Source organism: Rhodococcus sp. BP-332 (assembly GCF_019836065.1).
Taxonomy (GTDB): Bacteria; Actinomycetota; Actinomycetes; order Mycobacteriales; family Mycobacteriaceae; genus Rhodococcoides.
Genome location: NZ_JABUEC010000001.1, coordinates 632,238 through 747,266, shown reverse-complemented (window position 1 = coordinate 747,266; position 115,029 = coordinate 632,238). Strand labels below are relative to the sequence as shown.

The window sequence follows — 115,029 nt, the reverse complement described above, 5'->3', positions numbered from 1 at the left end:
CACAAGTTCAAGGCTTACTTCGGCATGGTCCCACTCGACGATTTCGAGGACGACTACCTCGACGACACGGATGCGCCCGTCGCATCCCGGTCGTCGCGTGGCGGATACGGAAAATCGATGGACGACCATGACTACGCCGATCGCGACTACGCCGAGCCGGCGTTCGTCGGTGGTCGCCGGGACGAGGACGACGACTACGAGCGTCCCGAGCCCCGGCACAGTGCTCGGGTGGCGCCGCTGTCGTCGCGCTCCGGTGGCGGATCCCGCTCCGGCGGCGCGATGCGCACCTCCACCCGCGGCGCCCTCGCGATGGACACTCGCATGGACCCGCACTCGGAGCTCCGTCGCAGCGAGCCCCGTCACGCCGAACCGCGCGTGTCCGACCGCCGCCAGGCCGCACTCGACGACGGGGGCCCCATGTCGACCATCACCACGCTGCGTCCGCGCGACTACAGCGAGGCGCGCACGATCGGCGAGCGCTTCCGTGACGGCACGCCCGTCATCATGGATCTGGTCGAGATGAGCAACGCCGACGCCAAGCGCCTCGTCGACTTCGCCGCGGGCCTCGCGTTCGCGTTGCGTGGTTCGTTCGACAAGGTCGCCACGAAGGTGTTCCTGCTCTCACCCGCCGACGTCGACGTCTCCGCCGAAGAGCGTCGCCGGATCGCCGAGACGGGCTTCTACAACCAGCAGTGACGTCTCACACGGCGCGGTGGGCCGGTCTCGCGGTGCGAGATGGCCTCCCCGTGTCGCGAGATGGCCTCCCCGTGTCGCGAGATGGCATTGTGGTGTCGTGCGTGATCAGAAAGTTGTGTCGGTGTCGGTCTCTCCTGCGTCTCGCAGGACGGTGAGCTGAGTGTTCGCGGTCCTGTACTTCATCCTCTTCGTCTTCTGGCTGTTGCTCATCGGCCGGATCATCGTCGAGTTCATCCGATCCTTCGCACGTGACTGGCGTCCGACGGGTGTGGTCGTGGTCGTACTCGAAGCGATCTTCACGGTCACCGATCCGCCGGTCAAACTGCTGCGGCGCATCATCCCGCCACTGAATCTGGGCGGTGTCCGGCTCGACCTGTCCATCATGGTGCTGCTCTTCATCGTCTTCATCCTGATGCGCGTGGTGCAGGGCGTCGGCTGACGGTGAGTTCTGTCGACGGCGACAGTGTCCCGTGTGACAGAATGTTGCTCGAAGGTGCACGATGAGTGACCATCGCTCTTTGTGCGATATAACTGAATGTCCTGGTTGCCCCCACTACGGCAGCCGGGTGCCACTGCCACTGTTGATCGAACGAATGCTCGCGTACATCGCTTGTCGATGCTCCACCGCTCTCGAGACGCGTGAAGGGACCCTTCCATGCCGCTGACTCCCGCCGATGTGCACAACGTCGCGTTCAGCAAGCCGCCCATCGGTAAGCGCGGATACAACGAGGACGAGGTCGATGCATTTCTCGATCTCGTCGAACAGGAGCTGTCGCGCCTGATCGAGGAGAATGCCGACCTGCGTCAGCGGGTCGGAGAGCTCGATCAGGATCTCGCCGAGGCCAAGAGCTCGGCAGCGTCGCGTCAGAGCACCCCTGCCCCCGCGCCTGCTCCCACCCCCGCACCGGCACCGCGTCCGGAGCCCGCCAAGCCGGCACCGGTCGTCCAGGCCGCTCCGGCACCGGCTCCTGCCCCCGCCGCGGCGTCGTCCGCCGGCGATTCGAACATGCAGGCTGCGAAGATCCTGGGTCTCGCCCAGGAGATGGCCGATCGCCTCACCGGTGACGCGAAGACCGAGTCCGAGCAGCTGCTCGGGAGCGCTCGCGCCAACTCGGACCGTCTGGTCAGCGAGGCGCAGAGCCGCGCCGAGTCCCTCGTCTCCGAGGCTCGTCAGAAGGCCGACGCGCTGCTGTCCGACGCACAGACGCGCTCGGAGACACAGCTGCGCCAGGCCAAGGAAAAGGCCGACGCGCTCGAGAGCGATGCCGAGCGCAAGCACACCGAGATCATGGCGACCATCAACCAGCAGCGTTCGGTCCTCGAGGAGCGCATCGAGCGCCTCAAGACGTTCGAGCGCGAGTACCGGGTCCGCCTCAAGTCCTACCTCGAGTCCCAGCTGCAGGAACTCGACCAGCGTTCGTCCGCACTGCCGGTCGACAGTGGTCAGGATCCGTTCAGCAAGGACAACGGCCAGTCGTCGAACTTCGGACAGTCGTACGCCAAGGGCAACAACTGATCCGTCCTCGTCGAGGCTGTTCCGGGGGGAACCAGCGGGGGGATCGAGGGTGAACGGATGAGTGCGTGCTTGTTCTGACGCTGGTTCTGGCGGGCGTCGGGTTCGCGTTACTCGTCGTCTCGCTCGTCACGGGATCCGTGGTGTGGGCCTGGGCCTGCATCGCGGTGTGTCTCGTGGGTGCGGTCCTCTTGCTCGCCGGTGCCCTCGTGGGCCGGCGGCGGTAGACTTCCTCACGTCGAAGTACAAGTAGTTCAGCGACGATCCGGCCATCACCGGGGAGCTGTCCGGAAGAACGGTCTCGGCCCGCACGGGTCGGTGCTCAGTAGAACCGGACGGGTCGAGCCCGTCACAGCTCGATCGGAGAGTGGGTCGCCTCGGCGGCCAAGCGGGGTGGTACCGCGGCTTCCGGCGCAGAGTGCCGGTCGTCGTCCCCGTGCCGCATCGAACGGGCACAGGAGCACCGCAGCCATGACCACCACCGACGACACCTCGACACCCGACGCCGGGTACCCCCGCGTCCGCTACGCCTCGGAGTCCGGCAGTCCCGATTTCCCGGCTCTCGAGCAGCAGGTCCTCGCGCACTGGGACGCGGACGGCACATTCCGAGCCAGCGTCGACGCGCGTGCCGACGCGGATGAGTTCGTCTTCTACGACGGGCCGCCCTTCGCCAACGGCCTCCCGCACTACGGCCATCTCCTCACCGGCTACGTGAAGGACCTGATCCCGCGTTTCCAGACCATGCGCGGGCGCAAGGTGGAGCGACGGTTCGGCTGGGACTGTCACGGTCTCCCCGCCGAGCTCGAGGCGGAGAAGCAGCTCGGCATCACCGACAAGAGCCAGATCGACACGATGGGTCTGGCGGAGTTCAACGCGTACTGCAAGCAGTCCGTTCTGCGGTACACCGGCGAGTGGCGCGACTATGTCACGCGCCAGGCGCGGTGGGTCGACTTCGACAACGACTACAAGACGCTCGACCTGGACTTCATGGAGTCGGTCATGTGGGCGTTCAAGGAACTGCACGACAAGGGCCTGGTGTACCAGGGCTTCCGTGTGCTGCCCTACAGCTGGTACGAGCAGACGCCGCTGTCGAACCAGGAGACCAGGCTCGACGACGCCTACAAGATGCGTCAGGACCCAGCGGTCACGGTGCGGATGACGTTGAGCGCGCCCGGCTCCCCGCTCGACGGTGCGGACGCACTGATCTGGACCACCACCCCGTGGACCGTGCCGTCCAACCTGGCGATGGCCGTACGCCCCGACATCGACTACGTGCAGATCGAGGACGGCGCGGGCGGCCGTGTCGTGCTCGCCCGAGATCGGGTGTCGCACTACGCCCGTGAGTTCGGCGACGAGCCCGTGGTGGTGTCCGAACACACCGGTGCCGATCTGATCGGTCTCGCCTACGCGCCGCCGTTCGATTTCTTCCTCGGTCACGAGAACAGTCACCGTGTGCTGTCGGCCGACTACGTGACCACCGACTCCGGTACCGGAATCGTCCACCTCGCACCGGCTTTCGGTGAGGAGGACATGGACGTAGCGACGGCCAACGGTATCGAGGTGGTGCAGCCGCTCGACGCCGGCGGCAAGTTCACCGCGATGGTGCCGCCGTACGAGGGTCTGATGATCTTCGATGCCAACCCGGTGATCATCAAGGACCTCAAGGCGTCGGGAAAGCTGGTGCGGCACGAGACCATCGAGCACTCGTACCCGCACAGCTGGCGTTCGGGTCAGCCGCTGATCTACATGGCGGTGCCGTCGTGGTTCGTCTCCGTCACCAGTTTCCGCGACCGGATGGTCGAGCTGAACCAGGACATCACGTGGGTGCCCGAGCACATCCGCGACGGCCAGTTCGGCAAGTGGCTCGAAGGCGCGCGTGACTGGAACATCAGCCGGAACCGCTACTGGGGCAGCCCCATCCCGGTGTGGGTGTCGGACGACCCCGCGTACCCGCGCACCGACGTGTACGGCAGTCTCGACCAGATCGAGGCGGACTTCGGCGTCCGTCCGACCGACCTGCACCGGCCGTTCATCGACGAGCTGACCCGTCCCAACCCGGACGACCCCACGGGCAGGTCCGTCATGCGTCGAGTCCCCGAGGTACTGGACTGCTGGTTCGAGTCGGGCTCGATGCCGTTCGCCCAGGTGCACTACCCGTTCGAGAACGCCGAGTGGTTCTCCACGCACAACCCGGGCGACTTCATCGTGGAGTACAACGGTCAGACGCGTGGGTGGTTCTACACCCTCCACGTCCTGGCGACGGCGCTGTTCGACCGGCCCGCCTTCCGGACGGTCGCCGCACACGGCATCGTGCTGGGCGAGGACGGGCTCAAGATGAGCAAGTCCAAGGGCAACTACCCGGACGTCAACGAGGTGTTCGACCGCGACGGCTCCGATGCCATGCGGTGGTTCCTCATGTCGTCCCCGATCCTGCGGGGCGGCAACCTGATCGTCACCGAGCAGGGCATCCGCGAGGGTGTGCGGCAGGCACTGCTGCCGATGTGGAACGCGTGGAGTTTCCTGCAGCTGTACGCGTCGAAGCCGGGGACGTGGCGGACCGATTCCACCAACGTGCTCGATCGCTACATCCTGGCCAAGTTGGCCGAGACCACGCGCGTCATCACCGAGGCGTTGGAGGCGGTCGACATCGCGGGGGCGTGCGACGAGTTGCGTCAGTTCTGCGACGCGCTGACCAACTGGTATGTGCGGCGCTCGCGTCAGCGCTTCTGGAACGAGGACGCCGACGCGATCGACACTCTGCACACGGTGCTCGAGGTGCTCACCCGCGTCGCAGCCCCGATGCTCCCGCTCGTCAGCGAGGTCGTCTGGCGGGGACTCACCGGTGGGCGCTCCGTGCATCTCGCGGACTGGCCGGTGGTCGGTACCGAGTTGCCGGCCGATCCCGAGCTGGTCGCGGCGATGGACGAGGTCCGCACCGTCTGCGGCGCGGCACTGTCGCTGCGCAAGGCGAAGAACCTGCGCGTCCGCCTGCCGCTGCAGGAGCTCACCGTCGCCGCCGACGACGCCGAGCGGCTGCGCCCGTTCGCGGACCTCATCGCCGACGAGGTGAACGTCAAGCGTGTCGATCTCACCGAGAACGTCGACGTGCACGGCCGTTTCGAGCTCGTCGTCAACGCCCGCGTGGCCGGTCCGCGTCTGGGCAAGCAGATGCAGGCGGTCATCAAGGCGGTCAAGGCAGGGGAGTGGAGCGAGACCGACGGCGTCGTCACGGCGGCAGGTCTCGAGCTGCTGCCCGAGGAGTTCACCCGGCGCCTGGTCGCGGCGGAACCGGAGTCGACGGCGGCGCTCCCGGGCAATGCCGGGCTGGTCGTGCTCGACTCGGAGGTCACCGAGGAGCTCGAGGCCGAGGGGTGGGCCAAGGATCGCATCCGCGAGTTCCAGGACGCCCGACGCTCCGCGGGTCTGGACGTGTCCGACCGCATCGCGGTGACGGTCGACGTTCCCGCCGAGCGCCGGTCCTGGTTCGACACGCACCGCGATCTCATCGCCGGCGAGATCCTGGCCACCGATCTGCAGGTCGGCGATCCGGGTTCGGCAGCAGTCGATCTCGGCGACGGAGTGCGGGCATCGCTGGTGAAGGCCTGACGGTGTGAGCGGCGGGTCGGCCGAGCGCAGCAGACGCTGGGTGTTGCATCTCGACATGGACGCGTTCTTCGCGTCGGTCGAGCAGCTCACCCGGCCGACGCTGCGGGGCCGACCCGTGCTCGTCGGCGGTGGCGGTGGTCGAGGCGTCGTGGCGGGATGCAGCTACGAGGCACGCGTGTTCGGTGCCCGGTCGGCGATGCCGATGCACCAGGCTCGACGACTCGTCGGATCCGGTGCGGTGGTGGTGCCGCCCCGCGGCAAGGTCTACTCGGCTCTCTCCACCGTCGTCTTCGACACCGTGCGGCGCGTCGTGCCGGTGATCGAACAGCTCTCGCTCGACGAGGCGTTCGGTGAGCCCGCGGAGTTGGCGGGAGCGACCGTCGCCGAGGTGGAGGAGTTCTGCGCCGCGCTGCGTGCGTCAGTCCTGGACGCGTCCGGGCTCGTGGCCTCCATCGGAGCGGGAGCGGGGAAGCAGATCGCGAAGATCGGCTCGGGTCTCGCGAAGCCGGACGGCATCCGGGTGGTCTCTCCGGCGGACCAGGCCGCCCTGCTCGAGACTCTGCCGGTGCGGAAGTTGTGGGGCATCGGGCCGGTGGCCGAGGACAAGCTCCGCCGACTGGGAGTGCACACGGTCGGTGCGTTCGCCGCGATGCCGGAGGCGGAGGCCGCGTCCGTGCTCGGTTCCGCCGTCGGCCCCAGCCTGCACCGTCTCGCACGTGGTCTCGACGATCGACCCGTGGCGGAACGCGCCGAGTCGAAACAGGTCAGTGCCGAGACCACCTTCGCCACCGACATCGTCGACATGGCCGGGTTGCGATCCGCCATCGTCGCCAGCGCGGAGGCCGCCCACACCCGATTGACGAAGGACGGGCGGGCGGCCCGCACCGTCGTCCTCAAGCTCCGCAAGTCCGACATGAGCATCGTGACCCGTTCGGCCACACTGCCGTACGCGACGGTCGATCTGGCGACGATCGTGGCCACCGCGCAGCGGCAGGCTCTCGATCCGCGCGAGCTCGGCAGTATCCGACTCGTGGGCGTGGGCCTCGCCGGGCTGTCGACGGTCCGGCAGGAGTCGCTGTTCCCCGAACTCGACCAGGAGGGCCTCGACGTCGACTCCTCGGTCACCGCGGCCGAGCCCGCGCCGGTCGTCACGAGCGACGTCCTGCTCTGGCGGCCGGGGCTCGACGTCCGACACGACGAGTACGGCCACGGGTGGGTGCAGGGCGCAGGGCACGACGTGGTGACCGTGCGGTTCGAGACGCGGAGCACGGGCCCCGGGGTGGCGCGGACCTTCTCCGGAGACGACGAGCACCTCGCGGTGGCGGATCCGATGGACAGTCTGGCCTGAGGCTCACCGATCGAGTCCTGTGACCCATCCGCGGGGCGCGCACCGCCGAATACGCGTGACTGCGGCGTCTGTCGCCGCACCCGTACGACGAGGAGTGCCCGTGCCCGGCACCGAGTTCACGCTGCGAGCCTCGCTCCCATGGTGAGCGATCAGCGGCACCCGCTCGCGGGTCTGCGCGGAGCCGAGTGGGTCGCCGTCTGTGCAGATCTCCTGCACGCGGACGGAGCGACCGCGGTACTCACCTCCGCGCACGCCCCGGACAGCAGGCGCGTGCTGTACCCGACCGCCCACGATGCCGTGCAACTGGCGGATCTGCAGTACCTCCTGGGCGAGGGACCCCACGCGGAGACGATGGCGGACGGTCGGATGCACAGTGTGTCGGTCGACTCGGCGGCGGATTGCGCGCGATGGCCCCTGCTGGTCGACTGTCTCATCGAGTCTGGGGTGCGATGGGTCCGGACCGTCGCGCTCGGAACAGCCAGCCGGGTCGGCACCCTGCAGTGCCACGGACGCGGTCCTCTCGGCACACCCGACGAGAGGACCGTCGCGGCGGTGGGCAGACTCGCCGATGTGCTGGGCGACGAACTGGTCACCTCCGGCCTGGCAGGCGTACCGGCGGATCCGGGCGGTGAGTGCGACCTGATCGACGAGGCCATCGGTGTCCTGGCCGGTCGTCACCGGATCGACGCGCCCGCGGCGTCGGCCGTGCTGCGGGCGGCGGCGTTCGCGGCGGATCGCACGGTGGCTCTCCAGGCCCGAGCCGTTCTCGGTGTCTGAGCGGTGTGTCGGCAGCATCTGTCGACGCCCGGGACGACACGAGGAGGTTTCGGCGTCCGAACTGCTCGTCGTGACGGTCTTCCGGCGCTCGTTCCTTCCGTGTCTTCGGCGTTTCCGGTGACATGCGGGAAATGCGTTCGTGCAATTGTGATGTGTGCGAACAAGTACTGTCACCCGACATTTCCGTCCGTTACTGTGACCGAGTCCACTGACCTTCGGGGAAAGGCTCGTCATGAATGTCAGACTTCTCGCTCGGGTGTGTGCAGCGGCGTCTGTCGCCGCTGCGGCCCTGGTCGTTCCCAGCGCTGTGGCCACCGCGGCGCCGTGTACGGACGTCGACGTCTCGTTCGCACGCGGGACCGGTGAACTGCCCGGACTCGGCATCACCGGTGGACCTTTCACCAGCAGTGTCACCTCCACGCTCGCCGGACGGTCCGTCAGCACCTACGCCGTGAACTACGCTGCCGACTTCTCGCAGGCCAGCGCCGGGCCCGGCTCGCGTGACCTGGTCGCGCACATCACCTCCGTCGCAGCAGCATGTCCTGCAACGCAATTCATCATCGGTGGGTACTCACAGGGTGCCACTGTGGTCACCAATGCCGTGGGTCTGCGTACCCCGAGCAGTCTCACCGGTTCCGTGCTGCCCGCCGGCGTCGCCGACAGGGTCAAGGCCGTCGTCGTGTTCGGCAACCCGTTCGGTCTGACCGGGAGGACCATCGAGTCGGCGAGCGGAACCTACGGCCCGCGCGCCCGCAGTTTCTGCAACTTCGGAGACCCGGTGTGCCAGATCGGCGGATTCAATTCCTTTGCGCATCTCACCTACGCGAGCAATGGCAGCGCGGGTCAGGGTGCGACATTCGCAGCCTCCCGAATCAGCTGAATCGCTCATTGTTCGACTGATCGGAGCTCGGTGGACCGAATGTGCGCGGTGCATGCAGGTTCGGCGTCGAACCCGGCATCCTCCACCCGGCCAGGGGTTCGCCCCGTGCGCAGCGCGCGGTGTTCTGCGCAGGATGCAGAGTGCGCGCTACCCCGTGCGGTGCGCGCGTCGGCCACCGCCGGCCGACGCCGCCCACCCTGTGACCCCTCTCGAGGGCGCGACGAGCTTTACCGTTTCCTCAGAACTGGTCGGTAAGGTCTGGCCCGACGCTCGATACCGAGTCAACTCACGAGATGTAAGGACGTACACGTGAAGCTTCCCCGTACCGGACGCGCACTGGTGGCAGGCATGGCAGTCGCCGCCGCCCTGACGATGACGGCGTGCAGCAGCGGCGAGGACGGCGGCACCACCGACGCCACCACGTCGGCAGCCACCACCTCCAGCGCAGTTGCCGAGGCACCGTCCGATCTCCCCCCGGTTCCCACCGCCGAGGAGCTGAACACGCGCCTGCAGGAGAGCCTCGATCCCAACGTGCCGCTCGAGCAGAAGGTCCAGTACGTGCAGGGCGCGGAAGCCGATCCGGAGCTCATCAACAAGGTCGCCGAGGCCGCTCGCGTGAACAACGCGAAGATTCAGGTCCTCGACGTGACCGATCTGGGCGACGGCACGCTCAGCTCCAACGCCACCATCGATCTCGGTGGCCAGGTCAACCCGCTCCAGGTCGCCTACGTGGCCGAGGACGGGGAGTGGAAGCTGTCGAAGGACAACGCTTGCGCGATCGTGTCGCTGGCGCAGCTGACCTCGCCTGCCTGCACCGCCTGACACCGCTGTACCGACCACACGACGCCGGCATCACCTTCGGGTGGTGCCGGCGTCGTCGTGTCTCAGCGCAGCCGGTCGGCGGCGGTGCGCGCGAGCGTCCGCACCAGGTCGGGGTCGACGGGCTCGGTCCCGGTGGCCACCAGTTGGCTCAGGGTGGATCCGGAGACGGTGAGGATCGCGTCCGTCGTCAGGGACACGCCGTCGCTGCTCACCGCGAGTCGCACCGCCACGGAGGCGTCGCCGATCGGGGCGACGTCGGTGAGCAGGGTCGAGGAGCCGACGCGGTAGTCCACCCGCACACCGTCGGCGTCCGTGCCGCTGAAGGTCGCGCATCGTGTGAGCGAGTCCTGCACGGCCGCGAACGCGGTGAGGGCGCCGGGACCGTCGTAGCTCGCGGCGTCCTGGTCGATCGACGAGAAGTCGGGTCCGCCGTAGGAGACGGATGCGGCGCTGATGACGCCGGGCACCTGGGTGGCGATGGGCGCCAGCACCGCGGCGCACTCGGTGGGGTCGGTGCTCGACCGGTCCTCGGCCGTCGCGCCCGGAGCGCTGGGGTCGAGCGGAGGCAGGTCGTAGCCGGTGTAGCCGGGTGGGAGGTCGGCGATGCTCAGGAGCCGACCGGCGAGCAGAGCGTTGTCGGTGATCGGGCCGGTGCCGGTGGCCGACGGCGGAGGGACCGGAGTGAAGGCGGGGAGCCCGACGGTGGGCGCCTCGGGCGTGGCCTCGCTCGGTGTGTCGCCGACGTCCCGATCGGTGCCGCATCCGACGAGCACCACCGCGAGCGCTGCCGTGACCGCGCCCAGTCGTCTCAACTCCACGTCACCGTGTTGCTGGTGGTCTGCTTCAGCGTCGTCTGGCTGTTGGCGTCCCGGTAGACCTGGTCGCCGCCGACGGCGACCGTGCCGCCCAGGGGAAGCGGCTTGGACGGATCGATCCGCAACTGCCCCTGGCCGGTCATCACGAACGACTCGATGTTCAGGGTGCCCTGCTCGTCGGGCAGCTGCCAGATCGGTTCCTCCGGCGACTGGGTCACGGCGACGTCGACCGTCGCGACGCCGTCGTCGAACGAGGTGAGTGTCGCCGTCGTCGTCTGCAGCAGCGAGATCCCGCTGACGACCTCCTGGGTGACGGTCCATCTCGCGCCGACGCCGATGGGCTCTGCCGGGAACGGGACGGCGCGGTACACCGCCTGGGACAGCGCCTGCTCGACGGCTGATCGAGCGATGTCCCGGGCGTCCGGCGACGGATCGATGGTGAGTGCGGTGACGGCACCCGACGGCGTGGTCGCGAAGCCTGCGGACGATCCCGCGGTGGGCCCGAGGCTCGCCTGCAGGGTGGCGTCCGACGTGGTGGCCGCACCGAGTGTCATGTCGACCTGGAGTCCGTCGGACCCGGCCGCCGAGCGTGAGGTCGCCGTCATCGGCAGCGTCAGCGGCGGGGTCGAGAAGTCCTGCGACTCGGCAGCGTCGATCTGCTGGCTGATGGTCGACTCGGCCACGAGGGTCGCGGTCTGCTCTGCTTCCGACGGGGTCGCGGTGACGACGGTCCGCGGCTCGGCTCCGGCATCGACCAGCGTGGTGGTGACGGCGGAGACCGGGAGAGTGACCGCGGACGTGCTGGGGGTCAGCTCCTCGGTCGCGGGTACGTCGGTGTCGGTCCCGCACGCCCCGAGCGAGAGGACGACGGTGACCGCTGCCGCGGCGACGAGGGTGGTGGAGCGTCGGCGGGGTCGTGTCGAGAGCAGTGTCACGCGCCCGAGGTTAGCGTCGGATCCTGAGCGGCCGGTGAGCGGTGAGGGCAGGTAGTGGACAATGGTGGGGTGACCGACGTGGAGAATCCGGACCGACCCCTGGCCCGACGTACCCGACGGCTGTTCGCTGTCGCGGCGGTCGTGCTCGCCCTGGACCTGCTCACGAAGATCGTCGCGGTCGCCGTCATCGAGCCCGGTCGACCGATCGAGATCATCGGTGACACCGTCACCCTCCGCATGGTGCGCAACGCGGGCGCGGCGTTCTCGATGGCCACGGGCATGACCTGGCTGTTGACGCTGGTGGCCGTCGCCGTCGTGGTGGGTGTGATCCGCATCGGACGCACTCTTCGCTCCGGCTGGTGGGCCGTGGGCCTCGGCCTGGTGCTGGGCGGCGCGCTCGGCAATCTGATCGACCGATTCTTCCGCTCGCCCGGCCCGCTGCAGGGTCACGTCGTGGACTTCGTGTCCATCGGCTGGTGGCCGGTCTTCAACGTCGCCGATTCCTCCATCGTCTGCGGGGCCGTCCTGCTGGTGATCATCACGCTGTTCGGGATCGAGCCGGACGGGACTCGCCGTGCCGACGACAAGGGTGACGACCCCGCGGTGACCGAGAGCGCAGCGGCGACGGAGTCGGAGAAGAAGGCGTGAGGGAGACACGGTCGATGCCCGTTCCGGACGGGCTCGACGGCATGCGCGTGGATGCGGGACTGGCTCGGCTGCTGGGGTTGTCGCGGACCGTCGTCGCGACCCTCGCCGAGGAGGGCGCCGTCCAGGTCGACGGTTCCACTGTGGCGAAGTCCGACCGTCTCGGCGGCGGCACGTGGCTCGAGGTGGAACTGCCTGAGCCCGCGCGTCCGTTGACCATCGAGGCACAGCCGGTGCCGGGCATGGAGATCCTGTACTCGGACGACCACATCGTCGTCGTGGACAAGCCGGTCGGAGTGGCCGCGCACGCGAGCGTGGGCTGGACGGGACCGACGGTGATCGGTGGTCTCGCGGCCGCTGGATTCCGCATCTCGACGTCCGGGGTCCACGAGCGTCAGGGCATCGTGCACCGTCTCGACGTCGGGACGTCCGGCGTGATGGTGGTGGCCACGTCGGAGCATGCGTACACCGTGCTCAAGCGCGCGTTCAAGGAGCGCACCATCGACAAGCGCTATCACGCTCTGGTGCAGGGACATCCGGACCCGAGCAGCGGAACCGTCGATGCGCCCATCGGACGACACCGCAGCAACGACTGGAAGTTCGCCGTCACGGCCGACGGCAAGCCCAGCATCACCCACTACGACACGGTCGAGGCGTTCCAGGCCGCGAGCCTGCTGGACGTGCACCTCGAGACCGGGCGCACTCACCAGATCCGGGTGCACTTCTCGGCGCTGCGGCATCCGTGCTGCGGTGATCTGACCTACGGTGCCGATCCGCGCCTGGCCGAACGGCTCGGCCTCGAACGCCAGTGGCTGCACGCCCGCGCACTCGGGTTCACTCATCCCGGTGACGGCCACTACGTGGAGTTCTCGAGCCCGTACCCGGCGGATCTGCAGCACGCACTGGACGTGTTGAGAGCGGGCTGAGACGCGTGCGCGCCGTGTCCGCGGCGTCGGTCGTCGCGTTGATCGTCGCGGTGCTCGTGCTCGGTGTCCTCGACCCGGTCCGTGGTTCGTCGGTTCGCACCGATGCCCTCGGTCCCGACAACGACGAGACCGCCGCGCAGTACGTGGCCCGGGTGGACCCGCCCTCCGGCGACGGAGATCGGTGGGCGCTGGTGTCCTTCACCCGGTCGATGCGTGCCGACGAGATCGCGCCCACCGTCGACGGAATCAGGGTCTCGGTCGTCTATGCGCACGTGCCGATCGACCGCGTGCAGACCCCGCTCGTGGTGGTCCCGGTGCCGGACACCGACTCCGTGCTCGCGTCGTCCGTCCGTCTCGCCGCCGGCCTCGTTCCGCCCGGACGCGACCAGCGCGGGAACGCGATCGCGACGGTGGTGCGCGCACGCCTGCAGGCCGACTGTGACTGCGCCGCAGGAGTTCTGGTACGTGCGAGTGTTCCGGAACTCGCCGCGCTCGCGGGCCTGGACGGCATCCGCGCGGTCGAGGCATTGCCGGGGGACGCGGTCTACGGCCGGTTCGCGGTGGCACCGCTGTATCCCGAACGCGACGGCGACGCGGTGCAGCCCGACGACGGCCCGGTTCCCGCCTCCTGACCTCAGGACCCGAGCAGGCCGAAGCCGAGCACCGCCGAGTCGTCCGCCCAGTCCAGATCGTGAATGCGGATCCCGCCCATCTCGTTGCCGCCGACGGTCGTGACCGTGTCCCCGTCCACCGCGACCACGATGTTCGTGTGCTGCCCGACGAGCAGATCCCCGACGGGCCCACCCGACTCGTACAGGACGACGTCGCCGACCGCGGGAGAGTGGTCGCCGACCGGCGCGAAACGGCCCTGTTCCTGGTAGTACTCCGTCAACGTGTAGACACCGGGAATGCGCCACCCACCCGAGTGCGGATTGGTGAACGGCTGTCCGGCCTGGCGCATCACGTGACTGACGAAGTCGGCGCACCAGGCCTCGTCGACGCCCTCGGAGTAGAACGTGGCGGGACGGGGATCGCGGTATTCACGCTCCACCACCTCGAGCACACGCTGCTGCGCCGGGGACAGGGACGCGTCGGCCGCGGGGAAGTCGGCGGTGTCCCACGGGTACCACCGCTCGGGCGCGGTCCACAGCACCGCCGCGACGGTGACCACCGCGAGGGCGACGACGCCGGCGACGGTACGGCGGAGGCGGGTGGTGGGCATGCCTCGACGCTACCGAGCCGGGCCTCCGTGGTCAGGATCGCGGCGCCGATCTTCACGGAACCCTCACATGATGGACTGGGGACATGAGACGTGTGGGGCGCCGACATCTGATCCGTGCCGTCGGCGGGTCCGCCGCCGCGGTGCTCGTCGTCGTGCTCGGATCGGCGGCGTGGGTCGCCGCCTCGTCCCACGGTCGGCTGTACACGGCGGACACCGCGCCGCGCGCTCCCGTCGCCATCGTGCTGGGCGCTCGGGTCCAGGAGGGCGAACCGTCGTCGTTTCTCGCCGGTCGGCTCGACGCGGCACTCGATCTGGTGCGTCGCGGTACCGTGCGCGCACTTCTGTTGTCGGGCAACGCCGCCGGCACATCGGGTGACGAGGTGGAGGTGATGACGCGCTACCTGGTGCGCCGCGGCGTCGATCCCGACCGCATCGTGGCCGACCCGTACGGTCTGACGACCCGCGACACGTGTCGACGCGCCGTGACGACGTACGGAGTGTCGACGGCCCTGATCGTCAGTCAGGACACCCATGCCGCACGTGCGGTGACCCTGTGCCGAGCTGCGGGGATCGATGCCGGCGGTGTCGTCGCTCCCTGTGACTGCTCCCGGCGCTCGCTGCTGCGGCAGTTCGTACGCGAGATGCTCGCGCGTCCCAAGGCCGTGCTGGACGTGCTCCGCGGCTCCGCGCCCGCGGTGCAGTCGCCACCGACCGACGCGGTGCGCCGCGCCGTCGAGATCGGCTGACCCGAGTCACTCGGATCACCTCGAGCCCAACCCTGTTCGCACCGTCGCACCGCGAGCAGTCCGGAGACCCGAGCGCGAGTGTTCCTGTCGCGATGCTTGCGGCGACAGCTCCGGCGCATCGAGCTCAGTCCGTTCGTCTCGCGGACGACGTCGTTGCGCGGCTTCGTGTTCGACGTGGCGACCGGTGCGCTACGTGAGGTTCAGCCGGCCTGATCGAGCGTGTCGGTCAGCCTGCGCTGCCGCGGCGGGCCTTCTCCAGCGCGGCCAGTGTCGACATGACGGTGGCGCGCTGACGTTGCAGGTCGCTGAGCCGGGCACGCGCGGGCAGACCCGACGACGCCTCGGCGTCGGCGATGCCGGTCTCGATGGCGGTGAGCTGCTCGAGCAGACCGGTCACGCGATCGGCGAGCACGGCGACGTCCACCGTGCTGACGGCACCCGACGGAGCGGAGGACGACGAGCGGGACGGGGTGGTGCGGACGGCGGCGGACGCACCGGCGCGGGCCGAGGCCTTCCGGACGTCGGCGGCCGCGGGACGCTTCGGCAGGCGGACCCGGTCGAGAGCGGCACGCGCACTGCGAGCCGCGGTGCGGTGCTCGAGCTCCTCGTCGTCGTCGGACGTCACCGCGCCGCCCAGGGGACGCAGGCCGTACATGCCGATGAAGCGACGCGCCGCGTCGATCGTGTTCTCGTGTTCACGGCACTCACCGCACCGGGGCTCGTCCCGGTAGATCTCGATGTCGGTCCGGCTGCCGCACCACACGCAGCCGCCGGGACTCCACCGCCGGGTGACGGGGGTGTCGTCCGCAGCGGTGTCGTGGGGTGAGGTGGTGGTCATCGTGGAGGAGGCGCCGGAGCCGAGATTTCGATCGTCGATCACGTCGAATCAGCGTAGTGCACGGCACGAGGCCCGAGGAGCGGGAGCGGCTGTCGCCTCGTGCTTTTCGCGTCGTCGGTGACCAACGTCATGACACACCCGGCTCCGCTCGGTCGTGTCATCGGCGTGTCGCGTCAGCAGACTCGTCGGTCTTCCCCCGGGGCTCCCGACCGTCCATACTCGGCAGTCGTGAGCACACTCGAAGTCACGACCGTCGCCGACGGCGTGCACGTCGCGTTCGGGCCGGACGTCAACTGGACACTGGTGGTCGACGGCGAGGACGTGACGTTGGTCGACTCGGGATATCCGCGGTACGTCGGTGCGGTCGTCGAATCGCTCCGTCGTGTCGGTCGGCGTCCGGAGGACGTGCGGGCGATCCTGCTGACACACGCGCACATCGACCACATCGGCGGCGCCGGCCACTTCGCCTCGACCTACGGCACGCCGGTGCTCACCTCGGACACCGAGGCGCGGCATGCCCGACGTGAGTATCTCGAACAGGCATCGCCGCTCGACGTGGCGCGTAACGTCTGGCGGCGCGGTGCGCTCGCATGGACGGTGCGCATCGCTCGCGCGGGCGGAACCGAATCGGGCGCCGTCGCCGACGCCGAGGGGTTCGACTCGGTCGTCGGATCCGTGCCGGGTGGGCCGCTGGACCTGCCGGGCGGGCCGGTGCCGCTCGACAGTTCGGGTCACACGTCCGGTCACACCGGGTATCACGTGCCGGGTGCGGGGGCCGTTCTGTCCGGTGACGCTCTGGTCACCGGACACGCTCTGAGCGTTCGGACCGGACCGCAGATGCTGCCGCCCCTGTTCGCGCACGACCGGCCGCGGGAGTTCGACGCGCTCGACGCCTTCGTCGGCCTGGACGCCGACGTCCTGATTCCCGGACACGGGGGAGTGCATCGCGGGTCCGTCGACGACGCGGTGCGGCGGGTCAGGTCCGCACGCGCCTGAGTCGACTCCGGGTCAGCGGGGTCGCCGAATGCGGATGGGACCCTTCGCCGTCGACGGGTCGACCACGTTCCCGCCCTGCGTGATCTCCGCCTCGCCCGCGGCGACGAGACGGCGGGCGGCGCGGCGTACGGGTTCCATCAGGGGGCGCCAGTCGTCCGGCGCCACGGCGCGAGCCACGTCGGAGGGACAGATCGACGAATCGCGCGAGCGACTGTCGAGCAGCCGCCGGATCGCGTCCTCGAGACCGTCGTCGGCTCCCGCGGAGCCGGTGCGTCGGCACGCGTCGCTGCAGTACTTCACCGAGTCCCAGTCGCGTTCCCACTTCTTGCGCCACTCGATCCGTCGACCGCAGACGGCGCAGTTCTTGTCAGCCCGAGCCTCGGCCTCGCCGCTCGGCGCCTTCTTCCTGTGTGCCACCTCGTCGATTGTGCACCGGTCGGGGATAGCGTGAGCGCGTGCGCAGTCTCACGTCCTCTCTCGGCTCCCGGCGCGGTGGAGCTCCCCGGTCGTCCTCCAGCGTCGGCATGGCCAGCGGTGTCGGTGCGTACGGACTGTGGGGACTGTTCCCGGCCTTCTTCGGCGTGCTGTCCTTCGCCGGACCCGTCGAGGTCCTCGCGCACCGCATCGTGTGGACGTTGGTGCTCATGCTCGTCGTCCTGGCGGTGTTGGGACGACTGTCCGCGCTGCGCGGTCTCCCGGCGCGCACGTGGGGTGTGGTGGCGTTGTCGTCGGCGTTCATCTCGATCAACTGGGGCGTCTACATCTTCGCGGTCTCGCAGGACCGTGTGGTCGAGGCAGCCCTCGGATACTTCATCAATCCGCTCGTCAGTGTCCTGCTCGGCGTCGTGGTGTTCCGGGAGCGGTTGGGCCGTGCGCAGATCGCGGCCCTCGCGCTGGCCTTCGTCGCGGTGGTCGTGCTCACCGCCGACTACGGACGGCCTCCCGTCATCGCTCTCACCCTGGCCTTCTCGTTCGCGCTGTACGGCGTCATGAAGAAGGTGGTCCGGCTCGAACCCACCACGTCGCTGACCGCGGAGGGGCTCGTGGGGGCGCCGATCGCGATCGGTTACCTGGTGGTGCTGGGCGTCACCGGGGGAGCGAGCGCCCTCTCGCTCGGGGTGCCGCACGCCCTGCTGCTCGTCCTCGCCGGGCCCGTCACCGCACTGCCGCTGCTGCTGTTCGGGGTCGCCGCGCAGAAGCTGCCGTTGGTCACCCTCGGTCTGCTGCAGTACCTGACACCGGGCCTGCAGCTCGCGTGGGGAGTGCTGGTGCTGAACGAGGACATGCCCGCGTCGCGGTGGATCGGTTTCGCACTCATCTGGTGCGCGCTGGCGATCTTCACGGTCGACTCCGTGCGGCGTCTGCGGGCGCATCGCGTGGCGTCGGTGCCGGTCGAGGCGGCGTCCGCGGACGCCCCGCGCTAGTCCTCATCCGTCACAGTCGTCACACGCCGCGTGTGCGGAGAATGTTGTCGGCCCGACGACCTAGAGTGGCTCCCGTGTCGGACTTCGTTCATCTCCACAATCACACCGAGTACTCCATGCTGGACGGGGCGGCGAAGATCGCGCCGATGTTCGCGGAGGCCCAGCGCCTGGGGATGAGCGCGGTCGGGATGACCGACCACGGCAACATGTACGGGGCCAGTGAGTTCTACAACGAGGCCAAGAAGGCCGGGGTCAAGCCCATCATCGGGATCGAGGCCTACATCGCCCCAGAGTCCCGTTTCAACAAGAAGCGCGTGCTGTGGGGAGACCGCAGCCAGAAGTCGGACGACGTCTCGGGCAGCGGCGCGTACACGCACATGACGATGGTGGCGGAGAACGCGACGGGTCTGCGCAACCTGTTCAAGCTGTCGTCCCTCGCGTCCACCGAGGGGCAGCTGGGCAAGTGGGCGCGCATGGACGAGGAGATCATCGCCAACCACGCCGAGGGCATCATCGCCACCACCGGCTGCCCGTCCGGCGAGATCCAGACCCGGCTTCGTCTGGGCCACGAGCGTGAGGCGCTCGAGGCGGCGGCCAAGTGGCAGGAGATCTGGGGCCCCGACAACTTCTTCCTCGAATTGATGGACCACGGTCTGTCGATCGAGCGGAGGGTGCGAGAAGGACTGCTGAGCATCGGGGAGCAGCTCGGCATCCCCCCGCTCGCGACCAACGACTGCCACTACGTCACCAAGGACGCGTCGGTCAATCACGAAGCGCTGCTGTGCATCCAGACCGGTAAGACGCTGAGCGATCCCACCCGGTTCAAGTTCGACGGCGACGGCTACTACCTCAAGTCCGCGGAGGAGATGCGTGCCCTCTGGGACGACGAGGTGCCCGGCGCGTGCGACTCCACGTTGCTCATCGCCGAACGCGTCCAGTCCTACGACGAGGTGTGGGAGCACCGCGACCGGATGCCGGTGTTCCCGGTGCCGGAGGGCTACACGCAGGGCACCTGGCTCCGCAAGGAGGTCATGGACGGCCTGCACCGCCGCTTCCCCGACGGTCCGACGGAGGAGTACCTCTCCCGTGCGGACTACGAGATCAGCGTCATCCTCGAGATGGGCTTCCCCGCCTACTTCCTCGTCGTCGGTGACCTCATCAACCACGCCAAGGAGGTCGGCATCCGCGTCGGCCCCGGTCGAGGTTCGGCGGCCGGGTCGCTCGTCGCCTACGCGATGGGGATCACCAACATCGACCCGCTCCCGCACGGTCTGCTGTTCGAGCGGTTCCTCAATCCCGAGCGCGTCTCCATGCCCGACATCGACATCGACTTCGACGATCGCCGACGCGGCGAGATGGTGCGCTACGCCACCGAGAAGTGGGGCAGTGATCGTGTCGCGCAGGTGATCACGTTCGGCACCATCAAGACGAAGGCCGCCATCAAGGACTCGGCCCGCGTGCAGTTCGGGCAGCCGGGCTTCGCCATCGCCGACCAGATCACCAAGGCACTGCCCCCGCCCGTGATGGCGAAGGACATCTCGGTCGCGGGTATCACCGATCCGACGCACGAGCGGTACAAGGAGGCCACCGAGGTCCGCTCGCTGATCGACTCGAACCCCGACGTCGCGAAGATCTACCAGACGGCCAAGGGTCTCGAGGGGCTGATCCGCAACGCCGGCGTCCACGCCTGCGCGGTCATCATGTCCTCGGAGCCGCTGACCGACGCCATCCCGGTGTGGAAGCGTCCGCAGGACGGCGCCATCATCACCGGCTGGGACTACCCGTCCTGCGAGGCCATCGGCCTGCTGAAGATGGACTTCCTGGGGCTGCGCAACCTCACGGTCATCGGTGACGCCATCGACAACATCAAGGCCAATCGCGGCATCGACATCGATCTCGACGCCCTGCCTCTCGATGATCCGGCGACGTTCGAACTGCTCTCGCGCGGAGACACTCTCGGCGTGTTCCAGCTCGACGGCAGCGCGATGCGGGACCTGCTGCGCAAGATGCAGCCCACCGGATTCGAGGACATCGTCGCCGTCCTGGCGCTCTACCGGCCCGGTCCGATGGGCATGAACTCGCACAACGACTACGCCGATCGCAAGAACGGTCGTCAAGAGGTCAAGCCGATTCACGCGGAACTCGAGGAACCGCTGAAGGTCATCCTCGGCGAGACGTACGGCCTGGTGGTCTATCAGGAGCAGATCATGCAGCTGGCGCAGAAGGTCGCCGGCTACTCGCTCGGCCAGGCCGACCTGCTGCGGCGCGCCATGGGAAAGAAGAAGCTGTCCGAGCTGGAGAAGGCGTACGCCGGATTCCGCCAGGGCATGCTGGACAACGATTTCTCCGAGGCCGCCATCAAGGCGCTCTGGGACACCGTGCTCCCGTTCGCCGGCTACGCGTTCAACAAGTCGCACTCGGCGGGGTACGGGCTGGTGTCCTACTGGACGGCGTATCTCAAGGCCAACTACCCGGCCGAGTACATGGCCGGACTGCTCACCAGTGTCGGCGACGACAAGGACAAGGCGGCGATCTATCTCGCCGACTGCAGACGGCTCGGCATCACCGTGCTGCCGCCGGACGTCAACGAGTCCGAGCTCAACTTCGCCTCGGTGGGCGAGGACATCCGCTTCGGTATGGGCGCGGTGCGCAACGTGGGCGCCAACGTCGTGGCGTCCATCATCTCGGCGCGCAAGGAGAAGGGGAAGTTCACCGACTTCTCCGACTACCTGGCCAAGATCGATGCGACTGCCTGCAACAAGAAGGTCACCGAGTCTCTCGTCAAGGCCGGTGGTTTCGATTCGCTGGACCATCCACGCAAGGGGTTGATGCTGATCCACGCCGACGCGATCGACTCGGTGCTGGGCACCAAGAAGGCGGAGGCCATCGGCCAGTTCGACCTGTTCGGCGGCGTCGACGCCGACGAGTCCATCACCTCCGTCTTCAACGTGAAGATCCCGCCCGAGGAGTGGGACAGCAAGCACCGTCTCGCTTTGGAGCGGGAGATGTTGGGGCTGTACGTGTCCGGGCATCCGCTGAACGGAGTCGAGCACGTGCTCGCGGCTCAGTCGGACACCGCCATTCCCACGATCCTCGAGGGCAGTCTGAAGGACGGCACGCAGGTCACGGTGGGCGGCATTCTGGCCTCGGTCAACCGACGGGTGAACAAGAACGGTCTGACCTGGGCGTCCGCCCAGCTCGAGGATCTCACCGGCGGTATCGAGGTGCTGTTCTTCCCGCAGGCGTACTCCGTGTTCGGTGCGGACGTCGCCGAGGACGCCGTGGTGCTGGTGAAGGCCAGGGTGTCGGCTCGGGACGATCGGATCTCGCTCATCGCGAACGACATCGCGGTTCCCGATCTGTCGTCCGTCGGTGTCGCCAAGCCCGTCGCCGTCAGCTTGCCGACGCGTCAGTGCACCGCGGACAAGGTCGGGGCGCTCAAGCGGGTGCTGGCCAGCCATCCCGGTACCACCGACGTGCACCTGCGCCTCATCAGTGGCGACCGGGTCACCATGCTCAAGGTGGACGAGAAGCTGCGCGTCACACCGTCGTCGGCGCTGATGGGCGATCTCAAGGCGCTGCTCGGACCCGGCTGCCTCACCGTCTGACGCTGCCTCACCGTCTGACGACGGCCGACCGCTCGACGGCTGCCGCGAGGTAGGCATCGGGCTCGACGCCGAACGGGTTGTCCCGCAAGCCCTCCGCGATGACGTCGCGGTAGCGGTCGGCCGGCACTCCGCGTTCTCGCACGTGGCTCGACGTCAGAGTCATCGCCGGGACGCCGTCGATGTCGTCCAGGCGCAGCGCCGCGTCGTACTTGCCGCGGTGCGGCTCGGGCGACACCTCGACCGGCAGCAGCGCCCACGCTCCCGGCCGTGTCGGTAGGGACGCGCGGACGTCGAGTGTCTGCTCCGTCTGCGCGTTCTCCACCGTCGATATGTGGTCGAGGGCGGCCCAGTCGAGCAGGTAGGCGCGGGCGATGCTGTCGGAGTCGGGGGAGGGTGTGAGCGAGAGGAACGCGGACGCTCCGGTCCACCGGGCCGAGACGCCGGCGAAGTACACCGCATGCGGCACGGTGATCCACCGGTGTTCGCGAGGAAGCGAGAGTGTCCGCGGGGCGGCGTGCGCACCGAATCTGCTGTCGGCCGCGGAGCCGCCCAGGTAGGCGTCGAGGCGTGCGGGCAGGGTGTTCGAGCCGTAGCCGACGTACCAGACGAGTTCGTGACCGTTCACAGGAACGGACGGTACCGTCGGATCGTCACGTCGAACTCGACCGAGAGGAACGATCCCATGATCACGAACTTCATCAACGCCGTGCTCGAACTCGTCGGTGGCATCGCCGCCGGAAGCAGCGGTCTCTACCTGGCCCCCGGTGTCCTGCCGTTCGGTTCCTGATCCGCGACCGGACCACGCGAACGCCGGCGGGGCGCCCACGTGGAGTGGGCGCCCCGCCGGCGTCTGTCCGTGATCAGTGTCGGGTGCGGAACCGCTCGGTCGCGCCGAGGGCCCACCACAGCGTCACGCCGACAGCGGCGGAGGTGAGGACTGCCGTCTGCATGCTGACGGTCAGTGCTAGAGCGGCGAAGAGGATGACGGCGACCATGATGCTCTCGAGCTTGTAGAGCGGCCAGTCGGTGCCGGCCACGTCCACGGTACGAACGCTCGTCGAGTGCCGCGGGCGTGTGAACTGCAGGTCGACCGTGGTCATACTCGCCTCCCGAACCATTCGTGTTCCGTGTGCCGTGCGTTGGTCCCCAGACTACACGTACATGGAAGTTAGGGCGACCGAAACCTCCTGATCACCCTGCGGATGGTTGCCGGAGACCGCCGAGGTGTGTGTACTGGGATCATGCCGCTGCACGGAGAGTACGAGCCGAGTCCGTCCACCTGGGCCGCCGATCAGGCCGACCTGTACGAGAGCTCGGGAGGGACCGAGGGCACCGAGATGCGGGGGATGCCCGTCATCCTCCTCACGACCATCGGGAACAAGACGGGCAAGCTCCGTCGGACCCCTCTGATGCGCGTGGAGCACGACGGTGCGTACGCCGCCGTCGCGTCGCTCGGCGGCGCGCCGAAGCACCCCGTCTGGTACTTCAACGTGCTCGCGAACCCCCACGTCGAACTGCGGGACAAGACCGAGAAGTGGGACATGGTCGCGCGCGAGGTCCACGGCGAGGAGAAGGCGCAGTGGTGGGAGCGTGCGGTCGCGGCCTACCCCGACTACGCGGACTACCAGAAGAAGACCGACCGCGAGATCCCTGTCTTCGTGCTCGAGCGGGCCTGAGCGCTGATTCGTCACCCCCGCCGGCGGCCGCTCCGCAGGTGAGGGTGGGTCGGTGGTCGTCGCACCACCGTGGCAGCATGTCCGTGTGACCGAGACGACGAGCCGTACCGACGCCGCTGCGCCGACCGCAGACGACATCGATGCCGCGGCCGTCCGGCTGCGGGACGTGGCCACCCGCACCCCGCTCGAGTTCTGCGAGCGGTTGTCCGAGCAGACGGGTGCGCGGATCCACCTCAAGCGCGAGGATCTCCAGCGCGTGCGCTCGTACAAGTTGCGCGGCGCGTACAACCTCATGCTGCAACTCGACGACGACGAGCGCGCGGTCGGTGTCGTGGCGGCGAGCGCCGGCAATCACGCGCAGGGTGTCGCGTTCGCGTGCCGGGCGCTCGGCATCCGCGGTCGCATCTACGTGCCGACCAACACCCCGAAGCAGAAGCGCGATCGCATCGCCTTCCACGGCGGCGACATGGTGCAGGTCATCAGCGTCGGCTCCACCTTCGATGCGGCCGCGGCGGCCGCCCTCGCCGACGTCCGCACCACCGGGGCCACCATCGTGCCGCCGTTCGACGACCCGAGAACCGTGGCGGGACAGGGAACCATCGCCGCGGAGATCCTCGAGCAGCTCGGTGCCGCTCCGGACGTCGTCGTGGTCGCGGTGGGCGGTGGTGGGTGTATGACGGGCATGTCGGCCTACCTCGCCGAGCGGTCGCCGAACACCTCCGTCGTCGGTGCGGAGCCCACCGGCGCCGCATCCATGGCGGCGGCGCTCATGGCAGGCGGCCCCGTCACACTCGACGAGATCGACCCGTTCGTCGACGGCGCCGCCGTGCGCCGGATCGGCGATCTCCCGTACCGGGTCGTGTCGTCGCTCGGCGCGACCGTCGCCTCGCATGCCTCGGTGACGGTCGGTGCGGGCCACGACGGACGCGGGTCGGTGGTGGTCACGCAGGTGGACGAGGGTGCCATCTGCACCGCGATGCTGGATCTGTACCAGAGTGAGGGCATCATCGCGGAACCCGCCGGAGCGCTGTCGGTGGCCGCGCTGTCGCAGATCGACATCCCGGCCGGCTCGTCCGTCGTGTGCCTGATCTCGGGCGGTAACAACGACGTCTCGCGCTATGGGGAGATTCTCGAACGGTCGCTCGTGCACAAGGGGCTCAAGCACTACTTCCTCGTCGACTTCCCGCAGGAGCCGGGCGCACTGCGCACGTTCCTCGACGTCGTTCTCGGTCCGGAGGACGACGTGACGCTGTTCGAGTACGTCAAGCGCAACAACCGCGAGACGGGTGCCGCGCTGGTGGGTATCGAGCTCGGCTCGGCCGCGGGCCTGTCGTCCCTCCTCGAGCGGATGGAGACGTCGCCGATGCACGTCGAACATCTCGAGCCCGGGTCTCCCGCATACCGCTACCTGACCTGAGTCATCCGGCCGACCCCTGACCGCTCGGGTCGACACTGCTCGAACCGCCACCGAGGAGCCGTTCGACCACGTCACGGTGCAGGTCGGGCGGCGTGTGGGGGAGGCCGAGCAGCGCGGCGAGGTAGATGCCGTCGCCCACCAGCCGCACGATCTCGGCCTGCACCGGATCGGTCACCTCGCGCTGCAGCGCGCGGTCCCACATGCCCATGACGTCGATGACGGCCTGCTGCACCTCGCCGGGTCTGCCGTCGATGCTGCGCAGCGCGGCGAGAGTGGAGCGGTAGAGCGCCACCTCCTCGGCGGACGAGGCGTCCGGTGGCTGGAGATACCACTGCGCCAGCGAGGTGCCGGCGGCCTCCGCCTCGACGCGTTGGACGTCGGATCGTTCACCGAGGCGACGCACCAGCGCGGCCATCATCGCGTCCTTGCTGGGGAAGTGGTACAGCAGACCGCCTTTCGAGACGCCGGCCCGAGAGGCCACCGCCTCGAGGGTGGCCTTGTCCGCGCCGTCGTCGAGGAGCAGCGTCTCGAGGGCGTCCAGGATGCGGTCGCGTGTGTCGGCTGCCATGACACGCACTGTACCGGCCGGACGGTTGTTGCTACGCTGTCGGTGTCCGTCGACTGTACCGTCCGGACGGTAAACGAAAGAGGTGCCTCGTGTCCGTGTCCCCGGCAGCGTCCGTGCAGCCGAATCCCGACGATCTCGTACCGGCCGGCGCCACCCGCCGCGACTGGCTCGGTCTGGTGGTGCTGGCCGGTGCCGTGATGCTCATCGCCGTCGACGGCACCGTCCTCGACATCGCGCTGCCGTTCCTCAGCGCGGATCTCCGCCCGAGCAGCACCGAGCTGCTGTGGATCATCGACGTCTACTCGTTCGTCCTCGCCGGCCTGCTGGTCACCATGGGCACCGTCGGCGACCGCATCGGACGACGGCGGTTGCTCCTGATCGGCGCGGTCGGTTTCGGGCTGTCCTCGGTGCTCGCCGCCTTCGCGGTCGACCCCGCGATGATGATCGCGGCCCGTGTGCTGCAGGGCATCTCGGGTGCCACGTTGATGCCCGCCACCCTGGGCCTGATCCGCACGATGTTCCAGGTGCGGCGTGAACGCACGCTCGCGATCGGTGTCTGGGGTGCCATGGCCGGCGGGGGCGCGGCGGCGGGTCCTCTGGTGGGCGGGTGGCTTCTCGAGCACTTCTGGTGGGGCTCGGTCTTCCTGATCAACGTGCCGATCATGATCGCGCTGGTCGTCGTGGGTCCGTTCACCATCCCGGAGTCCAAGGATCCGGAACCGGGCCGATTCGACGTACCCAGCGCCGCGCTGTCGATCCTGGCCATCGTTCCCGTCGTCTACGCGATCAAGGAGACCGTCGCTCACGGGCCGCACCCGTCGATGATTCCGGTTGCGCTGGTCGGTCTGGCCGCTGGCACCGTCTTCGTCCGCCGGCAGGGCCGACTCGTCGCTCCGATGATCGACCTGACGCTGTTCGCGCAGCGTCGCTTCTCGACGGCCGTCGCGACGAACCTGCTGTCCGTCTTCGCGCTGGCGGGAGTCCTGTTCTTCGGCTCGCAGTACCTGCAGTCGGTTCTCGGCACGTCCCCTCTGGAGGCCGGTCTGATCATGCTGCCGGGAACGGCGACGAGCATCGTCGCGTCGCTCGCCGCCGCACATCTCGTACGCCGCTGGGAGGCGGGCACCGTTCTCGCCGTGGGACTCGGGGTCTCCGCGGCGGGGGCACTGCTCCTGACACGTCTCGGTCAGACCGACGGCATCGCCGTGTTCATGGCGTCGTTCGTCCTGGTCGGTGTCGGCGCGGGCCTCGCGCTGACGCTGACGTCGGATCTGGTGGTCGCCTCGGTTCCCGCGCCGCGCGCCGGCGCAGCGTCCGCAATCTCCGAGACGGCGTACGAACTCGGGATCGCCCTCGGCGTCGCGTTGCTCGGTTCGGTGGTGATGGCCGTGTTCCGTGGCGGTATCGACACGTCGGCGCTCGACCCGGACACCGCGTCGGGTGCCCGCGAGACCATCGGCGAGGCGGTCTCGCTCGCGCGGACGCTACCGGCGGAACTCGGTGACGCTCTGACCAGTTCGGCCGGCGCCGCCTTCGTCGACGGGATGCACGTCGCGGCGGTGGCCACCGCGATCGTGCTCGCCGCCAACGCTCTCCTCGTGGCTCTGGCTCTGCGTGGCTCGGACGCCGGCGACGCGCGGGCCGAGCCGGAAAGTCACTCCAGCGATACTCACTCCAGCACGACGAAGGAGTGACCCGGAACGGTCGTCGCCGACGCGGTCGCGTTCGGCGTCGGCTCGTCCCACCACAGCAGCGGTGAGCCGCCCACCGGCACGGTCACCGGCGAGTCGGTGAGGTTGCACGCGATGCTCAGACCACGGCCCGAGGTGGGGTGCGCCCGGTGGATCACGATCCATCGGGCGTCCTCGTCGTAGTCGACGTGCACGCCGGTCAACCACGGGTTCGTGATCTCGGTGCGCTGGGCGCGCAACGCCAGAAGTGCTCGGTAGCAGTCGAGTACGCGGGCGTGATCACCCTCGGTGACCTCGTCCCAGTTCAGCTTCGAGTTCTCGAACGTCGCGGGATCCTGCGGGTCGGGGATGTCCTCGCTGTCCCACCCGTGGGACGCGAACTCGGCCTTGCGGCCCTTCGCGGTGGCCTCACCCAGCTCGGGTTCGGGATGGGAGGTGAAGAACTGGAACGGGGTGGAGGCGTCGAACTCCTCACCCATGAAGAGCATCGGGGTGAAGGGGGACAACAGGATCAGCGCCGCCTTGACCGCCAGCTGCCCCGGCGTGAGTGAGAAGCCGGGACGATCGCCGATTGCGCGGTTGCCCACCTGATCGTGCGTCGTGGTGTACGCGACGAGCGAGCTCGCCGGGAGCACCCGTCGGTCCAGGGGTCGACCGTGCACGCGGCCACGGAAGGTCGAATACGTCCCGGCGTGAAAGAAGCCCTGCGTGATGGTGGTCGCGAGGCACTGCATCGAGCCGAAGTCACCGAAGTAGCCCTGACGTTCGCCGGACACCGCTGCGTGCACGGCATGGTGGACGTCGTCGTCCCACTGGGCAGTGAGGCCGTACCCGCCGCCCGCTCGGGGAGTGATGAGCGTCGGGTCGTTGAGGTCACTCTCCGCGACCAGGCTCAGGGGTCGACCGACGTGCGCCGACAGGGCCTCGGTCTCCACGGCGAGCTGCTCGAGGATGTGGGTGGCCGTGGTGTCGGCCAGGGCGTGCACCGCATCGAGACGGAGCGCGTCCACGTGGAACTGCTCGAACCACCGCAGTGCGTTGTCGATGATGTAGCGCCGCACCGTGTCCGACTCCGCGCCGGCCACGTTGACCGTCTGTCCCCAGGAGTTCGCACCCTCGGACATGTACGGGCCGAACTTCTCGAGGTAGTTGCCCGACGGACCCAGGTGGTTGTAGACCACGTCGAGCGTGACGGCCAGCCCCCGGGCGTGGCAGGCGTCGACGAACCGCTGGAAACCTTCCGGACCGCCGTAGCCCTCGTGGACGCTGTACCACAGGACGCCATCGTAGCCCCAGTTGTGTGTCCCGTTGAAACCGTTGACGGGCATGACCTCCACGAAGGTCACGCCGAGGTCGACGAGGTGATCGAGTCGGTCGATCGCCGCGTCGAACGTCCCCTCCGCGGTGAAGGTGCCGATGTGCAGTTCGTACAGCACGCCGCCCGCCAGCGGGCGACCCGTCCACGCGTCGTCGGTCCACGCGAAGGTGTCCGCGGAGTACAGCGCCGAGGCCTCGTGCACGCCGTCCGGCTGCCGCGGCGAGCGCGGATCCGGGATCACCGCATCGTCGTCGTCCAGGACGAAGCCGTACCGGGCGCCGTCGGCGGCGGGCATCTCGGCGCTCCACCACCCGTCCTTCTCGGTCATCGGGTGCAGGTCGCCGTCGAGGTGCAGTCGGACCCGCTCGGGTGTGGGTGCCCAGACCGCGAACGTCCGGGGTCCAGTGGTGCGGGAAGCGGCGCGAACCGGAGTGCTCATGGACGCATCCTTACCCAGTAGCCGGGCCACCGACACCGGACCGGCGGGGGAGTTGCACCACACCCGGGTCGTCGGGTTCTGTCGCGGTGGTCGCGGTGAGTGCATGCTGGTGGTGTGGACGACGACATGCACGCCCGGTCCGACGACATCTACGAGCTCCCGATGTTCCCGCTCGGCTCGGTGGTACTTCCGGGGGACGACGTGCCGTTGCATGTGTTCGAGCCCCGCTACCGCGCGATGGTGCAGCACTGCCTGGACACCGAGTCGCACTTCGGGGTGGCGCTCATCGAGCGTGGCCACGAGGTCGGCGGCGGGGACGTGCGCGGCGTGGCCGCGGTGTCGACCCGGATCGACCGCGCCCTCCCCACACCGGACGGACGCTTCGTGCTCGAGTGCCGCGGAGTCGACCGGATCCGCGTGCTGGAGTGGCTGCCGGACGATCCGTACCCGCGGGCGCGCGTCACCGCCTGGCCCGATCTCCCGGCGGGCGACGAGTCGCTGGACGAGGTGTACGACCTCGTGCAGGAGCGCACCGACCGGCTGTTCGAGATCCTGACCGGGATCGCACGCTCGCGTGATCTGCCCACACCCGAGGCGCCGCGTGTCGACGCTGACGGAACGCGCTCCGTCGCCGAGGTCTGGGGATTCGCGTCGTCTCTGCCGCTCGGCTCGTCCGATCGCGCGAAGGTGCTCGCGGCAGAAACGGTCGGACGACGACTCCACGTCCTCGCGACCGCTCTCGAGGACGTCATCGCGATCGCCGAGTTCTCCGCACTGCCCGATCTCTGACCGTCCGACGACGCGGTCGGGGTCTCGATCCGACAGTCGTGGTCCGCGGTCGTTGCTCGCCCACTAGGGTTCTCGGGGCGGGGGTACGCAATCGACACAGGAGGACCCGAGTGGCTCACGAGCGAGCGGGACAACGGGCACAGGCATCGGATCTGGTCGATCTGTCGCATCTGGTGACGGCCTACTACAGCGTGAAGCCGGACGTCGAGAATCCCGATCAGCAGGTGGTCTTCGGTACCTCCGGACATCGCGGATCGTCCCTGGACGGCGCTTTCAACGAAGACCACATCGTGGCCACGACACAGGCCATCGTGGAGTACCGGTCCGCGCAGGGCACCACGGGACCGCTCTTCCTCGGTCGCGACACCCACGCGCTCTCCGAGCCCGCGTGGGTCACCGCCGTGGAAGTTCTCGCCGCCAACGGCGTTGTGGTGCTGGTGGATTCGGCAGACCGCTACACGCCCACCCCGGCGGTGAGCCACGCGATCCTGCGTCACAACGCCTCGGGCCCGTCGGCGCTCGCGGACGGCATCGTCGTCACGCCGTCCCACAACCCGCCGCGCGACGGCGGTTTCAAGTACAACCCGCCGAACGGTGGACCCGCCGACAGCGACGCCACCTCCGTGATCGCGGCGCGCGCCAACGAGATCCTGCGCTCCGGTGTGTCGTCCGTGAAGCGCGTGTCTCTGGCGTCGGCACTGGCCGGGTCCGTGCAGAAGTACGATTTCCTCACCACCTACGTGGACGATCTCCCGTCCGTCGTCGACATCGATGCCATCCGGTCCGCGGGTGTGCGCATCGGCGCCGATCCGCTGGGCGGTGCGAGCGTCGACTACTGGGCGGCGATCGCCGAACGGCACCGCCTCGATCTGACCGTGGTCAACCCGCTGGTCGACGCGACATTCCGGTTCATGACCCTGGACACCGACGGCAAGATCCGGATGGACTGCTCGTCGCCCAACGCGATGGCGTCGCTGATCGGCGCCCGGCACGACTACGACGTGTCGACGGGCAACGACGCCGATGCGGACCGGCACGGCATCGTCACCCCCGACGGCGGACTGATGAACCCGAACCACTACCTCGCGGTGGCGATCGACTACTTGTTCTCGCACCGGCCGGGATGGCCCGCCGAGGCGGCGGTCGGCAAGACCCTCGTCAGTTCCTCGATGATCGACCGCGTCGTGGCCTCGCTCGGTCGCACCCTGCTCGAGGTGCCCGTGGGGTTCAAGTGGTTCGTGCCCGGTCTCGTCTCCGGTGAGATCGGGTTCGGCGGCGAGGAGAGCGCCGGCGCCTCGTTCCTGCGGACGGACGGATCCGTCTGGACCACCGACAAGGACGGCATCATCCTGGCCCTGCTCGCCTCCGAGATCACCGCGGTGACCGGGAAGACACCGTCGACCCGCTACCGGGAGCTCACCGAGCAGTTCGGTGACCCGTCCTACGCACGCACCGATGCGCCCGCGACGCGCGAGCAGAAGGCCGTGTTGGCGAAGCTGTCGGCGGAGCAGGTCACCGCGACCACCCTGGCGGGGGAGGACATCACCGCCACGCTCACCTCGGCTCCCGGCAACGGGGCGGCTCTGGGCGGACTCAAGGTCACCACGGACAGCGCCTGGTTCGCCGCTCGGCCGTCGGGTACGGAGGACGTCTACAAGATCTACGCCGAGTCCTTCCGCGGTGCGGATCACCTCGCCGAGGTGCAGAGCGCCGCACGCGATCTCGTGTCGTCCGTCCTGACCGGGGAGTGAGCGCCGCAGCAGGGGCCGGTGCCGGGACGCGGGGGACCGCCCCCGATCCCACCCGCGACATCTGGATCCTCGTCTCGGCCGCGTTCGTCATCGCACTCGGCTTCGGCATCGTCGCGCCCGCGCTCCCGGGGTTCGCGCTCGCCTTCGGGGTCGACGAGTTCGCGGTCACCGTCATCATCAGTGCCTTCGCGGCGACACGGCTGATCTTCGCGCCCGCCAGCGGATCGCTCGTGCAGCGCATCGGCGAGCGCCGGGTCTACCTCACCGGTCTCGTCGTCGTCGCGGTGTCGACCGGGTTGTGCGCACTGGCCCAGACGTACTGGCAACTCCTCCTCTTCCGGTCGCTCGGCGGTATCGGGTCCACCATGTTCACCGTGTCCGCGCTGGGACTGCTCATCCGGATCGCCCCGCCCGATCGCCGCGGGCGCGTCTCCGGCATGTACGCGTCGAGCTTCCTGGCCGGCACAGTCCTGGGCCCGTTCGTGGGCGGCATCGTGCTCGGTGTCGGAGGTCTGCGGGCGCCGTTCGTCTTCTACGCCGTGACGCTGGTCGCGGCCGCCGCCGTCGTCGCGGTGGGCCTACGAACACCCGCCGCGACCACGGAGGCCGATCGGGACGCGGCGGTGGTGCTGCGGTTCGCCGACGCCCTGCGCTCCCCGACGTACCGGTCGGCCCTGCTGTCCAACTTCGCCAACGGATGGGCGGTGTTCGGCGTGCGCACGGCCATCGTGCCGCTGTTCGTCGTCGTTGCGCTCGGACGCAGCGATTCCATGGCCGCCGTGGCCCTCGCGGTGTTCGCGGTGGGCAACGCGGTGGTGTTGGTGCCGGCGGGGCGATGGTCCGATCGGTACGGGCGCAAGCCGTTCCTCGTCGCCGGGCTCCTGCTGTGCGGCGCATCGACCGCGACCATGGGCATCTCGGGATCGACGGAGGTGTTTCTCGTGATCACCTTCGTCGCCGGGCTCGGGTCCGGGCTGATCACGCCGACCCAGCAGGCGGCGGTGGCCGACATGATCGGCTCGCGCGCCCGCGGAGGCCCCGTCCTCGCCGCATTCCAGATGGCCATGGACGTGGGCTCGGTCATCGGGCCGCTGGTCGCCGGTGTACTCGTGACGGAACTCTCCTACGCGGCCGCGTTCGGGACCTCGGGTGCCATCCTGCTGATCGCCGCGGTCGGCTGGATGGTGGTACCCGACACGCGGTCCGGGCGGGTGTCGCTGACCGGGAAGCCCAGCGCGGTGACGATCGATCCGGACGGCGTCTCAGGCGGTGCCGACACCGATGAGGGATCCGACGGCGTAGGTCGCCGCGACGGCGAGTGAGCCGAACAGCAGTTGGCGGAGGGCTCCGACGACGGTCGACCGCGAGGTGAAGTGTGCGGCGAGCGCGCCCGCGATCATGAGGCCCACGGCGCCGCACGCGAGCCCGAGGGCGAGGACGTCCGACCCCAGCAGGAACGGAATGATCGGAATGATCGCGCCGATCGAGAACAGGACGAAGGACGATCCGGCCGCCACCCACGGTGACGGCTTCTCAGTGGGGTCGACACCCAACTCCCGCGAGATGTGCAGATCTACAGCACGATCGGCGTCCGTGTGGATCTCGCGCGCGGCGACCGTGGCCGTCTCGGTCGACATGCCCATGTCGGTGAGCATGCCCACCAACTCCGCCTGTTCGGCCTCCGGGTACTTCGTGAACGCGGCGCGCTCGGTGCTCACCTCGGCATCGATCTGCTCGTTCTGCGTGGACACGGACGTGAACTCGCCGAGTGCCATCGAGAACGCCCCCGCGGCGAGGCCGGCGATGCCGCTGAGGACCAGCGTGTGCGTCGAGACGCCCGCACCGCCGACACCCGCGATGAGCGAGGTGTTGGTCACCAGTCCGTCCATGGCCCCGAACGTGGCGGCCCGGAGCCAGCCTCCCGAGACGTCGGCGTGAGTGTGATCGATGTCGTGGGGCAGGCCGGGCCCTCCCTCGACGGGCACGGCGGACGCCTGCGGATCACGGGGCTCGATGTGGGTCACGGGGCGAATGTACGCGCGCCGGAACGGCTCTACCAGCAAGCATTGGCATACCTGACATCCAGTTCTCAGCACACTGTCAGTCGCGCGTGACACAGTATTCGCGTGAATGCCTCGAAATCGTCGTCATCGAAATCGTCGAGCAAGTACACGCCACAGAAGTCGTCGAGCACGTCGACCTATGTTCTGGGCGGTCTCGCTCTCCTGGTCATCGCGGCCGTCGTCATCGGCGGAGTGTTGTGGCAGAACTCCCGCAGCCAGCCGCGCGCCGACGGATACGGGTCCGTGCAGAATGCGGCGGTCACCTCCTCGGTCGACGACGACGGCGTGGTGCGGCTGGGTCTCCCGGAGGCGACACGCACGGTCGACATCTACGAGGACGCGATGTGCCCGTACTGCGCCGAGTTGGAGAACACCTACGGCCAGGAACTCGCGCAGAAGATCGACGAGGGCACCATCGCGGTGCGCTATCACATGCTCGACTTCCTGAATCAGTTGTCGCCCAGCGGTGACTACAGCACCCGTGCGGCCGCCGCATCGCAGTGCGTCGCCGCCACGGGCGACGGGCCCGCCTACTCAGCGTTCCACTCGGCCCTGTTCTCGCCGGACTTCCAGCCGGAGGAGAAGGGCAGCGCGGACCACACCGCCGACGAGCTCGCCGCCCGCGCCACGGAGGCGGGAGCCTCCGACGAGGCGGCACAGTGCATCACCGACGGAACGCGAGTGGCGGACGCCGCCACCGACGCTGCGACGGGAAGCGCGGCGCTCGCAGCTGCCGGCGCGCGAGGCACTCCCACCGTCATCGTGGACGGCGCGATCGTCGACACCACCACCAACTCCGCCTGGGTGTCCGATCTCGGCTGACGCTGATTTGGACCTGGTCGAACCGATGGTGTAACTTCGGTCGAGCGTTCTTCGAGCGGTGCGAAACACTGTTTCTCACGGTCAGAAGAGCACGGGGCTATGGCGCAGCTGGTAGCGCACCACACTGGCAGTGTGGGGGTCAGGGGTTCGAGTCCCCTTAGCTCCACCGAGTAACAGCTCCACCGAAGTAGGCAGATACGCGAAAGGCCCCGTACCGGTCAGGTACGGGGCCTTTCGCGTGTGATGTGGTGTCAGTGCGCTGCGTCGTACGCGCTCTGCACCTCGGAGGGAATGCGCCCGCGGCTCGACACCGTGAATCCCGCGTCCACGGCCCATTCGCGCACGGCCCTGGTCTGTTCGGGACTGCGTCGTCCCATCGGCTTCGTGCTGCGTCGTCCGCTGTGCGTTCCGGCCGACACCTTCGCCGCGTGCTCGATGTAATAGCCCAGAACACGTCGGAACTCGGCGGCATTGTCGGGCCCGAGGTCGATCTCGTAGTGCGTGCCGTCGACCGCGAACGTGATGTGTTCGCCGTCGTCCTCGAGAGGTGTTCTGTCGATGTCGTCGACCAGCTGAACAACGACCTTCTTCGCCATGTCTTCTGCTTTCGTCGCTGAGCTCGGTTAATCACGCTTTGCCGAGACCATACCGTGTGAACCGCCCTTCCAATTCGGTCGGGGGCGCCGCGATACACGTCATTTTCTCGGGGCGCGGAGCCATTGTGCACGGATATCGCGATTCACGCTGTCCGGACTCGCGAACGGTCACGACGGGGTCACGGACGGCTACCGATCATCACACGTTCAACCAATTCGCCGTGCCATTCTTGGAAATCGCGAGAACATCGTGTCGGCGCACGTGCGCCGAGGTGGGAAGTGGGGCGTATGCGATCGTCGGTTGCACGACACTGTGGTGTCTCGATCCTCGCGGTCGCACTGGTCTCCGTGGCGGTCCCGCCGGGGGCCGCTGCGATCCCGGTGACACCGGACGCACCGCTCGCGGGCACCGTGATCTTCCTCGATCCCGGACACCAGGGAACGGGCCACGAGGAGAACCTCGCGGCGCAGGTGGACGACGGCCGGGGCGGTACGAAGGACTGCCAGACGAGCGGGATGACGGCGCTCGGCGGAACGCCGGAACACACCATCGTCTGGGACGTGTCGCAACTGGTGGCCTCGCGCCTCGAGAGGCTGGGTGCCGAGATCGTGCTGAGCCGGCCGGACGACACGGGATGGGGTGGGTGCATCACCGACCGCGCGCGAGCGGCGAGTGCATCGGGCGCCGCGGTGGCGGTGAGTGTTCACGCCGACTCCACCTCACTCCGGTCCGACGACGCGCATCACGGATTCCACGTCATCGTCCCGGCGCTGCCGGTGCCGTCCGCCGACGTCGACGAGGTGCAGTCCGGTGAGGGACGGCGGGCATCCACCGCCATGCGGGACGCGTACGAGCGAGCCGGATTCACACCGGCGAACTATGCGGGGGTGGACGGGCTGCAGGTGCGATCCGACGTGGCCGCCCCCGCTCTCACGACCGTCCCCGTCGTCTTCCTCGAGATGGGCAACGGGTCGAACCCGTCGGATGCCGCCGAGCTCGAGAGTGCCGAGGGTCGCGCGTCCCATGCGGCGGCGATCGCGACCGGGATCGTCGATTTCGTGGCGGGAAGGCCGGAGGCCGGTCGGTGAGGGCGGGAAGGCCGGAGGCCGGTCGGTGAGGGCGGGAAGGCCGGAGGCCGGTCGGTAGGGGTGGGGAGGCTGAATCGGCTGACGTACCCTGACGCGGTGTCTCGCAGCGCTGTTCCGGTCGTCCTCGTCGCCGGGTACCTCGGATCCGGTAAGACGACGTTGCTCAACCATCTCCTCCGCCGCAATCACGGCATTCGAATCGGTGTGGTGGTCAACGACTTCGGCGCCGTGGACATCGACTCGATGCTGGTCGCCGGGCAGGTCGACTCGATGATCACCCTGGGCAACGGCTGTCTGTGTTGCGCCGTCGACACCGAGGATCTCGACGAGATGTTCGGAGCCCTCACCGCGACCAGTGCCGCCGTCGACGCGATCGTCGTCGAGGCCAGCGGTGTGGCGGAGCCACGTGCTCTCATCAGGATGGTCGTCGCGAGCACCGACTCGCGGATCCGGTACGGCGGCATGGTGATGGTCGTGGACGCCCTGCACGTACTCGAGTCGACGGCCCGGCACCAGCACCTCGCTCAGCATCTCGGACTCGCCGACCTGGTGGTGGTGAACAAAGCGGATGCGGTGGGACCCGGACGCATCGACGAGGTGCTCACGCTGGTGCGCGACGCGGCTCCCCCTGCCCCGACGGTGGTGACGTCGCACGGAGCCGTGGACGTGTCGCTCCTTCTCGATCCGCCGGAGCGCCCCGACGACGGGCCCCGGCAACTCGCGCTCGACGATCTGTTGCGGGAGCAGGACGATCCCCACGACCACCTGCACGCGAGTTACGAGACGTTCAGCGTCGAGACCAGCGACTGCCTCGATCCGCGGGCGTTCTTCGAGTTCCTCGAGAACCCGCCGCCGGGGCTGTACAGATCCAAGGGATTCGTTCGATTCGGCCGTGGCGCGGCGCGATTCGTCGTCCAGACGGTCGGCGTCCACATCGACGTCGAGACCGCCTCGTCCCGTGGAGACACCGCGCTGGTCTTCATCGGCTCGGGACTCGACGTCGCGGCGGCGCGTGCCCGGATCGAGGCGATGATCCGCACCGAGAGTGCGACCGACGCAGAATCACTCGTGGTGCACAGGTTCCTGCGCACCAGCGACCGCTAGAGCCCCACCCACTCGCTGGTGCCGCCGGGGAACTGCTGGCGCTTCCAGATCGGCACCTCGGTCTTGATGCGATCGACCAACGCCTGCAACGCTGCGAATGCTTCGGCGCGATGGGGAGACGCGACCGCGGCGACGAGAGCGGTGTCACCGATCGTCAGGTCGCCGACGCGATGCACGGCCGCCGTCGGCAGACCGGACGACGCGGCCGCGTCCTCGCAGCAGCGACGCAGGAACTTCTCGGCGTCGGGGTGGGCTCGGTACTCGAGTGCCGACACCGACTCGCCGTGGTCGTGGTCGCGGACGACTCCCCAGAACACCAGCACGGCACCGTGTTCAGGACCCGAGACGGCGTCGGAGACCTCCGCCGGATCGATCGGATCGCTCGAGATCCGGGCGAGAACCGTTGTCATTCGTGAGCACCGCCTCCGCGTACCTGGGCGACGAGATGGTCCACGATCGGATCCAGCACCGTCAGTCCGTCCTTCACTCCGCCGGGTGATCCGGGCAGGTTCACGATCACTGTCTTCCCAGCGACGCCCACCAACCCGCGGCTGATCGAGGCGTGCACGGTGGCTGCCAGTCCCGTACGTCGGATCTCCTCCGCGACGCCGGGTAGTTCGCGGTCGAGCAGTGGCCGGGTGGCGTCGGGTGTGGCGTCGGTGGGGGAGACGCCCGTGCCGCCGGTGCTGATGATCAGGGCGGGTTCGCCGGTGAGGGCGTCTCGTAAGCCCGCGGCCACGTCGGCGTCTGCCACCACGAGAGGTCCCCGAACGTCGAAACCGCGGTCACCGAGCCACGACACGATGCGCGGTCCCGTGGTGTCCTCGCGCGTCCCGGCTGCGCCGCCGGTGGACGCGACGACGACGACCGCAGTTCGATCACCGAGAGGCGTTGCTGTGGAGGAGGTGTCGGGCTGGTGGTCGTCGCGCGTCCACACGCCGCGCTTGCCACCCTCCTTGCGGATCAGACGCACCGACTCGATCGACGCTGCCGGATCCACGGCCTTGACCATGTCGTGCAGCGTGAGCCCGGCGATGGACACCGCCGTCAGTGCTTCCATCTCGACGCCCGTCCGCCCGGTCGTGACGGCTGTGGCCTCTATCGTGATCGTGTCGTCGGTGAAGCCGAAGGACACCGCGACCGAGGACAGCGGAAGCGGATGGCACAGCGGAATGAGATCGGACGTCCGCTTCGCTCCGGCGATGCCGGCGATGCGCGCGGTCGACAGGACATCGGCCTTCGGCATGCCGTCGGCACGCACCAGGGCGATCACGTCCCGAGTCGTCCGCAGGGACCCGGCGGCGACCGCGGTGCGCGTGGTCTCGCTCTTCCCGCTGACGTCGACCATGCGGGCCCGGCCGTCGGAGTCCAGGTGCGAGAGCCCTGTGGAGGAACTCCCGGACGAGTGCGCAGCGAATGAATCGTTCACAGCGGCCACACTCGCACACTGTTGCCCGCGGGCACCTCGACGGTGTCCGCGGGGACGTCGACCAAAACATCGGCGGCGGCCATCGACACCACCAGGTGCGACCCCGGTCCGGACGACACCACGACGCCGGTCTCCGTGAGTCGGCCCCGCAGGAACTGACGCCGTCCGGGCAGGGATCGGACTGCCTCGTCGGCGATGCGCTCGGTGACGGTCGCGTCGGGGAGGCCCGAGAGCCTCCGGATCGCCGGACGGGCGAAGACGAGGTAAGATACCAGGGTGCTCACGGGATTGCCGGGGAAGCTGATCACCGGGGTGCCGTCGAGGTCGGTCCACCCCTGCGGCCCACCGGGCTGCATCGCGACGTGGGTGAAAATTCCCCCGCGGGGGCCGAGCACGTCCCGGACCACCTCGAAGTCGCCCATCGACACACCCCCCGAGGTGATGATCACGTCCGCGTTCTCGGCGGCCTCGGACAGCATCGCGGAGAACTCGTCGGCGGTGTCGGTACTGCGGCCGCGGAACGTCACCACGGCGCCGTCCGCGGTCACCGAGGTCGCGAGCGTGAGACCGTTCGAGTCGTACAGCTGACCGGGTCCGAGTGCACTGCCCGCCTCGACGAGTTCGGCGCCGGTCGCGATGACCGCGACCCGCAGCCGGGGGCGGACGGTGACGTCGGATCGGCCGACGGCCGTGAGAGCGCCGAGGTGACGGGGGCCGAGCGTCGTGCCGGCTGTGACGACGACCGACCCCGCCGCGATGTCGCTGCCCTGCTCCCGCACGTACTCACCCGAGCGCCGTGAGCCGAGGACGCGGACACCGTCCCCGTCCATCTCGGTGTCCTCGACGGGGATCACCGCGTCGGCGCCCTCGGGTACCGGAGCGCCGGTCATGATCTTGCGTGCCGTGCCCGACCGATGCCGTTCGTCCCCGGCGTCGCCGGCGGCGAGAACGCCGGTGACCGGCAGTGTGACCGGTACGCGGGCAACCGATTCCGCGTCGACCGCGTATCCGTCCATCTGGGAGTTCCGGAAGTTGGGGACGTCGATGAGGGCCTCGATGTCCGCGTGCGTCACGCGGCCGAGCGCATCGGTGAGCGGAACCGTCTCCGGGGGGCGAGCGGACCACGCGCGGGTGATCATCTCGTCGATCCGAACGGCGTGATCCTCGACCGAGCGTGCCGACGTCGTGTGCGCATGGCCCATGCGGTCATCCTAGAGCGGGAATGAGGACGGTCGGGTTCCCGTTGCCCCGAACGGGCATACTGACGTGAACGGCGAGTGGAGGTGATCGAATGACGACGGTGAGCATGGGAATTCCCAGCCTGCCCGGTGTCGTGCGCGCGCCGTCCATGGTCGGCCGTCCGGACGTTCCGCACCTGCTGGACAGTTTCGGTCGCATCGCGCGGGACCTGCGCATCTCGGTCACCGAGAAGTGCTCGCTGCGATGCACCTACTGCATGCCGGCCGAGGGGCTGCCGAACCTGGAGTTCGAACAACTGCTCACCGCGCAGGAGATCGCCCGCCTCGTCGGCGTCGCCGATCGACTCCTCGGTGTGCGCGAGGTCCGCTTCACCGGCGGCGAGCCGTTGGTCCGCAAGGACATCGTGGACATCATCGCCCTGACCTCTCAGCACGCACCCGGTGTCGAACTGTCGATGACCACCAACGGCATCGGCCTCGAACGCCGAGCGGAGCGTCTTCGCGAGGCGGGTCTGACCCGGGTCAACGTCTCTCTCGACACGATCGACCGCAAGCACTTCGCATCGTTGACCCGGCGGGACCGGTTGCCCGCCGTGCTCGGCGGCATCGACGGGGCCCTGGCGGCCGGACTGACGCCGGTCAAGATCAACGCCGTTCTCATGCGCGAGACTCTGCACGGCGCTCAGGACCTGGTGCAATGGTGCCTGGACCGAGGTGTCGATCTGCGGTTCATCGAGCAGATGCCGCTCGACGCCGACCGGGAGTGGGCGCGCTCGACGATGGTGTCGGCGGCGGAACTGCTCGATCTGCTCGGGGAGCGGTTCACGCTCACCGAGATCGGCCGCACCGATCCGTCCGCGCCCGCCGAGGAGTGGACCGTGAACGGTGGCCCCGCCACGGTGGGCATCATCGCCTCGGTCACCCGGTCCTTCTGCGCCGACTGCGACCGGACCCGGTTGACGGCGGAGGGGACCGTGCGGTCCTGCCTGTTCAGCGATTCCGAGACCGATCTGCGGGTGGCGTTGCGCGGGGGTGCGACCGACGAGGAGATCGCGGACCTCTGGCGTGGAGCGATGTGGAACAAGTGGGCCGGCCACGGGATGGAACGTGAGGACTTCGTGCCGCCGGAACGCTCGATGGGTGCCATCGGTGGTTGAGTCCGTGACTGTGGACGTGCGGTACTTCGCGGGGGCCGCGGACGCTGCGGGCACCACGCAGGAGTCGTACGACCTGAGGGTCGGCGCGACCGTGGCGGACGTGAAGTCGGCGCTGCGTGGACGCCACGGGCAGAAATTGAATCGTGTGCTGGACGTGGCGGTGTTCCTCATCGGCGACGAGATGGTCCGCGACGAGGCCTACCCCGTCGGTTCCCGGATCGACGTCCTCCCGCCCTTCGCCGGCGGCTAGAGATGGCGTTCGTCAAACGGCGTGAAAACGCGCATCCCGACTTCTTCGCCGCCGAGGCTGCAGGTCTGCGGTGGCTCGCCGACGGGGGAGCGCCGACGGTCGACGTCCTCGAGGTCGCGGCCGACCACATCGTTCTCGAACGCCTCGACTCCGTCCGGCCGACGCCGGACGCTGCTCGCCGTTTCGGCGCACTGCTCGCCCGCACCCACGACAGCGGTGCCCCCCGGTTCGGCTCGCCGCCTGCAGGTTTCGACGGAACGCTGTTCATCGGGTCGCGCACCATGTCGTCGGTGGAGCACGACCGCTGGGGTGAGTTCTACGCGCAGGAACGGGTGCTGCCGTATCTCCGCGTCGCGGTCGACGCCGGCACGGTCACGCGGGACGAGGCCGACCTCGTGGAGCGTGCCTGCTCCGTCGTCGCGGACGGGTCGTTCGACTCGACCGACCCTCCGGCGCGTCTGCACGGCGACCTGTGGACCGGCAACGTGCTCTGGACGCCCGGCGGCGTGACGCTCATCGACCCCGCGGCGCACGGCGGACACCGCGAGACGGACCTCGCCATGCTGTCCCTCTTCGGCTGTCCGCACCTCGAGCACCTTCTCGACGGCTATCAGGAGCAGCACGAGCTCGCTCCGGGTGCCGAGGAACGGGTGCCTCTGCATCAGCTGCATCCCCTCGCCGTGCACGCGGCGGGCCACGGCCGGAGCTACGGCGTGGCACTGGCCGACGCCGCGACGCGAACCCTCGCGCTGGCCTGAGGTCAGGCGGAGGCGATGCGGCGGGCGAGATCCTCCCAGCCGCCGGCGAGGCGCTCGGTGGTCATTCCGGCGTCGCGTTGCAGGTGCAGCACCAGAGTGGCCTCGAGCGGGGCGAGCAGCGCGTAGGCCAGCAACGTGACATCGCCCGACACGCCGATCTGCCGCAGCAGTGTGCTCACGTGGGTCAGGCCGACCGCGTGGGCGGGCGCGGAGAAGCGCGAGACGGGCGAGTTCTCGGCTGCCCGCAGCACCTCACCCTGCACGGCGACCAGGTCGAGGCGGGCACGGCCGAACGCGACGAGTCGATCGAGCGGTGGTGCGCCGGGGCCCAGCGGGGGAGGACCGAAGAGGAAGGCCTGTTGGAGTTCGGTCTCGGTGTGGTCCAGAAGAGCGAACATCAGACCCGCACGACTGCCGAACCGACGGAACACGGTGCCCTTGCCCACACCTGCGCGGGCTGCCACGGCGTCCATGGTGACGGAGTCCGCTCCGCGCTCGTCGACCAGCCCGATCGCGGCGTCGAGGAGCAGACGGCGGTTGCGCGCGGCGTCGCAGCGCTCGCTGTCGTCGGCCGCCATCGGCAGAGGGGCATGTGTCACACCGTCAGGATAGCGCGTCACGGAAGAAAGTGGACTACGGTCCGGTTGTAGATCACGGACACACTTCGTCGAAAGGACCCACCCATGAGCCGCGTCATCGCACTCGTCGGCAGCCTCCGCGCCGCCTCCATCACCCGTCGTCTCGCCGAGACCGCCGCGTCCGTCGCACCCGAGGGCGTCGAGGTCGTCATCCACGAGGGCCTCGGAGACCTTCCGTTCTACAACGAGGACATCGACACCCCCGAGTCGGTCGCTTCGCTCGACACCGTGACCGCTCTGCGCGCGGCCGTCCAGGACGCCGACGCCGTGTTGCTGCTCACGCCCGAGTACAACGGCACCATCCCCGCAGTACTCAAGAACGCCATCGACTGGCTCTCCCGCCCCTACGGCAGCGGCGCCATCTCCACCAAGCCGACCGCCGTCATCAGTTCCTCGCCGAGCTCGAACGGCGCACGGTGGGCCAAGGAGGACACGGAGAAGGCGGCGCGGATCGCCGGCGCGAGCGTGCTCGACGACGTCGATCTCGCCATCGGTGGCGTGGTGGCCGCGATCGACGGGGGCCATCCCCGTGACAACTCACAGATCGCCGCGGACATCGCCGAGGTCGTCACGGCGCTCACCCGCGCGGAGCTCGTCGACGCCTGAGGCTCGAGGCCCCGTCCGTATCGCGGTCTCGCGACGCGCCCGAGGGGTCGCGACACGCCGGAGTTTTCCGCGTCCGACCAGGTAATTCCACCAGTGTCATTACAAAGTGTGGTGTTGCCTTGCACTGTCGGACACTAGGTGTAGTGTCTTGAACACCGAGAGGCCACAACGGCTCGAGGCCCGCATCACCCCCTTTTCGGAGGGGTGGATGCGGGTCCGGCGCGGTCTCTCGGACAGGTTGTCAGTGGTGTGCACGGCAGAGTCGGCGGGTCTCGCTTTCTCCAGTGCGATCCCACAGCAGCAGTGCAGGACAGCTCTCGGGCGAACAGCGAGCGCATCCGGACACAGGATGCGGAGAAGAGGATTCATGAGCGCCACCACCGTCACCGTCTACACCAAGCCCGCCTGCGTGCAGTGCAAGGCCACGTACCGCGCTCTCGACAAAGAGGGCATCGAGTACGACGTCATCGACATCTCGCAGGATCCCGAGGCACGTGACTACGTCATGGCGCTCGGCTACCTGCAGGCACCTGTCGTCGTCGCAGGCGAGGACCACTGGTCCGGCTTCCGTCCCGACCGCATCAAGACCCTCGTCACCGCCGCTGCCTGAAGCGCGTCCGCCGCGCCTTCCGACGAGGAGGCCGGCTCGGGTGAGTTCCCGACTCACCGCTGACGGCCGACCCACCCGGTCCGCGCCGTCGCGAATGTCGAAGAAGTGCGCAGAGTCGGCGGAGGATGGAGCATCGTGTCCGAATCGCTGGTCTACTTCTCGAGCGTCTCGGAGAACACCCACCGGTTCGTGGAGAAGCTCGAGATCCCCGCGACGCGCATCCCCGTTCGCTATCCCCGCGACGACGTGGAGATCGACCGTCCGTACGTCCTGATCCTCCCGACCTACGGCGGCGGCACCACCGCGCTGGGGCGCGACACGAGTTACGTCCCCAAGCCCGTCATCCGGTTCCTCAACAACGAGCACAACCGGTCCCTCATTCGCGCCGTCATCGCCGCGGGCAACACCAACTTCGGCGATTCGTACTGTTTCGCGGGGGACGTGGTCTCGGCAAAATGTCAGGTCCCGTTCCTCTATCGCTTCGAAGTCATGGGTACCCCGGAGGACGTGGAGCGGGTCCGCACCGGACTCGCCGAGTTCTGGGACCGGCTCGACGCGACCTGCACCATCTGATCGTCCGCACCAGTACCGCCCATCATCGATCTCAGGAGTACGCACATGGCACCGACCATCACCGACTCGTCTCCCGCCGTGTCGCGCCGTGACGACTCGGAGCTCGACTATCACGCTCTGAACGCGATGCTCAACCTGTACGGGCCGAACGGCGAGATCCAGTTCGAGAAGGACCGGGACGCCGCGCGGGCGTACTTCCTGCAGCACGTCAACCAGAACACGGTCTTCTTCCACAACCTCGACGAGAAGCTCGACTACCTGGTGGAGGAGAACTACTACGAGGCAGAGGTTCTCGACCAGTACTCGCGATCCTTCGTCAAGGGTCTGATCGAGCACGCCTACTCCAAGAAGTTCCGGTTCCCCACCTTCCTGGGTGCGTTCAAGTACTACACGTCCTACACACTCAAGACGTTCGACGGGAAGCGCTACCTGGAGCGCTTCGAGGATCGCGTGTGCATGGTCGCGCTGACGCTGGCCGCCGGCAACGAGACTCTCGCGACCGACCTGGTCGACGAGATCATCGCCGGCCGCTTCCAGCCGGCCACTCCCACGTTCCTCAACTCGGGCAAGAAGCAGCGCGGCGAGCCCGTCTCCTGCTTCCTCCTGCGCATCGAGGACAACATGGAGTCCATCGGTCGCTCCATCAACTCGGCACTGCAGCTGTCCAAGCGTGGTGGCGGAGTCGCGTTGCTGCTCAGCAACATTCGTGAATCCGGTGCGCCGATCAAGCGCATCGAGAACCAGTCTTCGGGCGTCATCCCCATCATGAAGCTGCTCGAGGACTCGTTCTCGTACGCCAACCAGCTCGGAGCGCGGCAGGGTGCCGGCGCGGTGTACCTGCACGCGCACCACCCGGACATCTACAAGTTCCTCGACACCAAGCGCGAGAACGCCGACGAGAAGATCCGCATCAAGACGCTGTCCCTCGGCATCGTCATCCCGGACATCACGTTCGAGCTGGCGAAGAAGAACGAGGACATGTACCTCTTCTCGCCGTACGACGTCGAGCGCATCTACGGCAAGCCCTTCGCCGACGTGAACGTCAGCGAGACGTACCACGAGATGGTCGACGACGCGCGCATCCGCAAGACGAAGATCAAGGCGCGCGAGTTCTTCCAGACCCTCGCCGAGCTGCAGTTCGAGTCGGGCTACCCCTACATCATGTTCGAGGACACGGTGAACCGGGCCAATCCCATCGAGGGCAAGATCACGCACTCGAACCTGTGCTCGGAGATCCTGCAGGTCTCGACGCCGTCCACGTTCAACGAGGATCTCTCGTACAGCCATGTGGGCAAGGACATCTCGTGCAACCTGGGTTCGCTGAACATCGCGAAGACCATGGACTCGCCCGACTTCGCGCAGACCATCGAGGTCGCCATCCGCGGCTTGACGGCCGTGTCGGACCAGACCCACATCTACTCGGTGCCGTCCATCGAGCAGGGCAACAACACCTCGCACGCCATCGGCCTCGGCCAGATGAACCTGCACGGCTACCTCGCTCGTGAGCGCATCCACTACGGCAGCGAGGAGGGTGTCGATTTCACCGACATCTACTTCTACACCGTGCTGTTCCATGCGCTGCGGGCCTCGAACCGTCTGGCGAAGGAGCGCGGCAGCTACTTCGGAGGCTTCCCGCAGTCCAAGTACGCGTCGGGCGAGTTCTTCGACAAGTACACCGAGCGCGCCTGGGAGCCCAAGACAGCGCGTGTCCGAGAGTTGTTCTCCCAGTCGGGAATCAGCATCCCGACGCAGGACGACTGGGTCGAGTTGAAGGCGTCGGTGCAGCAGCACGGCATCTACAACCAGAACCTGCAGGCCGTCCCGCCGACCGGCTCCATCTCGTACATCAACTACTCCACCAGTTCCATCCACCCGGTGGCGTCGAAGATCGAGATCCGCAAGGAAGGCAAGATCGGCCGCGTCTACTATCCGGCGCCGTACCTGACCAACGACAACCTGGAGTACTACCAGGACGCGTACGAAATCGGCTACGAGAAGATCATCGACACGTATGCGGCAGCGACGCAGCACGTCGACCAGGGCCTGTCCCTCACGCTGTTCTTCAAGGACACCGCGAGCACCCGCGACATCAACAAGGCGCAGATCTACGCGTGGCGCAAGGGAATCAAGACGCTGTACTACATCCGGCTGCGCCAGATGGCCCTCGAGGGGACCGAGGTCGAGGGTTGCGTCAGCTGCATGCTCTAGTGGGCTTCGCCCCCGTGCGCCTTGTGCGCATCTGACGATGCGCACAAGGCGCACGGACGGGTGTCGTACCGGTCGTGCACCATCCCCGCATGCGCATCCGGGGGGACGAACATGAATTGCATCGACTAGTGGACGACCAGTCAGGCCTGTTCACTCAATCGCAAGTGACGGGCCTCGGGTACAGCCGAGACAGAGTTCGGCGCCACGTCGAGTCGGGCCGCTGGGCGATCGTTCTTCGGGGCGTCTACGCCATCGCAGCAGGTCCGCTCGATCGGGAACAGACTTTGCGCGCCGCCCTGCTCTACGGCGGCCCGGACTCCTTGCTCAGTCACCGGAGCGCAGCGGAGGAGTGGGGTCTGCGGCGAGTCTCATCGGGTGCACGCGCCCATGTCACGGTTCCCTACGGCCGTTCGGCGCGGTGCCAGAGTCCCACCAGGGTTCGCTCCCGAGTGACGGCGACGGGACCGGTGGCCCGCGTCGGGTCAGTTCTACATCCCGGGGTCGTGGTGCATCGGTCCCGCGCTCATGCACACATCGTGCACGACGGGCCGCTACCGAGAACCCGTGCGGCCGACACGGCGATCGACCTTGCGACATCCGAATCGACTGCGCGCGAAGCGATGACGAGTCTGGTGTCCTCCGTGAGCAGTCGGATCGTGCGCCTCGACGACATCCGTGAGCGACTCGAGAAGCGTCGCCCCTACCGCTACCGTGTGGCCCTCGAACAGGCTGTGCGGTACATGTCCGACGGGGTGCAGTCCGTTCTCGAACTCGCGTACGCACTCGAGGTCGAGCAGGCGCATGGATTTCCCGTCGGTGCACGTCAGAGCCCTGTTCGCGTCGACGGGCGGACATTGTTCGAGGATGTCGACTATTCGAACGTCGGCGTCGACCTGATCGTTCGCCTGGACGGCCGTCGGTTCCACGCGATGCCCGGCGTGGCCTTCCGCGACCGTCGACGCGACAACGCCGCGGAACTCGCCGGCCGCCCGCGTCTGGTCTTCGGGTACGACGAGGTGGTCGACGATCCCTGCGGTGTCGCACGTGAGGTGACGACCGTCCTCCGTCGTGAGGGGTGGGTAGGCGAGTGGTCGGGCTGCGCCCGTTGTGAGCCTCGTGCGCATCTCTGAACGCGCATGAGGCGCACGGGTCGGAGACACACGGTGTTGTGTTGGCCCCCGGGGCATGCCACAACGGGTAGTGTTGCCGTCAGTGACAATTCGCGGCCACGGCCGCATTTCTCGCAGTCCCCGGCGCACCGCAGGTGCAGCCGTGAAGCAGAGTCATCGATCAGCAGGTAGGTACCCATGGTGAAGCTCATCGATCGCGTCTCCGCGATCAACTGGAACCGCGTCGTCGACGACAAGGATTCCGAGGTCTGGGATCGGCTCACCAGCAACTTCTGGCTGCCCGAGAAGGTGCCGATCTCGAACGACATCCCGTCCTGGGACACGCTGACGGACCACGAGAAGCAGCTCACCATGCGCGTCTTCACGGGTCTGACGCTGCTCGACACGATTCAGGGCACCGTCGGCGCCGTGTCGCTCATCCCGGACGCCATCACTCCGCACGAGGAGGCGGTGTACACCAACATCTCGTTCATGGAGTCGGTGCACGCCAAGTCCTACTCGTCGATCTTCTCGACGCTGTGCTCCACGCGCGACATCGACGATGCGTTCCGCTGGTCGGAGGAGAACCCGAATCTCCAGCGCAAGGCGTCCATCGTCATGGACTACTACAAGGGCGACGACCCGCTGAAGCGCAAGGTCGCCTCGACCCTGCTCGAGTCGTTCCTTTTCTACTCGGGCTTCTACCTGCCGATGTACTGGTCCTCGCGGGCCAAGCTCACCAACACTGCCGACCTCGTGCGCCTGATCATCCGCGACGAGGCCGTGCACGGGTACTACATCGGCTACAAGTACCAGCGCGGACTCGAGACCCGCTCGCCCGCCGAGCGCGAGGAGCTGAAGAACTACACGTTCGATCTGCTCTTCGAGCTGTACGAGAACGAGACCGAGTACACGCAGGACCTCTACGACGAGGTCGGTCTGACCGAGGACGTCAAGAAGTTCCTGCGCTACAACGCGAACAAGGCGCTCATGAACCTCGGCTACGAAGGCCTGTTCCCGAAGGACGAGTGCGACGTCAACCCGGCCATCCTGTCGGCGCTCTCACCCAACGCCGACGAGAACCACGACTTCTTCTCGGGTTCGGGAAGCTCGTACGTCATCGGCAAGGCAGTCAACACCGAGGACGACGACTGGGACTTCTGACCCACCTCACCTCGGGGCACCGTCCGCTTTGCGGGTGGTGCCCTGAGTCATGTCTGGTGAGCACGTCTCGAGTGCGAGGTGCTCCGGTTCCCGCAACCCGCTTCGGTTGTAGCAGGAGCGGGTTGCGGAAACCGGAGCACGTGCGCCGTTGCGCCCTCCTGCAACGGTTGTAGCCACCTTCACCGGTTGTGACCGGTGAAGGTGGCCGAAATCGGTGAGGGTGTGCGGGCGCGCCGGACACTGAGCAGCGGTGCACACAGGACGCGGCAGGACGGCACGGTCCGGCGCCACCTACCGCCGGAACCAGGCCTCCGGGCCGTGGTCCAGCGCCTTCGCGATGCGGAGAGTCGAGGTGTCGGTGATGTCCGCGGGCAGCGCATCGCGCGCGAACCACTGCACGTCGAGGTTCTCGTCGTCCGCGACCCGCGCCTCGCCGGCGACGTACCGGGCGAGGAAGCAGACGTCGAGGTACTGGGTGCGGTCGCCGTTCGGGTAGACGATGGGCTCGGTGACGTCGACACTCGTCAACCGCACGAGCTCGGCCGTCACGCCCGTCTCCTCCAGGATCTCCCGGAGGGCGGCCGGTCCGGGTTCCTCGCCGGGCTCGAGGACGCCGGACACCACGGCCCAGAGCTCGTTGTCCTTGCGACGCGTCAGCAGCAGCCGATCGTCGGCGTCGAGCACGACGGCACTGACACCGGAGAGCCAGAGCGGATCGTGACCGATCTTGGCGCGCAGGGTGGTGATGAACTCGGGTATCGGCACTCCCGGAACGCTACCGCCGACGCGTCAGACGTAGCCGTTCAGCGTGTTGGACACGTCGGTGAGGACCGCGCCCGCAGCCACGAGGCCCTCGCCCGACCACACCGTGTCGTCGACGCTGAACACGCGACTGTCCGTCGCGGCGCCGAGGTCCTTCCACGCGTCCGAGTCCATGACCTCGGTGCCGCGTTCCAGCCCCGCCTGTCCGTCGAACATGACGTAGATCAGGTCGCCCTCCGCGTCGGACAGATCGTCCTGCGGGAGTGCGCGGGTCTCGCCGAGCTGAGGCCCCGGTCGTCGCACGCCCGCCTGCGCGAGTACCTGCCCCGCGAAGCTGTCGTCGCCGAGCAGCTGTGCGCCGTCGGCGCCGAAGCTTATGAGAGACGCCTCGGTGATGCGGGAGTTCTGCTCGCGGCCCACGGTCTCGGCGCGTGCGCGGTACTGCTCCGTCGCACGGGTGGCGGCGTCACGTCGTCCCATCGCCGCGGCCGCGAGCGTGGACCGTTCGAGCCACGACGACGACGCGCGCGTGAGAACGGTCGGGGCGATGCCGTCGAGTTGCGCGGTGACGGCGGGGTCGAGGGCGTCGCCGCCGATGATGACGTCCGGAGCCAGTGCTCGGATCGCGTCGACGTCGGGGGAGCCCTCGGGTCCGACGCCGGCGATCTCGGCGATGCCGGTGCCGAGGTAGTCCGGGCGCAGCAGGCCGGACGGGGGAGCGGTGGGAGCGAGCGGCGCCGTGGGTGCGCCGACGACGCGCTCCCAGGTGCCGACGGCGCACGACGCGTCGAGTGCCGTCATGGTGAGAACCACGACACGTTGCGGATCGGCGGGCACCGTGGTCGCACGGCCGCTGCCGACGACGAGCCGGGTGTCACCTTGCTGACCGACCGAGTCGACCGGCTGCGGGAGCGCGCACAGGCCGGCGGTGTCACGTTCGATGCCGACGACGCCGGCTCCGGCCACGTTCGTGGTGGTCCGCACAATGGTGGAGGCGTCGTCACTCGAGGTGTCGCCGCAGGCAGAGAGGGCGAGCATCGCGGGAATCGTCGCGAGGGCGACGACCGATCGAGCGTGACGACGAGAGCGATCCGACATGGCCGAGACCTTACGGGCAGTCCGGAAGCCGGTCGCTCGGCGAGTGGCGGGCAGGCCGTGCTCCGGTCGTGGAGGCCTTCGGAAGAGGGCCTCCCGCGGGCCGGAAAATGCGACACCCGGGTGGAAGTACGACACTTCGTAGGACCCGTGCCGCAGTTCGTGTGTCATGGGGTTACGATCCATAGAGCGCACGAATTTCATGCGTCCACCTCGGGCACGGGGAGACGCGCTTTCAGGAGGATCAGTGACTGCCCTAGCGCCCCAGCCAGTCCCCGAGCTGACGGCTTCACGGCCGTACCCGCCCCGTATGGGGCCCAAGGGATCGTTCATCCACAAGATGGTGACGACCACCGATCCGAAGACGCTCGGGATCATGTACATGGTCACGTCGTTCGGCTTCTTCTTGTTCGGTGGCGTCCTCGCACTGCTCATGCGTGCGGAGCTCGCCCTCCCGGGCATGCAGTTCCTGTCGAACGAGCAGTACAACCAGCTCTTCACCATGCACGGCACGATCATGTTGCTGCTGTACGCGACGCCCATCGTGTTCGCGTTCGCCAACTACATCCTCCCGCTGCAGATCGGTGCGCCCGACGTGGCGTTCCCACGTCTGAACGCGTTCAGCTACTGGCTGTACCTGTTCGGCGCACTCATCGCCTCGGCGGGCTTCATCACCCCCGGGGGCGCTGCAGACTTCGGCTGGACGGCCTACACGCCGCTCACCGACGCCGTGCACTCGCCGGGCGTGGGCGCGGACTTCTGGATCATGGGCCTCGCGCTCTCGGGCCTCGGCACCATCCTCGGTGGCGTGAACATGATCACGACGGTCATCTGCCTGCGTGCCCCGGGCATGACCATGTTCCGGATGCCCATCTTCACCTGGAACATCTTCGTGACGATGATCCTCGTGCTGCTCGCCTTCCCGCTGCTCACCGCGGCACTGCTGGGACTGGCGGCCGACCGACACCTGGGTGCGCACCTGTTCGATCCGGCCACGGGCGGTGTGTTGCTGTGGCAGCACCTGTTCTGGTTCTTCGGTCACCCCGAGGTGTACATCATCGCGCTGCCGTTCTTCGGCATCGTGTCGGAGATCTTCCCGGTCTTCTCCCGTAAGCCGCTGTTCGGTTACACGGGCCTGATCTACGCCACCATCGCCATCGCGGCGCTGTCCATCGCCGTGTGGGCCCACCACATGTACGCGACCGGTGCGGTGCTGCTGCCGTTCTTCTCCTTCATGACGTTCCTCATCGCCGTCCCGACGGGTGTGAAGTTCTTCAACTGGATCGGCACGATGTGGAAGGGCCAGCTGACGTTCGAGACGCCGATGCTGTTCTCGGTCGGCTTCCTGGTCACGTTCCTCTTCGGTGGTCTGTCCGGTGTGCTGCTCGCCAGCCCGCCCATCGACTTCCACGTCACCGACTCCTACTTCGTGGTGGCGCACTTCCACTACGTGCTGTTCGGCACGATCGTGTTCGCGACCTACGCCGGTATCTACTTCTGGTTCCCGAAGATGACGGGCCGGATGATGGACGAGGCTCTCGGCAAGTGGCACTTCTGGGCCACCTTCGTCGGCTTCCACGCCACGTTCCTGGTGCAGCACTGGCTCGGCGCCGAGGGATTCCCGCGTCGCTACGCGGACTACCTCCCGTCCGACGGCTTCACGGTGCTCAACTCGATCTCGACGGTCGGTGCCTTCGTCCTCGGCGCCTCGACGTTGCCGTTCCTCTGGAACGTCTTCAAGAGCTACCGCTACGGCGAGGTCGTCACGGTCGACGATCCGTGGGGCTACGGCAACTCCCTGGAGTGGGCGACCAGCTGCCCGCCGCCGCGCCACAACTTCGTGGAGCTCCCGCGTATCCGCTCCGAGCGCCCCGCGTTCGAGCTGCACTACCCGCACATGGTCGAACGCATGCGAGACGAAGCGCATGTGGGACCGGGCCACGGTGGAGGCAAGACCACCGAGGTGCTCGAGCAGGCACGCCGCGCGCCGATCGCGACCAGCGATCACGAAGGTTCGGGCGACCGCGACAAGTAGTCCTCTCGTTCCACGACCGTTCCAGCGACGAGCCCCTCTCCTCACGGTGAGGGGCTTTTCGTGTGACAAGGAGATACCTCGATGGTGGAGACACCACCCCCGCCGACGTCCGTGCTCGTGACGGTCACCGGCGGTGACAAGCCCGGTGTCACATCCGTGCTCTTCGCCTCGCTGGCGCGACACGACGTCAGCGTCGTGGACGTGGAGCAGGTGGTCATTCGCGGTCGCCTGACGCTCGGTGTCCTGGGCAGTTGCCCCGGGGACGTCGAGAGTTTGCAGGAGCACCTCGAGGAGGCCATGGGCACGGTGGGTGTCCACGTCGACGTCGAGGTCGGGGGAGCGCACGGTCGTTCGCCCCTCTCCACCCACGTCGTCGTCGTGTTGGGACGGCCCGTCACCGCGCGAGCCATCAGCGTGCTGTCGAGCGAACTCGCGCGACAGGGCGCCAACATCGACTCGATCCGCGGTATCGCCGACTACCCGGTGACGGGACTCGAGCTGTTGGTCTCGGCCCGTCCGCAGGAGGAGGGCGGGCTGTCGAGCGACGAGGCCGACGAGGCGTTGCGGTCGGCGCTCGCGACCGTGGCTGCCGGAGTCGGTATCGACGTCGCCGTCGAACGGTCCGGACTGGCTCGTCGAGCGAAGCGCCTCATCGTGTTCGACGTCGACTCGACGCTGGTGCAGGGCGAGGTCATCGAGATGCTCGCGGCGCGGGCCGGAGTCGAGGACGAGGTCCGAGCCGTCACCGAGGCGGCCATGCGAGGCGAGATCGACTTCGCGGAGTCACTGCACCGTCGAGTCGCGACCCTGGCCGGGTTGGACGCGTCGGTCATCGACGACGTCGCCGAGGATCTCGAGCTCACGCCGGGCGCGCGCACCACCATTCGGACGTTGCGACGACTCGGCTATCACTGCGGCGTGGTGTCGGGCGGTTTCCGGCAGGTGATCGAGGGCTTGGCGCACGAGCTCGAACTGGACTTCGTGAAGGCGAACACCCTGGAGATCGTCGACGGCAAGCTCACCGGCCGCGTGATCGGCGATGTCGTCGATCGCGCGGCGAAGGCGGTGGCGCTGCGCCAGTTCGCCTCACAGGTCGGTGTGCCGATGGAGCAGACGGTGGCAGTCGGCGACGGTGCCAACGACATCGACATGCTCACCGCGGCGGGTCTCGGCATCGCCTTCAACGCGAAGCCGGCGCTGCGCGAGGTCGCGGACGCGGCGCTGTCCTATCCGTTCCTCGACGCGCTGCTCTTCGTCCTCGGTGTCACCCGCAGTGAGATCGAGGCCGCCGACTCCCTCGACGGCGGGGTTCGCCGCATCCCCATCCCGTGATCGACGAGGGTCCCCTGGAGGACGTCCGGCCGTCCACCCTCGAGGAGCGCCACGCGGTGCTGGTGGCCGGGACGAGTGCGGCCGGTTCCTACGGCTCGCGAGTCGATCCGCCCGATCCTGCCGACGTGCGCGCGATGCCGCTGGTGCTCCACATCCCCAAGGTCGATCCGCCGGCCCGGTCCGACCTGCTGGCCGCGGCGGCGTCCGCGACGCTGCAGGTGTGCCTGGACGAGCGCATCGCCCCGGGCGGTCCCTGGCACGAGGAGTACACGGCGTGGCTGGGTGCGCGGATCCGCAAGGTGTCCCGTCGCGCGCGGGGCGCGCAGTGGACGGCGGCGCAGGAGGTGGACGGCGTGACCGTCGACGCGGGCGGGGCGTCGGCTCGGGCCTACGTGCCGTGCCGTGTGGGTGATCTGGACTCGAGGCTGCGCAAGCTCCAGGTGGGAGGCACCGACCTGCCGGCCGACGACCCGGGACCGCACGCCGAGGGTGCCGTGCGGCTCTGGGTGGACGCGGAGCTCGAGATGACCGTCGGCAAGACCGCCGCCCAGGTGGGACACGCCGTGATGCTCGCCGCCGGTGCCATGACGATCGAGGACGTCCGGTCTTGGCAGGACGCGCAGTGGGCCGTCAGCGTCCGTGATGCCGATGCCGAGACCTGGTCTCGCCTCGTGGCCGAGTGCGAGCGCGGCACCGCCGTCGGCGTGCGGGACGCGGGCTACACGGAGGTCGCCCCCGGGTCGATGACCGTGATCGCCGAGCTGGACGTCCCGCGCACCGCCTGAGTCAGGACGGGATCGTCGAGATGTAGACGAGCACGATCGGACCGGCCACTCGGACGGTGCTTCCCGCGGTGACGGGCGACGCGTCCACCGGTCGACCGTCGGGTGTCGCGGAGTCGAAGACGGGAACGTAACCGGGTGCCTCGTCCGGCCCGTGTCGACGGTGATCGGGGAGGACGATGTTCGCATCGCCTCCCGAGTGCACCACCAGCAGAGCCGAATCGAAGGTCTCCGCCTCGACCCCTGCGTGTCGGAGCGCGGGGATGCGCACGTCGGATCCGTCGACCCAGGCCTGCAGGGTCCGGGCGTGATCGTCGTTCCACCGATCGCCGACGATCTCGGCCCCGTCGTGGTCGAACCACACGAGATCCGGTTCGCCGCAAAGTGTGTCACGACCGGCGAAGAACTCCTGTTGGCGCAGAACGGGTGCCGATCGACGCAGCCGCAGTGCTCGTCCCAGAGTCGCCGTCAGGGCGTCGTCCCGTCTCGACCAGTCGATCGCGTGCGCATCCGCGGCCGATGTTTCCTGCGGCACGCAGTAGGCATTGTTGTTGCCGTGCTGCGTGTGTCCCAGTTCGTCGCCGGCCAGGAACATCGGTGTCCCGGTGGACAGGGCCAGGGTCGACAGCAGCGCACGCACGTGTCGATCGCGCGCCGCGAGCACGGCGGGGTCCTCGGTCTCGCCCTCGACGCCGTGATTCACCGAGAGGTTGTTGTCGGTGCCGTCGCGGTTGGACTCGCCATTGGCCTCGTTGTGCTTGGCGTTGTAGGACACCAGGTCTCGCGCGGTGAAGCCGTCGTGAGCGGTGACGAAGTTGACGGACGCCCACGGCCTGCGTCCGGTCGGCGCGAACAGATCCTCGGATCCCGCGAGGCGTGACGCCAGCTCACGCACACCGCCGTGCCCGGCGAAGAAGCGGCGCAGCGTGTCTCGGTAGCGGTCGTTCCACTCGCTCCACACGCCGCCGAACCCGCCGACCTGGTACCCGGGCCCGGTCGCGTCCCACGGCTCGGCGATCAGCTTGGCACGGCACAGGATCGGGTCGGCGGCGATGGCGCTCAACATCGGGGCGTGCGGATCGAAGCGCCATCCGCCCGGCCTGCCCAGAGTGCTGGCGAGATCGAAGCGGAAGCCGTCGACCCCCAGTTCGGTGACCCAGTACCGCAACGAGTCGCAGACCATCCGGACGACCGCCGGGGACGCGGCGTCGACGGTGTTGCCGCATCCCGTCAGATCGATGTCGTGACCGCGGGCGTCCAGCAGGTAGTACCCGCGCGCGTCCAGGCCGCGCCACGAGAGGGAGGGGCCGTCGACACCGCCCTCGCAGGTGTGGTTGTAGACGACGTCGAGGATCACCTCGATACCCGCCTCGTGCAGCGTGTCCACCATCGTGCGGAACTCGGTGACCTCGGCGCCGGGGACCGAGGCGTAGGACGGTTCGACGGCGAAGTACGAGCCGGTGCTGTAGCCCCAGTGGTTGCGCATCCCTCGGGCGCGCACACCGGGTTCGGTGAGGCACGCGTGCACCGGAAGCAGTTCCACCGCCGTCACACCCAGCGTACGCAGGTGCTCGAGCACCGCAGGGTGAACGAGTCCGAGGTAGGTGCCGCGCAGATTCTCGGGGACGTCCGGATGGGCACCGGTGAACGACCCGACGTGCACCTCGTACACGACGGTGCGGTCCCAGTCGGTCTCGAGTCGCGGTGCGTCCGAGGCCGGCAGGGGAGCGGTGACCACCGCGAGGGGAGCGTGTCCCAGCGAGTCGACCGTCGACTGCGGCCCGAACGGGTCGTCGCGATACGGCAGGAGGGCTCGCGCGTCGCCGAGGCTGCCGACGATGCGCCGTGCGTAGGGGTCGAGAAGGATCTTGTGCGGATCGAACCGGTGACCGGCCTCGGGATTCCACGGTCCGGAGACGCGGTAGCCGTAGACGGATCCGACGCCGGCCTCGGCGACCACACCGTGCCAGATGCCGTACGTGCGCTGGGTGAGGAGGTGACGCGACTCCCGTGAGTCGGGGCCTGACCCGTCCACCAGACACACCTCGACGGCGTGCGCGTCGGGTGCGTGCACGGCGAAGCAGACGCCGCCCTCCACGGGGTGGGCGCCCAGCGGGAAGGGCGTGCCCGACGCGGCGGCGGACTTCGGTGAGTTCTGTTCGTGCGACACGCGTGCTGATCCTGCCGTGGATGCACCCCGCGCGTGCGGGAAGATGGAAGGCGTGTCCTCTCCTGACCCAGACCTGCTCGTCGAACTCGCCGATGTCTCCGTCGTCCGCGGAGGGACGACCCTCGTCGGCCCCGTCTCCTGGAACGTGGAGCTGGACGAGCGGTGGGTGGTCCTCGGACCGAACGGTGCGGGCAAGACCACGCTGCTGCGCGTCGCCGCGGCGGAGATCTACCCGACCTCCGGCACCGCGCACGTGCTCGGCGAGACACTCGGGCACGTCGACATCTCGGAACTCAAGCCGCGCATCGGCCTGTCGTCCTCTGCTCTCGCCGGACGCATCCCGTCCGACGAGGTGGTGGCCGATCTGGTCGTGTCGGCGGGGTACGCGGTGCTCGGTCGCTGGCGTGAGAAGTACGACGAGGTGGACGACGAGCGTGCGGTCGACATGCTCGAGACGGCCGGTATCGAGCATCTCGCTCGCCGGACCTTCGGGACGCTGTCCGAGGGCGAACGCAAGCGAGTCCTGATCGCCCGCGCTCTGATGACGGACCCCGAGTTGCTGCTGCTCGACGAGCCGGCCGCGGGTCTCGACCTCGGAGGCCGCGAGGATCTCGTCGCCATCCTCACCGACCTCGCACTCGACCCCGACGCCCCCGCGACGGTGCTGATCACGCACCACGTGGAGGAGATCCCACCGGGCTTCACCCACGCGATGCTGCTCAAGGAGGGCGGAGTCGTGGCGCAGGGTCTCATCGACGACGTCATCACGGAGGAGAACCTGTCCACCGCGTTCAGTCAGGCCATCGCCCTCGAGCGCACCGACGGGCGCTTCTTCGCGCGGCGCAAGCGGTCGCGGTCGTCCCATCGGCGAGCGCGGTGACCGAACCGGTCGCGCTGCGGGACGCCTCCACCGTCATCCTGCTGCGCGATGCGCCGGCAGGGCTCGAGGTCTTCCTGCAGCGGCGAGTCGGACGGATGGCGTTCGCCGCCGGCATGACGGTCTTCCCGGGCGGCGGTGTGGATCCGACCGATCGCACGCCCGCGGACGGGGAGGACCGGTGGGCCGGCCCGTCACCCGCGTGGTGGGCGGCACGGTTCGGCACCGACGACGACGCCGCGGCGCGGGCCCTGGTGCTCGCCGCGGTGCGCGAGACCTTCGAGGAGTGCGGTGTCCTGTTCGCCGGGCCCGACGCGCACACCGTCGTCGCGGACACGTCCGATCACGCCGACCGGCGTCGTGCCGTCGAGAAGCATGAGATCTCTTTCGGTGAGTTCCTGGCCGAGACCCGACTGGTGGTGCGCTCCGATCTGCTGCGCCCGCACGCCCGTTGGATCACGCCCGAGGGCGAGACGACCCGTCGGTACGACACCCGCTTCTTCGTCGCGGCGCTCCCGTCCGGGCAACGTCCCGACGGCGAGACGTCCGAGGCCGTCGACGCCGCGTGGGTGCGGCCCGCGGATGCCCTCGACGAGTTCCGTCGCGGCGACCGCATGCTGATGCCGCCCACCTGGGCGTGCCTGCGGCATCTCGCCGGTCACGGGTCGGTGGCCGAGGCCATGGCCGCAGAGGCCGATCTGGCGCCGGTGCAGCCCGTCATCAGCGGATTGGGTGGATCCGTGCGGGTGAACTTCGACGGCGCCGACGAGTATCGCGCCGACCTCCCCCCACGCGCCGAGCGGACGTCGAACGGCTAGCGTGCTGGCCATGGCTGAATTCGTGACTCTCGACGTGACCGACGGCATCGGCACCATCCGGCTCTCCCGGCCGCCGATGAACGCTCTGAACCGCCAGGTGCAGGGTGAGCTCCTCGAGGTCTCGCGGGCCGCCGCCGAGGATCCGGACGTCAAGGCGGTCATCGTGTACGGCGGTGAGAAGGTGTTCGCCGCCGGCGCGGACATCAAGGAGATGGCGGAGATGTCCGCGGGCCAGATGACCGACGCGATCGGTGCTCTGCAGGCCGGTCTCGGAGCGATCGCGTCCATCCCGAAGCCCACCGTCGCCGCCATCACCGGATACGCCCTCGGCGGCGGTCTGGAGGTCGCCCTCGGTGCCGATCGCCGCATCGCGGGCGACAACGCGAAGCTCGGCGTCCCCGAGGTGCTGCTCGGCGTCATTCCCGGCGGTGGCGGCACCCAGCGACTCGCCCGGCTGATCGGCCCGAGCCGCGCGAAGGACATGGTGTTCACCGGCCGTTTCGTCGGGGCCGAGGAGGCGCTCGCCGTCGGTCTCGTGGACGAGGTGGTGGCCCCCGATGCCGTGTACGAGGCAGCGCGCACGTGGGCCGGTCAGTTCGTCCGCGGTGCCTCGCGCGCCCTCGCCGCAGCCAAGGCGGCCATCGACGAAGGTCTGGACACCGACCTCGCGACTGGCCTGAAGATCGAGGCGCACGTCTTCGCCTCGCTGTTCGGTACCGAGGACCGCGCGATCGGCATGGCGTCGTTCCTCGAGAACGGCCCGGGCAAGGCCGACTTCACCGGCAACTAGCCTCCCGCGCTCGTTCAGATAGGGTTCCCTTCCATGACCGCTCGTGAACCGCACACCGACACCGCCGCCTCGACCGCACCGTCGGATCCGGCGCCGCGCCCGCACGCGAGTGCCGAGGAAGTGCAGGCCGCACGGTCGGACACCAAGCTGGCCCAGGTGCTCTACCACGACTGGGAAGCGGAGACCTACGACGACAAGTGGTCGATCTCCTACGACCAGCGCTGCATCGACTACGCCCGCGGCCGTTTCGACGCGGTGGCCGGATCCGAGGCCCTGCCGTACGGTCGCGCGCTGGAACTGGGCTGCGGTACCGGCTTCTTCCTGCTCAACCTCATGCAGAGCGGCGTCGCCGCGACCGGGTCGGTCACGGACCTGTCGCCGGGCATGGTCAAGGTCGCGCTGCGCAACGCCGAGAACCTGGGCCTCGACGTGGACGGCCGCGTCGCCGACGCCGAGACCATCCCGTACGAGGACGACACGTTCGATCTCGTCGTCGGTCACGCGGTGCTGCACCACATCCCGGACGTGGAGCAGTCGCTGCGCGAGGTGCTGCGCGTGCTCAAGCCCGGCGGCCGGTTCGTGTTCGCGGGCGAGCCGACGACGGTGGGCAACTTCTACGCGCGGTGGCTGGGGCGTCTCACGTGGGAGGCCACGACCCGCACGACGCGGTTGCCGTTCCTCGCGGACTGGCGTCGCCCGCAACAGGAGCTGGACGAGTCGTCCCGTGCCGCGGCACTCGAGGCCGTCGTCGATCTGCACACCTTCGACCCGACGGAGCTCGAGAACATCGCCGTCGCCGCGGGCGCGGACGACGTGCAGGCCAAGACGGAGGAGTTCGCCGCAGCGCTGCTGGGCTGGCCGGTCCGCACCTTCGAGGCGGCGGTGCCGGCGGAGAAGCTGGGTTGGGGCTGGGCGAGGTTCGCGTTCAACGGCTGGAAGTCGCTGTCGTGGCTCGACGAGAACGTGCTGCATCACGTCGTGCCCCGTGGCTACTTCTACAACGTGATGATCACGGGCACGAAGCCGGACACCGGCGCGCTCTGACGCGTCGGTGGGATACTCGTTCGACCTCGACGACGTCGAGTACCTGGCCGGGGCGTCCGACGCGCTGGCCGCGGTCGGTGACCGTGCGCTGACGCCCGCCACGCTGGTCTCGGACATCGGCCGGATCCGCAGTGCCTTCGGTGACCGCGCCGCCGCGCTGATCGAGACGGTCACCCTGCGCCGCAAGGCCGCGACCAAGCTGCCGTTCGCCGGAACGTGGTTGGTCACCGACGACGCGGTGCAGCAGGCCACCACCGAACAGGTGTCCCGGCACCGGGCCGAGCGGCTGCGCGGACGTCGCATCCACGACGTCACCTGCTCGATCGGCACCGAACTGCACACCCTGCACTCGGTCGCGGACATCGTGGTGGGCAGCGATCTCGATCCGGTGCGGTTGGCCATGGCACGACACAACGTTCCCGACGTGGCCGTGCTGCGTGCCGACGCGGTGGTCCCCACCACGCGCGGCACCGTCGTCGTCGCCGACCCCGGCCGCCGCGCCGGCGGCCGCCGCCGTCACGACCCCGCAGCCCTCGAACCCCCGCTTCCGGACCTCCTCGACGCCTATGCCGGCCGCGACCTGGTGGTCAAGTGCGCACCGGGTCTCGACGTCGACCGTCTCGACCTCACGAGCCGACACACGCGGGCCGAGGTCGAACTCGTCTCCCTCGACGGCGCCGTCCGCGAGGCGTGCCTCTGGCTGGGGGAGGTGGCGGACCCCGCTGTGCGTCGCCGTGCGACGGTGCTCCGGTCGGACGGTTCCGCGTGGGAGGTGACGGACGCCGACTCGGACGCCATCGACGACGATCGTGCCCCTGGCAGGTACATCGTCGATCCCGACGGCGCCGTCGTGCGGGCCGGTCTCGTGCGCCACTACGCCGCGAGACATGGACTGTGGCAACTGGATCCACGCATCGCGCACCTCACGGGAGACGCGATACCGGAGGGGACGACGGGCTTCGAGATCCTCGACAGGTTGCCCTTCACCGAGAAGGTGTTGCGCAAGCGGCTCGCGGAGCTGGGATGCGGGTCGCTCGAGATTCTCGTCCGTGGCATCGACGTCGATCCTGCGTTGCTGCGCCCCCGGCTCGATCTCCGGGGCACCGTGCCGCTGGGGCTCGTGATCACCCGGATCGGGCGCTCGGGGGTGGCCTTCGTGTGCGGGCCGCGCACCGGGCCTCAGCGGAACGAGTAGAGGGATCCCAGCGCGGTCGGGACGACCACCTCGCCGTTCGAGCCGACGACGACTCCGGGGCTGTAGCCCTCGGCGCCGGGGAGCGCGTCGGTGTCGACCGTCTCGCCGGTGGCCGTGTCGAAGGTGACGAGTGCGAGCCCGCCACCGTCGCCGACCACCGTGTAGCCCGTGGTGCCACCCGCCAGTGCGGAGGAACCCTGTGTCACGAGATCTGGCCGCTCCCACACCGTTTCGGGTCGCTCGCCAGCATCGCGGATCGCCCGCAGATGCGACCCAGCGCCGCCCGCGGGGACGATGGTGCCGTCCGCAGCGACGGACACACTTCCTGCCGCGCGGTCACCGACGAAGTAGGACCAGATCTCGGAGCCGTCCTCGGTGGAGTACGCACGCACGGTGCCCTCGACGTCCGTGAGGTACACACGGTCACCGTCGGGTGACACCACGGGGCTCGATGTCACGGCGGCGGGAAGCAGGGGCGACGACCACGCCTCGGTGAGGCCGGGGGAGTCCCCGCCGGTATAGGAGAGCGCCACGAGCTGGGGAGCGATGGCGCCGGCGCGCCACAGGACGAGGTAGACGGTCGAGGACTCCAGATCGACGGCCGGTGCCGCCGCGACGGCGCAGTCCGGCCCACCGCCCAGGCAGGCCAGCAGACCGTCGTCCGCGGGCCGCAGCGTGGTGTTCGGCGCGTCCAGGGGCGTGGGATTGGGGTTCAGGTCCAGTACGGGAGCGACCGCGTTCCCGGTCTGGTTGCTCAGCACGTTGATCTGACCGAACTGGGTGACCACCAGGACGTTGCCGTCGGGCAGGAACTGTGGGGTGCGCGGTACTCCGTAGACCGGTGTGCGCCAGCGCAGTTGACCGTTCTGGTTGATCGAGCTCATGCTGCCGTCGTCACCGGCGTAGAGGTTGGACGCCGAGTCGGCGACCGCGGTCGACGAGACGCCGGAGGGTCCGAGCGAGTTGCAGAACCGCTTGCGTCCGGTCTCGCCCTGGAACGATCCGAGCGCGCAGCCGGCTTCTCCGGTCATCGTCACCGTGATCTGACCGTTGGGCGCGACGGAGGGACGTGTGGACGTCGGAGCGCCGAGAGGGCGGGTCCAGTCGAGAGCGAGGGAGCGACTGCCCTCGGTGGTCACGGAGGCGGAGTTGTGGGCGTCGGCGAGACCGCCGCGCCAGCCCTCGTCGCCCAGGATGTCGATGGGCCCGGAGTCACTGCCACAAGCCCCGAGGGCGAGGGCGCCGACCGCGAGGAGAGCGGCACCGGCTCGACGAGTGCGCACCGAGGTACGCGGGTTCTCGTCGTGCATGCACTCTCCTGATGTCGGGTGATCGGCTCGCACGAGACTAACGGCTGAAACGATGCGTCACGGTTCCGACCCCCGGTGGTCGGCCCCCGGGTTCCCTGCGGCGACGCCGACAGTAATGTGCCGCCCATGACCAGCATGTGGAACGCGCCGTTGCGCACCCGGTGGCGAGGATCGCGGCGACGTGACCCCGACCAGGCGCGCTTCCTCACGCTCGCGTCGCTACGCTGGGTGATCAGCCACAAGGCGTACACGCCCTGGTACCTGGTGCGGTACTACCGCCTCGCGCGTTTCAAGGCCGCGAACCCGCACGTGGTGCTGCGCGGAATGGTGTTCCTCGGCAAGAACGTCGAGATCCACGCGACGCCCGAGCTGGCGCGACTCGAGATCGGTCGCTGGGTGCACATCGGTGACGGCAACGCGATCCGCTGCCACGAGGGGTCGCTGCGCATCGGTGACAAGGTGGTGTTCGGCAAGGACAACGTCGTCAACACCTATCTCGATATCGAGATCGGTGCGTCCACCCTCGTCGCCGACTGGTGCTACATCTGCGATTTCGATCATCGGACCGAGGACATCACGGTGCCGATCAAGGATCAGGGCATCGTCAAGTCGCCGGTGCGGATCGGCCCGGACACGTGGATCGCCGCGAAGGTGACCGTGCTGCGGGAGACCGTCGTCGGTCGCGGCTGCGTCCTGGGCGCGCACGCGGTGGTCAAGGGTCACGTGCCCGACTACGGGATCGCGGTCGGCGCACCCGCACGAGTGGTCCGGAACCGTCGCACCGACTGGGAGGCCGGCGCGGAGGACCGCGCGGCGTACGTCGCCGCACTGGAGGACATCGCCCGCAAGAAGTCGCTCGGGAGCGAGTGACTCAGTCCCGTTCGGGCAGTGGACGTTCGCTGATCGTGGGCCTGCCCAGCGGAAAGCGCACCCGGCGCTTCGCGGTGGAGTAGACCGTGGCGGTCTCGCGGGCCACGGAGTGCCAGTCGAAGTCGGACGTGAGTCGCGCACGTGCCGCGTCACTCCGGGTACGTGCCGCAGCGGGGTCGTCGAGTGTGCGCCGCACCGCCGTCGCCAAGGAGCCGACATCGCCGGGAACGAAGGACATCCCGGTGACGCCGTCGACGACGGCTTCGCCCAGGCCGCCCGCGGTGGAGGCGACGAGCGGTGTGCCGGCCGCGGCGCCCTCGAGGGCGATGATGCCGAAGGGCTCGTATCGACTCGGCAGCACCAGCGCGTCCGCCCGATGCAGATGCCCGAGAACGCCGTCGTGGCCGAGGGATCCGACGAACGTCACCGCCCGGCGCACCCGGTGCACACGCGCCAGATCGACGAGGTGGTCGAGCTGGGTCCCGTCGCCGACGACGGTGAGCGTGGTGCCGGGGTGCGTCCGTCGGACACGGGGGAGTGCCGCTATCAGATCCTGCACCCCCTTCTCGTACTCCAACCGACCCACGAAGAGCAGGGACGGGGCGCCGGTGCGCGCCGCGCGAGGACGGTACGTCCAGGTCCGGGTGTCGATGCCGTTGCGTATCACGTGGACCGGGGACGGAAGCGGACCGAAGAGGCGGACCACCTCGTCCTCCATTCCCGCGGAACACGTGATGACGGAATCGGATTCGTGCGCCAGCCACCATTCCACGGAGTGCACCTGGCGGTTCACGCGGCCGGAGACCCATCCGCTGTGGCGTCCGGCCTCCGTCGCGTGGATCGTCGAGACCAGCGGGACGTCGTAGTACTCGGCGAGCGCGATCGCCGGGTGCGCCACCAGCCAGTCGTGGGCATGGACGACGTCGGGAACCCACCCCTCGCCGATGCCGGGCTTGGAGAGTGCGAGGCCGGCGCGCACCATCGCGTGACCCATCGCGAGCGTCCACTCCAGCATGTCCACTCCGAAGGTGAAGTGCGCCGGATCCTCGGCCACGGCGACGACGAGCACGCCCTCGGCGACCGAGCTCACGGTGGGGTGGGTCGCCGCGTCGGAACCCGTGGGGCGGCGGGAGAGGACCACCACCTCGTGTCCGGCCGCGGCCAGTTCCACCGCGAGATGGTGGACGTGGCGACCGAGGCCGCCGACCACCACGGGCGGGTACTCCCACGAGATCATCAGGACCTTCACGCCCGCACCTCCCGACCCGTCGGTTGCAGACGCCGCGCATCGAGGCCCGGGAACAGATCGTCCGCCTGGTTCCACCCGGATGCAAGGTCGGCGGCCCGTGCGTGATGCCCATGCACGCGGGCGTCGGCGATCTCGCGCACCGCGTGAGCGTGCTTGTGGGCGCGGTCGCGGGCGTACTGCGCGGCCGAGTCCTTGCTCACCATGAAGGCCCAGTCGCTCGAGACGGTGAGCATCGTCTCGCGCAGGATCTGGTCCGCGACACGGTCTCGCAGACCGCCGGGGGGTGCCGCGTCGACGGCGTCGAGCGCGGTGGCGGTGACCTCGGCGTTGAGATCGACCAGGTCGCGGACGGGATCGCCCGCCCACACCCGCCAGTCCTTCCCGCTGCCCCAGGAGGTGTCCGGGAGGTCGACGGGGTCACCGACGTAGCCGTCTCGTTTCGCGCCCGCGAGTGTCCCGACGCGGATGCCGGCCTCGGGGAGCGCACGCAGGAGGCCGGCCAACCATGCCGGACCCTCGTGCCACCAGTGTCCGAAGAGCTCGGTGTCGAAGGCGGCGACCACCAGTGCCGGGGACCCGGTGCGCGCGTGTTCGGAGCGCAGCCGGCGGCGAACCACGTCGACGAAGTCCTCGACGTGCGAGCGGACGGCTGCTGCGGCGCGCTCCGGTTCGTACGGTGCCTTGTCCGGGCCCGCGACGCTTCTGCCGGTGACCCGGGACGGCTTCAGCCCGGTGTCGTGGTCGTAGGTGTGGAAGTCGCGGTACGCGGAATGACCGGGATAACCGGACTTCGGTGACCACACGCGATAGCTGACCGGGAGATCGCGACCGAACGCGACGACGTGGGTGTCGCCGACCGGACGGCCGCACGTCGTGTCTCCGTGCAGAGCCGGGCCGTCGACCATGAAGTGTCCGACGCCCGCGGCGGCGTAGTCGAGTTCCATCCCTGCGGTGAAGGCGCACTCGGGTGCCCAGATGCCCTCGGTGCCGCGGCCCCACCGGCGTACGGCGTCGGCGCGTCCCTCGCGGAGCGCGAACGTCCGCAGTCGTGGGTCGAGCAGAGGTTGGAACGGGTGCATCGACGGCCCACCGAGCAGTTCGACGGCGCCGGAGTCGGCCAGTTCGCGCAGTCGGGGGGCGCCGCCGTGGCGCCAGCGGGTCTCGAACTCGTGCAGAGCGGCAGCCGATCGCCGGTGTTCGCGGTGACCGAGCGCGCGGCGGTCCGGGTCACGGGACCCGGCGGCTTCGGCGGCGCGGAGCTGCCAGTTGCCGAGCCAGTGATGCATCCCGTCGAGGCTGTACGGATCGTCCAGTTGGGCGGCGAGTACCGGGGTGACGCCGAGGGTCAGCAGATCGGTGCGGCCCTCGTCGGCCAGGGTCCGCAGTTCGCGGACCACGGGCAGGTACGAATCTGCCCACGACTGGTAGAGCCACTCTTCCCCGACGGGCCACCGCCCCTGGTGGGCGAGCCACGGGAGATGGGAGTGCAGGACGAGCGCGAACATGCCCGGTTCGTCGGCCGAGGTGGCGCTCGTCACGTGCTGGACGGTTTCCGGGCCACCGCGACGAGATCCAGGCTCTCGTCGATCGCCTCGGCGTGAAGGTCGAAGTCGTCGACGGTGATGCCGGCGACGTCGGCGACCAGGGTCGCGGGCCACGGCTCACCGGCGAGCGCGCGGTCGATCTGCGCGTCGATGAACGATCCGCCTTGGGTCGCGTCGAGTTCGCGCAGTCGCTCGCCGTGATGCACTCCGGTCATCGAGTCGATCTCGAATCCCGTGTCGGACAGTAGTTCCCGTAGTTCCGCAGGTGCGAGCTCGCGGGTGTGGAAGGGGTTCAGCGGGGTGTCCCGGCCGGGGGAGAACGTGATGCGGTTGGGAGTGCTGACGAGGAGGACGCCGCCGGGAACCAGAACCCGGAGGCACTCCCGCAGGAACTCGGCCTGGTCCCACAGATGTTCGATCACCTGGAAGTTGACGACGACGTCGACGCTCTCGCCGCGCAGCGGCAGCATCGCGAGGTTGCCTCGGGTCATGGCGACCGACGGGTACCGGCGAGCGACGTGTTCGGCGGCGCTGCGGTCGTAGTCGAGACCGATCACCCGTGTCGCCGTCCGCGCGATCATGTCGGCGCCGTAGCCCTCGCCGGAGCCCGCCTCGAGCACCACTCGGTCGGCGCAGGCCGGTGCGAGACGGCGGTACACGACCTCGTGCCGACGGAACCAGTAGTTCTCCTCGGCGATGCCGGGCACGGTGCGCTCGCCGGTGAGCGGGAGGGGTGTCTCGGTCGACACGGTCGTGTCGGTCGCGGCGTCGTTCATCCGGGCGACAGTAGTTCCCACCTGCCCGGTCGAGCGACGCCGGTCGGCGGTCCGAGGGGCCCCGGGGGGTGATTTATCGGCCCGACAGGAGTAAGTTACCCATCAGTAACCACGAATGGGGTAACGTCCGTGACACGTCGGTTCCGGGGCTTCGGCCCACCGCGCGCAGCGTGAACTCCGAATACGTTTCGGGCCCCGCGCTACGAGATCAAGACCTGATTCACCGAGACAGGACACAGGAGGTCGACGAAGACCCATGACGAACATCGTCGTACTGATCAAGCAGGTTCCCGACACGTGGTCCGAGCGCAAGCTCTCGGACGGCGACTACACGCTCGACCGCGACGCGGCCGATGCCGTGCTCGACGAGATCAACGAGCGCGCCGTGGAGGAGGCACTCCTGATCAAGGAGCGCGACGGCGGCGAGGTCAAGGTTCTCTCGGCAGGACCCGACCGCGCGACCGAGGCCATCCGCAAGGCCCTCTCCATGGGCGCGGACAGTGCTGTGCACGTCAACGATCCGGCCATGCACGGTTCCGACGCCATCCAGACCGCGTGGGCTCTCGCTGCCGCACTCGGCCAGGTGGAGTTCGAGAACGGTGAGGCCGCAGATCTGGTCATCGCCGGCAACGAGGCGACCGACGGCCGCATCGGCGCGGTCCCCGCCATCATCGCCGAGTACCTCGGCATCCCGCAGCTGACCCAGATGCGCAAGCTGGTCGTCGCCGACGGCAAGGTCAGCGGCGAGCGCGAGACCGACGAGGGCATCTTCGGCCTCGAGGCGGATCTCCCCGCGATCGTCAGCGTCACCGAGAAGATCAACGAGCCGCGCTTCCCGTCCTTCAAGGGCATCATGGCCGCCAAGAAGAAGACGGTGCAGGTCCTCACCCTCGCCGACATCGGCGTCGATCCGGAGACCGTGGGCGTCGCGAACGCGGGCACCACCGTCACCACGGTGACCCCGAAGCCGCCGAAGACCGCTGGTGAGCGCGTGAACGACGAGGGCGACGGCGGAACCAAGGTCGCCGAGTACCTCGTCGCGCAGAAGATCATCTAGATCCCCGTCACCAGCACACATTCGTCTCACTGCAGTACAGGAGAAACACCATGGCAGAGGTACTCGTACTCGTCGAGCACGCAGACGGGGCACTGAAGAAGGTCACCAGCGAGCTCATCACGGCCGCCCGCGTTCTGGGTGAGCCGTCCGCGGTGGTCACGGGAGCGCCGGGCACCACCGACGCGATCGCCGCCGCACTCACCGAGGCCGGCGCCGCGAAGATCTATGTCGCGGAGTCCGCCGACGTCGACGGCTTCCTCGTCACGCCCAAGGTCGACGTGCTGTCGTCCCTGGCCGAGTCGGTCTCGCCCGCCGCGATCCTCACGTCCGGTGGCATCGAGGGCAAGGAGGTGGCGGGTCGTCTCGCCGCTCGCCTCGGTGCCGGACTGCACCAGGACGTCGTGGCGATCAACGCCGACAAGTCCGCCACGTACTCCATCTTCGGTGGCGCGTTCACCGTCGAGGCGAAGACCAACGGCGACGTCCCGGTCATCTCGCTCCGCCCGGGTGCCATCGACGCCGAGCCGCAGGCCGGTGCCGGTGAGCGTGTCGACGTCGAGGTTCCCGCGCAGGAGGAGGCCGTCGTCAAGGTCACCTCGCGTGAGCCCGTCGCCGGCGGCGACCGCCCCGAGCTCACCGAGGCGTCGGTCGTCGTCTCCGGTGGTCGCGGTGTCGGCAGCGCGGACAAGTTCTCCGTCGTCGAGGACCTGGCCGACTCGCTCGGTGCGGCCGTCGGCGCGTCGCGTGCAGCCGTCGACTCGGGCTACTACCCGGGCCAGTTCCAGGTGGGTCAGACGGGCAAGACCGTCTCGCCCCAGCTGTACGTCGCGCTCGGCATCTCCGGTGCGATCCAGCACCGCGCCGGCATGCAGACGTCCAAGACGATCGTCGCCGTCAACAAGGACGAGGAAGCACCGATCTTCGAGATCGCGGACTTCGGCGTCGTGGGCGACCTCTTCGACGTCACGCCTCAGCTCGCCGAGGCAGTGAAGAAGCGCAAGGGCTGATCCCCTCAGCAGTACCCGAGAGCCCCGCTACCGTTCGTCGGTAGCGGGGCTTTCGTCGTTCGTGCACCTTCCGGTCACGTCGTGTTGTGAGTGCCGTCGAGTGGGCTCGATAGATCTATGTGCCATGACATCAGATGTGTGCGACTCGGCACCGACCGTCATCACCCCGTCCTCGGCCGACGAGCACGTGCTCGTCTCCGACAAGCACCACTCACTCGTTCTCGGATCCACCCCGGAACACGTGCTCGCGGCGCAGCGGTTGCGCGCCACCGTGTTCGGCTCGGAAGCGGGGTACGAGTCGACCGCCTTCGACGGCGGCCTCGACGCCGACCGCTTCGACGACCACTGCGATCACCTGCTCGTCGTCGACAACCGCACCGGCGATCGTGTCGGCTGCTACCGCATGCTCACCCCGGACGGTGCGGAGCGCGCCGGCGGGTACTACACGGCGACGGAGTTCGACATCAGCGAACTGCGTGCACACGAGTTGCGGACGGTCGAGATGGGTCGTGCATGCGTCCTGGAGGGCCATCGATCCGGCTCGGTGCTGGCGCTGATGTGGTCCGGGATCCTCCGGTACATCGACCTCGGTGGCTACGACCGGGTGATGGGCTGTGTGTCGGTCCCCATGGCACTCGGGGACGGGGAGCCGGACGGCGCGCACGTCAAGGGCGTGTACGACCTCGTCGAGAAGCGGCACCGCTCCGAGGTCCGCGCGTATCCCCGGACCCCCGTGCGGGTCGACGGTGTCGCCCTCGCCGACATGACGGCACCCTCCCGCACCTCGGTGCCGGCCCTGATGCGCGGCTACCTGCGCATGGGCGCCTCGATCTGCGGGGAGCCGGCCCACGATCCCGATTTCGGCGTCGCGGACTTCGTCACCCTCCTGCACATGAAGGACGCCAACGTCCGCTATCTCGACCGGCTCCGCTCGGCCGCGGCGACCGCGGAGTCGCACGCGTGACGACACACGCCTGGATGCCCGCCAGCCCGTGCGGGACGGGGTGTCATCCGGCGGTCTCGGCGACCGTGGGCACCGCACGCGTGGTGGTGCGCTGCGTCCTGGTGGCGGTGCTGCTCGCCGTGGTCCCGCTCCTGCTGGCGGGCCGGGTGTTGCCGGCGGGCGGTCGACGCGCCGCCGCACGTGCCGGAGCCAGGGGACTCCTCGGCGCGCTCGGTGTCCGGGTGACTCTGAACGGCGACCGCACGGCCGAGCCCACCGGCGTCGGAACGCTCGTCGTCGCCAATCACGTGTCCTGGACGGACGTCCTGGTGCTGGCAGCCTGTTTCCCGTGCCGCTTCGTCGCCCGCGCGGACCTCGTGGACTGGCCCGTCCTGGGTCTGCTCGCACGCATCGTGCGGGTCGTCCCCATCGCCCGTGAGCGACTCCGCTCCCTGCCCGGCACCGTCGACGAGGTGACCGAGGCCTTGCGATCGGGAGCCACGGTGGTCGTCTTCCCCGAGGGCACCACCTGGTGCGGAACCGCCTACGGATCGTTCCGTCCCGCCCTGTTCCAGGCGGCCATCGACGCCGGTGCGGTGGTGCGGCCGATCGCGGTCACCTACCGCGACGTCGACCACCGTCCGACGACGGCCACCGCCTTCGTGGGCGACGAGACCATCGGCGAGTCGATGTCGAGGATCCTGCGGCTGAAGGGCGTCCGTGCCGCCGTGCGGGTGTGCGAGGACATCGCGCCCATCGACGATCGTCGACTGCTGGCGCGCAGCGCGGAGTTGGCCGTGCGCCGACACCAGGACGAGACGGCAGTTCCGCCCCTGCGCGTCACCCGCACGCGACTGCCGCGCCGGGATCGGCTCGCCCAGCCGGTCCGCCCCGGTGAGTACGCCGGAACCGTCGTGCGGGCGCGCTGACGCACGGCAGTTCGGGCGTGCTCGCGCGGGGGAGAGGCGAGGTCCGCGACCGGTTATCCTGGACCACGTCATGCCACAGCCCCCACGTGTGCCCGGAACGCCGGTGTACCTCGATCATGCCGCGACCACTCCGATGGTCCCCGCGGCGATCGAGGCGATGACGGAGATCCATCGGACCGTGGGAAACGCGTCGTCCCTGCACGGATCGGGGCGCACGGCCCGCCGCCGCATCGAGGAGTCGCGGGAGTCCATCGCCGCGGCGCTGGGCGCTCGTCCGTCCGAGGTCATCTTCACCTCCGGCGGCACCGAGAGCGACAATCTGGCGGTCAAGGGCATCTTCTGGGCACGCCGAGCGCGTGATCCTCGTCGCGTCCGCGTGATCACCAGCTCGGTCGAGCATCACGCCGTGCTCGATGCCGTGGAGTGGCTCGAACGTCACGAGGGCGCCGCGGTGTCCTGGTTGCCGGTCGAGGCCGACGGCCGCGTCCTCCCGTCGACGCTGCGCCGAGAACTCGAGCTGCACCCCGACGAGGTCGCCGTCGTGTCGATCATGTGGGCGAACAACGAGGTGGGCACCATCATGGCGATCCGCGAACTCGCTGCCATCGCGGCCGAGTTCGACGTGCCCATGCACAGCGACGCGGTCCAGGTGGCCGGTGTCCGTGAGCTCGACTTCGCGTCCAGTGGTCTCTCCGCGCTGTCCATCGCGGCACACAAGTTCGGCGGACCCCAGGGCGTCGGCGCGCTGCTGCTCGGACGCTCGGTGCCCTGCGAATCACTGCTGCACGGAGGCGGTCAGGAACGCGACGTCCGGTCCGGGACGCCCGACACGGCAGGTGCCGTGGGCATGGCGGCCGCCCTCGACGTCGCCGTCGCCGGACGGGCCGACACCGAGGCGCGGCTCGTGGCGTTGCGCGAGCGTGTCATCGAGGGTGTCCTCGACGCGGTGCCCGGCGCGTCGGTCAACGGTGCCCGCGGCGCGGACAGACTTCCCGGCAACGTGCACGTCACGTTCCCCGGATGCGAGGGCGATTCACTGTTGATGTTGCTCGACGCCTCCGGTGTCGAGTGTTCGACGGGATCCGCGTGCACGGCGGGTGTCGCGCGGGCGAGTCATGTGCTGCTGGCGATGGGCGTCGATGCGGCCGATGCCCGCGGATCACTGCGGTTCTCCTTGGGCCACACCAGCACCGACGCCGATGTCGACGCACTGCTCGAGGTCCTGCCGCGCGTCGTCGAACGTGCGCGGGCCGCCGGCATGGCGTCCAGTTCGAGATGACGAGAACGTCGAGACGAGAAGAGTGGTGACATGAGAGTTCTGGCAGCGATGAGCGGCGGCGTCGATTCCGCCGTGGCGGCGGCGCGTGCCGTCGATGCCGGCCACGAGGTGGTCGGGGTGCACCTGGCGCTGTCCACCGCTCCCGGCGCTCTGCGCACCGGGTCGCGCGGGTGCTGCTCCAAGGAGGACGCCGGGGACGCGCGCCGCGCCGCGGACGTGCTCGGGATCCCGTTCTACGTCTGGGATTTCGCGGATCGGTTCAAGGAGGACGTGATCGACGACTTCGTCGCGTCCTACGCCGCAGGCGAGACCCCGAACCCGTGCCTGCGCTGCAACGAGAAGATCAAGTTCGCGGCGCTCGCCGATCGGGCCGAGGCGCTCGGTTTCGACGCGGTCGCCACCGGCCACTACGCCCGGCTCGAGGACGGCGTGCTGCGTCGTGCGGTCGATGCCGACAAGGACCAGTCCTACGTGCTGGGCGTCCTCACCGCGCGCCAGCTGTCCCGTGCCCTGTTCCCGATCGGGGACACCCCGAAGGCGGAGGTGCGTGACGAGGCCGCCCGCCGCGGTCTCGCCGTCGCGGACAAGCCCGACAGTCACGACATCTGCTTCATCCCGTCCGGCGACACCCGGGCGTTCCTCGGCGCCCGTATCGGCGTGCGCCCCGGATCGGTGGTCGACGCGGACTCCGGCGCGGTGCTCGCCGAGCACGACGGTGTGCACGGGTTCACCGTCGGCCAGCGCAAGGGCCTGGGCGTCGAGGGACCGGCCGCCGACGGCAAGCCGCGGTACGTCACCTCCATCGAGCCCGAGACCGGGACCGTTCGGGTCGGCTCGGCGAGCCGCCTCGACGTGTACGGCATCGATGCGAGCACACCCGTCTGGACGTCCGGCACGGCGCCCGAGGGCGACGTGGACTGCGTCGTCCAGGTCCGGGCACACGGCGGACTCGCGGACGCCGTCGCTCGCGTCGACGGCGACACCCTGCGCATCGGTCTGCGGTCCCCGCTCACCGGAGTCGCACGTGGTCAGGCAGCCGTGCTGTACCGCCCCGACCCGGCAGGCGACATCGTGGTCGGCAGCGGCACCATCGCGGGAACCTCCGCCGAGTCGCCACTCACCGCGTCCGCTCGCCCGTGACGGATCCTGCTGCCGCTCTGGCAGGCGTGGCGACGGGTATCGGCTCGTGGCCGGGAACGGACATCGCGAACGCCGTCACGACGGTGATCGGCGAGCTCCCCGACCTGCCGCACGTCGTGGAACTCCCGGCGCGAGGTCTCGGCGCCGACATGATCGGGCGCACCGGCGTGCTGCTGGTCGACATCGAGATCGATGCGGCCACCAGCGGATACCGCGTGAGCCGACGGCCGAGTACGACGAGCCGCCGGGCCCGCGACTTCCTGACGGAGGACCTCGACGTTCTCGAGGAGCAGTGGGAACTGGCCGGGCTGCGCGGATCCGGCCGCGCCGTCAAGGTGCAGGCCGCGGGCCCGCTGACGATGGCCGCGGACATCGAGCTGGCGTTCGGTCACCGCGCCTTGACCGACGGCGGTGCGGTGCGCGACATAGCCGGGTCGTTGGCCGAGGGAGTGGCCGCGCACGCCGACGAGGTCGCGAGGCGGCTCGGCGCCGAGGTGGTCGTCCAGTTCGACGAACCTCGCATCGCGGCCGTGCTGGCCGGTCGCCTGCAGGGCGTGACGAGCCTCGAGCAGATCGCCGCGGTGCCGGCGCCGGAGGTGGCCGACCTGCTGGGCTCGGTGGTGCAGCGGGTGAACCGACCCGTGATCGTGCACACGTGCTCCGCCGACGTCCCGTTCGAGGTCTTCGAACGCAGCGGGGTGCACGGCGTCTCGTTCGATCTGTCCCTGCTGCCCACGTCGCGGTACGACGCGGTCGGCGATTACCTGGAGAGCGGCGGTGTCGCCGTCCTGGGGGTGGTGCCGGGAACCGACCCGGATAAGTACCCGGCGTGGCGCGAGAGTGCGGCGCCCGCAGTGGAACTGATGGATCGGTTGGGCTTCCCGAGGCGGTACCTCGCCGAGCGCGTCGCCGTCTCACCCACGTGTGGGTTGTCCGGCGCGAGCCTGCCGTGGGCCCGGCACGCTCTGACGGTGCTGCGCGACGTCCGCGCTGCTTTCACCGAGGATCCCGACGCGCTGTGACACCGGCCTTCGTCACCGGGAACGGTGTCGGAGCGCTCCGATAGTCTGCGATCGTGGACGAGATCGAGACACCGCCGGACCTGGTCCCGGCCTCACCCGAGCAGAAGCAGGAGTGGGACGCGCTGGCCGAGGAGGTCCGCGGTCACCAGTTCCGGTACTACGTGCGGGACGCGCCGATCATCTCGGACGGGCAGTTCGACGAGTTGCTGAAGCGCCTGCAGGCGATGGAGGAGGAGCATCCGGATCTCCGGACGCCCGACTCGCCGACGCAGCTCGTCGGTGGCGGCTTCGAGACGGACTTCACGGCTGTCGACCACCTCGAGCGAATGTTGTCCCTGGACAACGTGTTCGACGCGGACGAGCTGCGTGCCTGGGCGCGCAGGGTCGAGGTGGAGGCGGGGGAGAACCTGCACTACCTCTGCGAGGTCAAGATCGACGGTGTCGCGCTCAATCTGGTGTACGAGAACGGCCGACTGGTGCGCGCCGCCACCCGCGGTGACGGCCGCACCGGGGAGGACGTGACGCTCAACGCGCGCACCATCGACGACATCCCCGAGGTGCTCACCCCGTCGGACGAGTTCCCGGTCCCGACGCTGCTCGAGGTGCGGGGCGAGGTGTTCTTCCGACTCGAGGACTTCCAGGCGCTCAACGCTTCTCTCGTCGAGCAGGGCAAGCCGCCGTTCGCCAACCCGCGCAACTCCGCCGCGGGGTCGCTGCGGCAGAAGAACCCCGCGGTCACCTCGCGGCGGCGGCTCGGCATGATCTGTCACGGGTTCGGCCGGATGGAGGGCTTCGCCCCCGCCGCCCAGTCCGTCGCGTACGACGCGCTCGCCGCCTGGGGTCTGCCGGTCTCGACTCACACCGCACTGGTGCAGGGCGTGGACGCGGTGGTCGAACGCATGGAGTACTGGGGAGAGAACCGGCACTCGGTCGAGCACGAGATCGACGGCCTCGTGGTGAAGGTCGACGAGATGGCGTTGCACCGCCGACTCGGATCCACGTCCCGCGCACCCCGCTGGGCCATCGCCTTCAAGTATCCGCCGGAGGAGGCGACCACGACGTTGCTCGACATCCGGGTCAATGTCGGTCGCACCGGGCGAGTGACGCCGTTCGCGTTCATGGAGCCGGTGCTCGTGGCGGGGTCGACGGTGTCCCTGGCGACGTTGCACAACGCGTCCGAGGTCGTGCGCAAGGGCGTGCTGATCGGTGACACCGTGGTCATCCGCAAGGCGGGCGAGGTGATCCCGGAGGTGCTCGGTCCTGTGGTCGACGCGCGCACCGGGGACGAGCGGGAGTTCGTCATGCCGACGCACTGCCCCGAGTGCGGAACCGAGCTCGCACCGGCCAAGGAGGGCGACGCCGACATCCGCTGCCCCAACTCGCGCTCGTGCCCGGCACAGTTGCGGGAGCGGGTCTTTCACGTCGCGGGCCGTGGTGCATTCGACATCGAGGTGTTGGGGTACGAGGCCGCGACGGCGCTGCTGTCCGCACAGGTGATCGAGGACGAGGGCGATCTGTTCGATCTCACCGAGGACCAGCTCACCCGGACGGATCTCTTCCGAACCAAGGCGGGAGCGCTGTCCGCGAACGGTCGGCGATTGCTGGACAACCTGGGGCGAGCCAAGGATCAGCCGCTGTGGCGGGTGCTCGTCGGATTGTCGATCCGCCATGTCGGGCCGACCGCCGCCCGCGCCCTCGCCGCCCGCTTCGGGTCGCTCGACGCCATCCGGGCGGCGACGGAGGAGGAACTGGCCGCCGCCGACGGGGTGGGCCCCACCATCGCCCGCGCAGTCGTCGAGTGGTTCGACGTCGACTGGCACCGCGCCATCGTGGAGAAGTGGTCGGCGGCGGGCGTGCGCATGGAGGACGAACGCGACGAGAGTATCGAGCGCACGCTCGACGGTCTGTCGATCGTCGTCACCGGATCGCTCGCCACGTTCACGCGTGACGACGCGAAGGAGGCGATCCTGGCCCGCGGCGGCAAGGCGGCCTCGTCGGTGTCGAAGAAGACGGCGTTCGTGGTCGTCGGCGACGCGCCCGGATCCAAGCACGACAAGGCGCTCGAACTGGGTGTTCCCGTGCTCGACGAGGACAGGTTCCGCACGCTGCTCGGCGAGGGGCCCGACGCGGCCCGCGCGCTGGTCGCCGGGGCGGACTCAGCCGAGGACGGTGGCGACGATGCCGGCCAGGTAGCCGAGCCGGGCGATCTCTGACGGTCGGAAGTCCGGTCCGCCGGGTCGTCCCAGCACCAGCACGGTGCCCGACGATCCGAGCGGCGCCGCGGCCAGTGTGGTGTCCATGTCCTTCCACGACTGCGGAACCCATGCTCCGGTCGGGTCGAGGACTGCCGGCTTCTCGAGGGGCATCCACGGCATGTCGTCGGCCCGCGACTCGGGCGCCCCGGAGCTGCCGACGATGACGGCCGGACCGTGATCCGACATGCCCACCACGGTGCTCCATCCGACGCGCAAGACCCGCGGCGCACCGTCCACGAGCACCTGCAGACGGTCGTCGTGCGCCGTGGCCACCTGATCGATGAGCTCGAGCTCGCGGTGTGTGTCCAGGATGCCGGCGTAGGGACGGATGGAGTCCACGCGGACGTCGGTGAGCTTCTCGGCCGCGGCGATGAGTGTGTCGGGGAGGGCGCCCGGCGCGACGTCCACCACCAGATCGTCCACCGCGAATCCGGCTCCGCGTTCGATGACGTCGAGCGACAGGATGTCGGCCCCCACCGAACCCAGGGCGACGGCGAGCGACCCGAGACTGCCCGGACGGTCGGGCAACTGGACCCGCAGGAGATACGACACGCCGACATCCTCGCACTCGACGCCGTCTCCATCGAGTCGCACGCGGCCCACGAGAAGGTGGAGGACGGCCGGGCTCGCCGTCCCTCGCCGCGACGCGAGGCCGTGACGGTGGGGTGGTCGCCACGAACTAGGCTGCTCGGCATGCGTTACGAATCGAAGGGGGCCTGACGGACGTGTCTGCCATATCCCGCGACGAGGTCGCCCACCTCGCACGACTGTCCCGGCTCGCGCTCGAGGAGCACGAACTCGATGCGTTCGCCGGTCAGCTCGACGCCATTCTGGGCCACGTGAAGGCGGTGTCGGAGGTCGACGTCTCGGACGTCGACGCCACAGCGAGTCCGCTCGCTGTGACCAACGTCACCCGGCCAGACGTCATCGTCCCGGGTCTCGGCCCGGACAGTGCCCTCGCCGAGGCGCCCGCGTCCGAACAGAGCCGCTTCGCGGTGCCGCGCATCCTGGGAGAAGAGTGATGACCGCCGCCGAGCAGACCGATCTGATCCGGTCCACCGCGTCCGACCTGGCCGCGAAGATCCGCACCCGCGAGGTCTCCGCCGTGGAGGTCACTCGCGCCCACCTCGATCGCATCGCCGAGGTCGACGGAACGCTGCACGCCTTCCTGCACGTCGCGGGGGACGAGGCGATCGCCGCCGCCCAGCGCGTCGACGACGCGTTGGACGCGGGTGAGACGCCCGCGTCGGAGTTGGCCGGCGTCCCGTTGGCGCTGAAGGACGTGTTCACCACCACGGACATGCCCACCACCGCCGGCTCGAAGATCCTCGAGGGATGGGTCTCGCCGTACGACGCCACGGTCACCGCGAGGCTGCGTGCCGCGGGAATCCCGTTGCTGGGCAAGACCAACATGGACGAGTTCGCGATGGGGTCGTCCACCGAGAACAGCGCGTACGGACCCACCCTGAACCCGTGGGACACCACTCGGGTGCCGGGTGGATCGGGCGGCGGTTCGGCCGCGGCGCTCGCGTCGTTCCAGGCACCGTTGGCCATCGGTACCGACACCGGTGGCTCGATCCGGCAACCGGCCGCCGTCACCGGAACCGTCGGGTGCAAGCCGACGTACGGCGGCGTCTCCCGGTACGGGCTCATCGCCTGCGCCTCCTCCCTGGATCAGGGCGGTCCCTGCGGGCGGACGGTGCTCGACACCGCGTTGCTGCACCAGGTCATCGCCGGACACGACCCCCGCGACTCGACGTCGGTCGACGCGGCGGTGCCGGACGTCGTCGCGGCCGCGCGCCGCGGCGCGGGTGGAGATCTGACGGGCGTGCGCGTCGGCGTCGTCAAGGAACTGCACTCGGACGCCTATCAGCCGGGGGTCATCTCCTCCTTCGACGCCGCCGTCGAGGTGCTCACCTCGCTGGGCGCCGAGGTGGTGGAGGTGTCGTGCCCCAACTTCGATCACGCCCTCGCCGCGTACTACCTCATCCTCCCGTCGGAGGTGTCGTCAAACCTCGCCCGCTTCGACGCGATGCGCTACGGACTGCGGGTCGGTGACGACGGAACGCACAGTGCCGATCAGGTCATGGCGATGTCGCGTGCCGCCGGGTTCGGCCCGGAGGTCAAGCGCCGCATCATGATCGGGACGTACGCGCTGTCCGCAGGCTACTACGACGCGTACTACGGCCAGGCTCTGAAGATCCGGACGCTCATCGCCCGGGACTTCGATCGTGCCTACGAGAAGGTGGACGTCCTGGTGTCGCCCACCACCCCGTCGACGGCGTTCGCGCTGGGCGAGAAAGTCGACGACCCCATCGCCATGTACCTGTACGACCTCTGCACCCTGCCGACCAACCTGGCCGGTCACCCGGCCATGTCGGTGCCGTCCGGTCTCGCGGACGGTCTCCCGGTCGGGCTGCAGATCATGGCTCCGGCGATGGCGGACGATCGCCTCTACCGGGTCGGTGCGGCGTACGAAGCCGCACGGGGAGAGTTTCCCCAGCCGTCCGCGATCTGATCCGACCGTGCCTCCGCGCGCCGGAGGTAGCAAGATGGTGACGAGCATCGTGCGCGGCGACCCCGCGTCGACACCCGCGAACGAGAGGCACCGACCCATGCGTATCGGAGTACTGACCGGCGGCGGCGACTGCCCGGGACTCAACGCGGTCATCAGGGCCGTCGTACGCACGGCCGACGCTCGCTACGGGTCGTCGGTGGTCGGATTCCTCGACGGCTGGCGCGGCCTGCTCGAGGACCGTCGTATCCAACTGCGCAACGACGATCGCAACGATCGACTGCTCACCAAGGGCGGCACCATCCTGGGGACCGCACGCGTCAATCCCGAGAAGCTGCGGGCGGGGCTCGACCAGATCAAGCAGACGATGGACGACAACGGCATCGACGTGCTCATCCCCATCGGCGGCGAGGGCACGTTGACCGCCGGACACTGGCTGTCGCAGGAGGGCGTGCCCGTCATCGGGGTTCCCAAGACCATCGACAACGACATCGACTGCACCGACGTCACGTTCGGTTTCGACACGGCACTCACCATCGCCACCGACGCGATCGATCGGCTGCACAGCACCGCCGAGTCCCACCAGCGCGTCATGCTCGTCGAGGTGATGGGGCGGCACGCCGGCTGGATCGCGCTGCACTCCGGCCTCGCGTCCGGCGCGCACATGACACTGATCCCCGAGCAGCCCTTCGACGTCCAGGAGGTGTGCGATCTGGTGAAGAAGCGGTTCCAGCGCGGGGACTCCCACTTCATCTGCGTCGTCGCCGAGGGAGCGACGCCCAAGGAGGGGTCGATGGAGATCCGCGACGGAGGAATCGACGAGTTCGGCCACGTCCGGTTCACCGGTGTCGCACAGCAATTGGGCGTCGAGATCGAACGCCGCATCAACAAGGAGGTCCGCACCACGGTGCTGGGCCACGTGCAGCGCGGCGGCAAGCCCACTCCGTACGACCGCGTCCTCGCCACCCGTTTCGGCGTCAACGCCGTCGACGCCGTGCACGCGGGGGAGAAGGGCAAGATGGTCTCGCTCCAGGGCGCCGAGATCGGCCTGGTGGACCTCGAGGAGGCCGTCCGCCAGCTCAAGCGGGTTCCCGAGAGTCGCTACCTGGACGCGGCCGCCTTCTTCGGCTGACACCGAGGGGGTTCGGCCCACCGGTCCGCAGTAAACTCGGCACCATGACTGCTGCCACCTCATCGCACTCGACGAGCCTGATGGACTACGACGAGGTGATCTCCCGGTACGACCCCGTGCTGGGCATGGAGGTGCACGTCGAGCTCGGTACCGCCACCAAGATGTTCTGTGGATGCCCCACCGAGTTCGGTGCCGAGCCCAACACCCAGGTGTGCCCTGTGTGCCTCGGCCTGCCGGGTGCGCTCCCGGTGGTCAACGCGGCTGCCGTCGAGTCCGCCATCCGGATCGGCCTCGCGCTGAACTGCTCGATCACGCCGTGGGGTCGGTTCGCGCGGAAGAACTACTTCTACCCGGACCAGCCGAAGAACTACCAGATCTCGCAGTACGACGAGCCGATCGCCACCGAGGGCTATCTCGACGTGGTGCTCGACGACGGGTCCACGTGGCGGGTCGACATCGAGCGCGCCCACATGGAGGAGGACACCGGCAAGTCGTTGCACGTCGGCGGCGCCACCGGTCGCATCGACGGAGCGAGTCACTCACTGCTGGACTACAACCGGGCCGGTGTGCCTCTCGTCGAGATCGTCACCAAGACCATCGAGGGCGCCGGCGACCGCGCGCCCGAGGTGGCCCGCGCCTACGTCACCGCGCTGCGGGAACTGATCCGCGAGCTCGGCGTGTCCGACGTGCGGATGGACCAGGGCTCGCTCCGGTGCGATGCCAACGTCTCGCTGATGGAGAAGGGCGCCACCGAGTTCGGCACCCGGACCGAGACCAAGAACGTCAACTCCCTCAAGAGCGTCGAGGTCGCCGTCCGCTACGAGATGCGCCGTCAGGCAGCAGTTCTCGCGGAGGGCGGCGAGATCGTGCAGGAGACGCGGCACTTCCAGGAGGCCGACGGCAGCACGGCGCCCGGTCGCAAGAAAGAGACCGCGGAGGACTACCGCTACTTCCCGGAGCCCGATCTCGAGCCGGTCGCCCCGGACGCCGCCTGGGTCGAGGAACTGCGCGCCACCATTCCCGAGGCGCCGTGGATCACCCGCGCGCGCATCCAGAAGGAGTGGGGCTGGTCCGATCTCGTCATGCGCGACGTCGTCAACGCCGATGCGCTCGGCCTCATCACCGCGACCGTCGACGCCGGTGCGACACCCGACGCCGCCCGCAGCTGGTGGGTGGCGTACCTGTCGCAGCAGGCCAACACCCGCGGCGTCGACCTCGCGGACCTGGCGATCACCCCGGTCCAGGTGGCCCGCGTCGCCGCGCTGGTCGCCGACCGCACACTCACCAACGCCAACGCCCGCAAGGTGGTCGACGGTGTCCTCGATGGTGAGGGTGACCCCGACGCCGTCGTCGAGGCACGCGGACTCGCTGTCGTGCAAGACGATTCGGCGCTCGAGACGGCCGTGTCCGAGGCGCTCGCGGCCAACCCCTCCGTCGCGGAGAAGATCCGCGGCGGCAAGGTGCAGGCCGCCGGGGCCATCGTCGGTGCCGTCATGAAGGCGACCAAGGGCCAGGCCGACCCCGCGCGAGTCAAGGAACTCGTCATCGCCGCCTGCAGCTAGAACGACCGGCCTCCGGCCTTCCCGCTAGTCGCTCCCGCCGCCGCCGGCCGGCACCGGCACGATGACCACTCGGTCGTCCGTCGGCACCGGCTGGCCGCCGTCCTTGTTCACGGTGGTCACCCACACCTGGCCCTGAGCGCCGAGCGACGCACCACGCAGGCGGCCGTACCGGTCCTGTGCGGTGAGGGCCGGCGGCGTCGTCACCGCGTTGGTGTCCGGGTCCACGGGAACCAGTGCCAGCGCACGGGCCCCGGACATCGACACGGCCACCGAGCCGGGTGCGGCCGCGCATCCGCCGACGCCCGGCTTGTCCGGCCACGTCCACATGGGACTGACGACGGCACCCTCGGGCGTGATGCGGGAGAGCCGGTCCTCGGTGGCCGTCGCATCGGTCACCCAGGTGCTGCCCGCGGCGTCGATGCAGACGTCGCCGGCGCGGCCGATGCCGCTCATGACGACGCGGGGAGCCGAGGTGGAGTCGACACGCGGGTCGGTGACGGCCAGAACCTTGCCTGCGAGCGACGCCGGGTTCGCCGCAGCGGCGGGATCGCCCCCGTCGCCGGTGATCACCCGGAGTTCGTCGGGTGACGAGAAATCGAGGGCACCCGAGCTGGTGGTCCCGCGGGGGATGCCGGCGAGCACGGTCTTCGGGACGTCTCCCGCCGCGATGCGCACCACGCGGTTGTCGGTCGCCGTCGTGATGTACGCGTAGAGGAGGCGGTCCTCGTCGTAGGTGGGGGACAGCGTGATGTCGAGCAGTCCGCCGTCGCCGTCGCCGTCGACCGGGACGGTCACGACGGGTCGGGGCGCCTGGCCCGGAGCCACCTGGAAGATGGTGCCGGTGCGACGCTCGCCGACCAGGGCCGATGCCCCGCCGGGGAGGACGACGAGGCCGGACAGGGTGTCGAGACAGGTCGCGACCACGTTGGGATCCGGATCCACGCAGGGGCCGGTGGCCGGCGACGGCGCGGGCGGCGTGCTGGAACCCGGCGCTCCCGGCTCCACCGGTTCGATGTCGGCAGCGCCGAACGTGGGTTCGGGGGAGAACTCCGTCGAGGCGGAGTCGTCGAAGCGTGCGCATCCCGCGGAGGCCGTGACGATCGCCATCACCGCCGCGCCGAGCACGAACGATCGCCGGGCCGCGCGCCGAGTCCCACCCACTGTCATGAGATCCCACGGTACGGGTCGCGCCTGCGCCGGGAACGGGCCCGCCGCATCTACGCTGATGCACGTGAGTGAGAAGTCCGATGACACAGGCCGTTCCCCGTCCGGTTACGAGCCGGCGGCGAGTCCCTACGACCAGCCGACCGAGCGGATAGGCGGGGGCAGCGGAGCACAGCTCCCGCGCACCGACGACGAACTCGACGCCGACCGGTCGCGTACCGCGCATCCCACCGAGAAGCTCACCGGCTACCCCGGTGACACGACGACGGCGAGTCGCACCGAACCGGCCTACGACGACAGCGCGACGCGCGCGATCCCGGTGGCAGGAACCGACCGCACGGCGACCCCGGCCGAGGTGCGGCCCGAGGTGGTCCCGGAGCGTCGCGGCACGCTCGATCTCGGACTGCTGATCCTGCGCGTGAGCGTCGGCGCGATCGTGCTTGTGCACGGTCTGCAGAAGCTCACGGGATGGTTCGACGGTCCCGGGCTCTCGGGCTTCCAGGAGATCGTCGCCGGGTCCGGCTACGACCAGGCACGTCTGCTGTCCATTCTCGGTGCGGTCGGCGAGGTCGCCGGCGGTGCGCTGCTGATCCTCGGCCTGGCCACGCCTCTCGCGGGTGCCGCAGTCCTCGCCGTCATGATCAACGCCTGGCTCGTGCGTCAGGTCGGCGAGCCGGGGTTGCAGTTCTTCGCCCCTGCAGGTGTCGAGTACGAGACGCTGCTGGTGCTGGCGTCGGCGTCCATCATCCTCACGGGCCCCGGACGGATCGCCGTGGACGGCGGACGTGGATGGGCGCGCCGCCCCTTCATCGGGTCGTTCCTCGCGTTGGCCATCGGCATCGGCGGTGCTGCAGCGCTGTGGATCTTCCTGAACGGCGCCGACCCCTTCGCCTGATCCGTGCGTCACCGTCCACAACTCGGCCGGATCGACGGGATTCCGTCGATCCGGCCGAGTTGTGGTCGTTCAGGCCCGCGGTTCGGCCTCGTCCTGCTCGACGGCGGACTCGGCCTCGACCGGCTCGTCCTGAGCGGGCTCCTCGACCGGCGACGGATCCGGCACCGCGCCGCCGCTCGCCGCGGACAGAAGCGGGAGCTTGTCGACGGTCACGCCCGGCATCCGGACGGTCGAGCCGTCCTCGAGGGTCGCCTTGCCCCACCCGAGCTTCGGGAACAGCAGTCCCGTCACGGACGACCACGGCACCGTGGTGGAACGGAACGCCCGGCGCGAGACGAACCGCTCCGGAGTGACGGTGGTCCGGACGCGGATGATCCAGTACCCCAGCAGGACCGGGAGCGCGAGCATCCACCCGAAGAGCTCCGGCGCCCCGACCACGGGGAACGTGACCCCGAACAGGAACAGCGCCACGCCGGACAGCGCCAGGGCCGGGATGCGGAACACCGTGGGGGCCGCGGGGGAGGCGTCGGAAGTGGGGCTCTCGGTATGGGAGACTGTCACCGGTGGTTCGGACTGCTGCGAAGACGACACCCCTCCATCTTCGCACTGCATAACGCCATCCCACATAATGGGACAACGAGTTCGGTAAGTTTGACTGGCACCGCATCACGCGCCTAACGTCACACGCGTGAAGCGTGAAGAGTTCCTCGTAATCGGCAGGCGCGTCGTCGCCTGAGCCGAAACGTCTTCACGCTCAGCCACGACGCGCCACCCTCGTACAGCATCTGCTGGCGAGGGTTTTTTCTTGCCCGGATGAAGTTCTAAGGAAGCACCAGTGAGCGCACCCACCGCCCGGCCCGGCCCGGCACCACGCAAGGCTCCGCCCGCCGCCGATCGTCCCACTCCGTCCGCGACGCCGCAGCGTCGTCCCCTCGCGCCCGAGCGCGTGACCGGAGCGAAGTCCGTCGTCCGCGCACTCGAGGAGCTCGAGGTCGACGTCGTCTTCGGCATTCCCGGTGGTGCCGTACTTCCCGTCTACGATCCGCTGCTCGACTCGGCGAAGGTCCGGCACGTGCTGGTGCGACACGAGCAGGGTGCCGGCCACGCCGCCACCGGCTACGCGCAGGCCACCGGCCGCGTCGGCGTGTGCATCGCGACGTCCGGTCCCGGCGCCACCAACCTGGTGACGCCGCTGGCCGATGCGCAGATGGACTCCGTCCCGGTCGTCGCCATCACCGGACAGGTCGGCCGCGCGCTGATCGGTACCGACGCCTTCCAGGAAGCCGACATCTCGGGCATCACGATGCCCGTCACCAAGCACAACTTCCTCATCACCGACCCGCTCGACATCCCGCGCATGATCGCCGAGGCCTTCTACCTGGCGTCCTCCGGACGACCGGGCGCGGTGCTCGTCGACATCCCGAAGGACGTCCTGCAGGCGCAGACCACCTTCTCGTGGCCGCCGGAGATGAAGCTGCCGGGCTACCGCCCGGTGACGAAGCCGCACGGCAAGCAGGTGCGTGAGGCCGCGCGGCTCATCGCGGCAGCGAAGAAGCCGGTGCTGTACTGCGGCGGCGGCATCATCAAGTCGAACTCGTCGCCCGAGCTCCTCGAGCTGGCGGAGCTCACCGGCATCCCCGTCGTGACGACGCTGATGGCGCGGGGCGTCTTCCCGGACAGCCACGACCTGAACCTCGGCATGCCCGGCATGCACGGAACGGTCGCCGCGGTCGCCGCACTGCAGAAGAGCGATCTGCTCATCACGCTCGGCGCTCGTTTCGACGACCGCGTGACCGGGCAGCTCGACTCGTTCGCCCCCGAGGCGAAGGTGGTCCACGCCGACATCGATCCCGCCGAGATCGGCAAGAACCGGTTCGCCGACGTGCCGATCGTGGGTGACTGCCGCGAGGTCATCGTCGAGCTGATCGAGGCGATCCGCGCGGACCAGGCCACCGGCACCGCGCTGGATCTCGCCGACTGGTGGACCTACCTCGACAACGTGCGGCGCACCTACCCGCTGAGCTACGACCGTCCGTCGGACGGTGCGATGTCGCCCGAGTTCGTGATCCAGTCGATCGGCAAGTTCGCCGGACCCGACGCGATCTACTGCGCCGGGGTCGGACAGCACCAGATGTGGGCCGCTCAGTTCATCAGTTACGAGAAGCCGCGGACGTGGCTCAACTCGGGTGGACTCGGCACGATGGGCTACGCGGTCCCGGCTGCGATGGGCGCCAAGATGGGTCTGCCCGACACCGAGGTCTGGGCCATCGACGGTGACGGCTGCTTCCAGATGACCAACCAGGAGCTCGCGACCTGTGCGGTCGAGGGCATCCCGATCAAGGTCGCCGTCATCAACAACGGCAACCTCGGCATGGTGCGGCAGTGGCAGACGCTCTTCTACGAGGAGCGCTACTCCAACACCGAGCTCGGCACGCACGGCGCCGTCCGCATCCCCGACTTCCTCAAGCTCGCCGAGGCGCTGGGATGCGTCGGACTGCGGTGCGAGCGTGAGGAGGACGTCGACGCGGTGATCGCGCAGGCGCGTGCGATCAACGATCGCCCGGTCGTCATCGACTTCATCGTCGGCAAGGACGCCCAGGTGTGGCCGATGGTCGCTGCGGGCACCGGCAACTCCGAGATCATGGCCGCCCGCGGCATCCGTCCTCTGTTCGACAACGACGAGGAAGCGGCGCAGGAGCCCGGCTCGGTCGGCGACGTCACCGAGGCGGCCCAGGGCGCGAATTCGAAAGGCATCGACCTGTGAGCACCAGTCACACCCTGAGCGTGCTCGTCGAGGACAAGCCGGGCGTGCTCGCACGCGTGGCGTCGCTGTTCTCGCGCCGCGGATTCAACATCGCCTCCCTCGCGGTGGGCGGCACCGAGGTTCCCGAGATCTCGCGCATGACCATCGTCGTCACGGTCGACGAGTTCCCGCTCGAGCAGGTGACGAAGCAGCTGAACAAGCTCGTCAACGTCATCAAGATCGTCGAGCAGGAAGCCGATTCGTCGGTCGCCCGTGAGCTCGTGCTCATCAAGGTCCGCGCCGACGCGAGCGTGCGGAGCGAGGTCATCGAGACGGTGAACCTGTTCCGCGCCAAGGTCATCGACGTCTCGCCGGAGGCAGTCACCGTCGAGGCGACCGGTACCCGCTCGAAGCTCGAGGCGTTGCTCCGGATGCTCGACCCGTACGGTGTTCGCGAGATCGTCCAGTCCGGCGTCGTCGCGGTGGGTCGTGGACCGAAGTCCATCACCGCGTCCCGCTAGTCACCCAACCCAGTAGTTTCGATTACCCGGTCACATGCGACCGGGACAGATGCAGGAGGAAACCACAGTGGCAGTCGAGATGTTCTACGACGACGATGCCGATCTCTCGATCATCCAGGGCCGCAAGGTCGCTGTGATCGGATACGGAAGCCAGGGCCATGCGCACTCGCTCAGCCTGCGCGACTCGGGCGTCGACGTCCGTATCGGTCTGAAGGAAGGCTCCAAGTCGCGTGACAAGGCTGCCGAGCAGGGCCTCGGCGTGGGCACGCCGGCGGAGGTCTCCGAGTGGGCCGACGTCATCATGCTGCTCGCTCCGGACACCGCCCAGGCGCAGATCTTCAAGGACGACATCGAGCCCAACCTCAAGGACGGCGACGCGCTGTTCTTCGGCCACGGCCTGAACATCCACTTCAAGCTCATCGAGGCCCCGGCCAACATCACCGTCGGCATGGTCGCCCCCAAGGGACCCGGCCACCTCGTGCGCCGTCAGTTCGTCGACGGCAAGGGTGTTCCCGCCCTCATCGCCGTCGACCAGGATCCGAAGGGTGAGGGCCAGGCTCTCGCGCTGTCCTACGCCCGCGGCATCGGCGGCACGCGTGCCGGAGTCATCAAGACCACGTTCAAGGAAGAGACCGAGACCGACCTCTTCGGTGAGCAGGCCGTGCTGTGCGGCGGTACCGAGGAGCTGGTGAAGACCGGCTTCGAGGTCATGGTCGAGGCCGGCTACGCGCCCGAGATGGCGTACTTCGAGGTGCTGCACGAGCTCAAGCTCATCGTCGACCTCATGTACGAGGGCGGCATCGCGCGCATGAACTACTCGGTGTCCGACACCGCGGAGTTCGGCGGCTACCTCTCCGGGCCGCGCGTCATCGACGCCGGCACCAAGGAGCGCATGAAGGCGATCCTGGCCGACATCCAGTCGGGCGAGTTCACCAAGCGCCTCGTGGCCAACGTCGAGAACGGCAACACCGAGCTCGAGGGCCTGCGCAAGCAGAACGCCGAGCACCCCATCGAGGTCACCGGCAAGAAGCTGCGCGACCTCATGAGCTGGGTCGACCGTCCCATCACCGAGACGGCCTGACTCTCGCATTCCTGACACGGGGCACCCGCGGTCGAGTTCCTCGACCTCGGGTGCCCTGCGTCGGGTCGCGGCTCGGCCACTAGGCTGACGCCCGCACGAATCCGGAACCACACCTCTTCTCCGTCACCTGATCAGGGAGTTCTCCACGTGAGCCAGCCAGGCCGCCCCGTCGTCCTCATCGCCGACAAACTTGCGCAGTCCACCGTCGAGGCTCTCGGCGACGGAGTCGAGGTCCGGTGGGTGGACGGTCCGGATCGTCCGGCCCTCCTCGCCGCGGTCCCCGATGCCGACGCCATCCTGGTCCGCTCCGCGACCACGGTCGATGCCGAGGTGCTCGCTGCCGGTACCAAGCTCAAGATCGTCGCCCGCGCCGGCGTCGGCCTGGACAACGTCGACGTCCCCGCAGCCACCGAGCGCGGCGTGCTCGTCGTCAACGCCCCCACGTCCAACATCCACACCGCTGCCGAACACGCGGTGACGCTCCTGCTCTCGGCTGCTCGCCAGATCCCCGCCGCCGACGCCACACTGCGTCAGCACGAGTGGAAGCGCAGCAAGTTCAACGGCGTCGAGATCTTCGGCAAGACCGTCGGCGTGGTCGGGCTCGGCCGTATCGGTCAGCTCTTCGCGCAGCGTCTCGCCGCGTTCGAGACGCACATCATCGCGTACGACCCCTACGTCTCGCCGGCTCGTGCCGCGCAGCTCGGTATCGAGCTGGTCAGCCTCGACGAGCTTCTCGAGCGCGCCGACATGTTCTCCGTGCACCTGCCGAAGACCCCCGAGACGAAGGGTCTGATCGGCAAGGAGGCGCTCGCCCGGACCAAGAAGGGCGTCATCGTCGTCAACGCTGCCCGCGGTGGACTGGTCGACGAGCAGGCTCTCGCCGACGCGATCACCAGCGGCCACGTCTTCGCCGCGGGTATCGACGTCTACGCGAGCGAGCCCTGCACCGACAGCCCGCTGTTCGAGCTCCCGCAGGTCGTCGTCACCCCGCACCTCGGTGCCTCGACCACCGAGGCCCAGGACCGCGCCGGCACCGACGTCGCCAAGTCCGTCCTGCTCGCCCTCGCCGGCGAGTTCGTGCCCGACGCGGTGAACGTCTCCGGCGGTGCCGTCGGCGAGGAGGTCGCGCCGTGGCTCGACATCGTGCGCAAGCAGGGCGTCCTGCTGGGTGCCCTGTCGGACGAGCTCCCGACGTCGCTGTCCGTCGACGTGCGCGGTGAGCTGGCGTCCGAGGACGTCGACATCCTCAAGCTGTCGGCGCTGCGGGGACTGTTCTCCGCCGTCATCGAGGACGCGGTCACCTTCGTCAACGCACCGTCGCTCGCCGAGGAGCGTGGTGTCACGGCCGACGTGACCAAGGCCAGCGAGAGCCCCAACCACCGGAGCGTCGTCGACGTCCGTGCGGTCTACGGCGACGGGACCGTCGTCAACGTCGCGGGCACCCTCACCGGTCCCCAGCACGTGGAGAAGATCGTCAACATCAACGGCCGCAACTTCGATCTGCGCGCCGAGGGCAAGAACCTCATCGTGACGTACGACGACCGTCCCGGCTCGCTCGGACGCATCGGCACCGCCCTGGGCGACGCCGGTGTCGACATCGCCGCCGCGGCACTCAGCCAGGACGCGGAGGGCGGTGGCGCCACCATCCTGCTGCGCGTCGATCGTGATGTGGCGCAGGACGTTCGGGACGCCATCGCCGCCTCCGTGGGCGCGACGACCATCGAGCTGGTCGACCTGTCCTGATGTCGACGCCGAACGAGGGGACTTCGATGAAGCTGGGTGTCGTGGCCGGAGACGGCATCGGACCGGAGGTGGTGGCCGAGGCACTCAAGGTGCTCGAGGTGGTCGCGCCCGGTGCGGAGACCACGGAGTACGACCTGGGTGCACGGCGCTATCACGCGACGGGGGAGATCCTGCCGCCGTCGGTGCTCGAGGAGCTCCGCGGCCACGACGCCATCCTGCTCGGCGCCATCGGTGATCCGTCGGTGCCCAGCGGTGTGCTCGAGCGCGGATTGTTGCTGACCGCACGATTCGCGCTGGATCACCACATCAACCTGCGCCCGTCCAAGCTGTACCCGGGTGTCGTCGGTCCGTTGGCGGGCAACAAGCCGGTCGACATCGTCGTCGTGCGGGAGGGCACCGAGGGCCCGTACACGGGCAACGGCGGCGCCATCCGCGTCGGCACTCCGCACGAGGTCGCCACCGAGGTCAGCCTCAACACGCGGTTCGGTGTGGAGCGCGTGGTCCGTGACGGCTTCGCGCGAGCGATGGGTCGTCGCAGGCACCTGACCCTGCTGCACAAGACGAACGTGCTGGGGTTCGCGGGATCGCTGTGGAAGCGGACGGTCGACGAGGTCGCCGCAGAGTTCCCCGACGTCGAGGTGGCGTACCAGCACATCGACGCGGCGACGATCCACCTGGTGACCGACCCGGGCCGCTTCGACGTGATCGTCACCGACAATCTCTTCGGCGACATCATCACCGATCTCGCGGCCGCGGTCGCCGGTGGTATCGGTCTGGCCGCGAGCGCGAACATCGATGCGACGCGGACGAATCCGAGCATGTTCGAGCCCGTGCACGGCAGTGCGCCGGACATCGCCGGCAAGGGAATCGCCGATCCGACGGCCGCCATCCTGTCGGTGTCGCTCCTCCTCGCACATCTCGGCGAGACCGAGGCGGCGGCGCGCGTCGAGTCCGCCGTCGCGCAGGACCTGGCGACGCGCACCGCCGGGGACCCGGGCACGACCGCGACGATCGGCGATCGGATCGCCTCACTGGTGTAGTCGGTCTCGCGCTTCTCGCGGAATGGTCGGTACCGCGAGAAGCGCGATCGCCGCGGACACCCCGAACGCCACCGCGTACGACGTGTGCGTGATCAGGGCGCCGAACACCGGGGGAACCGCCGACGCGGCGATGAACTGACTGGTGTTCTGCGCGCCGAGTGCTCGCCCGCTCCAGAACGGACCCGCCCGCTCGGCCACGGCGGTGAATGCGAGCCCGTTGGGTGACACCGTCGCCACCGACGCGACCACGAGTATCACCACCGATACCGCGAGGCCGGCGGCGTCCGCGATCGCCAGCGCGGCCATCACTGCCACGACGCCGACGGCGACCCACCGCATCGGTCCGAGTCTGCTGCCCACCCGGTCCGACACTGCGCCGGCGGCGATGCGTCCTCCCGCTCCGAGAATCTGCGAGACGGTGATCAGGACACCGGCGGCCTCCGGGGACCAGGCCCGTTGGTCCACGAGCCAGACGAGGGCGAACGTCCACACCACGTACTGCGGCACCACCAGCGCGACCGACGCACCGTGTATGCGCCAGAGATCGCGACGCCCGCGGTAGGGGTTGGCGAGGAGATCGGCACTCGAGGCGGCCGATCGGGAGGGCCGCGGCGGATCGAACACACCGACGAGGCAGGCGAGAGCGGAGAGGGCGGACGCGACCGCGGGAAGGAGCATCGCGGTTCCCACTCCGTGATCGCGGGCGATACCGGGAATCAGCAACGCGGACAGCGCGACTCCGAGAGGGAGTGACATCTGCCGGATTCCCATCGCCAGGCCGCGGCGGTGGGGAGGGAACCACCCCACCACCACGCGTCCGGTGGCGGAGTTCACGCTGGCGGCGGCCATGCCGCCGAGCAGCAGGAAGACGGCCAGCGCCACCGTGGACTCCGTCGCGGCGGCGCAGAAGGCGGCCATCGACGTCAGCACGGAACCAGCGATCAGGGATCGCCGTTCGCCCACGCGGTCGACGACGGCGCCCCACGCGAACAGAGTCAGGACGATGCCGGCCGTCGGCATCGCCACGACCAGACCCGCCGACGCGAGCGAGAGTCCGCGCTGATCCCGAAGTGCGGGGATGAGGAAGGCGGCGCCGTTGAGAAGCAGTGCCGTGGAGGCCGTCGCGAGCATGCCGATCACGAGCATCGCCCACCGACCCGCCGTGGACGTGGTGTAGCGCTGGACGCGACTCATACCGGCTCCGTTCTCACTATATGGGATAACATTCTCGCCTGTTGAACTCCCGGTCGCCGATGCTACCCCGTACGTGATCGTCGTTCGTCGCCCGCCGGTGTCCGCTCGACGCCGCTCGATAGACTTCCGCCATGCGTCTTGGTCGAGTAGCGAGTCCCGACGGTGTTGCATTCGTCGCCATCGAAGGCGACGGAGACGAGAGGACGGCGCGAGAGATCGCGGAACATCCCTTCGGCACACCCACCTTCACCGGCCGGAGCTGGTCCCTGGCCGATGTCCGCCTGCTGGCGCCCATTCTGGCCAGCAAGGTGATCTGCATCGGCAAGAACTACGCGGCGCACGCCGCGGAGATGGGCTCTGACGCACCCGAGGACCCGGTCATCTTCATCAAGCCCAACACGTCCATCGTCGGACCCGGTGCGAACATCGTGCGTCCACCGACGTCGTCCGAGGTCCACTTCGAAGGTGAGCTCGCGGTGGTCATCGGCCGTCCGTGCAAGGACGTTCCGGCAGCACGCGCTCTCGACGTGGTGCTCGGCTACACCGTTGCGAACGACGTCACGGCCCGCGACAACCAGCGCCACGACGGTCAGTGGACCCGCGCCAAGGGTTACGACACCTTCTGCCCACTCGGCCCGTGGATCGAGACCTCGCTCGACGCCTCGGATCTCGCTCTGACCACCACGGTGGACGGCGCGGTGAAGCAGAACAGCCGTACGTCGCTCCTGCTGCACGACGTGCCGAAGATCATCGAGTGGATCTCGTCGGTGATGACGCTGCTTCCCGGCGACGTCATCCTGACCGGCACCCCGGAAGGCGTGGGGCCGATCGTGGCGGGCGAGAGCGTGTCCGTCGAGATCGAGGGCATCGGCACGCTGACCAATCCGGTGGTGGACAAGTGACCGCCGCGAGCGTTCCCGCATCCGACGTCCGCGTCCGGTTCTGCCCGTCGCCCACCGGAACCCCGCACGTCGGGCTGGTGCGCACGGCGCTGTTCAACTGGGCGTTCGCCCGCCATCACGGCGGCGCATTCGTGTTCCGCATCGAGGACACCGACGCCGCACGTGATTCCGAGGAGTCGTACCAGGCGCTGCTCGACGCGCTGCGGTGGCTCGGACTCGACTGGGACGAGGGTCCCGAGGTCGGTGGGCCGTACGAGCCGTACCGGCAGTCGTTGCGCCGCGATCAGCACCTCGCCGTGGTGCAGCAGCTCGTCGACGCGGGGGAGGCGTACGAGAGCTTCTCCACACCGGAGGAGGTGGAGGCGCGGCATCTCGCGGCCGGCCGGGATCCGAAGTTGGGCTTCGACAATCACGACCGCACGCTGACCGACGAGCAGCGGGAGGCCTTCCGCGCCGAGGGACGTAAGCCCGTCGTCCGGTTGCGTATGCCCGATCACGATCTGTCGTGGAACGACCTCGTGCGCGGCGAGACGACGTTCCGCGCCGGCACGGTCCCCGACTTCGCGCTCACCCGCGGCAACGGTGTCCCGCTGTACACGTTGGTGAACCCCGTGGACGACGCGCTGATGAAGATCACGCACGTCCTGCGCGGTGAGGACCTGCTGTCCTCGACCCCGCGTCAGATCGCGCTGTACGAAGCCCTCGTGCGCATCGGTGTGGCAGAACGCATTCCGCAGTTCGGGCACCTCCCGTTCGTGATGGGGCAGGGCAACAAGAAGTTGTCGAAGCGCGACCCCGAGGCCGATCTCTTCCTGCACCGGGAGCGCGGGTTCGTCCCCGAAGGTCTGCTGAACTACCTGGCTCTCCTCGGGTGGGGATTCTCCGAGGACCGGGACGTGTTCTCGCTCGACGAGATGGTGGGTGCCTTCGACATCTCGACGGTCAACTCGAATCCGGCCCGCTTCGATCAGAAGAAGGCCGACGCCATCAACGCCGAACACATCCGGTTGCTCGAGCCGGCCGACTTCGCCGCGCGCCTGCGGGCGTATCTCGAGACGCACGGCCATCCGATCGGGGTGTCGGACGCAGCGTTCGCCGAGGCCGCGGAACTGGTGCAGACGCGCATCGTCGTGCTGTCCGACGCCTGGGGACTGCTGAAGTTCCTGCTTGCCCCCGCCGACGAGTTCACGGTCGATCCGGCATCGGCAGCCAAGAATCTGGGCGCCGACGCGGCACCCGTTCTGGACGCGACGGTGAGCGCCGTCGAGGGCGCACCGGAGTGGACTGCGGAGGCCTTGGAGTCGGCTCTCAAGGTCGCGCTGATCGACGAGATGGAGCTGAAGCCGCGTAAGGCGTTCGCGCCGGTGCGCGTGGCGGTGACCGGTTCCCACATCAGCCCACCGCTGTACGAGTCGATGGTGCTGCTGGGCCGGGAGCTGACGCTGGCCCGCTTGCGGTCGGCCCGTGCGTCGATCGTCTGAGGTGACTCGGGGCAGTTCGGGCGAAAGGGTGTGGTGATGAGCTTCACCGATCGGATCGACAGATTTCAGCAGCGGCATCCCGCCATGGGATTCCCGTTGGCCGTGTTCTACAAGTTCTTCGACGACCAGGGTGGCTACCTGGCAGCGCTCATCGCCTACTTCGGTTTCATCTCGCTGTTCCCGTTGCTGCTGCTGTTCTCCACCGTCCTGGGCATCGTCCTGGCCGGTGATCCCGAACTGCAGCAACGGATCATCGATTCGGCCATGAGCCAGATCCCCTTGATCGGTGAACAACTCGGCCAACCGGAAGGGCTGAGCGGGGGGACCGGGGCCATCGTCATCGGTGTCCTGGGATCGCTCTACGGCGGCCTGGGTGTGGCGGTGGCCGCACAGAACGCGATGAACGTCGCCTGGTCCGTCCCGAAGAACGATCGCCCCGATCCCGTTCGGGCGCGGGTGCGCGGCTTCGGCCTGCTGCTGACCGTCGGGACGGCCGTCATCGGCGTCACGGTCCTGAACGGTTTCAACGCGGCGGGCTTCTTCGGCACGGTCGCACAGGTGCTCGTCACGATCGCGGCGATCGTGCTCAACACCGCCACGTTCGTCGTGGCGTTCCGGCTCGGGACCACGCGTGCGGTGAGCGTGCGCGACGTGCTTCCCGGAGCCGTCATCGGCGCGCTGCTGTGGCAGGCCCTGCAGTCCTTCGGTGGGCTGTACGTCCAACGCGTCGTCGGCGGTGCGGACACCACCAACGGTGTGTTCGCGATCGTCCTCGGGCTGCTCGCGTTCCTCTACATCTCCTCGCTGGTGTTGGTGCTGTGCATCGAGGTGAACGTCGTGCGGACCGACAGGTTGCACCCGCGCGCTCTGCTCACCCCGTTCACGGACAACGTCGAACTGACCGACGGTGATCGAGACGCGTACACGGCACAGGCGGAGGCGCAGCGAAGCAAGGGTTTCGAGGAGATCGAGGTCACCTTCGGCGAGCCCGACGGGTCGCAGTCGACCGACTCAGCCCGCTGACCAGCCGATTTGGTGAATGCGGGATGGTGTTTGGTAGTGTTCTCCACGGCTCGAAACGGCCCGGAGAACGCGGCCGGACCAGGCCATTGGGGTATGGTGTAATTGGCAACACAGCGGTTTCTGGTACCGCCATTCTAGGTTCGAGTCCTGGTACCCCAGCAGAGAAACACCCGATTTCGTCGGATGCTCTCGGCCGGTTATGCTCTTCCGGTTGCTCCACCTGATTCACAGATGAAGATCCTGGCCCCGTCGTCTAGCGGCCTAGGACGCCGCCCTCTCAAGGCGGTAGCGCGGGTTCGAATCCCGTCGGGGCTACAACACTCGAGGACCACCGCGATGCGGTGGTCCTCGTTTTCGTCGATGCGGTACCAGATGGTTTGGTTCGACTGGTGGGCGAGTGTCCGATTGTCGTACGTTGTTTGTGTGTCTTCACTACTGATTGCTGTTCCCGTCTACGGCCAGATCGAATACACCCATGCCTTGGTGAAGGATCTGCGGCGGGAGAACGCCACCTTCGTGATCATCGACAACCGCGGTGACTACATCCCGCTCGCCGACGAGCGCGTCGTCACGCCCGGCCGCAATCTCGGCTGGGCCGGCGGGTCGAACCTCGGGTTCCGCATCGCCTTCAGCGACGGCCACACCCATGCGATGACGCTGAACAACGACACGCGGTTGTCCCGCGGGTTCCTCGACGCGGTGACCGACCCGCAACTGCCGTCCGATGCGGGCATCGTCGTGCCGGTCTACGACGATGCCTATGGCCACCGAGACATGAAGACGACGTACTCGGGGCCCGCCGAGGACTACGTCCCGGTCGACCGGTACCGCAAGTGCTTCGCCGTGGACGGAACCGCCATGACGATCACGAAGGACACCTGGCTCGCACTCGGCGGGTACGACGAACGCAACTTCGGGTCCACGGGCTGGGGTGCGGACGTCGACTTCTGCATCCGCGCCACAGCAGAGGGATTCGGCAGCTATGTCACCGAGCGCGCGTTCATCAACCACTTCGGCCGCGCAACGGCCATCGCGATGATGGGCAACCGCAAGTATCTCGCCAAGTCTGCGGTGGGCATGGTGGGCGGTGTGCTGCGCCTGCACCGGGGCAACGTGAGGAAGTGGCTGTCCACGCCGCAGCCGACAGTGCACGAGTTCGAGCGCTCCGACGCCGTCTCGTCGAGAGGGCACGTTCCGGTGACCCGGTCGGCGCAGCGTCGGAGCCAACGGTGGGGCGAGCGTTCGCACGGCTGATCCGGTACGCGATACCGAACCCCCGGATCGGCCGGGCTCCGCCTCAGAGGCGCTTCTGCACGGCGTCCGCGGCCGCGAGAAGGTCGGCGGCCCAGCGCGCTCCGGGGCGGCGCCCCATGCGGTCGATCGGGCCGGACACGGAGATCGCGGCGACCACGCGGTCGTCGCGTCCGCGGATCGGTGCGGCGACGCTGGCGACGCCGGGCTCGCGCTCGGCGGCGCTCTGGGCCCAGCCGCGCTTGCGTACCTCGGCGAGCACCCGCTCACCGAAGGCTGCGTCGGGGAGGACGCTGCGCTGTAGTGCGGGGTCGGCCCACGCCAACAGCACCTTGGCGCCGGAGCCGGCGGTGAGGGGGAGGCGGGCGCCGACGAGCACGGTGTCGCGCAGCCCGGTGGGAGGTTCCATGGAGGCCACGCACACGCGCACCGTGCCGTCGATGCGGTAGACCTGCACGCTCTCCCCGGTGATCTCGCGCAGCCGTGGCAGCACCGTGGCCGCGGCGTCGAGAAGAGGGTCCTCGGCGGTGTGCGCGAGTTCGGCGAGCGCCGGCCCCGGTCGCCACAGTCCGTCGGCGTCACGGCTCAGCATGCGGTGCGTCTCGAGTCCGATGGCGAGCCGATGCGCGGTGGCGCGGGGGAGTCCGGTGGCGGAACACAGGTCGGCGAGGCTGCACGGTTCGAGTGACGCAGCCTGCAGAACGCTCATTGCTTTGTCCAGAACGCCGATGCCGCTATGCTGTCCCATGTAGCGATACTAGCGTCTCACAACGTGAGATGGTGATCGTCGTCGGTCGAAAGGTGGAGTCATGGCAGCGAAGACCCTGGCGGAGAAGGTCTGGGATCAGCACGTCGTCGTTCGCGGCGGTGGTGAGGGTGACGCGACCAAGCCGGATCTCGTCTACATCGATCTCCACCTCGTGCACGAGGTCACCAGCCCGCAGGCGTTCGACGGACTGCGTCTGGCCGGTCGGCCCGTGCGCCGGCCCGATCTGACGATCGCGACGGAGGACCACAACGTCCCGACGGTCGACATCGACCAGCCGATCGCGGATCTCGTCTCCCGGACGCAGGTGGACACCCTGCGGCGCAACTGCGAGGAGTTCGGCATCCGCCTGCACTCGATGGGCGACATCGAGCAGGGCATCGTGCACATCATCGGGCCCCAGCTCGGTCTGACGCAGCCGGGAACCACTGTCGTGTGCGGGGACAGCCACACCTCGACGCACGGCGCGTTCGGTGCCCTCGCGATGGGCATCGGCACCAGTGAGGTCGAGCACGTGCTGGCGACCCAGACACTGTCGTTGCGCCCCTTCAAGACCATGTCGGTCACGGTGGACGGCGAGCTCGGTGACGACGTCGGCAGCAAGGACCTGATCCTGGCGGTCATCGCACAGATCGGTACGGGCGGTGGGCAGGGCTACGTCATCGAGTACCGCGGCGAGGCCATCCGGAAGATGTCGATGGAAGCGCGGATGACCATCTGCAACATGTCCATCGAGGCGGGCGCGCGCGCGGGCATGATCGCCCCCGACGAGATCACGTTCGAGTACATCAAGGGTCGGCCGCACGCTCCCTCCGGTGAGCTGTGGGAGCAGGCCGTCGCCGACTGGTCCACGCTCGTCACCGACGACGGCGCCGTCTTCGACAAGGAAGTGCGGATCGACGGGTCGGCGCTGACTCCGTTCGTCACGTGGGGCACCAACCCGGGTCAGGGCGCCCCCCTCAGTGCGTCGGTACCCGATCCGGCCGAGATCCTCGACGAGGGCGAGAGTCAGTCCGCCGAGAAGGCGCTCACCTACATGGGTCTCGAGCCGGGCACGCCGTTGCGCGACATCGCGGTCGACACCGTCTTCCTGGGGTCCTGCACCAACGGTCGGATCGAGGATCTCCGTGTGGCAGCGAAGATCTTGGACGGCCGTACCGTTGCCGACGGTGTGCGGATGCTCGTCGTTCCCGGCTCGATGCGCGTGCGCGCACAGGCCGAGGACGAGGGACTGGGCGCGATCTTCACTGCCGCAGGGGCGGAATGGCGCCAGGCGGGGTGCTCGATGTGTCTCGGCATGAATCCCGATCAGCTCGCTCCGGGTGAGCGATCGGCCTCGACGTCGAACCGCAACTTCGAAGGGCGCCAGGGCAAGGGCGGCCGTACGCACCTCGTCTCGCCGGCCGTCGCCGCCGCCACCGCGGTGCGTGGACGGTTGTCGGCTCCCGCCGATCTCGGCTGAGTCGACCGAGAATCCGTCCGCCCCGTCCCTTTTACGCCCCGTCAGGAGCTCGTCATGGAATCGTTCACCACGCACACCGGAATCGGTGTCCCGCTGCGCCGCAGCAACGTCGACACCGACCAGATCATCCCCGCCGTGTACCTCAAGCGCGTGACCCGAACGGGTTTCGAGGACGGGCTCTTCGCGGGGTGGCGCACCGATCCCGGTTTCGTCCTCAACACCCCGCCGTTCGACAAGGGTTCGGTTCTCGTCGCCGGACCCGATTTCGGCACCGGGTCCTCTCGGGAGCACGCCGTGTGGGCACTCTCGGACTACGGATTCCGGGCCGTGATCGCGTCCAGATTCGCCGACATCTTCCGCGGAAACGCCGGAAAGGCGGGTCTGCTGGCCGCCGTTGTCGAGCAATCGGATGTGGAACTGCTGTGGAAATTGCTCGACGAGCGCCCCGGGACGGAACTCACCGTCGACCTCGAGACGAAGACGATCAGCGCCGGAACACTGGTGGTGCGCTTCGATATTGACGACTACACGAGGTGGCGTCTGCTGGAGGGGCTGGACGACGTCGCGCTGACGTTACGCCAGGTAGAGGCCATTTCCGAGTTCGAGAAGTCGCGTCCGGAATGGAAGCCGAAGACACTTCCGGCGCCCGATCAGGCTCGGTGATTCCGGGCCGAAAAGGTCCTTCCCGCGACACTCATTGTGGCTGCGACGATTACAGCGAACAGACTGTTTTGGCGTGGCTCGTGGACTCGTGCGCATTTCCGGTTTACCGTGGTACTCAGTCGGTCCGACGACGGGCCAATCAGTATGCGGAGGAATCACCGATGAACAAGGCAGAACTGATCGACGCCCTGACCGAGAAGACAGGCGCGGATCGCCGGAGCGCCACGGACGCTGTCGAGAACATCGTCGACATCATCGTGCGCGCCGTGCACCGCGGCGAGTCGGTCACCATCACCGGCTTCGGTGTCTTCGAGCAGCGTCGCCGTGCGGCCCGCGTCGCTCGTAACCCGCGCACCGGCGAGACCGTCAAGGTCAAGCCGACGTCCGTTCCCGCGTTCCGTCCCGGTGCTCAGTTCAAGGCCGTCATCGCCGGTGGCCAGAAGCTGTCCGCCACGGGCCCCGCCGTGAAGCGTGGCGCCTCCGCAGCCCCCGCGAAGAAGACTGCGGCAGCGAAGAAGACGGCGGCGGCGAAGAAGACCGCGGCCAAGGCTCCCGCGAAGGCGGCGACCAAGGCTCCCGCCAAGACGGCGGTGAAGAAGACCACGGCCACCAAGGCACCGGCCAAGACGGCGGCGAAGAAGACCACGGCCACCAAGGCACCGGCCAAGACGGCAGCCAAGAAGACCACCGCCACCAAGGCACCCGCCAAGACGGCAGCCAAGAAGACCACCACGGCCGCCGCGAAGAAGACCACGGCGACGAAGGCACCGGCCAAGACTGCAGCCAAGAAGACCACCCCGGCCAAGAAGGCCGCGCCCGCGAAGAAGGCGCCCGCCAAGAAGGCGCCGGCGAAACGTACTGCACGCAAGTAACGTTCCCGTTCGGCACGAAGGAGCCCCGGACCATCGGTCCGGGGCTCCTTCGTGTTCGTGTCGGCCGTGCCGGCAGTTCAGTCGTGCCGGCTACGCGGGAGTGGCGAATCGGTGTAGTCCGCTGCCACCAGCACACCACCGACGAAGCTGAGCACCCAAACGCTGGCCTTGCGTGATCGGGTGCGGGAGAGTTCGACGCCGTCGCTCTCGGCCCACCACTCCATCAGGTTCGGAATCACCTTGCCCTGACTGCAGATCACCGGGACGCCGGACGTCGAGGCGATGATCTCGCGTGCGCGCTGACGTCCCTTGTCGGGATCCTGCGCGTACCCCTCCTCGGTCAGCGTGGGCTCCAGGGCCAGATCGACTCCGACGGACTCGGCCCACGGCGCGATGGTCTGGACGCACCGAGCACGCTCGGCGGTGAATCCGTCGGTGCCGCCGTAGGCCTGGATCAGAGGAACCAGTGCGGCCGCCTGGCGGACCCCGACGCTGTCGAGAGGCCGTTCGGCGTCGTCCCCCTTGTAGCGAGCCTTGCTCCCCGCCCGCGCATGGCGCACCAGCACAGCCGTACTCGTCGGGACCGGGTGCTGCGCGAAACGGCCGACGACGTCCCGGTCCGCCTCGTAGGTCGCGAGATCACGAGCCTCGGCGGGTGTGAGCCACCGCAGTTCGTCGACCTCGTCGTTGACGGCGAACTCGCCGTCCACGACTCGAGCGGCCCAGTAGTCCACCTGCTTGATCTTCTTCGAGCGCGGGAGCGGGTAGGTGGTGGTTCCGAGACCGTGTCCGAGAACGCACCGGAAACCGGTCTCCTCCCACACTTCTCGGACGGCGGCGACAGCGGGTACCTCGTCGGCCTCGACCTTGCCCTTCGGAAGGGACCAGTCGTCGTAGCGCGGTCGATGCACCAGCGCCACCATCGGCTCGTCGCCCTCGGGGCCCGGACGCCACAGCACCGCACCCGCGGCCAGGACCGGATCAGGCGTCTTCGATGCGCGTGAGCTGCTCATCGACCCACCTCACGATCCGGTGTAGCGACGCTGGCGCATGAGGGACACCTGGTGATCCCGCACCGTCTCGCCGCTCGCGGGGGACGCCGTCCAGGCGCCGTCGGACTGCAGTACCCAGCAGCGGGTCGTGACGTCCATGGCCGAGTCGAGCATCGAGTTCAGCTGACCGGACAGCTTCGGGTCCTTCACCTGAGCCATGACCTCCACGCGTCGATCGAGGTTGCGGTGCATCATGTCCGCGCTGCCGATCCAGAACTCGTCGATCGCCTCGAAGTGCAACACACGCGAGTGTTCGAGGAACCGTCCGAGAATCGACCGCACCTGAATGTTCTCGCTGAGACCGGGTACGCCCGGCTTGAGAGCGCAGATACCGCGCACGACCACCTCGACCTGGACGCCCTCGGTGGACGCCCAGTACAGCGCGTCGATCACCTGCTCGTCGACGAGTGCGTTGGCCTTCAGGCGGATTCGGGCTTTCGCGCCGTCCTTGTGCGCACGCACCTCGGCCTCGATGCGCTCGACGATTCCCGCCCGCACACCGAACGGCGCGACGAGGAGGTTCCGGTACTGCTCCTTGCGCGAGTAACCGGTGAGCGAGTTGAACAGGTCGGTGAGGTCGGCGCCGATCTCGTCGGCGGCCGTGATGAGACCCACGTCCTCGTAGAGTCGGGCGGTCTTGGGGTTGTAGTTGCCGGTGCCGATGTGGCAGTACCGGCGAATGGTGTCGCCTTCGCGGCGGACGACGAGGCACGTCTTGCAGTGGGTCTTCAGACCGACCAACCCGTAGACCACGTGCACGCCGGCCTGCTCCAGTTTGCGTGCCCAGGCGATGTTGGCCTGTTCGTCGAAGCGCGCCTTGATCTCCACGAGAGTCACGACCTGCTTGCCGGCCTCCGCCGCGGCGATCAGTGCGTTGACGATGGGGGAGTCGCCCGACGTCCGATAGAGGGTCTGCTTGATGGCGAGCACGTGCGGATCGGCTGCCGCCTGCTCGATGAAGCGCTGCACGCTGGTGGAGAACGAGTCGTACGGGTGATGCAGCAGCACGTCCCCGTCGCGCAGCGTGGAGAAGATCGACTTGGGCGTCTCGCGCTCTCCGAAGGCGGGGTGCGTCGCCGGCACGAACGGTGCATCCTTCAGGACGGGCTTGTCGACGCCGTAGAGCTGCATGAGGCACGACAGATCGAGCAGTCCCGGCACCTGGATGACGTCGCCGGGATCGACGTCCAACTCGCGCAGCAACAGGCTGAGCATGTGGTCGGTCATGTCGTCCGCGACCTCGAGGCGCACGGGCGATCCGAAACGGCGGCGCGCGAGTTCGCGCTCGAGGGCCTGCAGGAGGTCCTCGTCCCGATCCTCCTCCACCTCGAAATCGGCGTTGCGCGTGATGCGGAAGGCGTGGTGCTCGACGATCTGGAGTCCCGGGAACAGAACGTCGAGATGCGCCGCGATGAGCTCCTCCATGGGAAGGAACGCGGGCACGGCGCCGACGTCGCCTCGGTGCAACTGCACGAACCGATCGACGTTGTCCGGGACCTTCACCCTGGCGAAGTGCTCGCCGCCCGTGGTCGAGTCCTTCACCGTCACAGCGAGATTGAGGCTCAGTCCGGAGATGTACGGGAACGGGTGGGCGGGATCCACGGCCAGCGGGGTGAGGACGGGGAACACCTGCTCGGTGAAATACCGTGTCAGACGGGTTCGCTCGTCGGAGGTGACCTCCGACCACCGGATGACCGAGATCCCCTCGTTCGCCAGCTCCGGCAGGATGCGGTCGATGAAGGTGCGGGCGTGACGGTCGGCGATCTCCTGGGTGCGCCGGGCGATCAACGCCAGCTGCTCGCGGGGGGAGAGTCCGTCGGCGGAGCGGACGGACAGGCCGGTCTCGTCGCGGCGCTTGAGGCCGGCCACCCGCACCATGTAGAACTCGTCGAGGTTGCTGGCGAAGATGGCGAGGAACTTCGCCCGCTCGAGCAGCGGCAGCGACGAGTCCTCCGCAAGTGCCAGCACCCGTGAGTTGAAGTCGAGCCAGCTCAACTCGCGGTTGAGATAGCGGTCCTCCGGGAGCAGGTCCACCGGCACCGCGGTGTCCGATGTCGCGGCCGGCGGTGCCGTGGGTGCGGAGGGTGCGCGGCTGGCCAGCGGCGCGCTCCACTCACCGTCGACGGCGTCACCGGGTGCTGCGGAACTCGTGGGGGCCCCGGAACGGGAAGGGGCGTCGGTCGTGCTTTCGGTCGCCTCGTTGGTCACGCGTCGATCATCCCTCACGCGGGCCGTGCGCGAGTAGTCGACCGCGTGCGAATTCGCGACGGGCCTCGCCCGGCCGTGTCAGCGCGCGGCGGTCCAGCCGAGCTCGGCGAGCAGCGCGGCGGTGTGCGGCCCCACCCCCAGGTCGAGGGCGGCGCGGACGTCGTCCGCCGTGTCCACGTCCAGACGCAGACCCGGCCAGGTGCCGCGGAGAGGGAACGCCCCGGAATCGACGTGGCGCGAGGCCGAGTCCGGACCGAACCGTGGTTCGAGGCGCCGGGGGCGACCCCGCACGATCAGGGCCGACGTTCCGGTTCCGGTGTGATCGATCACCACCGAGCGGGTGTCCGGGGGAGCGGCGGCGTAGGCCGCGACCAGTTCCGCGGTGCGCAGGGCGGGGAGGTCGGCCTGCAGGGCGATCACGTCGCCGCCGTGGGCGTGACTGATCGCGTCGTCCGCTGCGGACAGGGCGCGGTTGAGTCGCTCCACGGTGGTGGCGGCACCCGACTCGGGTTCGGACACCGTGTGTCCGCCGAGGGCGACCGCGACGCTCGCGACGCGAGAGTCCGGCGTGACGACCGACCATCCGGTGACGACATCCGCCGCTGCGGCGGCCGACGCGGTGTCGCGCAACATCGCCAGCACGAGTTCGGCGCGTTCGTCGCCGGGGAAGGTCGTGGACAGTCGGCTCTTCGCGTCGACGAGGTTCTTCACCGCGAGCACGAGATGGACACCGCGCCGTGGGGCGGTGTCGGTCGGAGGTCGACTGGGCGTGCTCATGACCGTCGATCCTGCCAGCAGTCATTACCGCCGACTTCGTTCGGCAGGCCTCCGACATCGCTACTGTGAGCCGCCAGGGCTGCCGAGCGGGCGACGGCCTCGTGTCGATCGAGGAAAGGCTGGGTCATGGTCAAGGCAGCGGTGCTCGGTTCCGGTTCGTGGGGAACCGCGTTCGCGAAGGTGCTCGCCGACGCGGGCACCGACGTGACCATGTGGGCGCGTCGAGAGGAACTCGCGACGTCCATCCAGGAGAACCACCGGAACGACGACTACCTTCCGGGAGTCGCACTGCCGTCGGCCATTCGAGCGACTCACGACGCCGCGGAGGCGTTGGACGGGGCCTGCACGGTCGTCCTCGCGGTGCCCTCGCAGGCCTTGCGCGCCAACCTGGCGGAATGGGCACCGCTGATGGGGTCGGACGTCACCCTGCTCTCGCTCGCCAAGGGCATCGAGACGGGGACCCTCATGCGCATGTCGCAGGTGATCTGTCAGGTCACCGGTGCGGACCCGAGTCGCGTCGGCACGTTGTCGGGACCGAACCTCGCCAAGGAGATCGCCGCCGAGCAACCCACCGCGACGGTCATCGCGTGCCCGGACTCCAATCGCGCGATCGCGCTCCAGTCGGCGTGTGCCACCAGCTACTTCCGCCCGTACACGAACTCCGACGTCATCGGGTGCGAGATCGGCGGTGCGTGCAAGAACGTCATCGCCCTCGCGTGCGGCATGGCGGCGGGTATCGGTTTCGGGGAGAACTCGGTCGCCAGCATCATCACCCGCGGTCTCGCCGAAGTGACCCGTCTCGGTGTCGCGCTCGGCGCCAACCCGTCGACGCTCGCGGGTCTCGCCGGGGTGGGTGACCTCGTCGCCACGTGCTCGTCCCCGCTCTCGCGTAATCGCACGTTCGGCGAGCGGCTGGGGTCGGGTGGCTCGCTGGAGAGTGCGCAGGAAGCGGCGCACGGTCAGGTGGCCGAGGGTGTGAAGTCGTGCACATCCATCCGAGCTCTCGCGGAGGCCTACGACGTGGAGATGCCGCTCACCGATGCGGTCCACCGGGTCTGCCACGAGGGCCTCTCCGTTCCGGACGCCGTCCACAGCCTCCTGGGGCGTCGTCACAAGCCGGAGTGAACCGCGGCGGTGCGCGTCACGCCTCGTCCGGGGTTCGCCGGTACGGTGCTCACGTGACCGATCCCATCAAGGTCGCCGTGATCTACGGCGGTCGAAGCAACGAACACTCCGTCTCCTGCGTCTCGGCAGGAAGCGTCATGCGTCACCTCGACTCCGACCGCTTCGACGTGATCCCCATCGGGATCACGCGCGCCGGAACGTGGGTCGAGGGCACCGCCGACCCGACGGAGTTGCAGATCCGGGATCGGGTTCTCCCGTCGGTCGCCGGTGCGGGCGTCCCGCTCGCTCTCGGAGTCGATCCCGAGAACCCCGGTCGCATCACGCGCTCCGTCGACGGGACGGCCGAGGACATCGGTGCGGTCGACGTCGTCTTCCCGGTGCTGCACGGTGCCTACGGCGAGGACGGCACGGTCCAGGGGCTGTTCGAGGTCGCCGGCGTCCCCTACGTGGGACCGGGAGTCCTCGCGAGCGCCGCGGCGATGGACAAGGAGTTCACCAAGAAGCTGCTCGCGGCCGAGGGCCTTCCCGTCGGGCGCCAGGTCGTCCTGCGCCGCGATCGCGAGACCCTGACCTCCGACGAGCGCGACGTCATCGGTCTCCCCGCGTTCGTGAAGCCGGCCCGCGGCGGATCGTCGATCGGGATCACGCGCATCGTCGACTGGGCCGAGTTGGACGACGCGGTGGCCGTTGCGCGAGAACATGATCCGAAAGTCGTGATCGAGGCCGCCATCGTCGGCCGCGAGGTGGAGTGCGGTGTCCTGGAGATGCCGGACGGCTCCGTCCGCGCCAGCGTCGTCGCCGAGATCCGCATGGACGAGGCCTCGGCGTCGGCCGGTGGTGCGACGTTCTACGACTTCGACAGCAAGTACCTCGACGACGTGGTCGAGTTCGACATCCCGGCCCTGCTGGACGACGACGTCTCGACGGTGCTGCGGGAGATCGCGGTCCGTGCCTTCGCTGCGCTGGATCTGCAAGGTCTCGCGCGCGTCGACTTCTTCGTGACCGACGACGGTCCGGTGATCAACGAGATCAACACGATGCCCGGCTTCACGGCCATCTCGATGTACCCGCGGATGTGGGAGGCGACGGGCGTCGGCTACTCGCAGCTCGTCGGCACTCTCGTCGACACCGCGCTCGCACGGGGGACCGGACTGCGGTGAGAGGTCGGCCCTGCCGGATCAGTTGATCGGAGCGGGGTCCAGCGGCGTCTGCGGAAGGGCTCCCGACACCGCGGCAGACAGGGCCTGGATCGGTGTGGGGCCCGTGCCGTCGGGGATGGTGGCCGCGGCGTACACGCCCCGGTCGACGACGAACCAGGTGCTCGCGGCGAGGCCCTGATCCGCGCCCGACACCCGGAACCACTGCACGCCGTCGACGACGTCGAGAGCGGCGGCCTGATCGAATTCCGCCGGACGCTCGAGCCCACACCGCAGCACGATGGGGTCGGTGACGTCCTCGGACTGCCAGGCGGCCGCACCCACGGGCGCGGGGTCGGCCAGCTCGGCGCGGGTGAACGAGTCGAACGTCTCGGGCAGTGCGCCGAGCAACGTCGCGCACTGGGTGCTCTCGGCGAGCGGCGAGGGGACCGCGCCGAGAGCGACGGGCTCGCGGACGGGAGTTCTGTTCGCCATGACCGCCGCGACGATGATGCCGACGACGAGCGCGACGGGCAGGGCGATCGCGGTGGCGATCAGAGCAGGGTGCAGACCCGTGGCCGACTCGTCCGTCGCGGTCGGTTCGTCCTGCGTCATCGTGCTCCCTCGTGTCGAACGGTCTCGGCGGAAACGTTACCCGCGCCCTGACGGGGGCCCGGATGCGTGACGACGACGAGGCCCCGTGGGATGCTGCACGACGGTGATCCACGACGGTGATGGAGGAGTTCTGTGTCACAGGCGGACGATCCCGCGACCGGGACGGTGGGGGACCTCGGTGAGTTCGCACTCATCGGCCGCGCGACGGCCGGCCGTGTCCACCCCCCATCGGTCGCGATCGGGCCGGGGGACGACGCGGCGGTGATCGCCGCCCCCGATTCCCGCGTCGTCGTCACGACCGACATGCTGGTGGAGGGTCGACACTTCCGCCTCGACTGGTCGAGTCACCACGACGTCGGCCGAAAGGCCATCGCGCAGAACGCCGCGGACATCGCCGCGATGGGCGCGCGGTGCACGGGATTCCTCGTCTCGATGTCGTGCCCGTCGACCACCGCGGTGTCGGACGTGGACGCGCTCACCGCGGGTCTGTGGGCGGAGGCGACGCGAGTCGGCGCGTCGATCGTCGGCGGGGACGTCACGGGAGGGGACCGGCTGGTGTTGTCGATCACCGCGCTGGGTGACCTCGAGGGTCGACCCCCGGTGCTGCGGTCCGGTGCCCGGCCGGGGGACGTGCTCGCACTGTCCGGGCCCACCGGCCGGTCCGCTGCCGGGTGGGCACTGTACGAGGCGGGCTCGACCACCCACCCGGATCTGCTGGCAGCACATCGCGTCCCGACGCCCGATCCCGCCGACGGTCCGGCCGCGGCGCGCGCGGGAGCGTCGTCGATGTGCGACGTGTCCGACGGCGTGATCGGCGACGCGGGACATCTGGCGGCGATGTCCGCTGTGCGGCTCGACATCTCGTCGGCCGACATGGAGATCCCCGAGGACGTGGTGCACGCCGGCACCGAACTCGGCGTCGACCCGCTGCACTGGGCTCTCGGCGGCGGGGAGGACCACGTGCTGCTCGCGACCTTCGCCTCCGACGACGTGCCGACCGGCTGGCGCCGGATCGGATCCGTGAGTGCGGGAACAGGAGTCACGGTGGACGGTGTGCGATGGGAAGGACCTGCGGCATGGACGAGCTTCTGACGGTCACGACCACTCGGCTCGACGACCCGGACGTGGTCGCGATGATCGACGAGGTCCAGCAGGAGTACGTGCGCCGCTACGGCGGCCCCGACGAGACGCCGCTCGACGTCCGAGAGTTCCTGCCGCCGCACGGCGTGATGCTGCAGGCCGTCCTGGACGGCGCCGTCGTCGGTATGGGCGGCTGGCGGACCCACGAGCACGGAGGACCCGAGGCGGAGGGCCTGCGCACCGGCGACGCGGAGATCAAGCGCATGTACGTCCGCACCGAGGCGCGAGGCGCGGGCGTCGCGCGTGCCCTGCTGCGGACGATCGAGGACACCGCCCGCGACGCTGGCCGGCTACGACTGGTCCTCGAGACCGGATTGCGTCAACCCGAGGCCATCGGCCTCTACACCTCGAGTGGGTATCGCCCGCTCGTACCGAAGTTCGGCCTCTACCGGCACGAGGAGCAGTCGGTGTGCATGGTGAAGGATCTGACCGAATGACATGCTGGAGCCATGACCGTCTACGCACTCGGTGACCGTGAACCCGACATCCACCCCACCGCCTACGTGCATCCCGATGCCGTCGTCATCGGTGCGGTGACACTCGCTGCGGGAGTGTCGGTGTGGCCCGGGGCGGTGCTGCGCGGCGACTACGGGACCATCACCGTGGGGCAGGACACGAACATTCAGGACGGCACCGTCGTGCACTGCACGCCGATCCATCCGACCGTGATCGGCGCCGGGTGCGTCGTCGGGCACAACGCGCACGTCGAGGGGGCGACCATCGGAGACGCGTGCCTCATCGCGTCGGGCAGTGTCGTCCTCAACGGCGCGTCCATCGGATCCGGCGCGATCGTCGGCGCCGGCGCCGTGGTCCCCTTCGACGCCGTCGTGCCCGAACGTCGGATGGCACTGGGGGTTCCGGCCAAGGTCCGCGAGAGCCACGAGGTGGCGGAGGGGCACGTGGACGTCAACGTCGCGATGTACAAGGCCAATGCGGAGTACTACCGGGGCGCGCTGCGCGTGCTGTCGTGACGGCGCCCGTCGCGGATCCGGGGTGGGCGTCCGCGCTCGGTCCGGTGGCCGACGACATCGCCCGGATGGGCGACTTCCTGCGCGCCGAGAACGCCGCCGGGCGAGGCTACCTGCCCGCCGGGGAGGACGTGCTGCGCGCCTTCAGCCGCCCGTTCGAGGAGGTGCGTGTGCTGGTGCTGGGACAGGATCCCTATCCGACGCCGGGACATGCTGTGGGACTGAGCTTCTCGGTCGCGCCCGACGTGCGGCCGGTCCCGCGCAGCCTCGCGAACATCTTCACCGAGTACAGCGCCGATCTCGGCCTGCCGACACCCAGTACCGGTGATCTGTCTCCGTGGGCCGATCGTGGTGTGCTCCTGCTGAACCGTGTTCTGACCGTGGAACCGGGCAAGGCGGCGTCGCACCGGCGCAAGGGCTGGGAAGCGGTGACGGCGCAGGCGATCACCGCTCTGGTGAACCGACCCGGCCGCCCCCTGGTCGCGGTCCTCTGGGGACGCGACGCCGCGACGGCCAAGCCGCTGCTCGGGTCCACGCCCACGGTCGAGTCCGTCCATCCCTCACCGCTGTCCGCGTCGCGGGGGTTCTTCGGGTCACGGCCGTTCAGCACCGTGAACGACCATTTCGCGACGCTGGGCGAGGAACCCGTCGACTGGCGTCTGGACTGAGGCGGCCGTCAGTGGCCGAAGGACGGCCGGCGCTTCTCCACGAAGGCGTCGACACCCTCGATACCGTCCGCGGTGGACGCCTGGTGAGAGATCGAGTCGGTCTCGGCGTCGAGCTGATCGGACAGCGTCGCGGAGTCCGAGGCGAGCAGTAACCGCTTGGTCGCACGGGACACCTCGGTGGGCCCGGCCGCGAGAGAGCGCGCCACCCGCTCGGCCTCCGATGCGATGACGTCGTCACCGACCAACCGTGTCAGCAGACCCAGGCGGTAGGCCTCGTCCGAGCCGAGAACGCCGTCGGTGAGCAGGATGTCGCGCGCGCGGCGGGTGCCGATGATGCGGGGGAGCGCCCACGTCAGACCGCCGTCCGGAGTGAAGCCGAGCGCCGGATACGCGGGACGGAGCCGGGTGGATCGACCGCCGATCGCGATGTCGGCGTGACACACGAGCGACATGCCCGCGCCCGCTGCCCAGCCCGGCACTCCCGCCACGACGGGGACCGACACCGAGGTGAGCGCGCGGACGAAATCGTGGAACGTGTCGGCGAGCTGCCGGACGAACGCGCTTCTGTCGGGCGCCCCGTGGAAGGCGCGCACGTCGCCACCGGCGCAGAAGTTGGATTCGGCGCCGACGAGCAGCACGGCGCCCACGGACTCGTCGAGATCGGACAGCGACGCAGCGCCTGCGGCCATCGCCTCGCCGTTCAGCACGTTGCCGCCGCGGGGCGTCGCCACCCGTACGTACAGGACACCGTCCTCGACGGTGACGGGGGACGTGGCCGGGGGGTCGACTGATTCGGTCATCGTTCGAACTTAGACCAGGACCGCTCGGCTCCGGAAACGACAGAGTCGCCGGAGATGACAGAGGCCCCGATACCGAGGTATCGGGGCCTTGTCGTGAAAATGTCGTGCGGGAACGTCAGCCCCGGACCACCTTGCCGGCCTTGAGGCACGAGGTGCACACATTGAGCCGACGAGAGTTACCCGGCGCGACCTGCGCGCGGACGGTCTGGATGTTGGGGTTCCAGCGACGGTTGGTACGGCGGTGCGAGTGCGAAACCGACTTACCGAAGCCGGGTCCCTTGGCGCATACGTCGCAGACGGCAGCCATAGTCGCGAACTCCTTGGTATTCGAGGTGAGACCGGGACACGATTCGAACCGTGGCCGGTGTGGGGCAAGATCTTCGTACAACTGCGCCCGATACCTCCGGGCATGCCGGACGCGTCAGACGCAACCCTGCAAGACTAGCCGCTCGGGTGCCCCGAGTCCAAACCGGCCCGCACGCGCCGATGCCGCAGGTGCCTGGTGGAATGGTCGCACAGATGGCGGCAGCATCAGGACGGGAGCAGCGCGGTGGTTCAGCTCGGTGACCGGCTCGACCACGTACTGGGTCGCAGGGCCGCCGATCCGCTCGAGACGGCGTTCGGTCTCGTCACGGTCGAGGACCTGCTTCGTCACTACCCCTTCCGCTACGTGACACAGGGTCAGGAGCTGGCCCGCAAGGACCCGGACGACGGTGAACGCATCACCGTCGTGGGGAAGGTGTCCAAGGCGGACCTCGTGCCCATGAAGGCGCGCAAGGGCCACATGCTCAAGGTCGTGCTCACGTGCGACGGTCAGAACGTCTCCGCCACCTTCTTCAACGGTCACAAGGTGCGTCACAACATCACGGTGGGATCGCGCGCGATGTTCTCGGGCACGGTCAAGTGGTTCCGGACGTCCTGGTCGCTGAACCACCCCGGTTACCTGATGCTCGAGGGCGACGAGGACGACCTGGTGGGGCGCCCGCACGGCGGTGGCGAGCTCGCCGGCATGGCTCGCGGCGCCACGGACAGTTCCGGTGCGGTGAACATGTCCATGCTGTCGCTTCCGTTCCTTCCCATGTACGCGGCGACGCGGGAGGTCGAGAGCTGGACCTTCCTGCGCTGCGTGCGTCAGGTCCTGGACCAGCTCGATCGCGTCGAGGATCCGCTGCCCGAGACGGTGCGCGCCGAGCACGCGCTGATGAGCCTCGACGACGCACTGCGGGTCGTGCACTTTCCGGAGTCCGAGGACGACATCGAGAACGCGCGCTACCGTCTGCGCTTCGACGAGGCGACGGCGTTGCAGTTGGTGCTCGCCGAACGGCGCCACTCGGTGGCGGTGCGCACGGCGCCGGCCTGCGCGCGCGTGGCCGACGGTGTCGCCGCCGCCTTCGACGAGGTGCTGCCGTTCGAGCTGACCGACGGGCAGAAGGAGGTCGCCGAGGAGATCGAGAGCGACCTGTCCCGCACTCGGCCGATGAGCCGGCTCCTGCAGGGTGAGGTGGGATCGGGCAAGACGATCGTCGCTCTGCGCGCCATGCTGCAGGTGGTGGACGCGGGACTGCAGTGCGCGTTGCTGGCACCCACCGAGGTGCTCGCCACACAGCACCACCGGTCGATCACGCGGCAACTCGGGGCGCTCGCGACGGCCGGGGAACTGGGTGCGCCCGACCGCGCCACCCGAGTGGTGCTGCTGACCGGATCGATGTCGACGGCCGCGAAACGTGCCGCGCTGTTGTCGATCGTGACCGGAGACGCAGGCATCGTCATCGGCACTCACGCACTCATCCAGAGCACGGTGTCGTTCTTCGACCTCGGGATGGTGGTGGTCGACGAGCAGCACCGCTTCGGAGTCGAGCAGCGGGACGCGTTGCGCGCGAAGGCGAGAGAGGGCGTCAGCCCGCACCTGCTGGTCATGACGGCCACGCCCATTCCGCGGACGATCGCCATGACCACGCTGGGCGATCTCGACACGTCCACCCTGCGTGAGCTTCCCCGCGGACGCGCGCCCATCCGCACCTCGGTCGTTCCCGCCCAGCACAGACCTGCCTGGGTCGAGCGAGCGTGGAGCCGGATCTCCGAGGAGGTGGCGGCCGGCCGCCAGGCCTACGTGGTGTGTTCGCGGATCGGCGACGAGAAGCCCGAGGATCTCGGCAAGGACACTCCGGACACCGCGTCGGCGGTCGATGTGTACGAGTCGCTCCGCGCCGGCGCTCTGTCGAACCTGCGCGTCGGGTTGCTGCACGGGCGGCTGCCCACGGAGGAGAAGGACGAGGTGATGTCCGCGTTCAACGACGGCGACATCGACGTCCTCGTCTGCACCACCGTGGTGGAGGTCGGTGTCGACGTCCCCAACGCCACGGTCATGGTCATCGTGGACGCCGACCGGTTCGGCGTGAGTCAGCTGCATCAGTTGCGTGGCCGCATCGGTCGTGGCGGCCACCAGGGTCTGTGCATCCTGCTCACCGAGCTCGCACCGGGCACCCCCACCTACGCGAGGCTCGACGCCGTCGCGGCGACGACCGACGGGTTCGAGCTCGCCGTTCTCGATCTACGGCAACGCCGGGAGGGTGACGTGTTGGGCGCAGCGCAGTCGGGCACCACGACGACCCTGCGACTGTTGTCACTCCTCGATCACCTCGACATCATCACCGCGGCCCAGACCTTCGCCCGCGACGTCGTCGATCGGGACCCGGGCCTCGTGGAGCACCCCGGTCTCGCGGCGATGATGCGATCCGCCGTGGACGCGACCAGGGTGGACTTCCTCGACAAGGCGTGAACACGCGACCCGGTCAGTGCATGTGGCTTCCCCCGTTGATGTCCAGGGTGGTGCCCGTCAGGTAGGACGCGTCCTCCGACGACAGGAACGTGATGATCGCGGCGACCTCACGAGCCGTGGCGACGCGTCCCACCGGGATGCCGTCGGCGATCGCCTGCTCCTGCTCGGGCGTGCTCCCCACCCGGATGGCGGTGTCCGCGGCGCCCGGCGTGACAGCATTCACCGTGACACCGGTGTGTCCGATCTCGCGGGCCAGCGCCTTGGTGAAACCGAGAACCGCCGCCTTCGCCGAGGAGTAGGGCACCTTGCCGAACACGCCGCCGCCGCGTTGAGCCGACACCGACGACATGTTGACCACGCGTCCCCACCCGGCATCGATCATCGCGGGGAGGAAGGCCCTCGTGACGAGGTAGGTGCCGGTCGCGTTGACCGCCATCACCTTGTTCCACAGGTCCAGCGTCGTCTCGAGAAACGGCACCGGAGACGTGATGCCGGCGATGTTCGCCAGGGCGCCCACGGTGGGGAGCGATCCCGACTCGACCTCGGCGGCCACGGCCGCACGAGCTCGCTCCACGGACGACTCGTCCGCCACGTCGACCTCGTGACCGAAGGCCCGGACGCCGTACGCATTCGCGATGTCCGCGGCGAC

At 68.9% G+C, this 115,029-nt stretch carries 109 protein-coding genes, 3 tRNA genes and 2 pseudogenes (2 of these 114 running past the window's edge); 79 read left to right on the top strand and 35 right to left on the bottom strand.

All coding sequences use genetic code 11. The features are described from left to right. From HQ314_RS03480 to HQ314_RS03440, 9 genes are all read left to right on the top strand, one after another. Nucleotides 1-696 carry the 3' portion of a cell division protein SepF gene (locus HQ314_RS03480; RefSeq protein WP_027505855.1) on the top strand. Its footprint begins 12 nt before the window's first position, so 696 of the gene's 708 nt are visible here — the last part of the coding sequence; the start codon falls outside the window, past its left edge; the stop codon is at nt 694-696. A gap of 160 nt (nt 697-856) precedes the next feature. Further along, nucleotides 857-1,135, top strand: coding sequence for a YggT family protein (locus tag HQ314_RS03475; RefSeq protein WP_027505856.1), 279 nt, complete (start codon nt 857-859; stop codon nt 1,133-1,135). Nucleotides 1,136-1,351: 216 nt separating this feature from the next. Then, nucleotides 1,352-2,212, top strand: a complete 861-nt coding sequence (locus tag HQ314_RS03470) for a DivIVA domain-containing protein (protein WP_027505857.1) — start codon at nt 1,352-1,354, stop codon at nt 2,210-2,212. 65 nt (nt 2,213-2,277) lie between these two features. After that, nucleotides 2,278-2,436, top strand: coding sequence for a hypothetical protein (locus HQ314_RS03465; RefSeq protein WP_222630594.1), 159 nt, complete (start codon nt 2,278-2,280; stop codon nt 2,434-2,436). A gap of 244 nt (nt 2,437-2,680) precedes the next feature. Next, nucleotides 2,681-5,815: an isoleucine--tRNA ligase gene (gene ileS / locus HQ314_RS03460; RefSeq protein WP_222649269.1), complete on the top strand. Its 3,135-nt coding sequence runs from the start codon at nt 2,681-2,683 to the stop codon at nt 5,813-5,815. Nucleotides 5,816-5,870: 55 nt separating this feature from the next. Continuing rightward, nucleotides 5,871-7,163: a DNA polymerase IV gene (locus HQ314_RS03455; protein ID WP_373428381.1), complete on the top strand. Its 1,293-nt coding sequence runs from the start codon at nt 5,871-5,873 to the stop codon at nt 7,161-7,163. A 138-nt stretch (nt 7,164-7,301) separates the two neighbouring features. Further along, nucleotides 7,302-7,940: a hypothetical protein gene (locus HQ314_RS03450; RefSeq protein WP_222649268.1), complete on the top strand. Its 639-nt coding sequence runs from the start codon at nt 7,302-7,304 to the stop codon at nt 7,938-7,940. A 232-nt stretch (nt 7,941-8,172) separates the two neighbouring features. Continuing rightward, nucleotides 8,173-8,820 (top strand): cutinase family protein, encoded by a 648-nt coding sequence (locus tag HQ314_RS03445; protein WP_056445560.1) that lies wholly within the window; start codon nt 8,173-8,175, stop codon nt 8,818-8,820. Between the two features lie 309 nt (nt 8,821-9,129). Beyond that, nucleotides 9,130-9,642 (top strand): hypothetical protein, encoded by a 513-nt coding sequence (locus tag HQ314_RS03440; protein WP_027505863.1) that lies wholly within the window; start codon nt 9,130-9,132, stop codon nt 9,640-9,642. 62 nt (nt 9,643-9,704) lie between these two features. On the opposite strand, the gene HQ314_RS03435 is transcribed toward HQ314_RS03440, so the two are convergent. Together HQ314_RS03435 and HQ314_RS03430 are read right to left on the bottom strand one after the other, a co-directional pair. After that, nucleotides 9,705-10,460, bottom strand: coding sequence for a hypothetical protein (locus HQ314_RS03435; protein WP_222649267.1), 756 nt, complete (start codon nt 10,458-10,460; stop codon nt 9,705-9,707). Further along, nucleotides 10,451-11,392, bottom strand: coding sequence for a hypothetical protein (locus tag HQ314_RS03430; protein WP_027505864.1), 942 nt, complete (start codon nt 11,390-11,392; stop codon nt 10,451-10,453). Before HQ314_RS03430 ends, HQ314_RS03435 begins: the two co-directional genes overlap by 10 nt. Nucleotides 11,393-11,461: 69 nt before the next feature. On the opposite strand from HQ314_RS03430, the gene lspA reads away from it, so the two are divergent. The 3 genes from lspA to HQ314_RS03415 are packed head-to-tail and all read left to right on the top strand — an operon-like array spanning nt 11,462 to nt 13,595. After that, a complete protein-coding gene (gene lspA, locus HQ314_RS03425) occupies nt 11,462-12,040 on the top strand; it encodes a signal peptidase II (RefSeq protein ID WP_231476321.1) in 579 nt (192 codons plus the stop codon). Next, on the top strand, nt 12,037-12,963 hold the full coding sequence (locus tag HQ314_RS03420) for an RluA family pseudouridine synthase (RefSeq protein ID WP_222649266.1): 927 nt from the start codon (nt 12,037-12,039) through the stop codon (nt 12,961-12,963). Before lspA ends, HQ314_RS03420 begins: the two co-directional genes overlap by 4 nt. Nucleotides 12,964-12,968: 5 nt before the next feature. After that, on the top strand, nt 12,969-13,595 hold the full coding sequence (locus HQ314_RS03415) for a hypothetical protein (RefSeq protein ID WP_051613372.1): 627 nt from the start codon (nt 12,969-12,971) through the stop codon (nt 13,593-13,595). 2 nt (nt 13,596-13,597) lie between these two features. Here the strand turns inward: HQ314_RS03415 and HQ314_RS03410 are convergent, their stop codons facing one another. After that, nucleotides 13,598-14,185: a CHAP domain-containing protein gene (locus HQ314_RS03410; RefSeq protein ID WP_222649265.1), complete on the bottom strand. Its 588-nt coding sequence runs from the start codon at nt 14,183-14,185 to the stop codon at nt 13,598-13,600. A gap of 92 nt (nt 14,186-14,277) precedes the next feature. On the opposite strand from HQ314_RS03410, the gene HQ314_RS03405 reads away from it, so the two are divergent. Both HQ314_RS03405 and HQ314_RS21165 read left to right on the top strand, forming a co-directional pair. After that, nucleotides 14,278-14,931, top strand: coding sequence for a vancomycin high temperature exclusion protein (locus HQ314_RS03405; protein ID WP_374197817.1), 654 nt, complete (start codon nt 14,278-14,280; stop codon nt 14,929-14,931). Between the two features lie 96 nt (nt 14,932-15,027). Beyond that, nucleotides 15,028-15,144, top strand: a pseudogene (locus HQ314_RS21165) (carbonic anhydrase); the annotation flags it as partial. A gap of 13 nt (nt 15,145-15,157) precedes the next feature. Here HQ314_RS21165 and HQ314_RS03400 read toward each other — a convergent pair. Further along, nucleotides 15,158-15,811 (bottom strand): hypothetical protein, encoded by a 654-nt coding sequence (locus HQ314_RS03400; protein ID WP_307092468.1) that lies wholly within the window; start codon nt 15,809-15,811, stop codon nt 15,158-15,160. A 186-nt stretch (nt 15,812-15,997) separates the two neighbouring features. Here HQ314_RS03400 and HQ314_RS03395 point away from each other — a divergent pair, with 186 nt between their 5' ends. Continuing rightward, nucleotides 15,998-16,765, top strand: coding sequence for an MBL fold metallo-hydrolase (locus tag HQ314_RS03395; RefSeq protein WP_308119210.1), 768 nt, complete (start codon nt 15,998-16,000; stop codon nt 16,763-16,765). Nucleotides 16,766-16,777: 12 nt separating this feature from the next. Here HQ314_RS03395 and HQ314_RS21160 read toward each other — a convergent pair whose 3' ends face one another. Further along, nucleotides 16,778-17,065 (bottom strand): DUF3253 domain-containing protein, encoded by a 288-nt coding sequence (locus tag HQ314_RS21160; protein WP_285186082.1) that lies wholly within the window; start codon nt 17,063-17,065, stop codon nt 16,778-16,780. Continuing rightward, nucleotides 17,048-17,182 (bottom strand): annotated as a pseudogene (locus HQ314_RS21615) (DUF2256 domain-containing protein); the annotation flags it as partial. The pseudogene HQ314_RS21615 and the gene HQ314_RS21160, both read right to left, overlap by 18 nt. Nucleotides 17,183-17,289: 107 nt before the next feature. Here HQ314_RS21615 and rarD point away from each other — a divergent pair. Then, nucleotides 17,290-18,189 carry an EamA family transporter RarD gene (gene rarD / locus HQ314_RS03385; protein WP_222649521.1) on the top strand — a complete coding sequence of 300 codons (900 nt, stop codon included), beginning with the start codon at nt 17,290-17,292 and terminating at the stop codon, nt 18,187-18,189. Between the two features lie 41 nt (nt 18,190-18,230). Then, nucleotides 18,231-21,797, top strand: a complete 3,567-nt coding sequence (dnaE, locus tag HQ314_RS03380) for a DNA polymerase III subunit alpha (protein ID WP_051613374.1) — start codon at nt 18,231-18,233, stop codon at nt 21,795-21,797. Nucleotides 21,798-21,804: 7 nt separating this feature from the next. Here dnaE and HQ314_RS03375 read toward each other — a convergent pair whose 3' ends face one another. After that, nucleotides 21,805-22,422: a hypothetical protein gene (locus HQ314_RS03375; RefSeq protein ID WP_222649261.1), complete on the bottom strand. Its 618-nt coding sequence runs from the start codon at nt 22,420-22,422 to the stop codon at nt 21,805-21,807. Between the two features lie 235 nt (nt 22,423-22,657). Continuing rightward, nucleotides 22,658-22,897 (bottom strand): hypothetical protein, encoded by a 240-nt coding sequence (locus HQ314_RS03370; protein ID WP_027505874.1) that lies wholly within the window; start codon nt 22,895-22,897, stop codon nt 22,658-22,660. 141 nt (nt 22,898-23,038) lie between these two features. Between HQ314_RS03370 and HQ314_RS03365 the strand changes: the two genes are divergently transcribed. Then, the gene (locus HQ314_RS03365; protein ID WP_027505875.1) at nt 23,039-23,473 is read left to right on the top strand and encodes a nitroreductase family deazaflavin-dependent oxidoreductase; all 435 of its coding nucleotides are present in this window, start codon (nt 23,039-23,041) and stop codon (nt 23,471-23,473) included. 85 nt (nt 23,474-23,558) lie between these two features. After that, nucleotides 23,559-24,890, top strand: coding sequence for a threonine ammonia-lyase IlvA (gene ilvA / locus HQ314_RS03360; protein ID WP_027505876.1), 1,332 nt, complete (start codon nt 23,559-23,561; stop codon nt 24,888-24,890). Between the two features lies 1 nt (nt 24,891). Here the strand turns inward: ilvA and HQ314_RS03355 are convergent, their stop codons facing one another. Further along, nucleotides 24,892-25,458: a TetR/AcrR family transcriptional regulator gene (locus HQ314_RS03355; RefSeq protein ID WP_056446231.1), complete on the bottom strand. Its 567-nt coding sequence runs from the start codon at nt 25,456-25,458 to the stop codon at nt 24,892-24,894. A gap of 89 nt (nt 25,459-25,547) precedes the next feature. On the opposite strand from HQ314_RS03355, the gene HQ314_RS03350 reads away from it, so the two are divergent. After that, the gene (locus HQ314_RS03350) at nt 25,548-27,152 is read left to right on the top strand and encodes an MFS transporter (protein WP_308119208.1); all 1,605 of its coding nucleotides are present in this window, start codon (nt 25,548-25,550) and stop codon (nt 27,150-27,152) included. Here the strand turns inward: HQ314_RS03350 and treZ are convergent. Next, the gene (treZ, locus tag HQ314_RS03345) at nt 27,128-28,906 is read right to left on the bottom strand and encodes a malto-oligosyltrehalose trehalohydrolase (protein WP_222649260.1); all 1,779 of its coding nucleotides are present in this window, start codon (nt 28,904-28,906) and stop codon (nt 27,128-27,130) included. The genes HQ314_RS03350 and treZ overlap by 25 nt on opposite strands. A gap of 114 nt (nt 28,907-29,020) precedes the next feature. Here treZ and HQ314_RS03340 point away from each other — a divergent pair, with 114 nt between their 5' ends. From HQ314_RS03340 to HQ314_RS03330, 3 genes are all read left to right on the top strand, one after another. Beyond that, nucleotides 29,021-29,695 (top strand): LON peptidase substrate-binding domain-containing protein, encoded by a 675-nt coding sequence (locus HQ314_RS03340; RefSeq protein WP_222649259.1) that lies wholly within the window; start codon nt 29,021-29,023, stop codon nt 29,693-29,695. Between the two features lie 110 nt (nt 29,696-29,805). Continuing rightward, entirely contained in the window at nt 29,806-31,446 is a 1,641-nt protein-coding gene (gene pgm / locus HQ314_RS03335) for a phosphoglucomutase (alpha-D-glucose-1,6-bisphosphate-dependent) (RefSeq protein ID WP_222649258.1), read from the top strand. Further along, nucleotides 31,443-32,768, top strand: coding sequence for an MFS transporter (locus tag HQ314_RS03330; RefSeq protein WP_222649257.1), 1,326 nt, complete (start codon nt 31,443-31,445; stop codon nt 32,766-32,768). The genes pgm and HQ314_RS03330 overlap by 4 nt, the downstream gene beginning before the upstream one ends. On the opposite strand, the gene HQ314_RS03325 is transcribed toward HQ314_RS03330, so the two are convergent. Beyond that, nucleotides 32,709-33,461, bottom strand: coding sequence for a VIT1/CCC1 transporter family protein (locus tag HQ314_RS03325; RefSeq protein WP_374197816.1), 753 nt, complete (start codon nt 33,459-33,461; stop codon nt 32,709-32,711). The two genes, HQ314_RS03330 and HQ314_RS03325, sit on opposite strands and share 60 nt — an antisense overlap. A gap of 111 nt (nt 33,462-33,572) precedes the next feature. On the opposite strand from HQ314_RS03325, the gene HQ314_RS03320 reads away from it, so the two are divergent. Both HQ314_RS03320 and HQ314_RS03315 read left to right on the top strand, forming a co-directional pair. Then, entirely contained in the window at nt 33,573-34,331 is a 759-nt protein-coding gene (locus HQ314_RS03320; protein WP_027505882.1) for a thioredoxin domain-containing protein, read from the top strand. Nucleotides 34,332-34,424: 93 nt separating this feature from the next. After that, nucleotides 34,425-34,497: transfer RNA gene (locus HQ314_RS03315), tRNA-Ala, on the top strand. Nucleotides 34,498-34,582: 85 nt separating this feature from the next. On the opposite strand, the gene HQ314_RS03310 is transcribed toward HQ314_RS03315, so the two are convergent. Further along, nucleotides 34,583-34,927 carry an Lsr2 family protein gene (locus HQ314_RS03310; protein WP_027505883.1) on the bottom strand — a complete coding sequence of 115 codons (345 nt, stop codon included), beginning with the start codon at nt 34,925-34,927 and terminating at the stop codon, nt 34,583-34,585. A gap of 288 nt (nt 34,928-35,215) precedes the next feature. On the opposite strand from HQ314_RS03310, the gene HQ314_RS03305 reads away from it, so the two are divergent. Both HQ314_RS03305 and HQ314_RS03300 read left to right on the top strand, forming a co-directional pair. Next, a complete protein-coding gene (locus tag HQ314_RS03305; RefSeq protein WP_222649256.1) occupies nt 35,216-36,016 on the top strand; it encodes an N-acetylmuramoyl-L-alanine amidase in 801 nt (266 codons plus the stop codon). A gap of 96 nt (nt 36,017-36,112) precedes the next feature. Continuing rightward, nucleotides 36,113-37,120 (top strand): GTP-binding protein, encoded by a 1,008-nt coding sequence (locus HQ314_RS03300; RefSeq protein WP_027505884.1) that lies wholly within the window; start codon nt 36,113-36,115, stop codon nt 37,118-37,120. On the opposite strand, the gene HQ314_RS03295 is transcribed toward HQ314_RS03300, so the two are convergent. From HQ314_RS03295 to glp, 3 genes are read right to left on the bottom strand one after another with little or no spacing between them, the layout of a single operon-like run. Further along, on the bottom strand, nt 37,117-37,530 hold the full coding sequence (locus HQ314_RS03295) for a molybdenum cofactor biosynthesis protein MoaE (protein WP_204868029.1): 414 nt from the start codon (nt 37,528-37,530) through the stop codon (nt 37,117-37,119). The genes HQ314_RS03300 and HQ314_RS03295 overlap by 4 nt on opposite strands. Continuing rightward, the gene (gene moaCB / locus HQ314_RS03290) at nt 37,527-38,549 is read right to left on the bottom strand and encodes a bifunctional molybdenum cofactor biosynthesis protein MoaC/MoaB (protein WP_308119206.1); all 1,023 of its coding nucleotides are present in this window, start codon (nt 38,547-38,549) and stop codon (nt 37,527-37,529) included. Before moaCB ends, HQ314_RS03295 begins: the two co-directional genes overlap by 4 nt. Further along, nucleotides 38,546-39,751 (bottom strand): gephyrin-like molybdotransferase Glp, encoded by a 1,206-nt coding sequence (gene glp, locus HQ314_RS03285; RefSeq protein ID WP_222649255.1) that lies wholly within the window; start codon nt 39,749-39,751, stop codon nt 38,546-38,548. Before glp ends, moaCB begins: the two co-directional genes overlap by 4 nt. 89 nt (nt 39,752-39,840) lie before the next feature. Between glp and moaA the strand changes: the two genes are divergently transcribed. Genes moaA through HQ314_RS03270 form a run of 3 tightly spaced genes read left to right on the top strand, consistent with a single transcriptional unit; the run spans nt 39,841 to nt 41,913 of the window. Continuing rightward, nucleotides 39,841-40,905 carry a GTP 3',8-cyclase MoaA gene (gene moaA, locus HQ314_RS03280; protein ID WP_222630637.1) on the top strand — a complete coding sequence of 355 codons (1,065 nt, stop codon included), beginning with the start codon at nt 39,841-39,843 and terminating at the stop codon, nt 40,903-40,905. A 4-nt stretch (nt 40,906-40,909) separates the two neighbouring features. Then, nucleotides 40,910-41,155 carry a MoaD/ThiS family protein gene (locus tag HQ314_RS03275; RefSeq protein WP_231476463.1) on the top strand — a complete coding sequence of 82 codons (246 nt, stop codon included), beginning with the start codon at nt 40,910-40,912 and terminating at the stop codon, nt 41,153-41,155. 2 nt (nt 41,156-41,157) lie between these two features. Then, complete coding sequence (locus HQ314_RS03270) at nt 41,158-41,913, top strand: fructosamine kinase family protein (RefSeq protein WP_222649254.1); 756 nt, start codon at nt 41,158-41,160, stop codon at nt 41,911-41,913. A gap of 2 nt (nt 41,914-41,915) precedes the next feature. Here HQ314_RS03270 and HQ314_RS03265 read toward each other — a convergent pair whose 3' ends face one another. Beyond that, nucleotides 41,916-42,512 carry a TetR/AcrR family transcriptional regulator gene (locus tag HQ314_RS03265; RefSeq protein WP_222649253.1) on the bottom strand — a complete coding sequence of 199 codons (597 nt, stop codon included), beginning with the start codon at nt 42,510-42,512 and terminating at the stop codon, nt 41,916-41,918. Nucleotides 42,513-42,596: 84 nt separating this feature from the next. Between HQ314_RS03265 and HQ314_RS03260 the strand changes: the two genes are divergently transcribed. The 6 genes from HQ314_RS03260 to nrdF all read left to right on the top strand — a co-directional run bounded on the left by HQ314_RS03260 (nt 42,597) and on the right by nrdF (nt 48,821). Then, complete coding sequence (locus HQ314_RS03260; protein ID WP_222637772.1) at nt 42,597-43,157, top strand: NAD(P)H-dependent oxidoreductase; 561 nt, start codon at nt 42,597-42,599, stop codon at nt 43,155-43,157. Nucleotides 43,158-43,524: 367 nt separating this feature from the next. Next, on the top strand, nt 43,525-43,767 hold the full coding sequence (locus HQ314_RS03255; protein WP_027507048.1) for a redoxin NrdH: 243 nt from the start codon (nt 43,525-43,527) through the stop codon (nt 43,765-43,767). Between the two features lie 135 nt (nt 43,768-43,902). Continuing rightward, entirely contained in the window at nt 43,903-44,340 is a 438-nt protein-coding gene (gene nrdI, locus HQ314_RS03250) for a class Ib ribonucleoside-diphosphate reductase assembly flavoprotein NrdI (RefSeq protein WP_222649252.1), read from the top strand. Nucleotides 44,341-44,385: 45 nt separating this feature from the next. After that, entirely contained in the window at nt 44,386-46,548 is a 2,163-nt protein-coding gene (nrdE, locus tag HQ314_RS03245) for a class 1b ribonucleoside-diphosphate reductase subunit alpha (protein ID WP_027507046.1), read from the top strand. A gap of 89 nt (nt 46,549-46,637) precedes the next feature. Further along, entirely contained in the window at nt 46,638-47,678 is a 1,041-nt protein-coding gene (locus HQ314_RS03240) for a type IV toxin-antitoxin system AbiEi family antitoxin domain-containing protein (protein WP_222637771.1), read from the top strand. A gap of 177 nt (nt 47,679-47,855) precedes the next feature. Then, on the top strand, nt 47,856-48,821 hold the full coding sequence (gene nrdF / locus HQ314_RS03235; RefSeq protein WP_056445506.1) for a class 1b ribonucleoside-diphosphate reductase subunit beta: 966 nt from the start codon (nt 47,856-47,858) through the stop codon (nt 48,819-48,821). A 291-nt stretch (nt 48,822-49,112) separates the two neighbouring features. Here the strand turns inward: nrdF and HQ314_RS03230 are convergent, their stop codons facing one another. After that, entirely contained in the window at nt 49,113-49,586 is a 474-nt protein-coding gene (locus tag HQ314_RS03230; RefSeq protein ID WP_027507044.1) for an NUDIX domain-containing protein, read from the bottom strand. A 24-nt stretch (nt 49,587-49,610) separates the two neighbouring features. After that, on the bottom strand, nt 49,611-50,681 hold the full coding sequence (locus tag HQ314_RS03225; RefSeq protein WP_222649251.1) for an ABC transporter substrate-binding protein: 1,071 nt from the start codon (nt 50,679-50,681) through the stop codon (nt 49,611-49,613). A 244-nt stretch (nt 50,682-50,925) separates the two neighbouring features. On the opposite strand from HQ314_RS03225, the gene ctaD reads away from it, so the two are divergent. The 3 genes from ctaD (at nt 50,926) to HQ314_RS03210 (ending at nt 54,830) form a co-directional block, all read left to right on the top strand. Continuing rightward, on the top strand, nt 50,926-52,713 hold the full coding sequence (gene ctaD, locus HQ314_RS03220) for a cytochrome c oxidase subunit I (protein WP_027507042.1): 1,788 nt from the start codon (nt 50,926-50,928) through the stop codon (nt 52,711-52,713). A gap of 81 nt (nt 52,714-52,794) precedes the next feature. After that, entirely contained in the window at nt 52,795-54,045 is a 1,251-nt protein-coding gene (gene serB / locus HQ314_RS03215) for a phosphoserine phosphatase SerB (protein ID WP_027507041.1), read from the top strand. Further along, on the top strand, nt 54,042-54,830 hold the full coding sequence (locus HQ314_RS03210) for an aminoacyl-tRNA hydrolase (protein ID WP_374197808.1): 789 nt from the start codon (nt 54,042-54,044) through the stop codon (nt 54,828-54,830). Before serB ends, HQ314_RS03210 begins: the two co-directional genes overlap by 4 nt. A 1-nt stretch (nt 54,831) precedes the next feature. On the opposite strand, the gene glgX is transcribed toward HQ314_RS03210, so the two are convergent. Next, nucleotides 54,832-56,997, bottom strand: coding sequence for a glycogen debranching protein GlgX (gene glgX, locus HQ314_RS03205; RefSeq protein ID WP_222649250.1), 2,166 nt, complete (start codon nt 56,995-56,997; stop codon nt 54,832-54,834). Between the two features lie 43 nt (nt 56,998-57,040). On the opposite strand from glgX, the gene HQ314_RS03200 reads away from it, so the two are divergent. The 5 genes from HQ314_RS03200 to HQ314_RS03180 are packed head-to-tail and all read left to right on the top strand — an operon-like array spanning nt 57,041 to nt 61,721. Continuing rightward, nucleotides 57,041-57,877: an ABC transporter ATP-binding protein gene (locus tag HQ314_RS03200; RefSeq protein WP_027507055.1), complete on the top strand. Its 837-nt coding sequence runs from the start codon at nt 57,041-57,043 to the stop codon at nt 57,875-57,877. Continuing rightward, the gene (locus HQ314_RS03195) at nt 57,874-58,692 is read left to right on the top strand and encodes an NUDIX hydrolase (RefSeq protein ID WP_222649249.1); all 819 of its coding nucleotides are present in this window, start codon (nt 57,874-57,876) and stop codon (nt 58,690-58,692) included. The genes HQ314_RS03200 and HQ314_RS03195 overlap by 4 nt, the downstream gene beginning before the upstream one ends. Nucleotides 58,693-58,702: 10 nt before the next feature. Next, nucleotides 58,703-59,482 (top strand): enoyl-CoA hydratase/isomerase family protein, encoded by a 780-nt coding sequence (locus HQ314_RS03190; protein ID WP_056446209.1) that lies wholly within the window; start codon nt 58,703-58,705, stop codon nt 59,480-59,482. A 33-nt stretch (nt 59,483-59,515) separates the two neighbouring features. Next, the gene (locus HQ314_RS03185; protein ID WP_027507036.1) at nt 59,516-60,526 is read left to right on the top strand and encodes a class I SAM-dependent methyltransferase; all 1,011 of its coding nucleotides are present in this window, start codon (nt 59,516-59,518) and stop codon (nt 60,524-60,526) included. Between the two features lie 7 nt (nt 60,527-60,533). Beyond that, on the top strand, nt 60,534-61,721 hold the full coding sequence (locus HQ314_RS03180; protein ID WP_027507035.1) for a hypothetical protein: 1,188 nt from the start codon (nt 60,534-60,536) through the stop codon (nt 61,719-61,721). Here the strand turns inward: HQ314_RS03180 and HQ314_RS03175 are convergent. Continuing rightward, a complete protein-coding gene (locus HQ314_RS03175) occupies nt 61,706-63,031 on the bottom strand; it encodes a PQQ-binding-like beta-propeller repeat protein (protein ID WP_222649248.1) in 1,326 nt (441 codons plus the stop codon). The two genes, HQ314_RS03180 and HQ314_RS03175, sit on opposite strands and share 16 nt — an antisense overlap. A 126-nt stretch (nt 63,032-63,157) precedes the next feature. Between HQ314_RS03175 and HQ314_RS03170 the strand changes: the two genes are divergently transcribed. After that, nucleotides 63,158-63,901 carry an acyltransferase gene (locus HQ314_RS03170; protein WP_222637765.1) on the top strand — a complete coding sequence of 248 codons (744 nt, stop codon included), beginning with the start codon at nt 63,158-63,160 and terminating at the stop codon, nt 63,899-63,901. A 1-nt stretch (nt 63,902) separates the two neighbouring features. Here HQ314_RS03170 and HQ314_RS03165 read toward each other — a convergent pair whose 3' ends face one another. The 3 genes from HQ314_RS03165 to HQ314_RS03155 are packed head-to-tail and all read right to left on the bottom strand — an operon-like array spanning nt 63,903 to nt 67,470. Then, the gene (locus HQ314_RS03165; protein WP_027507032.1) at nt 63,903-65,150 is read right to left on the bottom strand and encodes a glycosyltransferase family 4 protein; all 1,248 of its coding nucleotides are present in this window, start codon (nt 65,148-65,150) and stop codon (nt 63,903-63,905) included. Then, nucleotides 65,147-66,655, bottom strand: a complete 1,509-nt coding sequence (locus HQ314_RS03160; RefSeq protein WP_222649516.1) for a glycoside hydrolase family 57 protein — start codon at nt 66,653-66,655, stop codon at nt 65,147-65,149. Before HQ314_RS03160 ends, HQ314_RS03165 begins: the two co-directional genes overlap by 4 nt. Nucleotides 66,656-66,684: 29 nt before the next feature. Beyond that, nucleotides 66,685-67,470 (bottom strand): bifunctional 2-polyprenyl-6-hydroxyphenol methylase/3-demethylubiquinol 3-O-methyltransferase UbiG, encoded by a 786-nt coding sequence (locus tag HQ314_RS03155; protein WP_222649247.1) that lies wholly within the window; start codon nt 67,468-67,470, stop codon nt 66,685-66,687. A gap of 256 nt (nt 67,471-67,726) precedes the next feature. Between HQ314_RS03155 and HQ314_RS03150 the strand changes: the two genes are divergently transcribed. The 8 genes from HQ314_RS03150 (at nt 67,727) to ligA (ending at nt 77,060) form a co-directional block, all read left to right on the top strand. Beyond that, on the top strand, nt 67,727-68,527 hold the full coding sequence (locus tag HQ314_RS03150) for an electron transfer flavoprotein subunit beta/FixA family protein (protein WP_027507029.1): 801 nt from the start codon (nt 67,727-67,729) through the stop codon (nt 68,525-68,527). Between the two features lie 50 nt (nt 68,528-68,577). Then, entirely contained in the window at nt 68,578-69,534 is a 957-nt protein-coding gene (locus HQ314_RS03145; protein ID WP_027507028.1) for an electron transfer flavoprotein subunit alpha/FixB family protein, read from the top strand. A 124-nt stretch (nt 69,535-69,658) separates the two neighbouring features. Further along, nucleotides 69,659-70,498, top strand: coding sequence for a GNAT family N-acetyltransferase (locus HQ314_RS03140; protein ID WP_222649246.1), 840 nt, complete (start codon nt 69,659-69,661; stop codon nt 70,496-70,498). Nucleotides 70,499-70,563: 65 nt separating this feature from the next. Next, on the top strand, nt 70,564-71,406 hold the full coding sequence (locus HQ314_RS03135; protein ID WP_222649245.1) for a lysophospholipid acyltransferase family protein: 843 nt from the start codon (nt 70,564-70,566) through the stop codon (nt 71,404-71,406). Nucleotides 71,407-71,476: 70 nt separating this feature from the next. Then, nucleotides 71,477-72,685: a cysteine desulfurase family protein gene (locus HQ314_RS03130; protein ID WP_222649244.1), complete on the top strand. Its 1,209-nt coding sequence runs from the start codon at nt 71,477-71,479 to the stop codon at nt 72,683-72,685. Between the two features lie 30 nt (nt 72,686-72,715). Further along, the gene (mnmA, locus tag HQ314_RS03125; RefSeq protein WP_222631828.1) at nt 72,716-73,825 is read left to right on the top strand and encodes a tRNA 2-thiouridine(34) synthase MnmA; all 1,110 of its coding nucleotides are present in this window, start codon (nt 72,716-72,718) and stop codon (nt 73,823-73,825) included. Further along, on the top strand, nt 73,822-74,847 hold the full coding sequence (locus HQ314_RS03120; protein ID WP_222649243.1) for a methionine synthase: 1,026 nt from the start codon (nt 73,822-73,824) through the stop codon (nt 74,845-74,847). The genes mnmA and HQ314_RS03120 overlap by 4 nt, the downstream gene beginning before the upstream one ends. 62 nt (nt 74,848-74,909) lie before the next feature. Next, nucleotides 74,910-77,060 (top strand): NAD-dependent DNA ligase LigA, encoded by a 2,151-nt coding sequence (ligA, locus tag HQ314_RS03115; protein ID WP_222649514.1) that lies wholly within the window; start codon nt 74,910-74,912, stop codon nt 77,058-77,060. On the opposite strand, the gene HQ314_RS03110 is transcribed toward ligA, so the two are convergent. Continuing rightward, the gene (locus HQ314_RS03110; protein ID WP_222649515.1) at nt 77,004-77,654 is read right to left on the bottom strand and encodes an amino acid-binding protein; all 651 of its coding nucleotides are present in this window, start codon (nt 77,652-77,654) and stop codon (nt 77,004-77,006) included. The two genes, ligA and HQ314_RS03110, sit on opposite strands and share 57 nt — an antisense overlap. Nucleotides 77,655-77,827: 173 nt before the next feature. Here HQ314_RS03110 and gatC point away from each other — a divergent pair, with 173 nt between their 5' ends. The 4 genes from gatC (at nt 77,828) to gatB (ending at nt 82,311) form a co-directional block, all read left to right on the top strand. After that, nucleotides 77,828-78,124: an Asp-tRNA(Asn)/Glu-tRNA(Gln) amidotransferase subunit GatC gene (gene gatC, locus HQ314_RS03105; protein ID WP_027507021.1), complete on the top strand. Its 297-nt coding sequence runs from the start codon at nt 77,828-77,830 to the stop codon at nt 78,122-78,124. Beyond that, nucleotides 78,124-79,620, top strand: a complete 1,497-nt coding sequence (gene gatA / locus HQ314_RS03100) for an Asp-tRNA(Asn)/Glu-tRNA(Gln) amidotransferase subunit GatA (RefSeq protein WP_037187049.1) — start codon at nt 78,124-78,126, stop codon at nt 79,618-79,620. Before gatC ends, gatA begins: the two co-directional genes overlap by 1 nt. Nucleotides 79,621-79,717: 97 nt before the next feature. Further along, on the top strand, nt 79,718-80,749 hold the full coding sequence (locus tag HQ314_RS03095) for an ATP-dependent 6-phosphofructokinase (protein ID WP_027507019.1): 1,032 nt from the start codon (nt 79,718-79,720) through the stop codon (nt 80,747-80,749). 44 nt (nt 80,750-80,793) lie between these two features. Then, entirely contained in the window at nt 80,794-82,311 is a 1,518-nt protein-coding gene (gene gatB / locus HQ314_RS03090) for an Asp-tRNA(Asn)/Glu-tRNA(Gln) amidotransferase subunit GatB (RefSeq protein WP_222649242.1), read from the top strand. 24 nt (nt 82,312-82,335) lie between these two features. Here the strand turns inward: gatB and HQ314_RS03085 are convergent, their stop codons facing one another. After that, nucleotides 82,336-83,478, bottom strand: coding sequence for a PQQ-dependent sugar dehydrogenase (locus tag HQ314_RS03085; protein WP_222649241.1), 1,143 nt, complete (start codon nt 83,476-83,478; stop codon nt 82,336-82,338). Between the two features lie 58 nt (nt 83,479-83,536). Between HQ314_RS03085 and HQ314_RS03080 the strand changes: the two genes are divergently transcribed. Then, on the top strand, nt 83,537-84,370 hold the full coding sequence (locus tag HQ314_RS03080; protein WP_197027855.1) for a DoxX family protein: 834 nt from the start codon (nt 83,537-83,539) through the stop codon (nt 84,368-84,370). A gap of 69 nt (nt 84,371-84,439) precedes the next feature. Here HQ314_RS03080 and HQ314_RS03075 read toward each other — a convergent pair whose 3' ends face one another. Further along, the gene (locus tag HQ314_RS03075; protein ID WP_162246770.1) at nt 84,440-84,931 is read right to left on the bottom strand and encodes a PH domain-containing protein; all 492 of its coding nucleotides are present in this window, start codon (nt 84,929-84,931) and stop codon (nt 84,440-84,442) included. 274 nt (nt 84,932-85,205) lie between these two features. On the opposite strand from HQ314_RS03075, the gene HQ314_RS03070 reads away from it, so the two are divergent. From HQ314_RS03070 to HQ314_RS03050, 5 genes are all read left to right on the top strand, one after another. Beyond that, entirely contained in the window at nt 85,206-87,134 is a 1,929-nt protein-coding gene (locus HQ314_RS03070; protein WP_051613648.1) for an acetolactate synthase large subunit, read from the top strand. After that, complete coding sequence (gene ilvN, locus HQ314_RS03065; protein ID WP_027507015.1) at nt 87,131-87,634, top strand: acetolactate synthase small subunit; 504 nt, start codon at nt 87,131-87,133, stop codon at nt 87,632-87,634. The genes HQ314_RS03070 and ilvN overlap by 4 nt, the downstream gene beginning before the upstream one ends. 79 nt (nt 87,635-87,713) lie before the next feature. Beyond that, the gene (gene ilvC / locus HQ314_RS03060; RefSeq protein ID WP_027507014.1) at nt 87,714-88,715 is read left to right on the top strand and encodes a ketol-acid reductoisomerase; all 1,002 of its coding nucleotides are present in this window, start codon (nt 87,714-87,716) and stop codon (nt 88,713-88,715) included. Between the two features lie 147 nt (nt 88,716-88,862). Then, nucleotides 88,863-90,458: a phosphoglycerate dehydrogenase gene (gene serA, locus HQ314_RS03055; RefSeq protein ID WP_056445463.1), complete on the top strand. Its 1,596-nt coding sequence runs from the start codon at nt 88,863-88,865 to the stop codon at nt 90,456-90,458. 26 nt (nt 90,459-90,484) lie between these two features. Continuing rightward, nucleotides 90,485-91,498, top strand: coding sequence for a 3-isopropylmalate dehydrogenase (locus tag HQ314_RS03050; protein ID WP_222637759.1), 1,014 nt, complete (start codon nt 90,485-90,487; stop codon nt 91,496-91,498). On the opposite strand, the gene HQ314_RS03045 is transcribed toward HQ314_RS03050, so the two are convergent. Continuing rightward, on the bottom strand, nt 91,487-92,692 hold the full coding sequence (locus HQ314_RS03045) for an MFS transporter (protein ID WP_222637758.1): 1,206 nt from the start codon (nt 92,690-92,692) through the stop codon (nt 91,487-91,489). The genes HQ314_RS03050 and HQ314_RS03045 overlap by 12 nt on opposite strands. 131 nt (nt 92,693-92,823) lie before the next feature. On the opposite strand from HQ314_RS03045, the gene HQ314_RS03040 reads away from it, so the two are divergent. The 6 genes from HQ314_RS03040 to HQ314_RS03015 all read left to right on the top strand — a co-directional run bounded on the left by HQ314_RS03040 (nt 92,824) and on the right by HQ314_RS03015 (nt 97,352). Further along, the gene (locus HQ314_RS03040) at nt 92,824-93,594 is read left to right on the top strand and encodes a fumarylacetoacetate hydrolase family protein (protein ID WP_027507010.1); all 771 of its coding nucleotides are present in this window, start codon (nt 92,824-92,826) and stop codon (nt 93,592-93,594) included. Then, the gene (gene gltX, locus HQ314_RS03035; RefSeq protein WP_027507009.1) at nt 93,591-95,075 is read left to right on the top strand and encodes a glutamate--tRNA ligase; all 1,485 of its coding nucleotides are present in this window, start codon (nt 93,591-93,593) and stop codon (nt 95,073-95,075) included. Before HQ314_RS03040 ends, gltX begins: the two co-directional genes overlap by 4 nt. Nucleotides 95,076-95,111: 36 nt before the next feature. Further along, nucleotides 95,112-96,098, top strand: a complete 987-nt coding sequence (locus HQ314_RS03030; protein WP_037187043.1) for a YihY/virulence factor BrkB family protein — start codon at nt 95,112-95,114, stop codon at nt 96,096-96,098. Between the two features lie 87 nt (nt 96,099-96,185). Beyond that, nucleotides 96,186-96,257, top strand: a tRNA-Gln gene (locus HQ314_RS03025). A gap of 83 nt (nt 96,258-96,340) precedes the next feature. Continuing rightward, nucleotides 96,341-96,413 (top strand) — tRNA-Glu (locus HQ314_RS03020). A 108-nt stretch (nt 96,414-96,521) separates the two neighbouring features. Continuing rightward, entirely contained in the window at nt 96,522-97,352 is an 831-nt protein-coding gene (locus tag HQ314_RS03015) for a glycosyltransferase family 2 protein (RefSeq protein WP_222649240.1), read from the top strand. Between the two features lie 43 nt (nt 97,353-97,395). Here the strand turns inward: HQ314_RS03015 and HQ314_RS03010 are convergent, their stop codons facing one another. Continuing rightward, nucleotides 97,396-98,097, bottom strand: a complete 702-nt coding sequence (locus HQ314_RS03010) for an IclR family transcriptional regulator (RefSeq protein ID WP_027507006.1) — start codon at nt 98,095-98,097, stop codon at nt 97,396-97,398. 61 nt (nt 98,098-98,158) lie between these two features. On the opposite strand from HQ314_RS03010, the gene leuC reads away from it, so the two are divergent. The 3 genes from leuC (at nt 98,159) to HQ314_RS02995 (ending at nt 101,112) form a co-directional block, all read left to right on the top strand. Then, complete coding sequence (leuC, locus tag HQ314_RS03005) at nt 98,159-99,577, top strand: 3-isopropylmalate dehydratase large subunit (protein WP_204867952.1); 1,419 nt, start codon at nt 98,159-98,161, stop codon at nt 99,575-99,577. Between the two features lie 54 nt (nt 99,578-99,631). Further along, nucleotides 99,632-100,240, top strand: a complete 609-nt coding sequence (gene leuD, locus HQ314_RS03000; RefSeq protein WP_027507004.1) for a 3-isopropylmalate dehydratase small subunit — start codon at nt 99,632-99,634, stop codon at nt 100,238-100,240. Between the two features lie 161 nt (nt 100,241-100,401). After that, a complete protein-coding gene (locus HQ314_RS02995) occupies nt 100,402-101,112 on the top strand; it encodes an HU family DNA-binding protein (RefSeq protein WP_222649239.1) in 711 nt (236 codons plus the stop codon). 77 nt (nt 101,113-101,189) lie between these two features. Here HQ314_RS02995 and HQ314_RS02990 read toward each other — a convergent pair whose 3' ends face one another. The 3 genes from HQ314_RS02990 to cofC form a co-directional block, all read right to left on the bottom strand. After that, nucleotides 101,190-102,125: an NUDIX hydrolase gene (locus HQ314_RS02990; protein WP_222649238.1), complete on the bottom strand. Its 936-nt coding sequence runs from the start codon at nt 102,123-102,125 to the stop codon at nt 101,190-101,192. A 9-nt stretch (nt 102,126-102,134) separates the two neighbouring features. Then, complete coding sequence (locus HQ314_RS02985) at nt 102,135-104,264, bottom strand: RNA degradosome polyphosphate kinase (RefSeq protein WP_231476464.1); 2,130 nt, start codon at nt 104,262-104,264, stop codon at nt 102,135-102,137. Between the two features lie 186 nt (nt 104,265-104,450). Continuing rightward, nucleotides 104,451-105,149: a 2-phospho-L-lactate guanylyltransferase gene (gene cofC, locus HQ314_RS02980; RefSeq protein WP_222649237.1), complete on the bottom strand. Its 699-nt coding sequence runs from the start codon at nt 105,147-105,149 to the stop codon at nt 104,451-104,453. Nucleotides 105,150-105,275: 126 nt separating this feature from the next. On the opposite strand from cofC, the gene HQ314_RS02975 reads away from it, so the two are divergent. Both HQ314_RS02975 and HQ314_RS02970 read left to right on the top strand, forming a co-directional pair. Further along, nucleotides 105,276-106,274 carry an NAD(P)H-dependent glycerol-3-phosphate dehydrogenase gene (locus HQ314_RS02975; protein WP_027506999.1) on the top strand — a complete coding sequence of 333 codons (999 nt, stop codon included), beginning with the start codon at nt 105,276-105,278 and terminating at the stop codon, nt 106,272-106,274. A gap of 53 nt (nt 106,275-106,327) precedes the next feature. Further along, entirely contained in the window at nt 106,328-107,434 is a 1,107-nt protein-coding gene (locus HQ314_RS02970; protein ID WP_222649236.1) for a D-alanine--D-alanine ligase family protein, read from the top strand. 18 nt (nt 107,435-107,452) lie between these two features. On the opposite strand, the gene HQ314_RS02965 is transcribed toward HQ314_RS02970, so the two are convergent. Further along, nucleotides 107,453-108,025: a DUF3515 domain-containing protein gene (locus HQ314_RS02965; protein WP_027506997.1), complete on the bottom strand. Its 573-nt coding sequence runs from the start codon at nt 108,023-108,025 to the stop codon at nt 107,453-107,455. A gap of 132 nt (nt 108,026-108,157) precedes the next feature. On the opposite strand from HQ314_RS02965, the gene HQ314_RS02960 reads away from it, so the two are divergent. Genes HQ314_RS02960 through HQ314_RS02945 form a run of 4 tightly spaced genes read left to right on the top strand, consistent with a single transcriptional unit; the run spans nt 108,158 to nt 110,801 of the window. Then, complete coding sequence (locus HQ314_RS02960) at nt 108,158-109,117, top strand: thiamine-phosphate kinase (RefSeq protein ID WP_056445450.1); 960 nt, start codon at nt 108,158-108,160, stop codon at nt 109,115-109,117. Continuing rightward, nucleotides 109,102-109,602 carry a GNAT family N-acetyltransferase gene (locus tag HQ314_RS02955; RefSeq protein WP_222649235.1) on the top strand — a complete coding sequence of 167 codons (501 nt, stop codon included), beginning with the start codon at nt 109,102-109,104 and terminating at the stop codon, nt 109,600-109,602. Before HQ314_RS02960 ends, HQ314_RS02955 begins: the two co-directional genes overlap by 16 nt. 12 nt (nt 109,603-109,614) lie before the next feature. Further along, nucleotides 109,615-110,136, top strand: coding sequence for a gamma carbonic anhydrase family protein (locus tag HQ314_RS02950; protein ID WP_222637748.1), 522 nt, complete (start codon nt 109,615-109,617; stop codon nt 110,134-110,136). Beyond that, nucleotides 110,133-110,801, top strand: a complete 669-nt coding sequence (locus HQ314_RS02945; RefSeq protein WP_222649234.1) for a uracil-DNA glycosylase — start codon at nt 110,133-110,135, stop codon at nt 110,799-110,801. The genes HQ314_RS02950 and HQ314_RS02945 overlap by 4 nt, the downstream gene beginning before the upstream one ends. 8 nt (nt 110,802-110,809) lie before the next feature. Here the strand turns inward: HQ314_RS02945 and HQ314_RS02940 are convergent, their stop codons facing one another. Both HQ314_RS02940 and rpmB read right to left on the bottom strand, forming a co-directional pair. Continuing rightward, nucleotides 110,810-111,601 carry an enoyl-CoA hydratase/isomerase family protein gene (locus HQ314_RS02940; protein ID WP_222630710.1) on the bottom strand — a complete coding sequence of 264 codons (792 nt, stop codon included), beginning with the start codon at nt 111,599-111,601 and terminating at the stop codon, nt 110,810-110,812. Between the two features lie 115 nt (nt 111,602-111,716). Further along, nucleotides 111,717-111,908 carry a 50S ribosomal protein L28 gene (gene rpmB, locus HQ314_RS02935; protein WP_042576517.1) on the bottom strand — a complete coding sequence of 64 codons (192 nt, stop codon included), beginning with the start codon at nt 111,906-111,908 and terminating at the stop codon, nt 111,717-111,719. A gap of 243 nt (nt 111,909-112,151) precedes the next feature. Here rpmB and recG point away from each other — a divergent pair, with 243 nt between their 5' ends. Then, nucleotides 112,152-114,380, top strand: coding sequence for an ATP-dependent DNA helicase RecG (gene recG / locus HQ314_RS02930; RefSeq protein ID WP_222649233.1), 2,229 nt, complete (start codon nt 112,152-112,154; stop codon nt 114,378-114,380). A gap of 13 nt (nt 114,381-114,393) precedes the next feature. On the opposite strand, the gene HQ314_RS02925 is transcribed toward recG, so the two are convergent. Beyond that, on the bottom strand, nt 114,394-115,029 hold the 3' portion of the coding sequence (locus tag HQ314_RS02925; protein WP_222649232.1) for an SDR family NAD(P)-dependent oxidoreductase. 159 nt of this gene lie beyond the right edge of the window; 636 of the gene's 795 nt are visible here — the last part of the coding sequence; its start codon lies off the right edge, out of view; the stop codon is at nt 114,394-114,396.

Coding starts and splice junctions, on each gene's coding strand:
- HQ314_RS03470 (WP_027505857.1), top strand. CDS start 1,352: ATGCCGCTGACTCCCGCCGATGTGCACAACGTCGCGTTCAGCAAGCCG.
- ileS (WP_222649269.1), top strand. CDS start 2,681: ATGACCACCACCGACGACACCTCGACACCCGACGCCGGGTACCCCCGC.
- HQ314_RS03455 (WP_373428381.1), top strand. CDS start 5,871: ATGGACGCGTTCTTCGCGTCGGTCGAGCAGCTCACCCGGCCGACGCTG.
- HQ314_RS03450 (WP_222649268.1), top strand. CDS start 7,302: ATGGTGAGCGATCAGCGGCACCCGCTCGCGGGTCTGCGCGGAGCCGAG.
- HQ314_RS03445 (WP_056445560.1), top strand. CDS start 8,173: ATGAATGTCAGACTTCTCGCTCGGGTGTGTGCAGCGGCGTCTGTCGCC.
- HQ314_RS03410 (WP_222649265.1), bottom strand. CDS start 14,185: ATGCCCACCACCCGCCTCCGCCGTACCGTCGCCGGCGTCGTCGCCCTC.
- rarD (WP_222649521.1), top strand. CDS start 17,290: ATGGCCAGCGGTGTCGGTGCGTACGGACTGTGGGGACTGTTCCCGGCC.
- dnaE (WP_051613374.1), top strand. CDS start 18,231: ATGTTGTCGGCCCGACGACCTAGAGTGGCTCCCGTGTCGGACTTCGTT.
- HQ314_RS03370 (WP_027505874.1), bottom strand. CDS start 22,897: ATGACCACGGTCGACCTGCAGTTCACACGCCCGCGGCACTCGACGAGC.
- HQ314_RS03365 (WP_027505875.1), top strand. CDS start 23,039: ATGCCGCTGCACGGAGAGTACGAGCCGAGTCCGTCCACCTGGGCCGCC.
- HQ314_RS03355 (WP_056446231.1), bottom strand. CDS start 25,458: ATGGCAGCCGACACACGCGACCGCATCCTGGACGCCCTCGAGACGCTG.
- treZ (WP_222649260.1), bottom strand. CDS start 28,906: ATGAGCACTCCGGTTCGCGCCGCTTCCCGCACCACTGGACCCCGGACG.
- HQ314_RS03310 (WP_027505883.1), bottom strand. CDS start 34,927: ATGGCGAAGAAGGTCGTTGTTCAGCTGGTCGACGACATCGACAGAACA.
- HQ314_RS03305 (WP_222649256.1), top strand. CDS start 35,216: ATGCGATCGTCGGTTGCACGACACTGTGGTGTCTCGATCCTCGCGGTC.
- HQ314_RS03295 (WP_204868029.1), bottom strand. CDS start 37,530: ATGACAACGGTTCTCGCCCGGATCTCGAGCGATCCGATCGATCCGGCG.
- glp (WP_222649255.1), bottom strand. CDS start 39,751: ATGGGCCATGCGCACACGACGTCGGCACGCTCGGTCGAGGATCACGCC.
- moaA (WP_222630637.1), top strand. CDS start 39,841: ATGACGACGGTGAGCATGGGAATTCCCAGCCTGCCCGGTGTCGTGCGC.
- HQ314_RS03270 (WP_222649254.1), top strand. CDS start 41,158: ATGGCGTTCGTCAAACGGCGTGAAAACGCGCATCCCGACTTCTTCGCC.
- HQ314_RS03260 (WP_222637772.1), top strand. CDS start 42,597: ATGAGCCGCGTCATCGCACTCGTCGGCAGCCTCCGCGCCGCCTCCATC.
- HQ314_RS03255 (WP_027507048.1), top strand. CDS start 43,525: ATGAGCGCCACCACCGTCACCGTCTACACCAAGCCCGCCTGCGTGCAG.
- nrdE (WP_027507046.1), top strand. CDS start 44,386: ATGGCACCGACCATCACCGACTCGTCTCCCGCCGTGTCGCGCCGTGAC.
- HQ314_RS03240 (WP_222637771.1), top strand. CDS start 46,638: ATGCGCATCCGGGGGGACGAACATGAATTGCATCGACTAGTGGACGAC.
- nrdF (WP_056445506.1), top strand. CDS start 47,856: ATGGTGAAGCTCATCGATCGCGTCTCCGCGATCAACTGGAACCGCGTC.
- HQ314_RS03225 (WP_222649251.1), bottom strand. CDS start 50,681: ATGTCGGATCGCTCTCGTCGTCACGCTCGATCGGTCGTCGCCCTCGCG.
- serB (WP_027507041.1), top strand. CDS start 52,795: ATGGTGGAGACACCACCCCCGCCGACGTCCGTGCTCGTGACGGTCACC.
- HQ314_RS03200 (WP_027507055.1), top strand. CDS start 57,041: ATGGAAGGCGTGTCCTCTCCTGACCCAGACCTGCTCGTCGAACTCGCC.
- HQ314_RS03190 (WP_056446209.1), top strand. CDS start 58,703: ATGGCTGAATTCGTGACTCTCGACGTGACCGACGGCATCGGCACCATC.
- HQ314_RS03185 (WP_027507036.1), top strand. CDS start 59,516: ATGACCGCTCGTGAACCGCACACCGACACCGCCGCCTCGACCGCACCG.
- HQ314_RS03175 (WP_222649248.1), bottom strand. CDS start 63,031: ATGCACGACGAGAACCCGCGTACCTCGGTGCGCACTCGTCGAGCCGGT.
- HQ314_RS03170 (WP_222637765.1), top strand. CDS start 63,158: ATGACCAGCATGTGGAACGCGCCGTTGCGCACCCGGTGGCGAGGATCG.
- HQ314_RS03160 (WP_222649516.1), bottom strand. CDS start 66,655: ATGTTCGCGCTCGTCCTGCACTCCCATCTCCCGTGGCTCGCCCACCAG.
- HQ314_RS03155 (WP_222649247.1), bottom strand. CDS start 67,470: ATGAACGACGCCGCGACCGACACGACCGTGTCGACCGAGACACCCCTC.
- HQ314_RS03150 (WP_027507029.1), top strand. CDS start 67,727: ATGACGAACATCGTCGTACTGATCAAGCAGGTTCCCGACACGTGGTCC.
- HQ314_RS03145 (WP_027507028.1), top strand. CDS start 68,578: ATGGCAGAGGTACTCGTACTCGTCGAGCACGCAGACGGGGCACTGAAG.
- HQ314_RS03140 (WP_222649246.1), top strand. CDS start 69,659: ATGACATCAGATGTGTGCGACTCGGCACCGACCGTCATCACCCCGTCC.
- HQ314_RS03130 (WP_222649244.1), top strand. CDS start 71,477: ATGCCACAGCCCCCACGTGTGCCCGGAACGCCGGTGTACCTCGATCAT.
- mnmA (WP_222631828.1), top strand. CDS start 72,716: ATGAGAGTTCTGGCAGCGATGAGCGGCGGCGTCGATTCCGCCGTGGCG.
- gatA (WP_037187049.1), top strand. CDS start 78,124: ATGACCGCCGCCGAGCAGACCGATCTGATCCGGTCCACCGCGTCCGAC.
- HQ314_RS03095 (WP_027507019.1), top strand. CDS start 79,718: ATGCGTATCGGAGTACTGACCGGCGGCGGCGACTGCCCGGGACTCAAC.
- gatB (WP_222649242.1), top strand. CDS start 80,794: ATGACTGCTGCCACCTCATCGCACTCGACGAGCCTGATGGACTACGAC.
- HQ314_RS03085 (WP_222649241.1), bottom strand. CDS start 83,478: ATGACAGTGGGTGGGACTCGGCGCGCGGCCCGGCGATCGTTCGTGCTC.
- HQ314_RS03080 (WP_197027855.1), top strand. CDS start 83,537: ATGCACGTGAGTGAGAAGTCCGATGACACAGGCCGTTCCCCGTCCGGT.
- ilvC (WP_027507014.1), top strand. CDS start 87,714: ATGTTCTACGACGACGATGCCGATCTCTCGATCATCCAGGGCCGCAAG.
- HQ314_RS03050 (WP_222637759.1), top strand. CDS start 90,485: ATGAAGCTGGGTGTCGTGGCCGGAGACGGCATCGGACCGGAGGTGGTG.
- HQ314_RS03045 (WP_222637758.1), bottom strand. CDS start 92,692: ATGAGTCGCGTCCAGCGCTACACCACGTCCACGGCGGGTCGGTGGGCG.
- HQ314_RS03040 (WP_027507010.1), top strand. CDS start 92,824: ATGCGTCTTGGTCGAGTAGCGAGTCCCGACGGTGTTGCATTCGTCGCC.
- HQ314_RS03030 (WP_037187043.1), top strand. CDS start 95,112: ATGAGCTTCACCGATCGGATCGACAGATTTCAGCAGCGGCATCCCGCC.
- HQ314_RS03010 (WP_027507006.1), bottom strand. CDS start 98,097: ATGGGACAGCATAGCGGCATCGGCGTTCTGGACAAAGCAATGAGCGTT.
- leuC (WP_204867952.1), top strand. CDS start 98,159: ATGGCAGCGAAGACCCTGGCGGAGAAGGTCTGGGATCAGCACGTCGTC.
- leuD (WP_027507004.1), top strand. CDS start 99,632: ATGGAATCGTTCACCACGCACACCGGAATCGGTGTCCCGCTGCGCCGC.
- HQ314_RS02995 (WP_222649239.1), top strand. CDS start 100,402: ATGAACAAGGCAGAACTGATCGACGCCCTGACCGAGAAGACAGGCGCG.
- HQ314_RS02990 (WP_222649238.1), bottom strand. CDS start 102,125: ATGAGCAGCTCACGCGCATCGAAGACGCCTGATCCGGTCCTGGCCGCG.
- cofC (WP_222649237.1), bottom strand. CDS start 105,149: ATGAGCACGCCCAGTCGACCTCCGACCGACACCGCCCCACGGCGCGGT.
- HQ314_RS02975 (WP_027506999.1), top strand. CDS start 105,276: ATGGTCAAGGCAGCGGTGCTCGGTTCCGGTTCGTGGGGAACCGCGTTC.
- HQ314_RS02965 (WP_027506997.1), bottom strand. CDS start 108,025: ATGACGCAGGACGAACCGACCGCGACGGACGAGTCGGCCACGGGTCTG.
- HQ314_RS02955 (WP_222649235.1), top strand. CDS start 109,102: ATGGACGAGCTTCTGACGGTCACGACCACTCGGCTCGACGACCCGGAC.
- HQ314_RS02950 (WP_222637748.1), top strand. CDS start 109,615: ATGACCGTCTACGCACTCGGTGACCGTGAACCCGACATCCACCCCACC.
- HQ314_RS02940 (WP_222630710.1), bottom strand. CDS start 111,601: ATGACCGAATCAGTCGACCCCCCGGCCACGTCCCCCGTCACCGTCGAG.
- rpmB (WP_042576517.1), bottom strand. CDS start 111,908: ATGGCTGCCGTCTGCGACGTATGCGCCAAGGGACCCGGCTTCGGTAAG.